122 protein-coding genes, 2 tRNA genes and 1 pseudogene (1 of these 125 cut by a window edge) are annotated in these 104,227 nt (G+C 68.9%); 56 read left to right on the top strand and 69 right to left on the bottom strand.

Going from position 1 to position 104,227, the window contains the following annotated elements; translation table 11 throughout:
* Positions 1 to 704, bottom strand: the 5' portion of a protein-coding gene (locus ACFPOE_RS15270; RefSeq protein WP_376850984.1) for a putative DNA modification/repair radical SAM protein. 571 nt of this gene lie to the left of the window's left edge; only the first 704 of its 1,275 coding nucleotides appear in the window; it begins with the start codon at positions 702 to 704; its stop codon lies beyond the left edge, outside the window.
* A gap of 198 nt (positions 705 to 902) precedes the next feature.
* Between ACFPOE_RS15270 and ACFPOE_RS15275 the strand changes: the two genes are divergently transcribed.
* From ACFPOE_RS15275 to ACFPOE_RS15290, 4 genes are all read left to right on the top strand, one after another.
* A complete protein-coding gene (locus ACFPOE_RS15275; RefSeq protein ID WP_376850985.1) occupies positions 903 to 1,394 on the top strand; it encodes a hypothetical protein in 492 nt (163 codons plus the stop codon).
* 47 nt (positions 1,395 to 1,441) lie between these two features.
* Entirely contained in the window at positions 1,442 to 2,635 is a 1,194-nt protein-coding gene (gene pncB / locus ACFPOE_RS15280; protein ID WP_376850986.1) for a nicotinate phosphoribosyltransferase, read from the top strand.
* Positions 2,632 to 3,351 carry an aspartate/glutamate racemase family protein gene (locus tag ACFPOE_RS15285; RefSeq protein WP_376850987.1) on the top strand — a complete coding sequence of 240 codons (720 nt, stop codon included), beginning with the start codon at positions 2,632 to 2,634 and terminating at the stop codon, positions 3,349 to 3,351. Before pncB ends, ACFPOE_RS15285 begins: the two co-directional genes overlap by 4 nt.
* 67 nt (positions 3,352 to 3,418) lie before the next feature.
* Positions 3,419 to 4,654 carry a DUF8173 domain-containing protein gene (locus ACFPOE_RS15290; RefSeq protein WP_376850988.1) on the top strand — a complete coding sequence of 412 codons (1,236 nt, stop codon included), beginning with the start codon at positions 3,419 to 3,421 and terminating at the stop codon, positions 4,652 to 4,654.
* On the opposite strand, the gene ACFPOE_RS15295 is transcribed toward ACFPOE_RS15290, so the two are convergent.
* Both ACFPOE_RS15295 and dbpA read right to left on the bottom strand, forming a co-directional pair.
* A complete protein-coding gene (locus ACFPOE_RS15295; RefSeq protein ID WP_376850989.1) occupies positions 4,567 to 4,890 on the bottom strand; it encodes a hypothetical protein in 324 nt (107 codons plus the stop codon). The two genes, ACFPOE_RS15290 and ACFPOE_RS15295, sit on opposite strands and share 88 nt — an antisense overlap.
* Before the next feature lie 80 nt (positions 4,891 to 4,970).
* Complete coding sequence (dbpA, locus tag ACFPOE_RS15300) at positions 4,971 to 6,350, bottom strand: ATP-dependent RNA helicase DbpA (protein ID WP_376850990.1); 1,380 nt, start codon at positions 6,348 to 6,350, stop codon at positions 4,971 to 4,973.
* A 120-nt stretch (positions 6,351 to 6,470) separates the two neighbouring features.
* Here dbpA and ACFPOE_RS15305 point away from each other — a divergent pair, with 120 nt between their 5' ends.
* The gene (locus ACFPOE_RS15305) at positions 6,471 to 7,340 is read left to right on the top strand and encodes a heparin lyase I family protein (RefSeq protein WP_376850991.1); all 870 of its coding nucleotides are present in this window, start codon (positions 6,471 to 6,473) and stop codon (positions 7,338 to 7,340) included.
* A 27-nt stretch (positions 7,341 to 7,367) separates the two neighbouring features.
* Here the strand turns inward: ACFPOE_RS15305 and ACFPOE_RS15310 are convergent, their stop codons facing one another.
* Positions 7,368 to 8,333 (bottom strand): tripartite tricarboxylate transporter substrate binding protein, encoded by a 966-nt coding sequence (locus ACFPOE_RS15310; RefSeq protein ID WP_376850992.1) that lies wholly within the window; start codon positions 8,331 to 8,333, stop codon positions 7,368 to 7,370.
* Between the two features lie 114 nt (positions 8,334 to 8,447).
* On the opposite strand from ACFPOE_RS15310, the gene ACFPOE_RS15315 reads away from it, so the two are divergent.
* Positions 8,448 to 9,428, top strand: coding sequence for a Bug family tripartite tricarboxylate transporter substrate binding protein (locus ACFPOE_RS15315; protein ID WP_376850993.1), 981 nt, complete (start codon positions 8,448 to 8,450; stop codon positions 9,426 to 9,428).
* 48 nt (positions 9,429 to 9,476) lie between these two features.
* Here the strand turns inward: ACFPOE_RS15315 and ACFPOE_RS15320 are convergent, their stop codons facing one another.
* The 4 genes from ACFPOE_RS15320 to ACFPOE_RS15335 form a co-directional block, all read right to left on the bottom strand.
* Positions 9,477 to 9,965: an RcnB family protein gene (locus ACFPOE_RS15320; RefSeq protein ID WP_376850994.1), complete on the bottom strand. Its 489-nt coding sequence runs from the start codon at positions 9,963 to 9,965 to the stop codon at positions 9,477 to 9,479.
* 110 nt (positions 9,966 to 10,075) lie between these two features.
* Complete coding sequence (locus ACFPOE_RS15325) at positions 10,076 to 10,696, bottom strand: RcnB family protein (protein WP_376850995.1); 621 nt, start codon at positions 10,694 to 10,696, stop codon at positions 10,076 to 10,078.
* A gap of 119 nt (positions 10,697 to 10,815) precedes the next feature.
* On the bottom strand, positions 10,816 to 11,109 hold the full coding sequence (locus ACFPOE_RS15330; RefSeq protein ID WP_376850996.1) for a hypothetical protein: 294 nt from the start codon (positions 11,107 to 11,109) through the stop codon (positions 10,816 to 10,818).
* 137 nt (positions 11,110 to 11,246) lie between these two features.
* Entirely contained in the window at positions 11,247 to 11,912 is a 666-nt protein-coding gene (locus ACFPOE_RS15335) for a hypothetical protein (RefSeq protein WP_376850997.1), read from the bottom strand.
* Positions 11,913 to 12,086: 174 nt separating this feature from the next.
* Here ACFPOE_RS15335 and ACFPOE_RS15340 point away from each other — a divergent pair, with 174 nt between their 5' ends.
* The 3 genes from ACFPOE_RS15340 to ACFPOE_RS15350 are packed head-to-tail and all read left to right on the top strand — an operon-like array spanning position 12,087 to position 13,452.
* Positions 12,087 to 12,263 carry a CsbD family protein gene (locus ACFPOE_RS15340; RefSeq protein WP_376850998.1) on the top strand — a complete coding sequence of 59 codons (177 nt, stop codon included), beginning with the start codon at positions 12,087 to 12,089 and terminating at the stop codon, positions 12,261 to 12,263.
* On the top strand, positions 12,260 to 12,451 hold the full coding sequence (locus ACFPOE_RS15345; RefSeq protein ID WP_376850999.1) for a hypothetical protein: 192 nt from the start codon (positions 12,260 to 12,262) through the stop codon (positions 12,449 to 12,451). The genes ACFPOE_RS15340 and ACFPOE_RS15345 overlap by 4 nt, the downstream gene beginning before the upstream one ends.
* On the top strand, positions 12,448 to 13,452 hold the full coding sequence (locus tag ACFPOE_RS15350; RefSeq protein WP_376851000.1) for an extracellular catalytic domain type 1 short-chain-length polyhydroxyalkanoate depolymerase: 1,005 nt from the start codon (positions 12,448 to 12,450) through the stop codon (positions 13,450 to 13,452). Before ACFPOE_RS15345 ends, ACFPOE_RS15350 begins: the two co-directional genes overlap by 4 nt.
* A gap of 59 nt (positions 13,453 to 13,511) precedes the next feature.
* On the opposite strand, the gene ACFPOE_RS15355 is transcribed toward ACFPOE_RS15350, so the two are convergent.
* On the bottom strand, positions 13,512 to 13,901 hold the full coding sequence (locus tag ACFPOE_RS15355) for a cell envelope biogenesis protein TolA (RefSeq protein WP_376851001.1): 390 nt from the start codon (positions 13,899 to 13,901) through the stop codon (positions 13,512 to 13,514).
* A 71-nt stretch (positions 13,902 to 13,972) separates the two neighbouring features.
* Positions 13,973 to 14,191: a hypothetical protein gene (locus tag ACFPOE_RS15360; protein WP_376851002.1), complete on the bottom strand. Its 219-nt coding sequence runs from the start codon at positions 14,189 to 14,191 to the stop codon at positions 13,973 to 13,975.
* Between the two features lie 125 nt (positions 14,192 to 14,316).
* Here ACFPOE_RS15360 and ACFPOE_RS15365 point away from each other — a divergent pair, with 125 nt between their 5' ends.
* The 11 genes from ACFPOE_RS15365 (at position 14,317) to ACFPOE_RS15415 (ending at position 21,457) form a co-directional block, all read left to right on the top strand.
* On the top strand, positions 14,317 to 15,210 hold the full coding sequence (locus tag ACFPOE_RS15365) for an isocitrate lyase/PEP mutase family protein (protein ID WP_376851003.1): 894 nt from the start codon (positions 14,317 to 14,319) through the stop codon (positions 15,208 to 15,210).
* Complete coding sequence (locus ACFPOE_RS15370; protein WP_376851004.1) at positions 15,207 to 16,193, top strand: Bug family tripartite tricarboxylate transporter substrate binding protein; 987 nt, start codon at positions 15,207 to 15,209, stop codon at positions 16,191 to 16,193. Before ACFPOE_RS15365 ends, ACFPOE_RS15370 begins: the two co-directional genes overlap by 4 nt.
* 119 nt (positions 16,194 to 16,312) lie before the next feature.
* Positions 16,313 to 16,726: a VOC family protein gene (locus ACFPOE_RS15375; RefSeq protein ID WP_376851005.1), complete on the top strand. Its 414-nt coding sequence runs from the start codon at positions 16,313 to 16,315 to the stop codon at positions 16,724 to 16,726.
* A 145-nt stretch (positions 16,727 to 16,871) separates the two neighbouring features.
* Entirely contained in the window at positions 16,872 to 17,048 is a 177-nt protein-coding gene (locus ACFPOE_RS15380) for a hypothetical protein (protein ID WP_376851006.1), read from the top strand.
* A 73-nt stretch (positions 17,049 to 17,121) separates the two neighbouring features.
* On the top strand, positions 17,122 to 17,589 hold the full coding sequence (locus tag ACFPOE_RS15385; protein WP_376851007.1) for an SRPBCC family protein: 468 nt from the start codon (positions 17,122 to 17,124) through the stop codon (positions 17,587 to 17,589).
* A complete protein-coding gene (locus ACFPOE_RS15390) occupies positions 17,573 to 17,926 on the top strand; it encodes an ArsR/SmtB family transcription factor (RefSeq protein ID WP_376851008.1) in 354 nt (117 codons plus the stop codon). Before ACFPOE_RS15385 ends, ACFPOE_RS15390 begins: the two co-directional genes overlap by 17 nt.
* A 134-nt stretch (positions 17,927 to 18,060) precedes the next feature.
* The gene (locus ACFPOE_RS15395; protein WP_376851009.1) at positions 18,061 to 18,906 is read left to right on the top strand and encodes a restriction endonuclease; all 846 of its coding nucleotides are present in this window, start codon (positions 18,061 to 18,063) and stop codon (positions 18,904 to 18,906) included.
* Between the two features lie 38 nt (positions 18,907 to 18,944).
* Positions 18,945 to 19,100, top strand: coding sequence for a hypothetical protein (locus ACFPOE_RS15400; RefSeq protein ID WP_376851010.1), 156 nt, complete (start codon positions 18,945 to 18,947; stop codon positions 19,098 to 19,100).
* 37 nt (positions 19,101 to 19,137) lie between these two features.
* Positions 19,138 to 20,070: an ABC transporter ATP-binding protein gene (locus ACFPOE_RS15405; protein ID WP_376851011.1), complete on the top strand. Its 933-nt coding sequence runs from the start codon at positions 19,138 to 19,140 to the stop codon at positions 20,068 to 20,070.
* Positions 20,067 to 20,828, top strand: coding sequence for an ABC transporter permease (locus ACFPOE_RS15410; RefSeq protein WP_376851012.1), 762 nt, complete (start codon positions 20,067 to 20,069; stop codon positions 20,826 to 20,828). Before ACFPOE_RS15405 ends, ACFPOE_RS15410 begins: the two co-directional genes overlap by 4 nt.
* Positions 20,829 to 20,944: 116 nt before the next feature.
* A complete protein-coding gene (locus tag ACFPOE_RS15415; protein WP_376851013.1) occupies positions 20,945 to 21,457 on the top strand; it encodes an SRPBCC family protein in 513 nt (170 codons plus the stop codon).
* Here ACFPOE_RS15415 and ACFPOE_RS15420 read toward each other — a convergent pair.
* A complete protein-coding gene (locus tag ACFPOE_RS15420; RefSeq protein ID WP_376851014.1) occupies positions 21,454 to 22,155 on the bottom strand; it encodes a B3/B4 domain-containing protein in 702 nt (233 codons plus the stop codon). The genes ACFPOE_RS15415 and ACFPOE_RS15420 overlap by 4 nt on opposite strands.
* Positions 22,156 to 22,208: 53 nt before the next feature.
* On the opposite strand from ACFPOE_RS15420, the gene ACFPOE_RS15425 reads away from it, so the two are divergent.
* Positions 22,209 to 22,607 carry a TspO/MBR family protein gene (locus ACFPOE_RS15425; protein WP_376851015.1) on the top strand — a complete coding sequence of 133 codons (399 nt, stop codon included), beginning with the start codon at positions 22,209 to 22,211 and terminating at the stop codon, positions 22,605 to 22,607.
* Between the two features lie 66 nt (positions 22,608 to 22,673).
* Positions 22,674 to 23,615 (top strand): ribosome biogenesis GTPase YlqF, encoded by a 942-nt coding sequence (gene ylqF, locus ACFPOE_RS15430; RefSeq protein WP_376851016.1) that lies wholly within the window; start codon positions 22,674 to 22,676, stop codon positions 23,613 to 23,615.
* A 23-nt stretch (positions 23,616 to 23,638) separates the two neighbouring features.
* Here ylqF and ACFPOE_RS15435 read toward each other — a convergent pair whose 3' ends face one another.
* The 3 genes and pseudogenes from ACFPOE_RS15435 to ACFPOE_RS15445 form a co-directional block, all read right to left on the bottom strand.
* The gene (locus tag ACFPOE_RS15435) at positions 23,639 to 24,316 is read right to left on the bottom strand and encodes an RraA family protein (RefSeq protein ID WP_376851017.1); all 678 of its coding nucleotides are present in this window, start codon (positions 24,314 to 24,316) and stop codon (positions 23,639 to 23,641) included.
* Positions 24,313 to 24,530 (bottom strand): annotated as a pseudogene (locus tag ACFPOE_RS15440) (alpha-hydroxy-acid oxidizing protein); the annotation flags it as partial. The pseudogene ACFPOE_RS15440 and the gene ACFPOE_RS15435, both read right to left, overlap by 4 nt.
* A 34-nt stretch (positions 24,531 to 24,564) precedes the next feature.
* On the bottom strand, positions 24,565 to 25,488 hold the full coding sequence (locus ACFPOE_RS15445) for an NAD(P)-dependent oxidoreductase (RefSeq protein WP_376851018.1): 924 nt from the start codon (positions 25,486 to 25,488) through the stop codon (positions 24,565 to 24,567).
* 137 nt (positions 25,489 to 25,625) lie between these two features.
* On the opposite strand from ACFPOE_RS15445, the gene ACFPOE_RS15450 reads away from it, so the two are divergent.
* Positions 25,626 to 25,898 (top strand): DUF3297 family protein, encoded by a 273-nt coding sequence (locus ACFPOE_RS15450; RefSeq protein WP_376851019.1) that lies wholly within the window; start codon positions 25,626 to 25,628, stop codon positions 25,896 to 25,898.
* A gap of 83 nt (positions 25,899 to 25,981) precedes the next feature.
* On the opposite strand, the gene ACFPOE_RS15455 is transcribed toward ACFPOE_RS15450, so the two are convergent.
* The 4 genes from ACFPOE_RS15455 to ACFPOE_RS15470 form a co-directional block, all read right to left on the bottom strand.
* On the bottom strand, positions 25,982 to 26,551 hold the full coding sequence (locus ACFPOE_RS15455) for a hypothetical protein (RefSeq protein ID WP_376851020.1): 570 nt from the start codon (positions 26,549 to 26,551) through the stop codon (positions 25,982 to 25,984).
* A 49-nt stretch (positions 26,552 to 26,600) separates the two neighbouring features.
* A complete protein-coding gene (locus ACFPOE_RS15460; RefSeq protein ID WP_376851021.1) occupies positions 26,601 to 26,960 on the bottom strand; it encodes a HepT-like ribonuclease domain-containing protein in 360 nt (119 codons plus the stop codon).
* Positions 26,957 to 27,247, bottom strand: a complete 291-nt coding sequence (locus tag ACFPOE_RS15465) for a nucleotidyltransferase family protein (RefSeq protein ID WP_376851022.1) — start codon at positions 27,245 to 27,247, stop codon at positions 26,957 to 26,959. Before ACFPOE_RS15465 ends, ACFPOE_RS15460 begins: the two co-directional genes overlap by 4 nt.
* 64 nt (positions 27,248 to 27,311) lie before the next feature.
* Positions 27,312 to 29,093 (bottom strand): glutamine--tRNA ligase/YqeY domain fusion protein, encoded by a 1,782-nt coding sequence (locus ACFPOE_RS15470; RefSeq protein WP_376851023.1) that lies wholly within the window; start codon positions 29,091 to 29,093, stop codon positions 27,312 to 27,314.
* Between the two features lie 178 nt (positions 29,094 to 29,271).
* Here ACFPOE_RS15470 and ACFPOE_RS15475 point away from each other — a divergent pair, with 178 nt between their 5' ends.
* Positions 29,272 to 29,601, top strand: coding sequence for a hypothetical protein (locus tag ACFPOE_RS15475; RefSeq protein WP_376851024.1), 330 nt, complete (start codon positions 29,272 to 29,274; stop codon positions 29,599 to 29,601).
* A 530-nt stretch (positions 29,602 to 30,131) separates the two neighbouring features.
* On the opposite strand, the gene ACFPOE_RS15480 is transcribed toward ACFPOE_RS15475, so the two are convergent.
* The 12 genes from ACFPOE_RS15480 to ACFPOE_RS15535 all read right to left on the bottom strand — a co-directional run bounded on the left by ACFPOE_RS15480 (position 30,132) and on the right by ACFPOE_RS15535 (position 37,201).
* A complete protein-coding gene (locus tag ACFPOE_RS15480) occupies positions 30,132 to 30,404 on the bottom strand; it encodes a hypothetical protein (RefSeq protein ID WP_376851025.1) in 273 nt (90 codons plus the stop codon).
* 172 nt (positions 30,405 to 30,576) lie between these two features.
* Entirely contained in the window at positions 30,577 to 31,377 is an 801-nt protein-coding gene (locus ACFPOE_RS15485; protein ID WP_376851026.1) for a LytR/AlgR family response regulator transcription factor, read from the bottom strand.
* Positions 31,374 to 32,405: a sensor histidine kinase gene (locus tag ACFPOE_RS15490; RefSeq protein WP_376851027.1), complete on the bottom strand. Its 1,032-nt coding sequence runs from the start codon at positions 32,403 to 32,405 to the stop codon at positions 31,374 to 31,376. Before ACFPOE_RS15490 ends, ACFPOE_RS15485 begins: the two co-directional genes overlap by 4 nt.
* 7 nt (positions 32,406 to 32,412) lie before the next feature.
* Positions 32,413 to 32,712 (bottom strand): 2TM domain-containing protein, encoded by a 300-nt coding sequence (locus tag ACFPOE_RS15495; protein ID WP_376851028.1) that lies wholly within the window; start codon positions 32,710 to 32,712, stop codon positions 32,413 to 32,415.
* A gap of 12 nt (positions 32,713 to 32,724) precedes the next feature.
* Positions 32,725 to 33,750 carry an alpha/beta hydrolase family protein gene (locus ACFPOE_RS15500; RefSeq protein ID WP_376851029.1) on the bottom strand — a complete coding sequence of 342 codons (1,026 nt, stop codon included), beginning with the start codon at positions 33,748 to 33,750 and terminating at the stop codon, positions 32,725 to 32,727.
* Between the two features lie 15 nt (positions 33,751 to 33,765).
* On the bottom strand, positions 33,766 to 34,089 hold the full coding sequence (locus ACFPOE_RS15505; protein WP_376851030.1) for a 2TM domain-containing protein: 324 nt from the start codon (positions 34,087 to 34,089) through the stop codon (positions 33,766 to 33,768).
* A 12-nt stretch (positions 34,090 to 34,101) separates the two neighbouring features.
* On the bottom strand, positions 34,102 to 34,665 hold the full coding sequence (locus tag ACFPOE_RS15510) for a DUF6622 family protein (protein ID WP_376851031.1): 564 nt from the start codon (positions 34,663 to 34,665) through the stop codon (positions 34,102 to 34,104).
* Positions 34,666 to 34,705: 40 nt separating this feature from the next.
* Positions 34,706 to 35,116 carry a DUF2306 domain-containing protein gene (locus ACFPOE_RS15515; protein WP_376851032.1) on the bottom strand — a complete coding sequence of 137 codons (411 nt, stop codon included), beginning with the start codon at positions 35,114 to 35,116 and terminating at the stop codon, positions 34,706 to 34,708.
* A 135-nt stretch (positions 35,117 to 35,251) separates the two neighbouring features.
* On the bottom strand, positions 35,252 to 35,674 hold the full coding sequence (gene arsC, locus ACFPOE_RS15520) for an arsenate reductase (glutaredoxin) (protein WP_376851033.1): 423 nt from the start codon (positions 35,672 to 35,674) through the stop codon (positions 35,252 to 35,254).
* 13 nt (positions 35,675 to 35,687) lie between these two features.
* Positions 35,688 to 36,356 carry an aquaporin gene (locus ACFPOE_RS15525; protein ID WP_376851034.1) on the bottom strand — a complete coding sequence of 223 codons (669 nt, stop codon included), beginning with the start codon at positions 36,354 to 36,356 and terminating at the stop codon, positions 35,688 to 35,690.
* 57 nt (positions 36,357 to 36,413) lie between these two features.
* Entirely contained in the window at positions 36,414 to 36,857 is a 444-nt protein-coding gene (locus tag ACFPOE_RS15530; RefSeq protein WP_376851035.1) for an ArsI/CadI family heavy metal resistance metalloenzyme, read from the bottom strand.
* A 17-nt stretch (positions 36,858 to 36,874) separates the two neighbouring features.
* Complete coding sequence (locus tag ACFPOE_RS15535; protein ID WP_376851036.1) at positions 36,875 to 37,201, bottom strand: ArsR/SmtB family transcription factor; 327 nt, start codon at positions 37,199 to 37,201, stop codon at positions 36,875 to 36,877.
* 105 nt (positions 37,202 to 37,306) lie between these two features.
* Here ACFPOE_RS15535 and ACFPOE_RS15540 point away from each other — a divergent pair, with 105 nt between their 5' ends.
* Together ACFPOE_RS15540 and ACFPOE_RS15545 are read left to right on the top strand one after the other, a co-directional pair.
* Positions 37,307 to 38,131 (top strand): undecaprenyl-diphosphate phosphatase, encoded by an 825-nt coding sequence (locus ACFPOE_RS15540; protein ID WP_376851037.1) that lies wholly within the window; start codon positions 37,307 to 37,309, stop codon positions 38,129 to 38,131.
* Positions 38,131 to 39,030: a dienelactone hydrolase family protein gene (locus tag ACFPOE_RS15545; RefSeq protein ID WP_376851038.1), complete on the top strand. Its 900-nt coding sequence runs from the start codon at positions 38,131 to 38,133 to the stop codon at positions 39,028 to 39,030. Before ACFPOE_RS15540 ends, ACFPOE_RS15545 begins: the two co-directional genes overlap by 1 nt.
* Here the strand turns inward: ACFPOE_RS15545 and ACFPOE_RS15550 are convergent.
* The 4 genes from ACFPOE_RS15550 to mutS form a co-directional block, all read right to left on the bottom strand.
* Complete coding sequence (locus ACFPOE_RS15550; protein ID WP_376851039.1) at positions 39,027 to 39,800, bottom strand: esterase/lipase family protein; 774 nt, start codon at positions 39,798 to 39,800, stop codon at positions 39,027 to 39,029. The genes ACFPOE_RS15545 and ACFPOE_RS15550 overlap by 4 nt on opposite strands.
* 124 nt (positions 39,801 to 39,924) lie before the next feature.
* Positions 39,925 to 40,740: an alpha/beta hydrolase gene (locus ACFPOE_RS15555; protein ID WP_376851040.1), complete on the bottom strand. Its 816-nt coding sequence runs from the start codon at positions 40,738 to 40,740 to the stop codon at positions 39,925 to 39,927.
* 111 nt (positions 40,741 to 40,851) lie between these two features.
* The gene (locus ACFPOE_RS15560; protein WP_376851041.1) at positions 40,852 to 41,679 is read right to left on the bottom strand and encodes a proteasome-type protease; all 828 of its coding nucleotides are present in this window, start codon (positions 41,677 to 41,679) and stop codon (positions 40,852 to 40,854) included.
* Positions 41,676 to 44,240: a DNA mismatch repair protein MutS gene (gene mutS, locus ACFPOE_RS15565; protein WP_376851907.1), complete on the bottom strand. Its 2,565-nt coding sequence runs from the start codon at positions 44,238 to 44,240 to the stop codon at positions 41,676 to 41,678. Before mutS ends, ACFPOE_RS15560 begins: the two co-directional genes overlap by 4 nt.
* A gap of 262 nt (positions 44,241 to 44,502) precedes the next feature.
* Between mutS and ACFPOE_RS15570 the strand changes: the two genes are divergently transcribed.
* A complete protein-coding gene (locus tag ACFPOE_RS15570) occupies positions 44,503 to 46,359 on the top strand; it encodes a chloride channel protein (protein ID WP_376851042.1) in 1,857 nt (618 codons plus the stop codon).
* A gap of 67 nt (positions 46,360 to 46,426) precedes the next feature.
* On the top strand, positions 46,427 to 47,605 hold the full coding sequence (locus tag ACFPOE_RS15575) for an HPP family protein (protein ID WP_376851043.1): 1,179 nt from the start codon (positions 46,427 to 46,429) through the stop codon (positions 47,603 to 47,605).
* A gap of 15 nt (positions 47,606 to 47,620) precedes the next feature.
* Here the strand turns inward: ACFPOE_RS15575 and ACFPOE_RS15580 are convergent, their stop codons facing one another.
* Both ACFPOE_RS15580 and ACFPOE_RS15585 read right to left on the bottom strand, forming a co-directional pair.
* The gene (locus tag ACFPOE_RS15580; protein ID WP_376851044.1) at positions 47,621 to 48,523 is read right to left on the bottom strand and encodes an inositol monophosphatase family protein; all 903 of its coding nucleotides are present in this window, start codon (positions 48,521 to 48,523) and stop codon (positions 47,621 to 47,623) included.
* 151 nt (positions 48,524 to 48,674) lie between these two features.
* Positions 48,675 to 50,840 carry a SulP family inorganic anion transporter gene (locus ACFPOE_RS15585; RefSeq protein WP_376851045.1) on the bottom strand — a complete coding sequence of 722 codons (2,166 nt, stop codon included), beginning with the start codon at positions 50,838 to 50,840 and terminating at the stop codon, positions 48,675 to 48,677.
* Positions 50,841 to 50,908: 68 nt separating this feature from the next.
* On the opposite strand from ACFPOE_RS15585, the gene ACFPOE_RS15590 reads away from it, so the two are divergent.
* Together ACFPOE_RS15590 and cysE are read left to right on the top strand one after the other, a co-directional pair.
* Complete coding sequence (locus tag ACFPOE_RS15590) at positions 50,909 to 51,637, top strand: RNA methyltransferase (protein WP_376851046.1); 729 nt, start codon at positions 50,909 to 50,911, stop codon at positions 51,635 to 51,637.
* Between the two features lie 30 nt (positions 51,638 to 51,667).
* Complete coding sequence (gene cysE, locus ACFPOE_RS15595) at positions 51,668 to 52,441, top strand: serine O-acetyltransferase (RefSeq protein ID WP_376851047.1); 774 nt, start codon at positions 51,668 to 51,670, stop codon at positions 52,439 to 52,441.
* Positions 52,442 to 52,478: 37 nt separating this feature from the next.
* On the opposite strand, the gene mog is transcribed toward cysE, so the two are convergent.
* Together mog and yjgA are read right to left on the bottom strand one after the other, a co-directional pair.
* Positions 52,479 to 53,060 (bottom strand): molybdopterin adenylyltransferase, encoded by a 582-nt coding sequence (mog, locus tag ACFPOE_RS15600; RefSeq protein WP_376851048.1) that lies wholly within the window; start codon positions 53,058 to 53,060, stop codon positions 52,479 to 52,481.
* Positions 53,057 to 53,719: a ribosome biogenesis factor YjgA gene (gene yjgA / locus ACFPOE_RS15605; protein WP_376851049.1), complete on the bottom strand. Its 663-nt coding sequence runs from the start codon at positions 53,717 to 53,719 to the stop codon at positions 53,057 to 53,059. Before yjgA ends, mog begins: the two co-directional genes overlap by 4 nt.
* A gap of 62 nt (positions 53,720 to 53,781) precedes the next feature.
* Between yjgA and pmbA the strand changes: the two genes are divergently transcribed.
* Positions 53,782 to 55,185: a metalloprotease PmbA gene (gene pmbA / locus ACFPOE_RS15610; protein WP_376851050.1), complete on the top strand. Its 1,404-nt coding sequence runs from the start codon at positions 53,782 to 53,784 to the stop codon at positions 55,183 to 55,185.
* 173 nt (positions 55,186 to 55,358) lie between these two features.
* Here pmbA and ACFPOE_RS15615 read toward each other — a convergent pair whose 3' ends face one another.
* The 3 genes from ACFPOE_RS15615 to ACFPOE_RS15625 form a co-directional block, all read right to left on the bottom strand.
* Complete coding sequence (locus ACFPOE_RS15615) at positions 55,359 to 55,898, bottom strand: GNAT family N-acetyltransferase (RefSeq protein WP_376851051.1); 540 nt, start codon at positions 55,896 to 55,898, stop codon at positions 55,359 to 55,361.
* A 128-nt stretch (positions 55,899 to 56,026) separates the two neighbouring features.
* On the bottom strand, positions 56,027 to 56,473 hold the full coding sequence (locus ACFPOE_RS15620; protein WP_376851052.1) for a TM2 domain-containing protein: 447 nt from the start codon (positions 56,471 to 56,473) through the stop codon (positions 56,027 to 56,029).
* Positions 56,470 to 57,003, bottom strand: coding sequence for a GNAT family N-acetyltransferase (locus ACFPOE_RS15625; protein ID WP_376851053.1), 534 nt, complete (start codon positions 57,001 to 57,003; stop codon positions 56,470 to 56,472). Before ACFPOE_RS15625 ends, ACFPOE_RS15620 begins: the two co-directional genes overlap by 4 nt.
* A gap of 111 nt (positions 57,004 to 57,114) precedes the next feature.
* Between ACFPOE_RS15625 and rpsP the strand changes: the two genes are divergently transcribed.
* The 6 genes from rpsP (at position 57,115) to ACFPOE_RS15655 (ending at position 61,117) form a co-directional block, all read left to right on the top strand.
* On the top strand, positions 57,115 to 57,387 hold the full coding sequence (gene rpsP / locus ACFPOE_RS15630; protein WP_376851054.1) for a 30S ribosomal protein S16: 273 nt from the start codon (positions 57,115 to 57,117) through the stop codon (positions 57,385 to 57,387).
* Positions 57,388 to 57,394: 7 nt separating this feature from the next.
* On the top strand, positions 57,395 to 57,988 hold the full coding sequence (gene rimM, locus ACFPOE_RS15635) for a ribosome maturation factor RimM (protein WP_376851055.1): 594 nt from the start codon (positions 57,395 to 57,397) through the stop codon (positions 57,986 to 57,988).
* Positions 57,989 to 58,049: 61 nt separating this feature from the next.
* The gene (trmD, locus tag ACFPOE_RS15640; RefSeq protein ID WP_376851056.1) at positions 58,050 to 58,808 is read left to right on the top strand and encodes a tRNA (guanosine(37)-N1)-methyltransferase TrmD; all 759 of its coding nucleotides are present in this window, start codon (positions 58,050 to 58,052) and stop codon (positions 58,806 to 58,808) included.
* A gap of 111 nt (positions 58,809 to 58,919) precedes the next feature.
* Complete coding sequence (rplS, locus tag ACFPOE_RS15645) at positions 58,920 to 59,303, top strand: 50S ribosomal protein L19 (RefSeq protein ID WP_376851057.1); 384 nt, start codon at positions 58,920 to 58,922, stop codon at positions 59,301 to 59,303.
* Between the two features lie 73 nt (positions 59,304 to 59,376).
* Positions 59,377 to 60,081: a CoA pyrophosphatase gene (locus ACFPOE_RS15650; RefSeq protein ID WP_376851058.1), complete on the top strand. Its 705-nt coding sequence runs from the start codon at positions 59,377 to 59,379 to the stop codon at positions 60,079 to 60,081.
* A 34-nt stretch (positions 60,082 to 60,115) separates the two neighbouring features.
* Positions 60,116 to 61,117 (top strand): CobD/CbiB family protein, encoded by a 1,002-nt coding sequence (locus tag ACFPOE_RS15655; protein WP_376851059.1) that lies wholly within the window; start codon positions 60,116 to 60,118, stop codon positions 61,115 to 61,117.
* Positions 61,118 to 61,124: 7 nt separating this feature from the next.
* Here ACFPOE_RS15655 and rsgA read toward each other — a convergent pair whose 3' ends face one another.
* From rsgA to ACFPOE_RS15670, 3 genes are read right to left on the bottom strand one after another with little or no spacing between them, the layout of a single operon-like run.
* Positions 61,125 to 62,048 carry a ribosome small subunit-dependent GTPase A gene (gene rsgA, locus ACFPOE_RS15660; RefSeq protein WP_376851060.1) on the bottom strand — a complete coding sequence of 308 codons (924 nt, stop codon included), beginning with the start codon at positions 62,046 to 62,048 and terminating at the stop codon, positions 61,125 to 61,127.
* Between the two features lie 12 nt (positions 62,049 to 62,060).
* Positions 62,061 to 62,387 carry a 4a-hydroxytetrahydrobiopterin dehydratase gene (locus tag ACFPOE_RS15665; RefSeq protein ID WP_376851908.1) on the bottom strand — a complete coding sequence of 109 codons (327 nt, stop codon included), beginning with the start codon at positions 62,385 to 62,387 and terminating at the stop codon, positions 62,061 to 62,063.
* 5 nt (positions 62,388 to 62,392) lie between these two features.
* Positions 62,393 to 63,661 (bottom strand): M48 family metallopeptidase, encoded by a 1,269-nt coding sequence (locus tag ACFPOE_RS15670; RefSeq protein ID WP_376851061.1) that lies wholly within the window; start codon positions 63,659 to 63,661, stop codon positions 62,393 to 62,395.
* Between the two features lie 36 nt (positions 63,662 to 63,697).
* Between ACFPOE_RS15670 and orn the strand changes: the two genes are divergently transcribed.
* On the top strand, positions 63,698 to 64,279 hold the full coding sequence (gene orn / locus ACFPOE_RS15675) for an oligoribonuclease (protein ID WP_376851062.1): 582 nt from the start codon (positions 63,698 to 63,700) through the stop codon (positions 64,277 to 64,279).
* A gap of 230 nt (positions 64,280 to 64,509) precedes the next feature.
* Positions 64,510 to 66,318, top strand: coding sequence for a DEAD/DEAH box helicase (locus ACFPOE_RS15680; protein WP_376851063.1), 1,809 nt, complete (start codon positions 64,510 to 64,512; stop codon positions 66,316 to 66,318).
* Between the two features lie 57 nt (positions 66,319 to 66,375).
* Here ACFPOE_RS15680 and ACFPOE_RS15685 read toward each other — a convergent pair whose 3' ends face one another.
* From ACFPOE_RS15685 to ACFPOE_RS15700, 4 genes are all read right to left on the bottom strand, one after another.
* Positions 66,376 to 67,611 carry a multidrug effflux MFS transporter gene (locus ACFPOE_RS15685; RefSeq protein ID WP_376851064.1) on the bottom strand — a complete coding sequence of 412 codons (1,236 nt, stop codon included), beginning with the start codon at positions 67,609 to 67,611 and terminating at the stop codon, positions 66,376 to 66,378.
* 41 nt (positions 67,612 to 67,652) lie between these two features.
* Positions 67,653 to 67,934 carry a hypothetical protein gene (locus ACFPOE_RS15690; RefSeq protein WP_376851065.1) on the bottom strand — a complete coding sequence of 94 codons (282 nt, stop codon included), beginning with the start codon at positions 67,932 to 67,934 and terminating at the stop codon, positions 67,653 to 67,655.
* A 140-nt stretch (positions 67,935 to 68,074) separates the two neighbouring features.
* Positions 68,075 to 68,284 carry a hypothetical protein gene (locus ACFPOE_RS15695; protein WP_376851066.1) on the bottom strand — a complete coding sequence of 70 codons (210 nt, stop codon included), beginning with the start codon at positions 68,282 to 68,284 and terminating at the stop codon, positions 68,075 to 68,077.
* Between the two features lie 490 nt (positions 68,285 to 68,774).
* On the bottom strand, positions 68,775 to 69,296 hold the full coding sequence (locus ACFPOE_RS15700) for a MarR family winged helix-turn-helix transcriptional regulator (protein WP_376851067.1): 522 nt from the start codon (positions 69,294 to 69,296) through the stop codon (positions 68,775 to 68,777).
* 68 nt (positions 69,297 to 69,364) lie between these two features.
* Between ACFPOE_RS15700 and ACFPOE_RS15705 the strand changes: the two genes are divergently transcribed.
* The 4 genes from ACFPOE_RS15705 (at position 69,365) to ACFPOE_RS15720 (ending at position 71,879) form a co-directional block, all read left to right on the top strand.
* Positions 69,365 to 70,729 (top strand): chloride channel protein, encoded by a 1,365-nt coding sequence (locus ACFPOE_RS15705; RefSeq protein WP_376851068.1) that lies wholly within the window; start codon positions 69,365 to 69,367, stop codon positions 70,727 to 70,729.
* A gap of 242 nt (positions 70,730 to 70,971) precedes the next feature.
* Positions 70,972 to 71,358, top strand: coding sequence for a hypothetical protein (locus tag ACFPOE_RS15710; RefSeq protein WP_376851069.1), 387 nt, complete (start codon positions 70,972 to 70,974; stop codon positions 71,356 to 71,358).
* Between the two features lies 1 nt (position 71,359).
* Positions 71,360 to 71,617, top strand: coding sequence for a DUF5985 family protein (locus tag ACFPOE_RS15715; protein WP_376851070.1), 258 nt, complete (start codon positions 71,360 to 71,362; stop codon positions 71,615 to 71,617).
* Positions 71,618 to 71,621: 4 nt separating this feature from the next.
* The gene (locus ACFPOE_RS15720) at positions 71,622 to 71,879 is read left to right on the top strand and encodes a DUF5985 family protein (protein ID WP_376851071.1); all 258 of its coding nucleotides are present in this window, start codon (positions 71,622 to 71,624) and stop codon (positions 71,877 to 71,879) included.
* A 277-nt stretch (positions 71,880 to 72,156) separates the two neighbouring features.
* Here the strand turns inward: ACFPOE_RS15720 and ACFPOE_RS15725 are convergent, their stop codons facing one another.
* Positions 72,157 to 72,420 (bottom strand): hypothetical protein, encoded by a 264-nt coding sequence (locus tag ACFPOE_RS15725; protein WP_376851072.1) that lies wholly within the window; start codon positions 72,418 to 72,420, stop codon positions 72,157 to 72,159.
* A 357-nt stretch (positions 72,421 to 72,777) separates the two neighbouring features.
* Between ACFPOE_RS15725 and ACFPOE_RS15730 the strand changes: the two genes are divergently transcribed.
* A complete protein-coding gene (locus ACFPOE_RS15730) occupies positions 72,778 to 73,503 on the top strand; it encodes an alpha/beta hydrolase (RefSeq protein ID WP_376851073.1) in 726 nt (241 codons plus the stop codon).
* Here ACFPOE_RS15730 and ACFPOE_RS15735 read toward each other — a convergent pair.
* Positions 73,500 to 74,390 carry an aldo/keto reductase family oxidoreductase gene (locus tag ACFPOE_RS15735; protein WP_376851074.1) on the bottom strand — a complete coding sequence of 297 codons (891 nt, stop codon included), beginning with the start codon at positions 74,388 to 74,390 and terminating at the stop codon, positions 73,500 to 73,502. The genes ACFPOE_RS15730 and ACFPOE_RS15735 overlap by 4 nt on opposite strands.
* A gap of 107 nt (positions 74,391 to 74,497) precedes the next feature.
* Between ACFPOE_RS15735 and ACFPOE_RS15740 the strand changes: the two genes are divergently transcribed.
* Positions 74,498 to 75,421, top strand: a complete 924-nt coding sequence (locus ACFPOE_RS15740) for a LysR family transcriptional regulator (protein ID WP_376851075.1) — start codon at positions 74,498 to 74,500, stop codon at positions 75,419 to 75,421.
* Between the two features lie 153 nt (positions 75,422 to 75,574).
* On the opposite strand, the gene ACFPOE_RS15745 is transcribed toward ACFPOE_RS15740, so the two are convergent.
* From ACFPOE_RS15745 to ACFPOE_RS15765, 5 genes are all read right to left on the bottom strand, one after another.
* Positions 75,575 to 75,650: transfer RNA gene (locus ACFPOE_RS15745), tRNA-Lys, on the bottom strand.
* Between the two features lie 164 nt (positions 75,651 to 75,814).
* Positions 75,815 to 75,890 (bottom strand) — tRNA-Ala (locus tag ACFPOE_RS15750).
* A 44-nt stretch (positions 75,891 to 75,934) separates the two neighbouring features.
* Positions 75,935 to 77,293 carry an NAD(P)H-dependent oxidoreductase gene (locus ACFPOE_RS15755; RefSeq protein WP_376851076.1) on the bottom strand — a complete coding sequence of 453 codons (1,359 nt, stop codon included), beginning with the start codon at positions 77,291 to 77,293 and terminating at the stop codon, positions 75,935 to 75,937.
* A gap of 99 nt (positions 77,294 to 77,392) precedes the next feature.
* Positions 77,393 to 78,274: a phytanoyl-CoA dioxygenase family protein gene (locus ACFPOE_RS15760; protein WP_376851077.1), complete on the bottom strand. Its 882-nt coding sequence runs from the start codon at positions 78,272 to 78,274 to the stop codon at positions 77,393 to 77,395.
* Positions 78,271 to 78,954, bottom strand: coding sequence for a GntR family transcriptional regulator (locus tag ACFPOE_RS15765; protein WP_376851078.1), 684 nt, complete (start codon positions 78,952 to 78,954; stop codon positions 78,271 to 78,273). The genes ACFPOE_RS15760 and ACFPOE_RS15765 overlap by 4 nt, the downstream gene beginning before the upstream one ends.
* Before the next feature lie 85 nt (positions 78,955 to 79,039).
* On the opposite strand from ACFPOE_RS15765, the gene ACFPOE_RS15770 reads away from it, so the two are divergent.
* Positions 79,040 to 79,897, top strand: a complete 858-nt coding sequence (locus ACFPOE_RS15770) for an alpha/beta hydrolase (protein ID WP_376851079.1) — start codon at positions 79,040 to 79,042, stop codon at positions 79,895 to 79,897.
* 51 nt (positions 79,898 to 79,948) lie between these two features.
* Here ACFPOE_RS15770 and ACFPOE_RS15775 read toward each other — a convergent pair whose 3' ends face one another.
* Both ACFPOE_RS15775 and ACFPOE_RS15780 read right to left on the bottom strand, forming a co-directional pair.
* Positions 79,949 to 80,926, bottom strand: a complete 978-nt coding sequence (locus tag ACFPOE_RS15775; protein WP_376851080.1) for a GMP reductase — start codon at positions 80,924 to 80,926, stop codon at positions 79,949 to 79,951.
* A gap of 121 nt (positions 80,927 to 81,047) precedes the next feature.
* Positions 81,048 to 81,749, bottom strand: coding sequence for a hypothetical protein (locus ACFPOE_RS15780; RefSeq protein WP_376851081.1), 702 nt, complete (start codon positions 81,747 to 81,749; stop codon positions 81,048 to 81,050).
* 23 nt (positions 81,750 to 81,772) lie between these two features.
* On the opposite strand from ACFPOE_RS15780, the gene ACFPOE_RS15785 reads away from it, so the two are divergent.
* A complete protein-coding gene (locus tag ACFPOE_RS15785) occupies positions 81,773 to 84,175 on the top strand; it encodes a UvrD-helicase domain-containing protein (protein ID WP_376851082.1) in 2,403 nt (800 codons plus the stop codon).
* Between the two features lie 11 nt (positions 84,176 to 84,186).
* Here ACFPOE_RS15785 and ACFPOE_RS15790 read toward each other — a convergent pair whose 3' ends face one another.
* From ACFPOE_RS15790 to ACFPOE_RS15800, 3 genes are all read right to left on the bottom strand, one after another.
* The gene (locus tag ACFPOE_RS15790; protein ID WP_376851083.1) at positions 84,187 to 86,730 is read right to left on the bottom strand and encodes a fimbria/pilus outer membrane usher protein; all 2,544 of its coding nucleotides are present in this window, start codon (positions 86,728 to 86,730) and stop codon (positions 84,187 to 84,189) included.
* A 17-nt stretch (positions 86,731 to 86,747) separates the two neighbouring features.
* Positions 86,748 to 87,530 (bottom strand): fimbria/pilus periplasmic chaperone, encoded by a 783-nt coding sequence (locus ACFPOE_RS15795; protein WP_376851084.1) that lies wholly within the window; start codon positions 87,528 to 87,530, stop codon positions 86,748 to 86,750.
* A gap of 111 nt (positions 87,531 to 87,641) precedes the next feature.
* Positions 87,642 to 88,226 carry a hypothetical protein gene (locus ACFPOE_RS15800; protein WP_376851085.1) on the bottom strand — a complete coding sequence of 195 codons (585 nt, stop codon included), beginning with the start codon at positions 88,224 to 88,226 and terminating at the stop codon, positions 87,642 to 87,644.
* 272 nt (positions 88,227 to 88,498) lie between these two features.
* On the opposite strand from ACFPOE_RS15800, the gene ACFPOE_RS15805 reads away from it, so the two are divergent.
* Positions 88,499 to 88,963, top strand: a complete 465-nt coding sequence (locus tag ACFPOE_RS15805) for a tetratricopeptide repeat protein (protein WP_376851086.1) — start codon at positions 88,499 to 88,501, stop codon at positions 88,961 to 88,963.
* A gap of 96 nt (positions 88,964 to 89,059) precedes the next feature.
* Here ACFPOE_RS15805 and ACFPOE_RS15810 read toward each other — a convergent pair whose 3' ends face one another.
* From ACFPOE_RS15810 to ACFPOE_RS15820, 3 genes are read right to left on the bottom strand one after another with little or no spacing between them, the layout of a single operon-like run.
* On the bottom strand, positions 89,060 to 90,067 hold the full coding sequence (locus tag ACFPOE_RS15810) for a TerC family protein (protein WP_376851087.1): 1,008 nt from the start codon (positions 90,065 to 90,067) through the stop codon (positions 89,060 to 89,062).
* Positions 90,064 to 90,462: a TerB family tellurite resistance protein gene (locus ACFPOE_RS15815; protein WP_376851088.1), complete on the bottom strand. Its 399-nt coding sequence runs from the start codon at positions 90,460 to 90,462 to the stop codon at positions 90,064 to 90,066. The genes ACFPOE_RS15810 and ACFPOE_RS15815 overlap by 4 nt, the downstream gene beginning before the upstream one ends.
* 25 nt (positions 90,463 to 90,487) lie before the next feature.
* Positions 90,488 to 90,742: a TFIIB-type zinc ribbon-containing protein gene (locus tag ACFPOE_RS15820; RefSeq protein ID WP_376851089.1), complete on the bottom strand. Its 255-nt coding sequence runs from the start codon at positions 90,740 to 90,742 to the stop codon at positions 90,488 to 90,490.
* Between the two features lie 128 nt (positions 90,743 to 90,870).
* On the opposite strand from ACFPOE_RS15820, the gene nhaR reads away from it, so the two are divergent.
* A complete protein-coding gene (gene nhaR, locus ACFPOE_RS15825; RefSeq protein ID WP_376851090.1) occupies positions 90,871 to 91,785 on the top strand; it encodes a transcriptional activator NhaR in 915 nt (304 codons plus the stop codon).
* A gap of 5 nt (positions 91,786 to 91,790) precedes the next feature.
* Here the strand turns inward: nhaR and ACFPOE_RS15830 are convergent, their stop codons facing one another.
* From ACFPOE_RS15830 to ACFPOE_RS15845, 4 genes are read right to left on the bottom strand one after another with little or no spacing between them, the layout of a single operon-like run.
* A complete protein-coding gene (locus ACFPOE_RS15830; RefSeq protein WP_376851091.1) occupies positions 91,791 to 92,546 on the bottom strand; it encodes a FecR family protein in 756 nt (251 codons plus the stop codon).
* The gene (locus tag ACFPOE_RS15835) at positions 92,543 to 93,313 is read right to left on the bottom strand and encodes a BPSS1780 family membrane protein (protein ID WP_376851092.1); all 771 of its coding nucleotides are present in this window, start codon (positions 93,311 to 93,313) and stop codon (positions 92,543 to 92,545) included. The genes ACFPOE_RS15830 and ACFPOE_RS15835 overlap by 4 nt, the downstream gene beginning before the upstream one ends.
* Complete coding sequence (locus ACFPOE_RS15840; RefSeq protein WP_376851093.1) at positions 93,310 to 94,284, bottom strand: homoserine kinase; 975 nt, start codon at positions 94,282 to 94,284, stop codon at positions 93,310 to 93,312. The genes ACFPOE_RS15835 and ACFPOE_RS15840 overlap by 4 nt, the downstream gene beginning before the upstream one ends.
* 1 nt (position 94,285) lies before the next feature.
* Positions 94,286 to 94,612: a hypothetical protein gene (locus tag ACFPOE_RS15845; RefSeq protein ID WP_376851094.1), complete on the bottom strand. Its 327-nt coding sequence runs from the start codon at positions 94,610 to 94,612 to the stop codon at positions 94,286 to 94,288.
* A gap of 53 nt (positions 94,613 to 94,665) precedes the next feature.
* On the opposite strand from ACFPOE_RS15845, the gene polA reads away from it, so the two are divergent.
* On the top strand, positions 94,666 to 97,488 hold the full coding sequence (gene polA / locus ACFPOE_RS15850; protein WP_376851095.1) for a DNA polymerase I: 2,823 nt from the start codon (positions 94,666 to 94,668) through the stop codon (positions 97,486 to 97,488).
* A gap of 18 nt (positions 97,489 to 97,506) precedes the next feature.
* Here the strand turns inward: polA and ACFPOE_RS15855 are convergent, their stop codons facing one another.
* Positions 97,507 to 97,833 carry an I78 family peptidase inhibitor gene (locus ACFPOE_RS15855; protein ID WP_376851096.1) on the bottom strand — a complete coding sequence of 109 codons (327 nt, stop codon included), beginning with the start codon at positions 97,831 to 97,833 and terminating at the stop codon, positions 97,507 to 97,509.
* A gap of 137 nt (positions 97,834 to 97,970) precedes the next feature.
* On the opposite strand from ACFPOE_RS15855, the gene ACFPOE_RS15860 reads away from it, so the two are divergent.
* The 4 genes from ACFPOE_RS15860 to ACFPOE_RS15875 all read left to right on the top strand — a co-directional run bounded on the left by ACFPOE_RS15860 (position 97,971) and on the right by ACFPOE_RS15875 (position 102,171).
* On the top strand, positions 97,971 to 98,636 hold the full coding sequence (locus tag ACFPOE_RS15860) for a 2Fe-2S iron-sulfur cluster-binding protein (RefSeq protein WP_376851097.1): 666 nt from the start codon (positions 97,971 to 97,973) through the stop codon (positions 98,634 to 98,636).
* The gene (locus ACFPOE_RS15865; RefSeq protein ID WP_376851098.1) at positions 98,633 to 99,628 is read left to right on the top strand and encodes an FAD binding domain-containing protein; all 996 of its coding nucleotides are present in this window, start codon (positions 98,633 to 98,635) and stop codon (positions 99,626 to 99,628) included. Before ACFPOE_RS15860 ends, ACFPOE_RS15865 begins: the two co-directional genes overlap by 4 nt.
* Positions 99,628 to 101,853, top strand: coding sequence for a molybdopterin cofactor-binding domain-containing protein (locus ACFPOE_RS15870; RefSeq protein ID WP_376851909.1), 2,226 nt, complete (start codon positions 99,628 to 99,630; stop codon positions 101,851 to 101,853). Before ACFPOE_RS15865 ends, ACFPOE_RS15870 begins: the two co-directional genes overlap by 1 nt.
* 66 nt (positions 101,854 to 101,919) lie before the next feature.
* The gene (locus ACFPOE_RS15875) at positions 101,920 to 102,171 is read left to right on the top strand and encodes a hypothetical protein (RefSeq protein ID WP_376851099.1); all 252 of its coding nucleotides are present in this window, start codon (positions 101,920 to 101,922) and stop codon (positions 102,169 to 102,171) included.
* A 4-nt stretch (positions 102,172 to 102,175) separates the two neighbouring features.
* Here ACFPOE_RS15875 and ACFPOE_RS15880 read toward each other — a convergent pair whose 3' ends face one another.
* Entirely contained in the window at positions 102,176 to 102,364 is a 189-nt protein-coding gene (locus ACFPOE_RS15880) for a 4-oxalocrotonate tautomerase (RefSeq protein ID WP_376851100.1), read from the bottom strand.
* Between the two features lie 74 nt (positions 102,365 to 102,438).
* Here ACFPOE_RS15880 and ACFPOE_RS15885 point away from each other — a divergent pair, with 74 nt between their 5' ends.
* On the top strand, positions 102,439 to 103,269 hold the full coding sequence (locus tag ACFPOE_RS15885) for a ZIP family metal transporter (RefSeq protein ID WP_376851101.1): 831 nt from the start codon (positions 102,439 to 102,441) through the stop codon (positions 103,267 to 103,269).
* 176 nt (positions 103,270 to 103,445) lie between these two features.
* Entirely contained in the window at positions 103,446 to 104,054 is a 609-nt protein-coding gene (locus tag ACFPOE_RS15890) for a DUF4142 domain-containing protein (RefSeq protein ID WP_376851102.1), read from the top strand.
* Positions 104,055 to 104,227 lie beyond the last annotated feature (173 nt).

Below are 104,227 nucleotides of genomic sequence, written 5' to 3' on the forward strand. Positions count from 1 at the left end.
TGGCCGGCGGCCGCGAAGCTCCTGGCCCGCGCGCGGGTCGGCCGCACGCCCGGCAGCGACGCCGGTGCGGCGCGCGCCGCATCGCGGGCCTCGCCCCTGGCGTCGTCGATGTGCAGCCGCAGCCGCGCCATCGAGCGGCGGATGGCGGCGCCGTCCTTCTCCGGCGCCAGCCGGGCCAGGCCCTGTTCGGTCGGCAGCTCGATGTTGATCGACAGCCGGTCCGCATAGCGGCCGGCCTTGTGCAGCAGTTCGGGCGAGGCCTCGGGAATGCTTTTGAGGTGGATGTAGCCGCGGAAGTCGTGCTCCTCGCGCAGCACCCGCGCCACCTCCACCACCTGCTCCATCGTGTAGTCCGGGCTGCGGATGATGCCGCTGGACAGGAACAGGCCTTCGATGCAGTTGCGGCGGTAGAAGTCCAGCGTGAGCTGCACCACTTCGTCGATGGCGAAGCGGGCGCGCGGCACGTTGCTGCTGACGCGGTTGACGCAGTACAGGCAGTCGTACTGGCAGAAGTTGGTCAGCAGGACCTTCAGCAGCGAGATGCAGCGGCCGTCCGGCGCATAGCTGTGGCAGATGCCCATGCCGTCGTTGGAGCCGATGCCGCGGCCGGCCAGCGAATCGCGCGCCGTGCCGCCGCTGGAGGCGCAGGAGGCGTCGTACTTGGCAGCGTCGGCGAGGATGGCGAGCTTGGCGTTCAGGTCCACTGGATGATCGTACAGTAGTCTGCCGCAAGCAGCCCGGGTTGTGGTTTTCCGGGGCTTGCAGGCTCGGCGGCAGGCGGCGGCCCGGAGCCGGACGATGCAGTTGCCGATGAAACCCGTCCTCGCCGGGCGCCGCGTCCTACAGCCGGGCTGCATCCGGCCTTCTAGGATGGTTCTTTCAATGCATTGCAGGAGCACGACATGGCCCTTTCCGATCTGTTCCGCGACGCCGGCGGCGACAACATCACCGACGTCAACGCACGCTTCGACGAAGTGGCGCGGCAGGCCTCGCCCGACGAACTCGGCGCCGGCGTCGCCGGCGCGCTGCGCTCGGACCAGACGCCGCCGATGGGCGAGATGGTCAGCGACCTGTTCGGCCGCTCCTCGTCCAGCCAGCAGGCCGGCCTGTTGAACCAGATCCTGGGCACGCTGGGTCCGGTGGTGGCCGGCGCGCTGGCCAACGGCGCGCTGGGGCGCATCCTGCGTCCCGGCCAGACCCAGGTGACCCCGGAGGATGCGTCCAAGGTCTCGCCCAGCGAGGTGACCGAGATCGTCAACCACGCGGAAAAGGCCAAGCCCCAGATCGCCGACGAACTGGGCCGCTTCTACGCCGACCACTCGGGCCTGATCAAGACGCTGGGCAGCGCCGCGCTGCTGGCCGTGCTGTCGCAGATGCGGCACAACGCCCGCTAACGCAGGTGCGGCCATCGCCGGCCGCCGGGCAGTAGGATCAAGGGTCCATGCCCGCCATCATCCAGAGCCTGCTCGACACCGACCTGTACAAGTTCTCGATGTGGCAGGCGATGCTGCATCGGCATCCGCAGACGCAGGCGCGCTACACCTTCCAGTGCCGCAATGCACCGCAGTTCCCGCTGGCGCAGTTGCTCGATGACGTGAACCGCGAGCTCGACGCGCTGTGCGGGCTGCGGTTCCAGGCCGACGAGCTTTCCTACCTCGGCTCGCTGCGCTACATCAAGAGCGACTTCGTCGACTTCCTGCGCATCTTCAGCTTCCAGCGCGACTTCATCCGCGCCGGCATCGACGGCGATGCGTTGACCATCGAGGCGAGCGGCCCGCAGGTCCACGTGATGGCCTTCGAGGTGTTCGTGCTGGCGATCGTCAACGAGCTGTACTTCCGCCGCTTCGACCGGCAGGCCGCGCTGGCCGAGGGCCGCCGGCGGCTGCAGCACAAGCTCGATGCGCTGCGCGCCTTCGCCCTGGAGCCGGGCGAGCGCCATCCGTTCGAGTTCTTCGACTTCGGCGTGCGCCGGCGTTTTGCGCGCGACTGGCAGCGCGAGGTGGTGACGGCGTTCAAGCTGCAGGCGCCGCAGTTCTTCAAGGGCACGTCGAACGTGCTGCTGGCCCGCGACCTGGGGCTGGTGCCGATCGGCACCATGGCGCACGAATACCTGCAGACCTGGCAGGCGCTGGGCGTGCGGCTGCGCGACTTCCAGTCGGCCGGGCTGGAGGCCTGGGTGCAGGAATACCGCGGCGACCTGGGCATCGCCCTGACCGACGTGGTGGGCATGGACGCCTTCCTGCGCGACTTCGACCTGTACTTCGCCAAGCTGTTCGACGGCCTGCGCCACGACTCGGGCGACCCGGTGGCCTGGGGCGAGAAGGCGCTGGCCCATTACGAGGCGCTGCGCATCGACGCCAACACCAAGCGGCTGGTGTTCTCCGACGGCCTGGACCTGCCGACCGCCATGCGGCTGTACCGCGTGTTCGCCGGCCGCACCCAGACCGGCTTCGGCATCGGCACGAATTTGACCAACGACGTCGGCCTGGTGCCGCTGAACATCGTGATGAAGCTCACCGCCGCCAACGGCCAGCCGGTGGCCAAGCTGTCCGACAGCCCGGGCAAGACGATGTGCAGCGACGAGACCTTCCTGGCCTACCTGCGCCAGGTGTTCGGCATGGAGCACGCAACATGAAGACCAGCCCGCTGCACGTCGGCATCGTCGCCTGTTCCGCTGCCGGCGCCTCACTGTGCTACCGCACCATCTGCGAGGAGGGGGCGCAGCTGTTCGGCCCGCACGCCCATCCCGAGGTCTCGATGCACACGCCCTCGCTGGCGCTGTACGTGGAGTGCCTGGAGCGCGGCGACTGGGACGGCGTCGGCGAGCTGATGCTGGCGTCGGCGGCCAAGCTGGCCGCCATCGGCGCGGACTTCCTGATCTGTCCCGACAACACCATCCACCAGGCGCTGCCGCGCGTGCTGGCGCGCTCGCCGCTGCCCTGGCTGCACATCGCCGAGGTCGTCGCGCAGGAGGCCGCCGACCGCGGCTTCCGTCAATTGGGTATCACCGGCACCCGCTGGCTTGTCGACAGCGCCGTCTACCCGCAGGCGGTCGAGGCGCTCGGCATGGGCTGGCTGCGTCCCGTCGACGCCGAACGCGACGAGATGAACCGCGTCATCATGGACGAGCTGGTCTGCGGCGTGTTGCGGCCGGAGTCGGTCGCCGTGTTCCAGCGCGCCATCGAGCGGATGAAGGGCGAGGGCTGCGACGCCGTGGTGCTGGGCTGCACCGAGATCCCGCTCATCGTCAGCGACGCCAACAGCGCGCTGCCGACGCTGGACTCGACCCGGCTGCTGGCCCGCGCAGCGCTGCGGCGCGCCGCCGGCGCGGCTGCCGCCGCGCCGCGTTGACGCAGATCAACCGGCCCCGGCGGCCTGGGACTAGATTGCTGGCAGGAAGCAAGGAGTGGCCATGCGCATGCGACAGTCTCCAACCAACTTGTCCCGCCTCGGCGCCTGCGCGCTGCTCGCAGCCGCCGCGTTCGGCCTGACAGCGGCACCCCCGGCGTCGGCGCAGGACAGCACCGCCCCGGCGGCGCCGGCCAGCCACAACGTGTATTCCGCAGGCGGCCAGGTGCGGCCGGCGGGCCCGGTGGAAGGCGACTTCATCGCTGCCGGCGGCCGTGTGGTGCTGGACCAGCCGGTGCGCGGCGACGCGGCGCTGGCGGGAGGCTCGGTGGACGTGCGCGCACCGGTGGGCGATGACCTGCGTGCCGTCGGCGGCGATGTCCGCATCGACAGCACCGTGGGCGGCGAGCTTTTCGTGACCGGCGGCAACGTGACGCTGGCCGGCGCGGCCCGCGTCACGCAGGGCGCCAAGGTGTACGGCGGCGCGATCACCATGGACGGCCGCGTCGACGGCCCGCTGGAAGCAGGCGCCCAGAAGATCAGCCTCAACGGCCAGATCGGCGGCGATGCCAGGCTGACGGCCGAACAGATCGAACTCGGGCCGGACGCGCGGATCGCCGGCGCCTTGCACTACGCCTCGGGCACCGAGCTGAAGAAGGCCGCCGGCGCAACCGTCGTCGGCGCCATCACGCGCGAGGAGCGCGCCGCGGGCGAACCGACGGTCGTGAGGCAGCGGCAATGGGGCGGTGCGACCGGCACGCTGGGCGCGGCGGTGCTGGGCTTCCTGGCGCTGCTGGCCTGCGCCACGGTGTTCATGCTGGTGGTGCCGGACTCGTCGGTGCGCGCCGCCGACACCGTCAAGACGTCGCCCGGCCTGTCGCTGGCACTGGGCTTCGGCGCGCTGGTGGCCTTGCCGGTGCTGGCCGTGCTCTTGTTCATCACGGTGCTGGGCATCCCGCTGGGGCTGACGCTGCTGGCGCTGTACCCGGTGCTACTGCTGGCCGGCTACCTGGTGGGCGTGCTGTGCATCGCGCGGCTGGCCCAGCCGGCGCTGCGCAAGGAGGCGCCCGCAACCTTCGGCTGGCAGATCGGCTTCTTCGCGCTGGCGCTGCTGCTGGTCTCGCTGATCGGCCGGGTGCCGGTGGCCGGGACGCTGGTGCTCGCCGTCATCACCGTGATGGGCACCGGCGCCAGCGTGCTGATGCTGTACCGGCGGCGTCAGAACGGACCGGGCAGCGCCTTGAGTCCCAGCCAGGCGGCACCGATGACGGCGTTGACGGGTAGCGCAAGGGCGCCCGGCACGTAGAAGAACGCGGACAGCGCCGGTGCGTTGAGCGCCACTTCCAGCAGGCTGCCGATCCCGTAGAACAGCACGCCGCACCACAGCCAGCGCCGCATGTAGGTGGGCAGCCAGCGCGCCTGCTGCTGGTTGTGCCGCCACGCGGCGGCGCGCTCGAGCATGCTGCCCTTGCTGGCGTCCTTGAACAGCCAGGCAAAGAAGAAGTAGCGATACAGCAGCGTGCGGAAGGCGGGGTCGGGCACGGGGGCGCCTGTTGCGGGAATGACGACAGCATCATCCTAGCCCGGCGCGGGCGCTTCGTCGTAGGACAGGAGCGAATTGCTCAGTCTTCGAGAATCCTTGCCTTCACGCTCTTGCCCTTGATCCGGCCGTCGTTCAGGCGCCGGGCGGCCTCGTGGGCCACCGAGCGTTCCACCGCGACATAGGTGGAGAACTCGTTGACGTCGATCTTGCCGACCTGCTCGCGGGTGTAGCCCAGGTCGGCCGTCAGCGCGCCCAGCACGTCGCCGGGGCGGATCTTTTCCTTGCGCCCGCCCTGGATGTAGATGGTCACCATCGGCGGCACCAGCTTGCCCTTGCCGGTAGGGGTCAGTTCGGACAGCTTGTGCCACTCCGATTCCCGGCCCTGCAGCTGCTCGATCTTCCCGACCGAGCCCATTTCGTCCATGCTGGCCAGGTTCAGCACCAGGCCGGTCTCGCCGGCCCGGCCGGTGCGGCCGATGCGGTGGATGTGGACCTCGGTGTCGGACGTCACGTCGACGTTGATCACGGCCGCCAGGTTGGCGATGTCCAGGCCGCGGGCGGCGACGTCGGTGGCCACCAGCACCGAGCAGCTGCGGTTGGAAAACTGCACCAGCACCTGGTCGCGCTCGCGCTGCTCCAGCTCGCCGTACAGGGCCAGCGCACTGAAGCCCTGCGCGCGCAGCGCTTCCACCAGCCGGCGGCACTGCGCCTTGGTATTGCAGAAGGCCAGGGCGCTGGCCGGGCGGAAGTGGTTCAGCAGCAGGCTCACGGCCTCGCCGCGCTCGCTGTCTTCCACCTGGTACCAGCGCTGCTCGATCTGCGCGCCGGCGTGCTGCGCCTCCACCTTGACGGTGAGCGGCTCGCGCATGAACTGCGCGGCCAGCTTGGCGATGCCTTCGGGATAGGTGGCCGAGAACAGCAGGGTCTGGCGCTCCTTCGGGCATTGCTTGGCCACGGTGACGATGTCCTCGAAGAAGCCCATGTCCAGCATCCGGTCCGCTTCATCGAGCACCAGGGTGTTCAGCGCGTCGAGCTTCAAGCTGCCGCGCTCCAGGTGGTCCATCACCCGGCCCGGCGTGCCGACCACGATGTGGGCGCCGTGCTCCAGCGTCGCCAGCTGGCCGCGCAGCGGCACGCCGCCGCACAGCGTCACCACCTTGATGTTGTCGTCGGCGCGGGCCAGCCGCCGGATCTCGGTGGTGACCTGGTCGGCCAGTTCGCGCGTCGGGCACAGCACCAGCGACTGCACCGCGAAGCGGCGCGCGTTCAGGTTGGCCAGCAGCGTCAGCGCGAAGGCGGCGGTCTTGCCGCTGCCGGTCTTGGCCTGGGCGATGATGTCCTTGCCCAGCAGCGCGGCGGGCAGGCTGGCCGCCTGGATGGCCGTCATCTCCAGATAACCCAGGCGCTCCAGGTTGGCGAGGGCGGCGGGATTCAGGGGGAGGGTGGCGAAGCTGGTCATCGCTCCGATGATTTCACAGTCGGGCTGGCGCCGCTGGGGCAAGGCCATTGCAGACGGCCTGTTCTCCGACAGGGCGCGGCGCCCGGATGACCCATATTCGGCCCAAGGGAGGCGCCCGCCTTGGACAAGACGACTTCATCCGCGCTCGCGCTCGCGCTGGCACTGGCCATGGTGCTGGCCGGCTGCGGCGGCGGTGGCAGCACCGACACCGCGGCCCCGGCCGGCACCGCGCCCGCCGTGGCGGCCGCCGTGGCGGCCGCCGGCGTGACCGGCACCACCTGCGCCACCAGCACCAACACCGACGTGTTCGGCGGCCTGGCCTTCCAGACCTCGCACCGGATCAACGCGCGCGACGACGGCTGCCTGATCGTGCGCGGGGACGCGGGCCATCCGGTGTTCGACGGCGAGCAGTCGGCGCGCTTCGAGGTCCGGCCCGGCGACTGCAGCGCCACTTCCAGCTACGACGACTGCACCCAGGACCGCAGCCGCCACGAGATCAACGAAACCACGCAGGCGCCGACCAACGGCCGCACGCTGGTCTACACGGCGCACGTGTTCATCCCGCCGCAGGAGCGCTTCAAGCCGCACGGCAAGAACACGCTGTTCCTGACCCAGATCAATTTCGTCGACAGCGGCGACGTCTACGGCACCCTGGCCTACCTGGAGGTGGCGGACAACGGCGATCTGCTGGTTCGCAGCGACAGCGGATTCACCTTCGGCATCGAGAAGCAGTACCCGGTGTACGCCAACCCGGTCGGCAAGTGGATCAAGCTGACCTGGGAGATCCGCTCGTCCGCCGGGCCGGACGGCTCCCTGCGGGTCTATGTGGACGACGTGCTGAAGGTGGACGAAAGCCGGCCGACGCTGCCCTCGGCGTCGGCCGCGAACCGGCTGCGGATCGGCATCTACAACGTGTTCGTCTCGAAGGCGACCGAGCCGTACGCCGACCAGGTGGTCTACTTCGACGGGATTTCCAAGAGCATCCGCTGAGGCGGCCGGCGCGCCCGGCCGCGGCGCTCAATCGGCCTTGATGTCGGCGGCCTTGGCCACCTTTTTCCAGCGCTCGATCTCGCTGGCGATGAAGGCCTCGAACTCGGCCGGCTTCATCGCCGCCGGCTCCGCGCCTTCGCGCAGGAAGAACTCCTTCATGTCCGGCGACAGGATGATCTTGTTGATCTCGGCGTTGAGCCGGTCCACCACCGGCTGCGGCGTTCCGGCCGGCGCCAGCACGCCCCACCACAGCTCGGACGAACTGCCGCCGTAGCCGGCCTGCTCCAGCGAGGGCAGCTCCGGCGCCACCGGCGAGCGCGCCGCCGTCGTCACCGCCAGCGCGCGCACCCGGCCGCTCTTGACCTGCGCCAGGATGGAGGGCGCGCTGGCCACCAGCACCTGGATCTGTCCGCCCAGCAGGTCGGTGGTCGCGGGGCCCATGCCCTTGTAGGGAACGTGCGTGATGCTGATGCCGGCAGCGTCCATGAACAGTTCGGTGGCGAAGTGGTTGATGCTGCCGGTGCCCGAGGTGCCGTAGTTCAACTGGCCCGGATGGGCCTTGGCATAGGCGACCAGTTCGCCGATGGTCCTGAACGGCGACGCGGCGGGCACGGTCACCAGCAGCGGGCCGCGCGCCAGCAGCGCGACCGGCTTGAAGCTCTTGACCGCGTCGTACTGCAGGTTGGTGCGGATCGCCGCGCCGGTGGTGAAGGTGGAGGAAAGGACCACCAGGTTGTAGCCGTCCGGCGGCGCCTTGGCGACGAAGGCATTGGCGATCACGCCGCCGCCGGCCGGCTTGTTGTCCACCACCACCGGCTGGCCCAGCGCCTCCTGCAGCCGCTTGCCGATGGCGCGGGCGAAGGTGTCGTTGGAGCCGCCCGGCGCGCTGCCCACCACCAGCGTGAGCGGCTTGTTCGGATAGGGACCGGTCTGGGCCAGCGCGGCGGCGCAAAGGCAGCAGGCCGCCAGCATGGCAGTCGTTCGCAACAGCATCTCGCCTCCTTCTTGTTTGGTGCGCGCCATCTTAGCCAGCCGGCGCCGGCCCGGGCCGGCGATCTGCGAGACTCGGCGCACGCAACGCATCCACGCCACCAGGAGACCACGACGATGAACCGGACCCGACGCCAGATCCTTTGTACCGGCGCGCTCGCGCTCGCGCTCGCCGCCGGCGGCGCGCTCGCGCAGGCCGCGTGGCCGCAGCGGCCGATCAGGCTGGTCGTGCCGTTCCCGCCCGGCGGCGGCACCGACATCATCTCGCGGCTGGTCGCCGAGAAGCTGACCACCGCGGCCGGCTGGACCATCGTGATCGACAACCGCGCCGGCGCGGCCGGCAACATCGGCCTGGACGCGGTCGCCAAGTCGGCACCCGACGGCTACACCATCGGCATGGGCCAGGCCTCGAACCTGGCGATCAATCCGGCGCTGTACGCGAAGATGCCCTTCGATCCGCTCAAGGACTTCACCCCCGTCGTGGGCGTGTCGGCGCAGCCGGTGGTGCTGGTGGTGCGGGCGGATTCGCCGTACCGGACGCTGGCCGACGTGGTCGCGGCCGCCAAGGCCAGGCCGGGCGCGCTGGCCATCGCGCAGGCCGGCAACGGCACGGTTGGCCACCTGGCCGGCGAGATGCTGCAGCGGCGGGCGGGCTTCCACGCGCTGCAGGTGCCGTACAAGGGCGCCGGCCCGGCGATGACGGACCTGCTGGGGGGCCAGGTGCCCCTGTACTTCGGCAGCAGCGGTTCGGTGCTGGCGCAGCTCAAGGGTGGCCGGGTCCGGGCACTGGCCGTCACCTCCGCGGCGCGGCTGCCCGTGCTGCCGGACGTGCCGACGGTGGCCGAGCAGGGCTATCCGAATTTCGAGGCGACCACCTGGCTGGGACTGGTCGGTCCGGCCGGCATGCCGGCCGAGGCGGTGGCGCGGATCAACGCCGAGGTGGTCAAGCTGCTGGCGCGCAAGGACGTGCAGGACCAGCTGGCGGCCGAGGGCAGCCTGCCGACGCCGGGGACGCCGGCGCAGTTCGGCGAGTTCCTGCGCGCCGAACACGCAAAGTGGGGCGCCCTGATCCGCGAGGCGCAGATCAGGCTGGAATGACAAACGGGCCCGCGAGGGACCGTTGCGGTGCGCGCAGCGCAGTGCGCTTTAGTGGTTCAGGATCAGGTTGGCGATCAGGCCGGTGGCGACCGCGATCAGCACGTAATCGCTGCCCACCTGCACCCACTGGTAGCCGCGCGGAGGCGGCGACAGGTGGTGTCCGCGCCAGTCGTTCACGTAATACTGGTGGCTGCGGTACTCGTAGGGAATGTAGCCGCCACGGCGGAACTCGGGGCCGCGGGCGTCGTAGTAGAAGCGCTGCTGGTCGCGGTCGGCACGGCGCTCCCAGTCGCGGCGGTCGGCGGCGCGCGGGTTGTCGTTGCGGTCGTAGCTGCGGTCGTAGCCGCGCCGGTTGTTGTTCCAGTTCGGCGTGCCCTGCAGGTCGCGCCGGCCCGCATCCTCCGGGTGCGTCTGGTTGTAGATTTCCGGGTTGTTGCTGGCGTTGCGGTCGTAGGTCCGTCCCTGCGCGAACGCGGAAAACGAACCCAGCGTCAGCGACGCGGCGGCGATGGCACAGACGATGGCAGATGATTTCATGGCAATGCTCTCCTTCTGGTGAGATTCAATGATGTGCGGCGAACGTGTCGCCGCTGCGAAGTCAGGCACTGCAGCGCGCAAAGCCGGGTATCAATTTGTGCGGTGCACCGTCAGCGCGCGGCCACCAGCGAAATGATCTGGCCGGTGGCATCGGCCACCAGCGCATAGCCGTCGGCGCCCACCATCAGCCAGTGGAAGCCGTACGGGGGCGGGGGCAGGCCGCGCCACTGCCAGTCCTGGATGACGAATTGCTGGTCGCGGTATTCCGGCGGCAGGTAGTCGCCCACCTGGAACGACGGCGCCACCGGATAGGAGTAATAGGGCTGCGGCACCGCGCCGTAATACACGGCGGGCGGGCCGTAATACACCGGCGCCGGGACGCTGTAGTAATAGGGACGCGGCACGACATAGCCGTAATCGCGCCGCTCGTTGCGGCGGTGATCGCCCTGGCGGCGGTCGGGGTCGCGCCGGTGCGCATCGCGCGGCTGGTCAGCCGGCGGCGCGGGACGCTGTCCTCGGTCGGGACGGTCCGCGCCGCGCGCCGGTGGCTGGGGCGCCGCGGCGGGCGGGCCCTGCAGCTGCGGATTGCTGCGGTCCTCCGGGTGGGTCTGCTGGTAGATCTCGGGGTTGTTGCTGGCGTTGCGGTCGTAGACGCGCCCCTGCGCGAGCGCAGGGAGGCTGGCGGCGCACAGCGCTGCAGCGGCGAGGGGCAGGACGAAACGGCTGTTCATGGTGGACTCCGGTGCGATGGATCGCATGCTGCACTTCGCACGTATGGGCCGCGTGAAGACACGTGGCGGCCGTGCAAAGAACAGTATCCGTCCGTCGCGAAATCCACGCTGCAGAAGCCTTACTTCTTGCCTTCGTTCTTTTCCTTGCCGGTGACGACGTCGACCTTCGGCAGTTCGATGGTCTTTTCCTCGGTCTTCACGGTCGGGACGGTGATCGTCTTGTCGGTGGTGGTGACGCTGACGGTGGGCGGGGTCACGTCGTACTTGGGCAGCGTGACGTTGCCTTCCTGGGTCTTGTTGACCTCGAACTTCGGCACGGTGACGTCGCCCTCCTGGGTTTTCTTGACGTCGCAAGCGGACAGGCCGAGGGCGCCGGCGGAGATGAAGACAATGGCAAGAGCGGTTTTAAGCATGGGTTCTCCCTGTGGGTTGGTGACCATGTCATTGTGGATTTCGGTTCCCAGCGCTGCTGTAGGAATCGGACCTGAATCGGAGTCGGCAGGGCTGCCGAGCCGCCACGGCCGAGCCGTCATTGCGCGGCTCGGCCAGTTCAGGCCGCCTTGCGGCCGGGCGGCGGGCCCAGGTAGAGGCCGTCGGACCAGGTCGCCAGCCACTGCGGGCGGCAGGCCACCAGCAGCGTTGCGACGGCGCAGGTCCAGGCCGCCTCGGCCATCGCCAGCAGCCCGGCGACCACCGTCCGCATCTCGGGTTCCGCGCCTAGGGACGGGCCGCCTCCGGCACCGGCGCCCAGCGCGCAGGCGAACAGCGCCAGCAGCGGCACGGCGTAGGCGCGGGCCAGCAGGTAGGCCGCCGGATGGGTGCCGAAGGCCTTGCGGGCGGCGTGTCCGAGCAGCAGCACCAGCGTCGCCGGCAGCAGGCCCGACCACAGCGTCGTGGACAGCGCCGCCGCCAGCGAGGCGTGGACGGTGAGCATGGTGCTCAAGCCGGCCGCCAGCAGCAGCGGCACGGCCAGCGGCCATCCGAGCATCAGCACCGCCAGCGGCGCAGCGGACCATTGCAGGGGAATCGGCAGCGCGGTAGCGGCAGGCCACGCCCACAGCCAGGGAACGATCGTCAGCGTGGCCAGGAACGGCGTCGCGAGCGGGGCGCCATCGGTGCCGGGTGCCAGCATCCGCCACGGCCGCAGCGCCAGCGAGGCAGTGAGCGCGCATGCCAGCAGCACCAGCTCTGTTCCGGTCCACCACGCGTGCGTCATGCAGGTCACTCTGGGCGTGTGGCCGGGCCGGGGCCGTGGGCCGCGCGCGCGGCGCCGGGCCAGAGCGGATGCGGCTCTTGCGTAGGACCAGGCCCACGCAAGCTCAGGCGTGCCGATTGCAGCTTCCTGCCGCGCTGGGGCGCACCGTCGGGACTCAACTCCAAGGTGAATGCAATGAACAAGGACCAGGTCAAGGGCGCCATCAAGGACGCCGCAGGCAAAGTGCAGGAAAAGGCCGGCGAGGCCGTCGGCAACACCGACCAGCAGGACAAGGGCGTGGTCAACCAGGTCGAAGGCAAGGTCCAGAAGGCCTACGGCGACGTCAAGGAAGTCCTGAAGGGCAACAAATGACCGATCCCCGCAACATCGCGCACGACAAGAAGGTGCAGCAGGAAAAGAAGCATCACCACGAGGAGATCTCGCCTGGCGCCGAGCACGCAGTGCAACCCGGCCGCAAGCCGCACATGGCGCCCAAGCCGGACGCGGTTGTCACCGACACCGATGGCGCCGCGGCGCCGGACACCCAAACCACGCCTTGAAGGCAGGGGCGCCCTGGGCTCGGGCATTCGAGCGCAGCTTCAAGGTCCTGGCGCGCAGCAGCCTGCGCGCCGGGGCCCGGGCTGCCGGACTCGGGCTCAAGGCGCAGATCGACAAGCGCCGGCCGCCGGCCGGCGAGGGCGACTGGATCGCCGGCATCGCGATCGGCGCCGGCGGCGCGCGCCGCTACCGCCTCTACCGTCCGCCCGCCATCCAGTCAGGCGAGCAGCTGCCGCTGCTGGTGATGCTGCATGGCTGCGGCCAGGACGCCAACAGTTTTGCCCAGAGCACCCGCATGAACCTGATCGCGGCGCGCGAACGCTTCATGGTGCTCTATCCCGAACAGGACCGGCTGGCCAACGCGCGGGGCTGCTGGAACTGGTTCGACACCCGCGCCGGCCGGGCCGCCGGAGAGGCCGAATTGATCATGGGCGCCGTGGAGCAGGTCTGCCTGCTGTACGCGGCGGACCGCGCGCGGATCGCGGTGGCCGGCCTGTCGGCCGGCGCCAGCATGGCCGCGCTCCTGGTCACGCGCCATCCGGACCGCTTCAAGGCGGTGGTGATGCACTCGGGCATCGCGCCCGGCAGCGCCCATTCGGGCCTGTCGGCGCTGGCCGCGATGCACGGGCATGGCACCGCCACCGCCTTGCCCTCGGGGCCGGGGTCGGCGTCGGTGCCGCGCTCCTGGCCGCCGCTGCTGGTGATCCACGGGGGCAGGGACCGCACCGTGGCCGCCAGCAACGGCCAGGCCGCGGTGCGGGTGTGGGCCGAGGCGGCCGGCGCCAGTCCGGTGGCGCTGCGCAGCGTGCAGCGCGGCAAGCGCCACCCGATGACGGTCACCGATTTCAAGGCCGGGGGCGCCACCGTTGCCTCGCTGGTGGTCGTCCCCCAGCTCGGTCACGCCTGGAGCGGCGGCGCCGCCAGCCAGCCTTATGGCGACGCCAGGGGCCCGGACGCCTCGCGCATGGCCTGGGCCTTCGTGGCCAGGCAGTTCCCGGCCTGAACGCCGGCCGGCAACGAAAAAGCCCGCCGAAGCGGGCTTTTTCTGGTGCAGCCGAAGAATTACTTCTTGGCGGCTTCCTTCTTGGCGTCAGCAGCTGCGACAGCCTTTTCCTTCTTGGCTTCGGCGCCGGCGACAGCCTTGTCCTTGGTGGCTTCGGCGTTGGCGGTGGTCTTGGTGGCTTCGGCGTTGGCAGCAGCCTTTTCCGACTTCTTCTGGGCGGCGGCGGCCTTCTTGGCTGCCTTGGCTTCGGCCTTGGCCTTCTTCTTTTCGGCGGCGGCGGTGGCCTTGGCCGACTTGGTTTCAGCCTTGGCTTCGACCTTCATTTCGGTCTTGGCGGCGGCGGTTGCTGCCGGGGCCGAGGCGCCGGCCATCGGGGCGCCGACGTGCGAAGCGGCAAACGAGGAAGCGGCGAAGAAGGTGGCGGTCAGGATGGCGAGGAGCTTGGTCATGAGGATATTCCCGATGTGAGGAGTTAGGTGCGGCCCGGACGGGTCTGCCTACCTACAACGCGGCACCCGGCTCAGGCGTTGACGAGCTTGATGTGGCCTTCCTTGACGTAACGCTCATATTCGTCGCGCGGGATGGCCGCCGACTCGTGGGTGCCGTCGGTTTCCACCCAGCTGAAAGTGACGCTGTCGGCGGCCAGTTCCATTTCGACCGGGCCGTCGGGGATCGGGATCAGCGGGCCGTCGCCGGCCCGGAAACTGACTTCACCGCGGATGATGGCGTGCTGGGACATGACGGGCTCCTGGTTGGTGGCGACACCCGATTGGAGCCGCGCTGGGTCCCATTGTCTGTCAGCCGGCATGCCAACGCACGCCGATGCTACAGTCGCCGGCACCCCCCGCACCCTGGAAAGCGACCATGCCCAACGCCCCGATGTCCCTGGCCGGCCGGCTCAAGCTGCCCGGGCTGGTGGTCGCCCCGGGCGTGTTCGACATGGTGTCCCTGCGGCTGGCGGACAGTTTCGGCTTCGGCGCGCTCTACATGACCGGATTCGGCACGGTCGCCTCCCACCTGGGGCTGCCGGACGCGGGCCTGGCGACGTACAGCGACATGGTGGGACGGGTGGCGGCGATGGCCGGCATGGCCCGCACGCCGCTGATCGCCGATGCCGACACCGGCTACGGCGGCCTGCTGAACATGCGCCACACCATGCGCGGCTACGAGGCGGCCGGCGCGGCGGCGATCCAGCTGGAAGACCAGGAGTTTCCCAAGAAGTGCGGGCACACACCCGGGCGCCGCGTGATCCCGACGGCCGACATGGTGCGCAAGATCCGGGTGGCGGTGGACTCGCGCCAGTCGCCGGACTTCCTGATCATCGCCCGCACCGACGCCCGCACCACGCTGGGACTGGACGAGGCGCTGCGCCGGGCCGAGGCCTACGCGAAGGCCGGTGCCGACATCCTGTTCGTCGAGTCGCCGGAATCGCAGGAGGAGATGCGCCGCATCGGCAGCGCCTTCGACCTGCCGCTGGTGGCCAACATGGTGGAAAAGGGCCGCACCCCGGTGCTGACCCGGCCCGAGCTGGAAGCCATGGGCTACAAGATCGCGATCTTCCCCGTCACCGCGCTGCTGGCCGCGGTGAAGGCGATGGCCGACGTCTACCGCCAGTTCCAGCAGCACGGCTCCTCGGCCGGCGGCACCGTGCCGCTCTACGATTTCGCGGACCTCACCACCCTGATGGGGTTCGAGGACGTCTGGGCATTCGAGCAACGTTACGCGCAAACCGATCCACCCACCGGAAACACCCCATGAGACCCACCACCGCCTATCAGCGTTCGCGCCGCCACCTGCTGGCTGCGCTGCTGCTCGCTCCCGCGCTCGCGCTGGCGCAGGCCGCCTATCCGGCCAAGCCGATCCGGCTGATCGTGCCGTTCACGCCCGGCGGCGTCACCGACACCAGCGGCCGGCTGGTGGCGGAGCAGCTATCCAGGCGCCTGGGCCAGCAGGTGATCGTCGACAACCGGCCCGGCGCCTCCGGCAACATCGGCACCCAGATGGTGGCGGCGGCCGAACCCGACGGCTACACGCTGCTGCTCGGGTTCGACGGCACGATGGTGATCAACCCGCACGTGTTCGAGAAGGTGCCGTTCAACACGGTGCGCGACTTCGCGCCGGTGGGCAAGATCGGCGACGCCGTCCTGATCCTGGTGGCCAACCCGGCCTTCCCGGCCAGGAACGTGAAGGACATGATCGCGCTGTCCAAGACGCAGGCCGGCGGCCTCTCGTTCGGCACCTCGGGCACCGGCGGCACGCCCCACATCGCCGGCGAGCTGCTCAAGCAGCGCACCGGCGCCAATCTGGTCCACGTGCCGTACAAGGGCGGCGGGCAGGCCCTCACCGACGTGCTGGGCAACAACATTCCCCTGGTCTACACGGCGATCGCCAGCGCGGTGCAATACGTCAAGTCCGGCAAGCTGGTGGGGCTGGCCGTCTCCAGCGCCCAGCGCTCGGCCTCGCTGCCGGACGTGCCCACCTTCATCGAGAGCGGCATCCCCGATTTCGAGATCAATTCGTGGGTGGGCATCCTGGCGCCGGCCAAGACCCCGCGCGCGGTCGTGCAGCGGCTCAACACCGAGCTGAACGCGGTGCTGGCCGACCCCGAGGTGCGCGAGCGCCTGAACCAGCTGGGCATCGGCGCCACCCCCGGCTCGCCCGAGAAATTCGGCGAGGAGATCAAGCGCGACCTGGCCCGCTACGGGCCGGTGGTCAAGGCCGCGGGCATCAAGGCGGAGTGAGGTTTGCCGGAAACCGGCGCCCGGGCGTCGATTCCGGCCGGTTCCCTTCGTCGTCTTGCCAGGGCGGTGGCTTGGCACCAAACTCACTGTCCCGCCTTGCAACCAACATGGAGAACCCCATGCCAGTCCTCGACAGTTACCTCTTTTTCAACGGCAATTGCGCCCAGGCCATGCGCTTCTACGAGAAGACGCTGGGCGGCAAGCTGGAGACGATGATGACCTATGCCGAGGCGCCGCCCGAGGCGCGCCAGCCCGGCGCGGACGACCGGATCATGCATGCCAGCCTGAACATCGACGGTCGCCGGCTGATGGCGTCCGATGCGCCTCCCAACCAGCCGGTGCAGGGCATGCACGGCTTCTCGCTGTCGCTCGGATACGCCAGCGTCGACGAGGCCAGGCGCGTGTTCGACGCCCTGAGCGCCGGCGGCAAGGTGACCATGCCGGTGAGCAAGACCTTCTGGGCCGAGGCCTTCGGCATGCTGACCGACCAGTTCGGAACGCACTGGATGGTCAGCGGCGGCGGGCAGGCCTAGAAGGCAGCGCGCGGCGGGGCCCACGCCCGGACGGCGCCGCGTCCGACACACCAGGCGGGGCCGGCTTGCGTATCCAAGGCAGGTGCAGACTTTTGCGCCGATCCAGAGCCGCCGGATGTCAGGCGGCAACCAGGGACCACAAGCCATGTTCAAACTCACAGCCATCGCCGCGCTCGTCGCACTTCTTTCCGCCTGCTCCAGCATGTCAGGCGGCGCCACCACCACCGGGTCCAGCGGCATGTCCCGTTCCACCATGGGCGCGCCCGGCGCCGGCATGGGCAACGGCGCCTACGGCAGCGGCGGCAACGGCGGCCCGAACTGAGCATCGGCGGAGGTAGCAACCGAAAGGTTGCATTTCAGGGGGCGCCGGGCATAATGCAACCAGGAGATTGCATATGACCGCACCACCGTCCACCGACCGCATCGAACGCAGCATCCACATCGAGGCTCCCCGCTCGCGCGTCTGGCGGGCGCTGGCCGACGCAAGCGAATTCGGCAACTGGTTCGGCGCCCGGCTGCAGGGCCAGGCCTTCGCGCCCGGCCGCCGCGTCCAGGGGCCGATCACCATCGCCGGCTACGAGCACCTGACCTTCGACGTGATCGTCGAGCGGGTGGAGCCCGAGCAGCTGCTGTCCTATCGCTGGCACCCGTGCACGCCCGGCATGGAAGCGGACGAGTCGACGCAAGAGCGCACGCTGGTCACCTTCACCCTGAAGGACGCCGGCGGCGGCACGCTGCTGACCGTGGTGGAAACCGGCTTCGACAAGATCCCGCCGGAGCGCCGGCTGGAAGCCTTCCGCGGCAACAGCGCCGGCTGGGACGGCCAGCTGCGCAACATCCAGCGCCATGCCACCCAGGGCTGAAGCCGCGGCGCCCTCGAACGCCGACCTGGCGAGCGTGTTTTTCGCGCTCGGCGACGAGACGCGGCTGCGGCTGGTCGCCGTGCTGTGCGCCGGCGGCGCCTTCTCCATCGCGCAGCTCACCGCCACCACAGCCATCACCCGGCAGGCGGTCACCAAGCACCTGCAGGTGCTGGCCGATGCGCGGGTGGTGAAGGACGTGAAGGTGGGGCGCGAGCGCCTGTGGCAGCTGGACCCGGCGCAGATCGACGACGCGCGCCGCTCGCTGGAGGTGATCGGCCGGCAATGGGACCAGGCGCTGGGCAAGCTCAAGGCCAGCGTGGAGGCGTCCTTGCGCTGACGACAACAGGCTCCACGCCGATGCGCCGCCAGTGCCGCATGGCCGCCAGTACTACTTGCGTCTGAGGGGTATCCACCGCGAGGCGGCGACGGATGCGGGGATTACCATCTCCGCTCAGTCAAGGGGAGGGCCGCATGGCGAGACGAAGAAGGCACAGCGGTGCCGAGCAATTGATGGACCTTGTGGCGATGCTGCCCTGGTGGGCTGGCGTTGCACTCGCAGTCGCGTCCTATTTCGTGCTCAACAAGCTGTCTGTTGCTCCCCCGCCCCGCGTGCTGCAGCCAGGGCAAACTGCGCCCTTTGTCCTAAACGGAATGGTGGCAGCACTGGCTTTCGCGGGGCAATTCGCCGTTCCGCCGATCTGCATCATTGCCGCCCTGACGTCGCTGTACAGGCGGAAAAGGCGAGAAGGTCTGGTCGAAGACGTGACGCAGTCGAATGCCGCGGCCGCGCTGAACGCCATGTCCTGGCAGGAATTCGAGTTGCTGGTCGGCGAAGCCTTCCGGCTGCAAGGCTACAAGGTCACCGAACAGGGCGGTGCGCAGGCCGACGGCGGCGTCGACCTGGTGTTGCGCAAGGGAGGCGAAATCTTCGTCGTCCAGTGCAAGCAATGGAAGGCCTTCAAGGTCGGCGTGGACGTCATTCGCCAGCTCTATGGCGTGATGGCGGCCAGCGGCGCGGCGGGCGGCTTCGTCGTGACCTCCGGAACGTTCACCGAGGGCGCAGAGGCGTTTGCCCACGGACGCAACATCAGCCTGGTGAACGGTCCCAGGCTGTTCGGGATGATCCAGCAGGCGAAAGAGTCGTTGGCGGTGGCTGCGCCCAGGCCGGCTCCGGTACCGCTGGCGCCGGCGGCGCCCCAATGTCCTGCCTGCAATGCATCGATGGTGCGCAGGACGGCGCAAAAGGGAAGCACGGCCGGAGCGCAGTTCTGGGGCTGCTCGCGCTTTCCGGCCTGCCGCGGGACGCGCCAGGTCTGACGGCCGACCAGGTGGAATGGGCGAGCCTGGTCTTCGTGATGGAGCAATCCCATCGCGCCAAGCTGGCCCGGCGCTTCGCGCGCGAGCTGGCCCGCAAGGAGGTCGTCTGCCTGGACATTCCCGACGATGACGGCTTCATGCAGCCGGAACTCATCGCACGGCTGCAACAGCGGGTCTGGCCGCACCTGCGCTGACGACGCCGGCAGGCGAATTCCTGTATCGTCGCGCCCAATGCCCGATCCCATCCTCTCCGTCACCGGCCTGTCCAAGCGCTACGCCACCGGCTTCCAGGCGCTGAAGAACGTCGACCTGCAGATCGAGCGGGGCGAGATCTTCGCGCTGCTGGGGCCCAACGGCGCCGGCAAGACCACGCTGATCAGCATCGTCTGCGGCATCGTCAACGCCAGCGAGGGCAAGGTCACGGTGGACGGCCACGACATCGGCGCCGACTACCGCGCCGCGCGCTCGCTCATCGGCCTGGTGCCGCAGGAGCTGACCACCGAGGCCTTCGAGACGGTGTTCAACACGGTCTCCTTCAGCCGCGGGCTGTTCGGCAAGCCGGCCAACCCGGCGCACATCGAGAAGGTGCTGCGCGACCTGTCGCTGTGGGACAAGAAGGACAACGCGATCCGCACGCTCTCGGGCGGCATGAAGCGCCGGCTGCTGATCGCCAAGGCGCTGTCGCACGAGCCCAGGCTGCTGTTCCTGGACGAGCCGACGGCCGGCGTCGACGTCACGCTGCGCCAGGAGATGTGGGCGCTGGTGCGGCGGCTGCGCGAGTCGGGCGTCACCATCATCCTGACCACCCACTACATCGACGAGGCCGAGGAGATGGCCGACCGCATCGGCGTGATCAGCAAGGGCGAGATCATCCTGGTGGAGGGCAAGGCCGAACTGATGCGCAAGCTGGGCAAGAAGCAGCTGACGCTGCAGCTGGGGCAGCCGCTGCAGGCGCTGCCGGCGGCGCTGGCCTCGCATGCGCTGGAGCTGGCGGCCGGCGGCAGCGAGCTGACCTACACCTACGACGCCAAGAACGAGCATTCGGGCATCGCGGCGGTGCTGCAGGACCTGGACGCCGCCGGCATCCACTTCAAGGACCTGCGGACCAGCCAGAGTTCGCTGGAAGACATCTTCGTCAGCCTGGTGCGGGAAAAGGAAGCATGAACCTCTACGCCATCCGCGCGATCTACCGGTTCGAGATGGCGCGCACCATGCGCACGCTGCTGCAAAGCATCGTCTCGCCGGTGGTCTCCACCTCGCTGTACTTCGTGGTGTTCGGCTCGGCGATCGGCTCGCGCATCCCCGAGGTCGGCGGCGTGAGCTACGGCGCCTTCATCGTGCCGGGGCTGGTGATGCTGTCGCTGCTGACGCAGAGCATCTCCAACGCCTCGTTCGGCATCTACTTTCCCAAGTTCACCGGCACGATCTACGAGCTGCTGTCGGCGCCGGTCTCCACGCTGGAGATCGTCATCAGCTACGTCGGCGCCGCGGCTACCAAGTCGATCGTGCTGGGCCTGATCATCCTGGCCACGGCTGCCCTGTTCGTGCCGATGCAGATCCTGCATCCGGGTTTCATGCTGCTGTTCCTGCTGCTGACGGCCGTCACCTTCAGCCTGCTGGGCTTCATCATCGGCATCTGGGCCGACGGCTTCGAGAAGCTGCAGTTCATCCCGACGCTGATCATCACGCCGCTGACCTTCCTGGGCGGCAGCTTCTATTCGATCGACATGCTGCCGGCCTTCTGGCAGAAGGTCAGCCTGTTCAACCCGGTGGTTTATCTCGTGAGCGGCTTCCGCTGGAGCTTCTACGGCGTCTCCGACGTCGGCGTCGGCGTCAGCCTGGCGATGACGCTGGTGTTCATGGCGATCTGCCTGGGCGTGGTCGGCTGGATCTTCCGCACCGGCTACCGGCTCAAGAGCTGAGCGGGGCGCGCCGGGCCGGCGCCGCAACAGGCAACTATCTGGTTGCATGTTCCGGAGTTGCGGGGCACAATGGAAATGCAGCCATGTGGTTGCATATCATCCATCGAGGAGTCCCCATGGACCATTTCCGCCGCCAACTCGTCCTGTCCGCGCCTGCCGCGGACGTCTACCAGGCCCTGGCCACGCAGCAGGGGCTGCAAGGCTGGTGGACCCAGTCGTGCGAAGCCGACGGCCACGCCGGCGGGCGCGCCACGTTCCGCTTCGGCCAGACCCGCAAGGTGATGCGCATCGACCGGCTCGAGCCCGGGCGCGAGGTGCGCTGGCACTGCATCGAGTCGCACATCGCCATCGCCGGCGTCCCGCCGGACGAGTGGCGGGACACGCAGATCGTGTTCCGCCTGACGCCGCGCGGGGCCGCGCAGACCGTGCTGGATTTCGAGCACATCGGCCTGACGCCGGCGCTGGCCTGCTGGGGCGCCTGCAACAAGGGCTGGGACCATTTCCTGGGCAGCCTGCGCAGCCTGGTCGAATCGGGCGAGGGCGCGCCGTATCTGCCCTCGGTGTCCGCCAGCTGCGGCGGCGCGGCCACCGCCGCCGCGGCCAGCGGCGCCAGCGCGGCTCTGGCCTAGGGCTGCAACGCGAAGCGCGGCGCCTGCGCGGTCAGCAGGGCGACGCGCGGCGCCACGCCCCACGCCTGGCCGATCGCCTGGGCCAGCGCGTCCAGCAGCTTGCGCACGTCGGCGGCCGCGCCGGCGTGCATCGCCTCCGCCACGATCAGCACGCAGGCCGTGTCCTCGCGCACCGCCGACAGTCCGCTTTGCCGGTGCGTCCAGCGCCGGGCGTGGGCGTTGCCTTGCGCGTCGACGAAGCCCACTTCGCCCGGCTCCGGGTGCTCGGTCTCGCCGGAGAAGGCCAGGTAGGTCTCGGTGCCGCCGGCGTGGCGCACCTGCAGCGGCCACGCCACCTTCGACGCGTCGAGCACGGCCACCGGAACGGCGAATGCGATCGAGGCGGCGTTGCACAGGTCGATCAGCGGATGGATGGAGGGCAGCGCACCTTCCTTGCGGAAGCGCCGCAGCAGCGATTCGGAGGCGCAGCGGTATTGCGTCGGCTTCAGGCCCATGCGCTGGAAGGCCCGGCGCCAGGCCTGGATCTCCGGCAGCTCGCCTTCGGACAGCACGCCCTCCAGCCGCGCCTGGGCGATCGCGTTGAACTGCGCTACCGCGCCATCGACGGATGCCTGGGCGTGGATGCCCTCGACAAACAGCACGCCGGCCGTCAGCTCCGGGTACTGGCTCCAGATGGCGGGGGCATGGTCGAAGTGCATGGCGGGATTTTCACCCAGCCGCCGCCGGACCGTTCCATTGTCTAATTCCCCCGATGAACGCTTCTGCCGCCTGGTACAACCAGCTGATCCAGCCCGCCTTCGCGCCGCCCTCCTGGGTGTTCGCGCCGGTGTGGACCGTCCTGTATGTGGTGATCGCGATCACCTTCGGCTCCGTGTTCTGGCTGGCGGTCAGGCGCCGCGTCCCCGCGGGCACGGCCTTGCCCTTCGCGTTGAACATCGTCTTCAACCTGGCCTTCACGCCGCTGCAGTTCGGGCTGAAGAACAACGCGCTGGCGGCCATCGACATCCTGCTGGTGCTCGTCACGCTGGTGTGGGCGCTGCGCGCGATCTGGCCGCGCCGGCGCTGGGTGGCGCTGGCGAACCTGCCGTACCTGGCCTGGGTGATGTTCGCGACCGTGCTGCAGCTGACGATCACCTGGCTGAACCGCTGAGGGCGCGCACCGTCGTCCTCTTGCGTCCTTTGCCGGGTCCGGCCGATTACATTGTCTAATCCGGGCATGGCAATCCAGTGGTTTCCCGGGCACATGAACCTGACGCGCAAGGCGATCGCCGAGCGCATCCAGGAGATCGACGTCGTCATCGAGGTGCTGGACGCGCGCCTGCCCGGCTCCAGCGCCAATCCGCTGCTGGCGGAGATGACCGGCCACAAGCCGACGCTGAAGATCCTGAACAAGCAGGACATGGCGGACCCGGCGCGCACGCAGCAATGGCTGGCGCACTACAACGCCCAGCCCGGCACGCGCGCCATCGCGCTGCAGGCCAGCAACGCGGCGGCGGTGGCGCCGCTGGCGGCCGCCTGCCAGGCGCTGGCGCCCGGGCGCGGCGGGCTGGCCAAGCCGATGCGGGTGCTGATCTGCGGCGTGCCCAACGTCGGCAAGAGCACGCTGATCAACCAGCTCACGGGCAAGCACCACGCCAGGACCGGCGACGAGGCCGGCGTCACCAAGATGGAGCAGCGCATCACGCTGGCCGACGACTTCTACCTGTACGACACGCCCGGCCTGCTGTGGCCGCGCATCATCGTGGCGCAGAGCGGCTACAACCTGGCCGCCAGCGGCGCCATCGGCCGCAACGCGTACGACGAGGAGCTGGTGGCGCTGGAACTGCTGGAGCGGCTGCGCCAGGACTATCCCGGCCTGATCGAGGACCGCTACAAGCTGGCCGGCGTCGCCGCGATGAAGGACGAGGAAGTGCTGGAGGCCGTGGGGCGCAAGCGCGGCGGGCTGCTGGGCAAGGGCAAGGTCAACACCCAGAAGGCGGCCGAGATCGTCATCACCGAATTCCGCAACGCCACGCTGGGCCGCATCACGCTGGAGACGCCCGGGGAGTTCGCGCAGTGGCTGGCCACCGGCCAGCAGCTCGATGCCGAGCGGCTGGCCAAGAAGGAGGCCAAGGCGGCCGCCAAGAAGAAGGGCAGCCGCTCCGCGCCGCCCGCCTAGCCTGTGATGCCGGATGGCAGCGACTAGCGCGGCGAAGTCTCGCAGCCGATGCGCTTGAGGGTGGCGTCGATCCAGCTGGTGTCGTGCTTGCCGGCCTTGATGTTGGCCAGCGTCGTCTCCTCCAGCGCCACCTTGGCCTGGGCGGCCTTCAGCACCTCCGCCGCGTCGGCGAAGGGCACGCACAGCACGCCGTCGCCGTCGCCCAGGATCAGGTCGCCGGGCTGCACCACCATGCCGTCGATCGCGATCGGCACGTTGATCTCGCCGGGGCCGTCCTTGTACGGGCCGCGGTGGGTGACGCCGGCGGCATAGACCGGGAAGTTGCCGGCGGCGATCACGTCGATGTCGCGCACCGCGGCGTTCAGCACCACGCCGGCCAGGCCGCGGCTGACCGCGTAATTGAGCATCAGCTCGCCGAACAGCGCGTTGGTCAGGTCGCCGCCGCCGTCCACCACGATCACGTCGCCCGGGCCGGCCAGGTCCAGCGCCTTGTGGATCATCAGGTTGTCGCCCGGCCGCGACTTCACCGTGATGGCGGCGCCGGCCATCCGGCCGCCCTTGTGCATCGGCCGCAGCCGCGGGCCGCCGGCGCTCATGCGGGTCATCACGTCGCTGACGTTGGCCACCGGGATGGAGGCGAAGGCCTTGACGAAGTCGTCGGCGATGCGCCGCTGGCGCTGGAGAATCTGCAGTCCGATCATGGGGTGTCCCGTTGGGTGAATGGTTGTTGTTGGTCCGGCAGCAGCATGCCCGCATCGAGCTGCTCCAGCGAGGTGACGCCGAGCAGCCCATGTTGCGAGAGACCTCCTGCCGCAGCAGGTCGATCGCCCGCCGCACGCCGGCCTCGCCGCCGATCGCCGCCGCAAAGCTGAAGGGCCGGCCGACGACCACGAATTTTGCCCCAAGCGCCAGCGCCGATGACGCCGCCGGCGTCAGGCGGCCGGCCTGCTCATGGCTCCTTGTCCGCCGGCACGGCCATGCCGGAGAGCTTCTGCACCTCGAGCGCCATCGCGCTCCAGTCCCAGTCGGCGCGGCCGCCCTCGCACAGCGCGTCCAGCAGCTGCTCGGCCAGCGTCGCCGCCGGCAGCACGGCACCGGCGGCCCGCGCGGTGTCCAGCGCGATGCGCAGGTCCTTGCGCATCAGCGCGGCCCGGAAGCCCGGCTTGAACTTGCCCTCGATGATGCGCGGGCCGTGGTTCTCCAGCGAGAAGCTGCGGCCGGTGCCGCCCAGCAGCACCTCGCGCATCAGCGCCGGGTCCACGCCCTGCGCCCTGGCGAGCGCCATCGCGTCGGCCACGCCGAGCAATGCGCCCGCCACCGCCACCTGGTTGCAGGCCTTGACGGTCTGGCCGGCGCCCAGATCGCCGACCCGGGTGACGCTCTTGCAGAAGGCGCCCAGCACCTCGCGGCAGGCGTCGATCGCTTCGGCCGGGCCGCCGACCATGCAGCCCAGCGTGCCGGTCTGCGCGCCGGCCTGGCCGCCGCTGACCGGCGCGTCGATGAAGATCACGCCCTGGCCCTGCAGCCGCTCGCCGAAGCGGCGGGCCGCGGCGGCGGCGATGGTGCTGGTGTCTATAACGACGCAGCTCTCGCGCAGGCCGTGCGCCAGCCCCTCGTCGCCGAACAGCACGGCCTCGACCGCGGCCGCATCCGACAGGCTGAGGATCACCAGGTCGCACTCGCGCGCCATCGCGGCGGCGGACGGGAACGCCTGCGCGCCCGCGGCGATGAAGGGCGCCGCCGCATCGGACCGGCGGGCGAACACCCGCAGCGGATAGCCTTTCTTGAGCAGGTTGTGGGCGATGCCTGCGCCCATGGAGCCGAGGCCGGCGATGCCGATGCGGGCTTGCGGCCCGAAGGACGGAGTGCTCATGGGGCGATCGGCTTGCGGGCCAATTCGCGGGCAGTCACCGCGGAGCGGGTGGAAGTCAGGTGGGTCATGTTCTTGTCTCCTGCGCGGTATTGTCGGCGCGCCGCGGCCGCGGGCCGCCGATGCAGGAAAATAGCGCGATGACTGAAGCCACCCCCAACGACCAAGCCGCCCAGCCCGCCCGCCCCGAACTGCCGGACCACCTCTCGGTGGACCCGCGCAGCCCGCATCACGTGGCCGCGATCTTCGAGCACGACATCGGCATCCGCCTCAACGGCAAGGAGCGCCACGACGTGGAGGAGTACTGCATCAGCGAAGGCTGGGTGAAGGTGCCCGCAGGCAAGACGGTCGACCGCAAGGGCAAGCCGCTGCTGATCAAGATCAAGGGGGCGGTGGAGGCGTTTTATCGGTGACCCTGCGTCCGAGGGGGAATCGATTGATTTGCGGCGACTTCCCGACAGGCGCTGATCACTGGCTCATTAACAGCCGGACCACCTCACCAAACCAGCGATCGCTTCAGCGATTTGTTGCCTGTAAGGTTGTTTGCCACCTCGGTGAAGTCCGCTCTGCCAAAGATCGGTGGCACGTGGTCTGTTATTGCCCTCACCAGCATCGCTGTAGCCATGCAGAGCTCGTTCGCGTGTGCAATGTTCAGTTCCTCAAGAAGGCGGACCAGTTTGGCCGTGTCCCACTTCGTCTTCGGTATTCCGCGTAGCTCGCCGATCCTGCTGACAGCTACGTACGGCGACTTGTCTGACCTTGACGTGGCGCTCAGCGATCCAACACGAACTTGTTCAGGACTGCGCGCTCCCTTGCGCCCAATCTCGTTGAGGCCTGCTTGAATTACTGCGCGTGTCGACTTTACGTCGGCAACCGAGGGACCCACACCACAGGAGCTCCCGGCAGCGAACATAAGCTGTGTCGAAAAGTCGTTTAACGGTCCTAGTTCGGCTGTTAGCACTGACCTTGCTTCCAGAGCCAACTGCTGATATTCAGCCTGGTCATCGGCGCTTAAACGCATGCCGAACATCGGCGTTGGCTCGAAGCGCGCCTCGAGCGCCTTCATAGCTGCAATGAACGTAGGCAGTTCGGTGCTCACAATTGCCCGCTGTTGTTCAAACTGAACCGGCGATGGCGAAAACCGCCGCCTTCATTTGTGGAAGGTCAGTCTGGATGGTCGTCCACACAATCCCTTGATCGACCTTGAAGTAACCATGCGCCAGGGCGTTGCGCATCTCGTACGCGAAATTCCAGGGGACTTCGGGATGACTGGCAGCGAACTGCGCGTAATGCTGGGTGATCTTGTTGCATGCCTCGCCAATCACCTCGAAGTTGCGGATGACGGCGTCGCGGGTCTTCTTGTCTGCCAGGTACCCAGCGCTGTCCATGCCCGATGTGTACTCGATGATGTTGTCGATCGCTTCGAGGATGTGGCCCAGGTAGTCTTGTACCCGCAGCGGATCGCGCCGATTCATACCGGCCGGGCGTCTCTCAACACCTGGGCGCGGAATTTTTCCGGAAGCGCGTTGGGGGTGAGCACGTCGATGTCCATGCCCAGCAACTGCTTCAGTTCGAAGCGGATCGCGCCAATGTCGAACAAGGTTGTTTGCGCCGTGGGCTCGACGAGAAGATCCAGGTCGCTGCCCGGCTCGTCATCGCCACGCATGGCCGATCCGAACACGCGAATGTCGCTCACGCGGTGGCTCAACGCGATCTCGCGGATTCGCGCGCGGTGCAGCTGGAGTGCTTCGGAGGGGCGCATGCGACCGATTGTGTTTCAGTGACGGTCCGCTTGGCAAGCGTTGGAACGCAGCGCGGGCGTGCCACTACTTTGCGAACGAATCCTTCATGCCGGTGATCTTGTTGAACACGACATGACCGACGCCATGGTTCTTGCGGTCCGCCACGAAGTACCCGTGCCGCTCGAACTGGAAGCGGTCATCCGCCTTCGCCTGCGCCAGCGCCGGCTCCACGTACGCGGTCACCACCTTCAGGCTGTCCGGGTTGATCTCTTCCAGGAAGTCCTTGTCGGTCGTGTCCGGTTGCGCCACCGCGAACAGGCGGTCGTACAGGCGCACTTCGGCCTGCACCGCATCGGCCGCGCCGACCCAGGTGATCACGCCCTTGACCTTCACGGCGTCGCTGCCCGGCGTGCCGCTCTTGGTGTCGGGGATCAGTTCGGCCTGCACCTCGGTCACGTTGCCCGCCGCATCCTTCGTCGCGCCGGTGCAGGTGATCACGTGGCCGTACTTCAGCCGCACCTTGTTGCCGGGGAACAGGCGGTTGTAGCCCTTGGGCGGCGCCTCTTCGTAGTCGGTCTTCTCGATCCACAGTTCCTTGCCGAACTTGAACTCGCGCTTGCCGGATGCCGGGTCGCGCGGGTTGATCGGCGCCGAGCAGACGTCCTGGAAGCCCGCGCCCATCAGCGCATCCCAATTGGTGATCACCAGCTTCACCGGCTCCAGCACCGCCATCGCGCGCGCCACCTTGGGGTCCAGGTCGTCGCGCAGCGCGCCTTCCAGCGTGCTGTAGTCGATCCAGCTGTCGCTCTTGGTCACGCCGATCCGCTCGGCGAACAGGCGCAGGCTCTCGGGCGTGTAGCCGCGCCGGCGCAGGCCGACGATGGTGTTCATGCGCGGGTCGTCCCAGCCGCTGACATGGCCTTCGTCCACCAGCTGCTTCAGCTTGCGCTTGCTGGTGATCACGTACGTCAGGTTGAGCCGCGCGAATTCATACTGGCGCGGATGCGGCTTGTTGATCAGGCCGCCCTCGCTCAGCCGGTCCAGCAGCCAGTCGTAGAAGGGGCGCTGGTCCTCGAACTCCAGCGTGCACAGGCTGTGGGTGATGTTCTCCAGCGCGTCTTCGATCGGGTGCGCGTAGGTGTACATCGGGTAGATGCACCACTTGTCGCCGGTGCGGTGGTGGGTCGCCCGCCGGATCCGGTAGATGGCCGGGTCCCGCATGTTGATGTTGGGGCTGGCCATGTCGATTCTGGCGCGCAGCACGGCGGCGCCGTCGGCCAGCTTGCCGTCGCGCATCTCGCGAAAGCGCGTCAGGTTCTCGTCGATGCTGCGGCTGCGAAAGGGGCTGTCCGTTCCCGGCTTGCTGAAGTCGCCGCGGTTGTGCCGCATGTCCTCGGGCGACTGCTCGTCCACGTAGGCCAGGCCGGCTTCGATCAGGTATTCCGCGGCCCGGTACATGAAGTCGAAATAGTCACTGGCGTGGTACAGGTGCTCGGTGCCGTTGGCGTCCCAGCCGAAGCCCAGCCACTTCACCGCGTCCAGGATGCCGTCGACGAATTCCTGGTCTTCCTTTTCCGGGTTGGTGTCGTCGAAGCGCATGTGGCAGACGCCGCCGTAGTCGCCGGCCAGGCCGAAGTTCAGGCAGATGCTCTTGGCGTGGCCGACGTGCAGGTAGCCGTTGGGTTCGGGCGGAAAGCGGGTGCGGATCCGGGCCGGGTCGCTCCGGCCGGCCTGGTGGTGGGCCGCGTCGCCGGGGCTGCCGCCCCACATCCGCTGGGCGTAGGTGCCTTGCTCCAGGTCCTTCTCGATCACCTGGCGCAGGAAATTGCTGGGTTTTGGCGGCTCTTTGTCGGCGGGAGAAGTCATATCCGTCCGATTCTAGGGTTTGCCCAAGCGAGAAGCATTTCACGGTCCTTTGCGGCGGCTTTACCGTTGGGTAACCTCTGGCAACGGATTTGACCGTCCATGCGGTATTCGCCGGGGGCCTGCGGTGCGTTAATAGTGGGAAGGGATGCCTCTGTGCGCCCTCACCAAGGAGTCAAACATGAAAATCAACCGCTCTGGATTCGTGAAGGCCGCCGCAGCCGCCGCCATCGCGCTGGCGGCACTAGGCACGGCATCGGTTGCCGAGGCCCGCGGCAATGTGTTCTTTTCCATCGGCGCGAACGTGGCCCCCGGCGTGACGCTGGGCGTGTCCAACGCGCCGTACTATGCCGCCCCGGCGTATTACGCGCCGGCCCCCGTGTACTACCAGCCGGCCCCGGTCTATTACGAGCCGGCGCCTGTGTACTATCAGCCAGCCGTGTATTACGCTGCCCCGGTCATCACCGTCGGCCGCCCGTATTACCGGCACCATGGCCGCCACTGGCGTTAAGGCCGGTCCGAGTTTCCAAGGTTAGCCCCGCTGTGTTGCAGCGGGGCTTTTTTCATTCCGCGCAGTGGAATTGGCGCCGGAGCTGGCCGGGGCAGCGGCGGCGTCGGGCTCGGGCGGCGGCTCGGTGGGCGTGCGGGTCATCGCTTCCATCTGCCTGTCGCGACTGCGCCGGGCGGAATCCGAGAGGGTGCGGGCCAGCCGTGAACGCACGCTCGCCAGGCCTTCGCCGGTGTGGCGATCGCCCGGGTCGTTGTCCTTGGACGGGCCATCGCGTCTGGCCGTGGCTGGAGCGCTCGTCACGTGCTTTCCCCGATTGAAGCTTCACTGTTCGCCCGCGCGCTGCGGGCGCTTGCAGGATCGGCGCGCCTGAGCGGGTAGGTGGGCGCCGACAAAAAAAGGCCCCCAGGCTGTTGGGCCTGGGGGCAATATGCCAGTCGCGGGACGGAGGGCCGGACCAGCTCACCCCGGAGGAGGAGGGGACTCAGAGGAGTCGGGGTGATTTGGGGTGAAAAGCGCCGCTAGCTGGGTCGTCAATAGCCGCGCTTGTCGTTCGAGAGGGTTCTGGAGGCAACCAGCAGCGCTTCGGGCTGCTGCACGGCGCCATCGGCGGCCCGCTGCATGGCGACCTCGGCGGCCGTCACGCGCTCGCCGTTCGTTCCGCGCACGCGGCCGTCGTCATGGGATGCGAATGCGGCCATCATGACCGCGGTGCCGGTGATCAGCACGAAGGCGTAACCGGCTGCCAGTCCGCACATCCGCACGGTGTGCGATGCACTCTTGGAGGCGGACCTGTGCGTGACCATGAGACAAGTAGACAAGCCGCCTCGGCCGGCGTTTGTAGGACGGCGCCCACAAATCCTGCAAGACGACAGCCCTTCCGGATGAGTTGGATGGCGTGGCTGGGCTTGGATTGCGTGGCGACGTTGGCGCGGAGAAATATGGATGACGGGTCGAGCCCGGCATGACAGGCTTGCCCTACATCGCCTTGAACAGATGCGCGTAGAGCCGGCTGACGGGCAGCTTCTCCTTGGCGCCGCGCAACTGCAGGTGCAGCTTGCCGGCATCGTCGCGGGTGACTGAATCGATGGCGTCGGCGCGCACGACGGTGCCGCGGTGCACCTGCCAGAAGCGCTGCGGGTCCAATTGCGGCAGCAGTTCGCGCAGCGGCGTGCGCAACAGGTACTCGCGATTGGCGGTCAGCACGCGCAGGTACTTGTCGGCGGCCTCGAAATAGAGCACCTCCTCGACCGGCACCATGCGGATGGCGTTGCCGACGCTGACCTGGATGGTGCTGAGCGTCCTGGCCTGCGACGGCACGCCCGCCAGCAGGTTGCGCAGCTGGCCGAGCGTCGCCTCGATGTCGCTGCCGCCCGCGGCGCGCCCGGCCAGCGCCTGCTGCACCTTGGCCACCGTCTTCTGCAGCCGCGCCGGCTGCACCGGCTTGACGATGTAATCCACCGCCTGCGTCTCGAAGGCCTGCAGCGCGTACTGGTCGTAGGCGGTGACGAACACCAGCGCCGGGAAAGGCGGCTCGGCCGGCCAGTCGTCCGCCAGTTCCGCCGCCGCCTCCAGCCCGCTCTGGCCCGGCATGCGGATGTCGAAGAACAGCACGTCGGGCAGCAGCTCCAGCGCCTTCGCCACCGCCGACTTGCCGTCGCCCACCGTGGCGGCGATGCGCAGCTCCGGCCAGGCCTGCGCCAGCTCCTGCTGCAGCGACAGCGCCAGCAGCGGCTCGTCCTCGGCGATCAGGGCCAGCGGCGGCTTGCTGGCGTTCATGCGGCGACCGGCAGGTGGGTGGTGGTGATGGCGCCGCGGCCTTCCTCGGCGCTGAACTCCAGCGCCGCCGCCGCGCCGTACAGCGTGGCCAGCCGCTCGCGCACCTGCGTCATGCCGAAGCCGCTGCCCTTGACTGCCGCCCGCGCGGTGCCGATGCCGGTGTCGCTCACCGTCAGCGTCAGCACGCCGGCCTCCAGCCTGGCGCTCACCGTGATGCGGCCGCCTTCCACCTTCGGCTCCAGCCCGTGCTGGATGCTGTTCTCCACCAGCGGCTGCAGCAGCAGCGTGGGCACCTGCAGCTGCGCCAGCTCGGGCGGCAGCTCCAGCGTGTACGCCAGCCGCGGGCCCATGCGCACCGCCATCAGCTCCAGGTAGTCGCGCAGCCGGTCGAACTCCGCCTCCAGCGTGTGGGTGGCGGCGCGCGACGCGTTCAGCGTGGCGCGCAGGTACGCGATCATGTGGTCCAACATGCGCTGCGCGCGCGGCGGGTCGGCGCCGATCAGCACCCGCAGGTTGGCCAGCGTGTTGAACAGCATGTGCGGCTCCAGCTGGCTTTCCAGCAGCTTGAGCTGCGCTTCGCTGGCATGCCGGCGCGCCTCGCGCATCTTGCGTTCCAGGTACGCGCTCTTGTTCAGGCTGTAGAAGTAGTAGCTGCCCGACACGCCGGCCAGCAGCGTGATCATGATGGAGGTGCGCAGCTCGGCGCGGGCCGGCCCGCTCTCCCACGAGGACCAGCCGAACCACCGGTCGCCCACCAGGGTGCCGAAGAAGTAGCCGCCGATGATGCCGGCCACCGTCAGCGCGATGCCTGACGCGCCAAGCGGCCAGCCCGTCTCCCGCGCCGAGGGGATGAAGTGGCGGCCGCAGTCGATCAGCGCCCAGGTGCCGGTGCCGATGGCCACCGAATACACCAGCGGGATCTCGTAAGGCCTATCGACATGGAACGCGTACTGGATGGCGGCGATCGCCAGGCAGAACGCGACCACCTGCAGGTAGTTGCGCAGCTTGTCGAGCCAGTCGATCCGCATGGCCGCCTCAGCGCTCGCCGCGCTCGCGCTGCAGCTTGTCGCGCTCCTTCTGCACCAGGCGCTCGCGCAGTCCGCTGCCGCTGCCGATCACGAACACCGAGATCCCGTGCAGCGCCAGCCCCAGCCCCCAGCCGAGCACCGGCGCCAGCGACCAGCGCCGGGTGCCGAAGGCGTATTGCGACATCGCGAACAGGAACAGGTTGACCAGCACGTAGACCGTGGCGTGCGTGTACCAGCCCAGCTTGGCGCCGGCGCGCTTGCGGGCGAGGCGGTCGATGTCGTCGGGCGTGAGGGGGCTGTTGGCCATGCGGGATCGATTCTAGGGGAGCAGCTTCTGCTGGAAGAAGGAGACGATCCGCGCCTGCGCGACGGGCACCTGCGCGCGGTCGAAGCCCGGCGGGTCGGACAGCAGGTCGGCCGCGATCCGTCCCAGGTCCTGCAGCGGCGGCCGCGGCGACAGCAAGGAACCGTGGCCGGCGGTCGGCAGGTCGGCCACCAGCACGCATGTCTTGCAGGCCTGCAGCACGGCGTCGGCGTGGAAGCGCGGCACCAGCCAGCGGTCCTGGCCGGCCCGCACGATGCCCAGCGGCACCCGCGGGTGGGCCAGCGACTGCAGGTCGAAGTCCACCGCATAGGGCACCTCGGCCACCACCGCGGCGACGCGGTTGTCGGTGTGGCTGTACCAGTTGCTGTCCACCAGGCGGTAGCGGATCACGCGGATCGCCACCGCCTTGCGCAGGTCGTCCAGGAAGTTGCCGCGCAGCTGGGTGGCCAGCCCGACGCAGCTGGAGAAATCCTCCTCCAGGTGCTGTTCGCAATGCTGGCGCATCAGGGACGGCGACCAGCGCCCGCCCGCCATGCTCAGGGCCGTGTGGCCGCCGGCGGACATGCCGTACATGCCCACCTTGTCCAGCGCCAGATGGGCGGCGAAGCGCCGGTCCTGCGCCACGCTGTCGATGGCGCGCGAGACTTCCAGCGGACGCCGGCGCCAGCTCACCGGCCCGGCGTCGCCCATGCCCTTGTAGTTGTCGCCGAGGTGTTCCGGGAAGGCGACGGTGAAGCCGGCCTCCACCAGCTTGCGCGCCAGGTCGCTGTGGACCCAGGGCGCGCCGCCGGAGCCGTGCGACATGACCACCAGGTGGCCGTTGCCGGGCAGGGGCGCGGCGTCAACGGCCACCTGCAGCGCGAAGGCCCCGCGCTGCAGCGGCTGGTCGGCCGCGGCGGTCGGGTAGAAGACCGTGACCGGCCCGTCGCCCTGCTGGCCGGGCAGGGTGGTGAGGCCGACGCCGGCCTGGGCCCAGGCCGCGCCCAGTGCCAGCAGGCAGGTGAGGAGGTAGCGTTTCATGGCGTGCAGCTCCGCTTACCAGGCGTCGCGCTGGGAGGCCAGCCGGTTGCGCTCCTGCTGCACCAGCCGCTCGTGCAGGCCGCCACCGCCGGTGGCCAGGAACACCGTCAGGCCGTGGATCGCCAGCCCCAGGCCCCAGCCCAGCGCCGGGTAGATCGCCCAGTGGCGCCCGCCGGATGCGGCCAGCAGGACCAACAGCAGGTTGACGGCGACGTAGACGGTGGCGTGGATGTACCAGCCCAGCTTGGCGCCGGCGCGCTTGCGGGCCAGCCGCTCGATCCGGGCGTCGGCGTCGTCCATGTCGGTCATGGAGGCGGTGGAGGTGGTGGTGGAGGACATGGCGGTTTCCTTTCAGGCGCGGGCGGTGGAGACGGAGGCCGGCGCGGTGCGCCGCGCCAGGCGGGCCAGGCGGATCGAGCGGCCGCTGAAGATGCCGCTGAAGGCGCCGTAGATCACGCCGTAGGTGAGCGAGTAGCTCGCGTCCTGGGCCAGCGCGGGGTTCATCGCCACTTCGACGCCGACCACGTACTTGACCAGGAAGATGCCCAGGATCAGCGCCAGCGGCACCCAGCTGCCGGGCACGGTGAACGTGCGCTCCTGCGGGTTGTAGCTGCTGCCCCGGGGCGGCTGCATGCTGCCCACCGCCGTGGCCAGCACGACGGCGGCGACCACCCAGGCCAGCATCACATAGCCGTAGATGACGGAATGGCTGAAGGCCGAGACGGCGCCCCACAGCGACAGCCCGGTCATCGCCACCGGCATGACGCCGACGCGCACGGCGCTCACAGTGTTGCTCCTGAGCATGCTGGCGCCCAGCCACAGCAGGCCGGCCAGCAGCGCCCAGACCCAGGTCGGGGTGTTGGAGAGGATGGGCCCGATCGTCTGGGGCCTGGCGATCAGCATCTGGATCAGCATGGTGGTTTCTCCTGTGGATTTGTCGGTTGGATGGAAGGTGTCAGAGCAGGCCGAGCTGGCCCCAGACCAGATGGCCGAGGTAGCGGTTCGGCAGCAGGGTGAAGGCGCCGGCCACCAGGCAGGCGCCGACGTAGAGGCGCTGCATCGTCTTGCGGTGGGCGGAGACGTTGCCCCTGGCCAGGAACCAGAAGGCGCCGAACAGGGCGACCAGCGTCACCGGGATCAGCAGGTGGATCGGCGTGTAGCCGTGCAGGTTGGGCAGGCGGAAGTCGCGGATGAAGATCGCCGACACGGCGGCGGCGACCATCAGCGTGACCCAGGCGTAGCCGAAGGCGCGGTGCAGCCGCGGCCGCTGGGCCCGGCCCTTGCGTGCCCACAGCGCGACCGGGCCGGTGACCACCGCGCCGAGGGCGGCGGCCATGTGGACGGCAATGATGGGCGTGAGCTGCATGGTGGTCTCCTGGGCGTCGTTCGATGCCGCAACAATAGGCAGCGGCCTGGCCGGCAGCCAGCGCGATGGGACGAAACAGGAGAAAACCGGGGCGAAATGCAGCCGGCGGGTGCGAAATTCAGCCCGGGGGCGGGCTCAGGCCCGGCGCGCCCCGGTGTCGGCGATCACGCCGCCGTCTTCCTTGGTGAAGGGCGGCACCTTGCCCACCGGCAGCAGCTCCAGCACTTCCTCGGACGGCCGGCACACCTTGGTGCCCAGCGCGGTGCGCACGATGGGGCGCTCCATCAGGATCGGGTGCTGCTGCATGAAATCCAGCAGCTGCTCGTCGCTCCACTTGGGGTCGTCCAGCCCCAGCTCCTCGTAGGGCGTGCCCTTGCGCCGCAGCAGCGAGCGCACGTTCATGTTCATCGCCTGGAGCAACGCCTTGAGCTCGCCGCGCGAGGGCGGCGTCTTCAGGTACTCGACCACCTGCGGCTCGATGCCGGCATGGCGCAGCAGCGCCAGGGTGTTGCGGCTGGTGCCGCAGGCGGGGTTGTGGAAGATGGTGGCGTCGGTCATGGTCGATTGTTGTCTAGGGATTGGATGGCTGCAGGCCGGCGGCGGCCAGCACGCCGACCACGGCGCCGGCGGCCTGCGCCGCCACGAAGCCGATGGCGCTGGCCGGCGCGATGCCGGCGAAGCTGTCGCTCATCATCCGTCCCAGCACGGCTGCCGGGTTGGCGAAAGAGGTGCTGGCGGTGAACCAGTAGGCCGCGCCGATGTAGCAGGCCACCAGCGCAGCGCCCTTGCCGGCCGGTGCCCGCAGGATGACCAGCACCAGGCCGGCGGTCGCCACCGCCTCGGCCAGCCATTGGCCCGGACCCGCGCGCAGCTTGCTGCTCCATTGCAGCAGCGGCAGCTCGAACATCAGGTGCGCCAGCCAGGCGCCGGCGACCGCGCCCAGCAGTTGGGCGCCGATGAAGGCCGCCACCGCGAGCTTGCGGTCGGCCGGCGCGAAGCTGCCGCGGGCAGCCAGCACCAATGTCACCAGCGGATTGAAGTGCGCGCCGCTGACCGGGCCCAGCGTCTCGATCAGCACGTAGAGCGCGAACATCGTGACCAGGGTGTTGGCCAGCAGCGCGATGGCGACGTTGCCGCCGCTCAGGCGCTCGGCCATGATGCCCGAGCCGATCACGGCGCACAGCAGCATGGCCGTGCCCAGGAACTCGGCCAGCACCGCCGGCGACAGGCGATGCTTCATCGGCCGGCGCGCCCGCGGGCCGCGGCTGTCACGTGGGTCCGGGCGGCCATCGCGGCGTCAGCAGCAGGAGCGGGCGCCGGCCTGGGGCGCCGCGGCGCAGCAGGCGGCTGCGGCGGCGGCCGGCTTCTCGCTGAACACCGGGATGCCGTCCAGGGTGTGGAACTGCTCCCAGGCGATGCCCTGCGGATCGGTCACCCAGTACTTGTCGCTGCGCGCGTAGCAGCAGCTGGTCTCGCCTTCGTCGAGCACCGCCATGTCGGCCTTGGCGGCATGGCCGCGCAGTTGCGCCAGGTCTTCCTTGCTCTCCACCTGGATGCCCAGGTGGTCGACGCCGGCGGCGCTGCCGCGGGTGGAGATGGCGAAGTTCACCGGCGGGTCGGTGAGCATCCACTTGGCGTAATCGGCTTCGGTGCGGGCCGGCTGCTGGTCGAACATCGCCGAATAGAAGGCGATGTTCTTCTGCAGGTCGTTCACATGGACGTGGACGTGAAAGCGTTTCATGGGGGCTCTCCTTGGGGTTAACAGGGTTTGCAGGATTCGGAACCGGCCACGGCGCAGGACTCGCCCTGGCAGCAGTGCTCGGTGAGGTAGGCCAGCAGCGCATTCATCTGCCCGAAGTCGGCGCGGTAGATCAGGTTGCGGCCATCGCGCTGCTGCGTCACCAGGCCGGCGTTGGCCAGTTCCTTGAGGTGGAACGACAGGGTGGCGCCCGCCACCTCCAGTTCCTCGCCCAGCTGGCCGGGGGTGCGGCCCTGCGGACCGGCCACGACCAGCGAACGGAACACGCGCAGGCGCATGGCCTGGGCCAGGGCGGCCAGCGACTGGATGGCGGTGCTTTCTTCCATACTTCCATGATACTAGAAATATGGAATGGTGTGAAACGGCTTCGGGTGGGTAAGGGGCTACTCAGGGGCCGGCAGTCATAATGCGCGACCTTTCAAGGAGCAAGAGTGGACGTCGTACTGCTGGTCAAGGCCGCAATCATGGGAGTGGTCGAGGGCCTGACCGAATTTCTCCCCGTTTCCAGCACCGGGCACCTGATCCTGGCCGGCGCCTTGCTCGACTTCGCCGACGAGAAGGCCAAGGTGTTCGACATCGCGATCCAGACCGGCGCGATCCTGGCGGTGATCATCGTGTACTGGCAGAAGATCCGCGAGACGCTGGTGGCGCTGCCCACGCAGAAGCGCGCCCAGCGCTTCACGCTCAACGTGCTGATCGCCTTCCTGCCGGCCGTGGTGCTGGGGCTGCTGTTCGGCAAGGCGATCAAGGCCCACCTGTTCACGCCCTGGGTGGTGGCCACCACCTTCATCCTCGGCGGCTTCGTCATCCTGTGGGCCGAGAAGCGGCCACCCACGGCGGTGCGCATCAACGAGGTCGACGAGATGAGCCCGCTGGACGCGCTGAAGGTGGGCCTGGCGCAGTGCCTGGCGATGATCCCGGGCACCAGCCGCAGCGGCGCCACCATCATCGGCGGCATGCTGCTGGGCCTGTCGCGCAAGGCGGCGACCGAGTTCTCCTTCTACCTGGCGATCCCGACGCTGATCGGCGCCGGCGCGTACAGCCTGTTCAAGGAGCGCGCGCTGCTGAGCGCGGCCGACCTGCCGCTGTTCCTGGTGGGGCTGGTGTTCTCGTTCGTGAGCGCGTGGATCTGCGTGCGCTGGCTGCTGCGCTACATCTCCAGCCACAGCTTCGTGCCCTTCGCGTGGTACCGGATCGCCTTCGGCATCGTGGTGCTGGCCACCGCCTGGAGCGGCGTGGTGAACTGGGCGGACTGATGCTCGCGCGGCTGCTCGCCCTGTGCCTGCTGGTGGCCGTGTGGCCGGCAGCGGCGGTCGAGCAGGTTGCGTTCGCTGCCGCCGACGGCAAGCTGCAGCTGGCCGGCTGGTGGTTTCCGGTGGCCTCGCAGGTGCCCCGGCCGGCGGTGATCGCGCTGCACGGCTGCGGCGGCTTGCTCAACGCGAAGAAGCAGCTCAATCCCGTCTGGCCGCGGCAGGCCGGCTACTTCAACGCCGAACAGATGAACGTGCTGGTGCTGGACAGCTTCACGCCGCGCGGGCAGGGCTCGATCTGCGCGATCCCGAACCGGCAGCGCACCGTCTCCGAGGAGGACCGGCGCGACGACGTGTTCGCGGCGATGGCCTGGCTGGCCGCGCAGCCGCAGGTCGACGCCAGCCGGATCGCGGTGGTGGGCTGGTCGCACGGCGCCCAGACCGTGCTGAGCGTGCTGGACGCGGCCGACCGCGCGGTGCAGGCGCAGCCGCTGCGCCCGCGCGCCGGCGTGGCGTTCTATCCCGGTTGCCGCAAGTTCCTGTCGATGCGCCGCTACGCGCTGAGCGCGCCGCTGCTGCTGATGGTCGGCGAGCTGGACGACTGGACACCGGCAGCGGACTGCGTCGCCTTGGGCAACAAGCTGCGCGGGCCCGGCCGGCCGGCGCTGGATCTCACCGTCTATCCCGGCAGCTACCACGGCTTCGACGGCTTTGCGGCGGTCGGCGTGCGCGAGGATGCCGGCAACACCCGCTCGGGCAAGGCGACGGCCGGGGGCAATGCGGCAGCGCGCGTGCTGTCGCATGCGCGGATGTTCGATTTCCTGGCGGCGCAACTCGAGCAGCCGCTGCGGCTGTCGCACGAGCAGCGCATGAAGCAGGCGCAGCCCGGCGCGCCGCCGCGCTAGAGCCAGGCCGAGGGCCGCAGCCGCTCGGCGCGCTTGAGCGGCTTCCAGCGGCCCTCCGGCTGCGCCAGCCGGTTGGCGACGATGCGCAGCACGTCCGGGTGGTTGACCATGCCCAGGTGGCTGGCGTCCACTTCCACGCTCTCGGTGCGGCGCGAACGCTTCTCGATGCAGCCGCGCCAGTTCACGATGCCGTCGCTCTTGCTGAAGATCGAGGTGGTGGGCACCGGCGGGCTCTCGCGCAGCCGCGCCTCGACCGCGGGCGCGAGCTGGCCGGCGTCGCCATTGAGCATCTTGTAGAGCGCGCCCGCATGGGTGGAGTCGCCCAGCGCCGAGAACGGCGTGGCCAGCGTGATCACGGTGCGCACCGCGTCGGGTTCGCGCTTGGCGATCTCGCGGGCGAAGATGCCGCCCAGGCTCCAGCCGATCAGGCTGACCTTGCGGCCGTCATGGCGGTCCTGCACCTCACGCACGTTCGCCGCCAGGCCGTCCAGCCATTCGTCGAACTCGCCCTCGTGGCCGATGTTGACGCCGCCGCCCCAGTCGTTGGCCTGGAAGCCGGCATGGCGCAGGAAGTTGCGCAACTGCGAGGTGTTCATCGAGCCCGCGCCCAGGCCCGGATAGACGATCACCGGATGGCCGTCGCCGACCGATTCCGGGTGGGCCGTGACGTGCGACCCGAACGCGTCCAGCATGGCCCGCAACGGCTCGGCAAGCAGCAGGGCCAGCGAAGGAGCTCGCAGGGGCGAAGGGAGGGTTTGGCTGGTGGGCATGAATACAATGTGGGTTCTGCCTCATGCTTTGCGTGTGGGCGTTCGCGGCGCGCGCCTGTAGGACTGGAGCGCTGGAAATGCTGCAGTGCAGCATTCCTGCCTTTCGAGCGGCAATCCACGCCGTTCAGGGCGGCAGAAAGTCGTACCCGCGCAGGGCCGCTTCGATCGCCGCGGCGGTGGCCAGCGGCTTCTCCATCGGGAACAGGTGGCTGCCATCGAGCATCATCATCCGGCCCCGGGTCACCTGCTCGGTCATCGCGGTCCCCACCCGCTTCATCTCCAGCGACTGCCGCCCGCCGATGAAGGCGGCCGGGCACTTGAGCGGATGGCGCTTGAGCAGCCGGTCCAGGTTGTCCGGCAGGGTGTTGTAGATGGCGGTCTCGACGTCGCGGTCGAAGTCCAGCGCCCGCCCGCCATCCTCGACCTCGTGGGTGCAATGGGTGACGTAGTCCAGCAGCACCTGCGGCTCCCATTTCGCGAAGGCCTTCTTGTGGCGCAGGTGGTCCAGCGCCGCCTCCTTGGACGGCCAGCTGTTGCGGCGCTTGCGGCTGACCGCGCCGGGCGAGAGCGAGCCCACCAGCGGCGTGAGCTTCATCGCATTGAGCGCGGTCGCCTTCCAGCCGCCCAGCAAGGGCGAATCCAGCAGCAGCACGCCGCGCGCCAGTTCCGGATGGCGGGCCGCGCACATCAGGCTGAGGAACCCGCCCAGCGAATGGCCGACCAGGAACGCCGCCTCGCCGGCCTTGTCGACCTCGCGCCGGGCGAAATCCGTCAGCTGCGCCACCAGGTAGGGCCAGTTGTCGGTGACGGGGTAGGCCGGGTCGTGGCCGAACTTGTCCACCGCCTTGACCACGAAGCCGCGCGAGCGCAGGTTCTTGAACAGGACGCTGTAGGTGGCGGCCGGAAAGCTGTTGCCGTGGGAAAAGACGATGAGCGACATCAGGGACCCGTCATCCCGAGCTCGACCCGGGATCGGACGTTGGCAAGAAATGGGTGGGCTGGGAGGCGGATGGATCCCGGCTCGGGGCCGGGATGAGAGTCGTTCGCACCGTCAGATCAACCGCTCTTCCGGCCGCGAGATCTTCTTGAGCGGCTTGCTGCGGCCGGTGTCCACCTTCAGCGGCGTCTCGGTGTGCGCGTCGTCCCAGACCGGATCGTCCAGGCTGTCGAACACGTCGCGCAGCTTCTGCCCCCAGCTGCTGTGCAGCATGCGGTAGTAGGGGTTGTTCATGTCCAGGCAGGCGATCTTGTCGGTCTCGAAGCGGTCGACGTCGTACACCACCAGGTCCAGCGGCGGGCCGACCGACAGGTTGGACTTCATGGTGGAATCCATCGACACCAGCGCGCACTTGGCCGCTTCGTCCAGCGGCGTGTCGGGGGTGAGCACCCGGTCCAGCACCGGCTTGCCGTACTTGGATTCGCCGATCTGGAAATACGGCGTCTCGGCGGTGGCCTCGATGAAGTTGCCGGCCGAATAGACGTGGAACAGCCGCATCGGCTCGCCGCGGATCTGGCCGCCGAAGATCAGCGAGACGTTGAACTCGACGCCGGCGAATTTCAGCGCCTCGGCGTCGCGGTCGTACACGTGGCGGACGGTCTGCCCCAGCACGCGGGCGGCATCGAACATGCTGCGCACGTTCCAGATCGTGACCGGCTCGGCCTCCTCGTGCTCCTTGAGCTGCTCCACCTGCAGGATCTCGCGCACCGACTGCGAGATGCTCAGGTTGCCGGCCGACAGCAGCACCATGAAGCGGTCGCCCGGCTTCTCGTACACGATCATCTTGCGGAAGGTGCTGATGTTGTCCACGCCCGCGTTGGTGCGCGAGTCCGACAGGAACACCAGGCCCGCATTGAGCTTGATGCCGACGCCATAGGTCATTTCGATCCCCCTAGTTTCTTCAGTTGGTAGAGCGCGTCGAGCGCTTCGCGCGGACTGAGCGCATCGGGGTCCAGCGCCGCGATTGCCGCTTCCACCGCGCTGGGCGCCGGCGCTTCCGATTGCGGCGGCGGTGCGAACAAGTCTACCTGTTCGCGGCTGCGCTCCTGCTGCGTCTCCAGCGCCGCCAGCGCGTGGCGGGCGTGGTTCACCACCGCTGCCGGCATGCCGGCGAGCCGCGCCACTTGGATGCCATAGCTGCGGCTGGCCGGCCCGGGCTGGATCTCGTGCAGGAACACGATGTCGGCGCCCGATTCGGCGGCGCTGACGTGCATGTTCACCGCGCAGTGGTGCTTGGCCGGGAAACCGGTCAGCTCGAAGTAATGGGTGGCGAACAAGGTGTATGCCTGGCAGCGGTCATGCAGGTGCGCGGCTATCCCGGAGGCAAGAGCCAGGCCATCGAAGGTGGAGGTGCCGCGGCCGATCTCGTCCATCAGCACCAGGCTCTGCGCGCTGGCCGCGTGCAGGATCTGCGCCGCCTCGGTCATCTCCAGCATGAAGGTGGACTGCGCATTGGCCAGGTCGTCGGCGGCGCCGATGCGGGTGTGGATCGCGTCCAGCGGCCCGAGCCGGCAGGCCTGCGCCGGCACGTAGGAGCCGACCGAGGCCAGCAGGCAGATCAGCGCCACCTGCCGCATGTAGGTGGACTTGCCGCCCATGTTGGGGCCGGTGATGATCTGCATCCGCTGCTTGGGCCCCAGCCGGGTGTCGTTGGCGATGAAGGCGCCGCCGGTGGTCTCGGCCAGCCGGCTCTCCACCACCGGATGGCGGCCCTGGGTGATCTCGATGCCCGGCTCGCGCATGAATTGCGGCCGGCACCAGGCCAGCGTCAGCGAGCGCTCGGCCAGCGCGCACAGCACGTCCAGCGCGGCGAAGGCGCGCGCCAGCCGCGCCAGCGGGTTGACGAACACCTGCAGCTCGTCGAGCAGCTGCTCGTAGAGGAATTTCTCGCGCGCCAGGCCGCGCTCCTGCGCCGACAGCGCCTTGTCCTCGAAGGCCTTCAGTTCGGGCGTGATGAAGCGCTCGGCGTTCTTCAGGGTCTGGCGCCGGCGGTAGTCGTCCGGCACCTTGGACGCCTGGCCCTGCGTGACCTCGATGTAGAAGCCGTGCACCCGGTTGAACTGCACCCGCAGGTTGGCGATGCCGGTGCGGGCCCGCTCGCGCGCCTCCAGTTCGAGCAGGAAGCCGTCGCAGTTGTCCTGGATGGCGCGCAGCTCGTCCAGCTCGGCGTCGTAGCCGGGCGCGATCACGCCGCCGTCGCGCACCAGCGCCGCCGGGTCGTCCGGCAGCGCGCGCTGCAGCAGCGCGGCGCAGCCGTCCGGCGGCATCAGGTCCTGCGCGATGGAGGCGAGCAGGCCGGCCAGTCCGTGCACCGAGGGCGCGAGCCGGGCCGACTTGTCCAGCGCGTCGCGCAGGCCCACCAGCTCGCGCGGCTTGACCTGGCGCAGCGCGATGCGCGCGGTGATGCGCTCGACGTCGCTGCTGCCCCGCAGCTGCTCGCGCAGCGGCTGCCAGAGCTTCTCGCGCAGGATGGCGATGGCGTCCAGCCGCTGCTGCGCCTGGGTGCGCTCGCGCCGCGGCTCCAGCAGCCAGCACTTGAGCATGCGGCTGCCCATGCCGGTCATGCAGGTGTCCAGCAGCGAGAACAGCGTGGGAGAGTCTTCGCCGCGCAGGGTCTGCAGCAATTCGAGGTTGCGGCGGCTGGCGATCGGCAGCTCGATCAGTTCGTCGTCGCGCTGCACCTGCAGGCTCTGCACGTGGGTGAGGGCACGGCCCTGCGTGTGTTCCGCGTAGGCGAGCAGGGCGGCGGCGGCGGCATGCGCGTGCTCCATCGCGTCCGCGCCCCACGCGGTGAGCGTCGCCGAATTGAGTTGCTCCAGCAGCTTGCGCAGGCCCAGGCCGGCGTCGAACTGCCATTCGGGCCGCTGCGCCAGCGACAGCGTGGCCGAGAACTTCAGCGCCTGCAGGCGCTTCTCGAAGGCCGGCGTGGCATCGGCGCCGTACAGCACTTCGTTCGGCGCGATCCGCGCGATCCAGGTCTCCAGTTCGTCGGCCGCGCATTCGGCCAATTGCAGCGCGCCCTGCGTCACGCTCAGCCACGCCAGCCCGAGGCGATGCCGCGCGCCCTGGTGGACGGCCAGCAGCACGGCCTCGCTCTTGTCGCTCAGGAGCTCGGTGTCGGTCAGCGTGCCGGGCGTGACCACGCGCACCACCTTGCGCTCCACCGGGCCCTTGCCGGCGCCGACCTCGCCGACCTGCTCGCAGATCGCCACCGATTCGCCCATGCGGATCAGGCGCGCCAGGTAGCCGTCCACCGAGTGGAAGGGAACGCCCGCCATCACCACCGGCTCGCCGGCGGAGTTGCCGCGCCGGGTCAGCGTGATGTCCAGCAGCCGAGCCGCCTTTTCCGCATCGGCGTAGAACAGCTCGTAGAAGTCGCCCATCCGGTAGAACAGCAGCGTGTCGGGATGGTCGGCCTTCAGGCCGAGGTACTGCGCCATCATCGGCGTGTGGCCGGCTGGCGCCGCCACGCGGGGATCCGCACCGGCGTCCACCGGGCCGGCCTGTTCGTGTCTGGCTTGTTTGATTCCGTCCATCCCTAGGTGTGCTGTCAGGTTCAGGTCACGATTATCCGCTGGCGGCCGCGCCGACCGCCGCACCGATGCGGCGCGCCACGCGCGGCTGCGCCGCGGGCCGGGCCGCGTCCCTCCCACATATATCACTTCATGACATAATCGCCGGCTTTGCTCACCAGTACGGACGGCCATGGCCCGACTCGCCCACCCGAATATCGCCGGACCCGACAAGCGCGCCCACGACGAACGGCGCGACTTCGCGGCTGCCGGCCGGCTTCCCGCCATCACGCTGCTTGCCGCGGCCGTGGGCGCCGCCTGCGCACTGGCGGCCTGGCTGCTGCTGCACCTGATCCGCTTCTTCACCAACCTGTTCTTCTTCCAGACGCTGTCGGACCGCGACATCTCGCCGGCACTGAACAAGCTCGGGCTCCTGGTGATCGTCGTGCCGGCGCTGGGCGGACTGGTCATCGGCTTGATGGCCCGGTTCGGCTCCGACAAGATCCGCGGCCACGGCATCCCGGAGGCGATCGAGGCGATCCTGTTCAACAAGAGCCGGATGTCGGCCAAGGTGGCCGTGCTCAAGCCGATCTCCTCGGGCATCGCGATCGGCAGCGGCGGCCCGTTCGGCGCCGAAGGTCCGATCATCATGACCGGCGGCGCGCTGGGATCGCTGGCCGGCCAGTTCTTCCACATCACGGGCGGCGAGCGCAAGACCTTGCTGGTCGCCGGCGCCGTGGCGGGCATGACGGCGGTGTTCGGCACGCCGATCGCCGCGGTCCTGCTGGCCGTCGAACTGCTGCTGTTCGAACTGCGTCCGCGCAGCCTCCTGCCGGTGGCGATCGCCTGCTGCGTGGCGGCCGTCGTCCGTCCGCTGCTGCTCGATGGCGGCCCGCTGTTTCCGATGCAGACGCAGGCGCCCGGCATGTGGACGCTGGCAAGCTGCTTCGTCGCCGGCGCGGCTGCGGGGGCACTGTCGTGGGCGGTGTCGACCTCGCTGTACAAGGTGGAGGACCTGTTCGGGCGGCTGCCGGTGCACTGGATGTGGTGGCCCGCGCTGGGCGGGCTGGTGGTCGGGATCGGCGGCTGGCTGCAGCCGCGCGCGCTCGGCGTGGGCTACGACGTGATCGGGGACCTGCTGCTGGGCCGCATGGCCGTCGGGGCGGTGCTGGCGCTGCTGGTGTGCAAGGCCGTGATGTGGGTGTTCGCACTGGGGTCGGGGACGTCCGGCGGCGTGCTGGCGCCGCTGCTGATGATGGGGGCCGGCCTGGGCGCGCTGCTCGGTCCGTGGCTGCCCGGTGACCAGCCGGCGCTGTGGCCGCTGGTGTTCATGGCCGCCACGCTCGGCGGCATGATGCGCGCGCCCATCATGTCGGTGATGTTCGCGCTGGAGCTGACGCAGGACGTCAACGCGTTGCTGCCGCTGCTGATCGCCTCGTCGGTCGCCTACGGCTTCACCGTGCTGGCGATGCCGCGCTCGATCCTCACCGAAAAGATCTCGCGCCGCGGCCACCACATCTACCGCGAATACGGCATCGATCCGCTGGAACGCCACATGGTCTCCGAGGTGATGACGCGCAACGTGGCGACCATCGACGGGGAGCTGACGATCGACGGCGCGCTGCAGCAGCATTTCGGCGCGGCCCAGCTCCATCGTGCCTATCCCGTCCTCAGTGCGGGAAGGTTCGTTGGCATGGCCGACCGGGACACGCTGGACGCCGGCATGAAGCGCCTGGGCGATGTCCGGGTGGCGGATCTGTTCGGCACGGCCGCCCCGGAAATGGCGCTGCCGGCCGAGAACTGCCGCACGGTCGCGACCCGGCTGGCGGTGCACCACCTCGAACGGCTGCCGGTGGTCAGCGACGCCGATTCGCGCCTGCTGGTGGGCGTCATCTCCCGCAGCGACCTGGTCAAGCCGTCGCTGGTGCACTTCGACGAGGAGCAACGCCAGGAGCGCTTCTTCGGGCTGTCGCGCGCGGCCGCGAGGGCCCGGCGCCGGGCGTTGACCGCGTCGACCGAGGCCGCCGCCGACGACTTTTCCTCGCGATAAGTTCGCAGCAAGGCAGTCGCTGAGCGCACCGGCGTCGCGCCGGAACGGTCTGGGATAATCTCGCCGCATGGAAGTCCAGGCAGTCCCCAGCCGCAGTCAGCAACTGCTTGTCCCTTTCCGCGCCTTCTTCGCCGCCCTCTGGCCGGCGCCGGTGCATGTCGACGCCAGGCAGCGGCTGCGCGCGCTGGTCGGCGGCCTGGTCGGCGTTGCGCTGGCCGGCCTGCTGACCCGCTGGCTGGCGGGGGCCGGTGGCTTCAGCACCTGGCTGGTCGCCCCGATCGGCGCCAGTGCGGTGCTGGTGTTCGCCGTTCCGGCCAGCCCGCTGGCCCAGCCCTGGGCCGTGGTGGGAGGCAACACGGTGTCGGCGCTGGTCGGCATTGCCTGCGTGCTGGCCATTCCCGACCCCGCGATCGCGGGCGCGGTGGCGGTGGGGCTGGCGATCGCGCTGATGTTCCAGCTGCGCTGCCTGCATCCGCCGGGCGGCGCGGCGGCGCTGCTGGTGGTGCTCACGCACACCGATCGCTTCCAGTTCGCGGCCTTCCCGGTGATGCTCAACTCCTTGCTGCTGGTGCTGGGCGGAATGGCCTACAACAGCCTCACCGGCCGGCCCTATCCGCACCCCCAGAGCGCGCCGGCTCCGGCCCCCGGTGGGGCGCAGCCCGCCTCGCGCTTCAGCGCTGCCGACCTGGACACGGCGCTGGCGCACTACAACCAGGTGGTCGACATCAGCCGCGACGACCTGGAAGCGCTGTTGCACGACGCCGAATCAGCGGCCTACGCACGCAACCTGGGCCAGCTGCGCTGTGCGGACGTGATGTCGCCCGACCCGGTGTCGGTCCAGTTCGGCACGCCGCTGGCGCAGGCGTGGGAGCTGATGCGCACAAGGAAGATCAAGGCCCTGCCGGTCACCGACCGCGCCAAGCGCATCGCCGGCATCGTCACCGTTGCAGACTTCATGACCGGCGTCGGCCTCGACCAGCATGAAGGCATCGGCGAGCGGCTGCGGGCGCTGCTGCGCGTGAGCGGCACCACCCACAGCGACCGGCCCGAGGTGGTGGGCCAGATCATGACGCGCAAGGTGCAGGTGGCCAGCGCCGACCGCTTCCTGCTGGAGCTGGTGCCGTTGTTCTCGGAGAAGGGCCACCACCACATTCCCATCATCGACGGCGAGCAGCGGCTGGTGGGCATCATCACGCAGTCGGACCTGGTGCGGTCGCTGTACCGGGCGGTGCAGCCGGTGGCATAGCCGGCCGGCCTCGGGTCAAGGCTGGACGTCGTCCAGGCCGGCGCCGGGCCGCATGTTGGGAGCGACCAGCGTTTCGGTGCTCTGGCGCAGTGCGGCCTTCTCGCCGGCGCTGGCGAACTTGCTGTACTTGTGCAGGATGGCGACCAGCTGGCCGTAGACCTTGGGATTGCCGGCCACGCACTCGCGCTGCTCCAGGAAGTCCGATTCGCCGGTGAAGTTGCCGATCAGGCCGCCGGCCTCGGTGATCAGCAGCGAGCCGGCCGCCACGTCCCAGGGCGACAGGCCGGTCTCGAAGAAGCCTTCGGTGAAGCCGGCGGCGACGTACGCCAGGTCGAGCGCGGCGGCGCCCGGGCGGCGCAGGCCGGCCGTGCGCTGCATCACCTCGGACATCATGCGCAGGTAGTTGTTGAAGTTGTCGCCCGGACGGAACGGAAAGCCGGTGGAGATCAGGCTTTCCTTGAGCTGGGTGCGCTTGGACACCCGCAGCCGGCGCTCGTTCATGTAGGCGCCGCGGCCGTTGGTGGCGGTGAACAGGTCGTTGCGGCTGGGATCGTAGATCACGGCCTGTTCCACCTTGCCGCGCACCGCCAGCGCGATGCTGACACAGTAGACCGGGAAGCCGTGGATGAAGTTGGTGGTGCCGTCCAGCGGATCGATGATCCAGACGTTCTCGGCGTTCTTCGCGCCGTGTGCCTTGCCCGATTCCTCCGCCCAGATGCCGTGGTCCGGATAGGCGGTCAGCAGCGTCTCGATGATGATCGCCTCGCTGGCGTGGTCCACCTCGGTGACGAAGTCGTTGACCTGCTTCTGCGAGATCCGCACCGATTCCACGTCGAGCGCCGCGCGGTTGATGATGGCGCCGGCGGCGCGTGCGGCCTTGACGGCCACGTTGAGCATGGGATGGAGGTTGGGGGACATTGAGTTGTTTTGGGGACAGACCTTCAGCTCTGTCCCCATCTGATTAAAGATCGAATGAAGCGAAAAACCGCCCGGCGATGCGGACGGCCACGATTGGGCTGATTTTAGCGGAGCGGCGGCTTGCGTGCGCAGCAGGGACAAGCCGGCCCGCTCAGTCTTCCTGCAGGCTCAGGACCGCGTTGCCGCGCCCCACCGTGTTGGCCAGGCTCAGGATCACGTGGTGGTCGAAGCGCGAGGCCAGGTCCGGCCGCTCCTGCTTCATCCGGTTCCAGGCCTGGCGGGTGAGCATGCGCAGCAGCGCCGGCTCCACCGCGATCACGCTGGCGCCGCGCGGGCGGCCCGAGTAGAGCGCGATCTCGCCGATCATCGAGCCGGCCACCACCTTGGCCAGCCGCACCGGCACGTTGTGCACGCCCTTCTTGACGACGTCCAGCCGCCCGGACTCGACGAAGTAGGTCTCGTCGCAGGCCTGGCCCTCGTCGAACAGGGTGTCGCCGGGCGCCAGCCGCACCTGCGCCAGGTAGCCGGCGAAATCGCGCCGGTCCTGCTCCGACTCCAGGAATTTCAGCCCGCCGCTGCCGCCTGCGCCGCCGGCCGCGGCGGCCGCCTCCCGCTGCTGCAGCAGCAGTTCCTCCGCCAGTTCCAGCGCCGTGTCGAAGCTGCGCACGATGGCGGGGCCGCCGCTTGCCTGGCTGGCGGCCGGATGGAACTGCGCGTGGATGGCGTCGCTGAGCGCGAGGATCAGGTGGTGGCGCTGCGCCGCCTCGTTGCGCACGATCTTCTGCAGCACCGCCACCGCCGACTGGTCGATGCCCTTGGCGTGCGAGAAATCCAGCACCAGCACCGGAAAGCGCGCGGGCGGGCCGGCCGCGTACCACTCGTAGATCGAGTTGGCCACGCCGAAGAAGATGAAGCCCTCGAAGCGGCCGATGCGGCAGGCGGCGCCGGCCTGCCCGAGGTACTGCTGGTCGGCCAGGTCGCGGATCACCGAGCTGCGCGCCGTGGCCAGCGTGGTGTCCAGCCGGATGTAGGGCATGTGGCTGTAGTTGACGACGAAGAAGATGCAGGCCGCCAGCAGGCCGGCCAGGAAGCCGACCACATAGCCGAACACGATGACGCAGGCCAGGATGCACACCACCTGCGCCAGGTCGATGCGGCTCAATTCGCGCCGCAGGTTCCACAGCCACTGGCGCAGCAGCTCCAGTCCCAGCCACAGCACCAGCGCGCCCAGCGCCACCTTCGGGATCCACGCCATCACGCCGCCGAACCCGAACAGCACCGCCATGCAGGCCAGCGCGATGACGACGCAGCTGAAGCGGCCGCCGCCGGTCTGGTGCGCCATCGTGCTGCGGCCGATGCTGATCACGCAGACGTAGCCGCCCAGCAGCGCGGTCAGCAGCGTCATGCGGCCATGCAGGCGCAGCGCCGGCTCCAGCTGGAAGTCCTTGCCGTAGGTCAGCTCCAGGCTGCTCAGGGACAGCAGCACCGTCAGCGTGCCGACGAAGGCCACCGCGAAGAACGAAGGCAGCAGCCGCAGCAGCTCCATGCCCATGCCCGCGTCCAGCTGCAGTTGCCACGGCGGCAACCATTCGAGCCGCACGAACGGCGGAAAGAACCAGCGCCCGGGGCTGCAGACCGGCAGCCCCCGGCACAGCTCGCGCACCGCGAAGTTGACCAGTACCGTGGTCGCCACGACGAACAGCGGGATGGCGGTGGCTGCGCCCAGGCGCCGCACCAGCCGGCCCAGCACCACGACCAGCAGCAGGCCGACGACCAGTTCGGGCCGGCCGGGATGTTCCAGCAGCGCGGCGATGCCGGCCACGGTCAGCGGCGTGCCGGCCATGATGTTGAGCGCGCCGCTGCACATCAGCCAGCCGGTGGCGGCCAGGAAGCCCGCCATCACCTGGAACGGGATGAAGCGCACCAGCCGGGTCGCCCCGAAGCGCACGATCAGCAGGTAGGTGAGGGCGGTGGACAGGGAGGCCACCAGCAGCACCGCCAGCGCCGCGTGCAGCGGCTGCGTCGCAGTGGCCGGGATCGCCGCCAGCGCCACCATCATCCCGGCCAGCACCGAGGAGGTGCCGGATTCGGGGCCGCTGACGAAGGTGGGTTCCTGCGAGAACAGGCCGTACAGGCCGCCGGCGGCCGCGGTGACCAGGGTCACCGTCATGGCGTAGGCCATGTACGAGGCCAGGCGGCCGGAGAACATCAGCGCCGCATAGGAGACCGCGAAGATCACCTGGATCAGGCCGAGGATCAGGCCGGAGGACAGCTGCTGCGCCAGCCCCCGGACCTGCGCTTGCGACGGCTGGATCACCTCGTCTCCCTTCGCTCGAAGGCCGGGGCTGCGGCCGGTCGGGCCAGTTTACAAGGACAATCCGGCCAGTGAAAACCCGATTCGTCCTCATCAACACCAGCCACGCCGGCAATGTCGGCGCGGCGGCGCGCGCCATGCGGGTGATGGGGTTCGACGACCTGGTGCTGGTGGCGCCGCGCTGGCCGGACGTGCTCACGCGCGAGGAGACGGTGCAGCGCGCCAGCGGCGCGCTGGACGTGCTGGAGCGGGCCCGGATCGTCGCCACGCTGGACGAGGCGCTGGACGGCATGAGCTACCTGTGCGCCACCGCGATGACGCCGCGCGACTTCGGGCCGCCCACCTTCACGCCGCGCGAGCACCTGCCGGCGCTGGCGCAGTCGCCGCACAGCGTCGCCTTCCTGTTCGGGTCGGAGCGCTTCGGCATGAGCAACGACGACGTCTATCGCTGCCACGCGGCGCTGACCATTCCGACCGATCCGCAGTTCGGCTCGCTGAACCTCGCCGCGGCGATCCAGGTGATCGCGTACGAATGGCGCACCGCGCTGGGCGGGTTTCGATCCGTTCGGGCTGAGCCGGTCGAAGCCCCGCTTGCCGACGCCAGGGCCGTCGCCGGGATGCTGGCGCACTGGGAGCGCTCGCTGGTGGAGATCGGCTTCCTGGACCCGGCGGCGCCCAAGAAGCTGATGCCGCGCCTGAACCAGCTGTTCAACCGTTCGCGGCTGACGCCCGAGGAGATCCACATCCTGCGCGGCGTGGCCAAATCCATGGCCGAAGCAGCCGCCAAAGCAAAGCCTTAGACTGGCCGCTTCCAACCAGAACATTCAGCCATGTTCAAGCGCCTTCGCTCCGACATCCAGTGCATCCTCGACCGCGATCCTGCCGCGCGCAGCAAGTGGGAGGTGGTGACCTGCTACCCGGGCTTCCATGCCCTGGTGATGCATCGCCTGGCGCACTGGTTCTGGGGCCGCGGCCTGCGCTGGCTGGGCCGCTTCACCTCGCAGTTCTCGCGCTGGTTCACCGGCATCGAGATCCATCCCGGCGCCACCATCGCGGACCGCGTCTTCATCGACCACGGCATGGGCGTGGTGATCGGCGAGACCGCAGTCGTCGGCGAGGGCTGCACCATCTACCAGGGCGTGACGCTGGGCGGCACGTCGCTGACCAAGGGCGCCAAGCGCCATCCGACGCTGGGCCGCAACGTGGTGGTCGGCGCCGGCGCCAAGGTGCTGGGCGGCTTCGAGGTGGGCGACAACGCCGCGGTCGGCTCCAATGCGGTGGTGACCAAGCCGGTGCCGGCCGGCGCCACGGCGGTGGGCATCCCGGCGCGCATCATCCAGGCCGAGGACAGCCAGCGGCGCGAGGAAGTCGCCAACCAGATGGGCTTTTCGGCCTACGGCATCACGCAGAACGACGACCCGCTGTCGCAGGCGATGAAGGGCCTGATCGACAATGCCTCCTCGCAGGAGCACCAGATCGCGCTGCTGTGGCGCGCGATCGAGAAGGTGTCCACCTCGCGCCAGGGCGAGGACTGCGTCCCGGTCGACGCCGCCCGCACCGAGTGTTTCGAGGCCGAGAAGCTGACGCAGCTGGTCGGAAAGTGACACCAGCGCGGCTTGCCCGCTCGGGCCGGGACGACAGTCACTTCCTGATCGCCGACTTCGGCCGGAAGGCCTTGCAGACGGCGTCGTCGGTTTCCAGGTACGGGCCGCCGATCAGGTCGATGCAATAGGGCACGGCGGCGAAGATGCCGGGCACCAGCTGCGCACCGGCCGCATCCTTCAATCCTTCCAGCGTCTCCTGGATCGCCTTGGGCTGGCCCGGCAGGTTGATGATCAGGCTCTGGTCCCGGATCACCGCCACCTGGCGCGACAGGATCGCGGTCGGCACGAACTTCAGGCTGACCTGGCGCATCTGCTCGCCGAAGCCGGGCATCTCCTTGTGGGCGACGGCCAGCGTCGCCTCCGGGGTCACGTCGCGCGGCGCCGGGCCGGTGCCGCCGGTGGTCAGCACCAGCGAGCAGCCGGCCTCCACCAGCTCGATCAGCGTCGCGCTGATGCGCTCCTGCTCGTCCGGGATCAGGCGCGCTTCGAAGCTCAGCGGATTCTTCAGCGCCCGGCCCAGCCAGTCCTTCAGCGCCGGCAGGCCCTTGTCCTCGTAGACGCCGGTGGAAGCCCGGTCGCTGATCGACACGATGCCGATGGTGACGCTGTCGTGGCTCATGCCTCGTCCTCCTCGCTGTCCTCACCGTCGCTGTCCCCGGCGGCGCCGGCGACGCCAAGCTGCTCGCGCACCAGCTGGAACAGCTCGCGCCAGGCGCGGCTGTGGCGCGGCGCCAGGCCCTTCGATTCGGCCGCCTTGTCGGGCGGATTGTCCTTGCGCGCCTGGCGCACCAGGGCGCGCAGCTGCTGGGTGTCGGTGTCCGGAAACTGCTGCATCCAGCGGTCCAGGGCGTCCTCGTCGGCGACCAGCTCGGCCCGCCACTTTTCGGCCAGGTGCAGCGCCTGGGTTTCGCGCGCCGAGCCCTTGTTCTGCTCCTCCAGCGCCTGGCGGGCCGCCTCCCGCACGTCGGGATCGAGCAGGCGCATCAGCTTGCCGACGTATTGCATCTGCCGGCGCCGGCCTTCGAAGTTGGTGATGCGGCGCACCTCGGCCAGCGCATCGACCAGCTTGTCGGGCAGCGCCAGGCGCTCCAGCAGGTCGGCGCGCAGGGTCAGCAGTTCTTCGCCGAGCTTTTGCAGCTCGGTGCTTTCACGCTTGAGGTCGGTCTTGCTGGCTTCGGTCGTTCCCTTGAGCTCGGCCTTGAGCTCCAGGTCCAGTTCGCTGCCTTCGGCGACGAACTGGCCGCGCACGAAGTAGCCTTTTTTGGGTTTGCGTGACATGGTGGGGGTTAACTGTGACGGCAGCGAATGCGCGGTCGGGTCGCAAGTATCATAGCCCCGCTATGACCCAACCTCCTTCGACACGCTCACGACAGGCTCCTGCCTCCCGATCAGAAAAGGGCTTCAGCTACAGCCGCGCCTATTTCGAGGAACTGGTCGATTCGGCCCTCGCCCATGCCAAGAAGCTGGGGGCGACCGACGCGGGCGCCGAAGCGTCCGAGGGCTGCGGCCTGTCGGTGTCGGTGCGCAAGGGCGACCTGGAGAACGTGGAGCGCAACCGCGACAAGTCGCTGGGCGTGACGGTCTACGTCGGGGCGCGGCGCGGCAACGCCAGCACCTCCGACTTCTCGCCGGCGGCGATCGAGCAGACCGTGCAGGCCGCCTATGACATCGCCCGCTTCACCGCCGAAGACCCGGTGGCCGGCCTGCCCGAGGCGCAGGACATCGCCACCGCCGCCGAGCAGCGCGACCTGGACCTGTTCCATCCCTGGGCCATCGACAGCGAGCGGGCGGCGCAGATCGCGCTGGTGTGCGAGGCGGCCGCCTTCAAGACCGACAAGCGCATCACCAACAGCGAGGGCGCCGGCGTGTCGGCCCAGCAAAGCCATTTCTTCAGCGCCCACTCGCGCGGCTTTCGCGGCGGCTATGCCAGCTCGCGCCATTCGGTGTCGGTCGCGCCCATCGCCGGCAAGGGCGACAACATGCAGCGCGACGCCTGGTACAGCTCGATGCGCAGCGCCGAGGAACTGGCCAAGCCCGAAGCGATCGGCCGCTACGCCGCGGAACGGGCGCTGTCGCGGCTGAAATCGCGCAAGATCGCCACCACGCAGTGCCCGGTGCTGTTCGAGTCGCCGCTGGCGGCCGGCCTGCTGGGCGGCTTCGTGCAGGCGGTCAGCGGCGGCTCGCTGTACCGCAAGAGCAGTTTCCTGCTGGATTCGCTGGGCACCACGGTGTTTCCGAACCACATCGACGTCACCGAAGACCCGTGGATCCGGCGCGGCAAGGGCAGCGCCGCCTTCGACGAGGAGGGCGTGCGCACCAAGGCGCGCAAGGTAGTGGACGCCGGCCAGGTGGAAGGCTATTTCCTCAGCAGCTATTCGGCCCGCAAGCTGGGCATGAAGACCACCGGCAACGCCGGCGGCTCGCACAACCTGGCGATGACCTCGCGCCTGACCCGGCCCGGCGACGACCTCGACGAGATGCTGCGCAAGCTGGGCACCGGCCTGTTCGTGATCGAGCTGATGGGGCAGGGCGTCAACTACGTCACCGGCGACTATTCGCGCGGCGCCAGCGGCTTCTGGGTCGAGAAGGGCAGGATCGCCTTCCCGGTGCAGGAGATCACCATCGCCGGCAACATGAAGGACATGTTCAAGGGCATCCAGGCGATCGGCGCCGACACCTACAACTACGGCGCCAAGACGGTCGGCTCGGTGCTGATCGACCGGATGAAGATCGCCGGCTCCTAGCCGGACTGTCTGCCGGACTCGATCCGGCATCCAGACCGTCGACCGCCCACCGGCAAGCGGGAAGAGCCGGCGCTTCTCCTGGATCGACGGTATTCAGTGGCCAGCCAGCGTCTGGACCCCGGCTCGAGGCCGACATGACGGATTGCCCAGGCGCAAGGCCGGGATGACAGCCGTCACGGCAGCTGCGGCGGCTTCGGATGCAGGCGCGCCATGCACAGCGCGTCCACGTAGCGGCCATCCTTGATCGCGTAGGCCCGGTGCCGGCCTTCCTCCTCGAAGCCCATCGACCGGTACAGCGCCGTCGCGCGCTCGTTGTCGGCGTGCACCGTCAATTCCACCCGCAGCACGCCCGCCCAGTTGTCGGCCCAGTCGAGCAGCCGCGCGATCAGCTGGCGACCGATGCCGCGGCCCTGCCAGCCGGGGGCGATGCCGATCCCCAGCATCCGCACATGCGAGCGGCGCAGGCTGTTGCCTGCCGCGTGCAGACCGGCCGAGCCGACGACCCGCTCTCCGGCCACGGCTACCAGGCGGCAGCTGTGCGGCTCGAGCTTCTGCAGCCATTCCAGCCGCGAGGCGACCGGCATGTCGGGCAGCTGCAGCGTGCCTTCGAAGGTGCCGTGGGCGCCGGTGAGGGCGGAAACCTCCTGCGCGTCGGCGGGTTCCAGCGCGCGGATGGTGATGGCGTCGTCGTCAGCCTTGTGGGCCGTGTCCATGGTGCTCTCCTGGTGGAAATGCTGGACACCCCAATCTAGCGCAGGGCGTTCGCCGCGGCCACGGGCGCTGTGGCGGGCGTGCCGCAATCGCCGATGCCGAGTGCGCATGGCTCCATGCGCACTCGGGCCTACTGCGAGATCTTGCGCGCCTCGTCGACCTGGTAGTCGAAGTACTTCTGGAAGCCGTACACGATGCTGGACATCAGGGCGATGGTGCCGAACGCCAGCGCCAGCACGATGGCGGCGATGGTGAACCAGTTGGTGTTGCCGCTGGCCGATTCCGGCGCCGCCTGCGGATTGAAGCGCGCGTTCCATTTTTCCGGCGTCATCAGGCCGTAGATGATCGCCATCAGCGCGCAGCCGGCGAAAGTGAAGCCCAGGATCGGCACCAGCGCCCAGCTCCACGGATCGTCCAGGCCGTACTGCTGCACCCGCTCGATCCCGTACAGGCCGATCGCGGTCGGAATGGGCAGCAGCCAGCCCAGCAGGTCGCCGAAGCCCCGCAGGTAGAACCGGTGCAAGCCGAGCGGGCCGCCCACCAGCGTGAGCCACGCCGCAAAGGTCTTGTTCTTCATCGCGCGGGCAGCTCGGGCGAGGTGCTGTCGGCCAGCCCCAGCGGCTTTTCCATCAGCACCACGTCCAGCCACTTGCCGAATTTCCAGCCGCAGGACTTGAGCACGCCGACCGGCGTGAAGCCCACCGCTTCGTGCACGCGCACCGAGCCCTGGTTGGCCGAGTCGCCGATCACGGCGATCAGCTTGCGCACGCCGGCCGCTTCCGCTTCCTGGGCCAGGGCGGCCAGCAGCTGCTTGCCGGCGCCGCGGCCGCGCTCGCCGTCGGCCATGTAGATCGAGTCTTCGGCCGAATAGCGGTAGGCCGGCCGGGGCTTGAACCAGTTGCAGTAGGCGAAGCCCAGGATGCGGCCGTCTTCCTCCGCCACCAGGTAGGGCAGGTCCTTGGACAGCACGTCGGCGCGCCGGGCCGCCATGTCCTGCGCGGTGGGGGGCGTGGTCTCGAACGTCCCCGTTCCGTTGAGCACGTGGTGCGCATAAATCGCCGTGATGGCGGGGATGTCCTGGTCGCTGCTGGGTCGGATCGTGGGCATAAAACCTGAAAACGTTATAATGGAAGGCTTTTCAGCGTGTCGCTGGCCGGGTGGCCATGTCGCGTGTCTCAGACGCTGGAAGAATCACTCTCCCACCCGAAGGATTAAATCATGGTCGTCATTCGACTTTCCCGTGGCGGCGCCAAGGCCCGTCCGTTTTTCAACATTGTCGTGGCCGACAAGCGCACCCGTCGCGACGGCCGTTTCATCGAGCGCATCGGGTTCTACAACCCGATCGCCAAGGACAACGAGGAAAGCATCCGCCTCGCCCAGGACCGCCTGACGTACTGGCGCGGGGTCGGCGCCCAGCCGTCGCCCACCGTCGAACGCCTGATCAAGCAGCACGCGTCGGCCAAGCCGGCCGCCGCCGCCGCCGCAGCGTAATCGCGCCATGGCTGCGCCCGGCCGCCCGGCCGCCGCGCTGCCGGCGGGAATCGAACCCGTCGAACTGCCGGCGGATGCGATCGAGGTAGGTCGCATCGCCGACGCCTGGGGCATCAAGGGCTGGTTCAAGGTCCTGTCCCACAGCGCCGATCCGGAGGCGCTTTTTTCCTCGAAACGCTGGTACCTGCAACCTGCCGACAGGGGTCTCAAGACCTTTTCCGGCACGCTGCTGCTCAAGATCCGCGAAGCCAAGGACCACTCCGGCACCGTCGTCGCGACGGCGCAGGAAGTGGACGACCGCAACGCCGCCGAGGCGCTGCGGGGCGCCCGCGTGTTCGTCCCGAGATCGAGCTTTCCCACTGCCAGCGCCGACGAGTACTACTGGGTGGACCTGATCGGCCTGGCCGTGGTCAATCGCGAAGGCGTGGAGCTGGGCACGGTCAGGGAGTTGCTCTCCACCGGTCCGCAGACCGTGCTGGTGCTGGAATACGACGTCGACGGCAAGCCGCTGGAGCGGATGATTCCGTTCGTCTCCGCCTATGTCGATGCCGTGGACCTGCCCGGCAAGCGCATCACCGTGGACTGGCAGCCGGATTATTGACATCCGGGTGACTTTGCGGGACAGATCTTCAGCGCTGTCCCCAACTGGTTAAGCTGATCCCATGCGCTTCGACGTCATCACCCTGTTTCCCGAACTGTTCGCGCCCTTCCTGGCCGCGGGCGTGACGCGGCGCGCCTACGAATCGAAGCTGGTCGACGTGCGCTTGTGGAACCTGCGCGACTACGCCGAGGGCAATTACCGCCGGGTGGACGACCGTCCCTTCGGCGGCGGGCCCGGCATGGTCATGATGGCGGCGCCGCTGGAGAAGTGCCTGCAGGCGATCCGGGCCGACCAGGCGGACGCGCGCCCGGTGGTGCTGTTTTCCCCGGTCGGCCGGCGGCTGGACCACGCCGCCGTCGAGCGCTGGTCGGCCAGCGACGGGGCGGTCCTGATCTGCGGCCGCTACGAAGGCATCGACCAGCGTTTCATCGACCGCCATGTGGACCTGCAGATCAGCCTGGGCGATTTCGTGCTCTCGGGCGGCGAAATCGCCGCGATGGCGCTGCTGGACGCCGTCGCCCGGCTGCAGCCGGGCGTGCTCAACGACGAGGGCAGCCACGCCGCCGACAGCTTCAACCCGGCGCTGGACGGCCTGCTGGATTGCCCGCATTACACCCGTCCGGAACACTGGGCCGGCGCCGAGGTGCCGGCCGAACTGATGTCGGGCCACCATGCGCAGATCGAGCGCTGGCGGCGCGAGCAGCGGCTGGCCCTGACGGCGCGCGAGCGGCCGGATCTGATCGAAGCGGCCCGGGCCGCCGGCCGGCTGAGCGCCGCGGATCTGGCCTTCCTGCTGACGCCGGACAAAAAACGTTTATAATCAAAGGCTTTTCCGATCCTCTGCCCGGCCGCGGTCACCCCATGAATGAACAGGCGTCAAGCCCATTCAGACCGCCTTTAGCGTAGCGCGGGCACGATCAACGAGGACCTTATGAATCTGATCGAAACCCTTGAGCAGGAAGAAATTGCTCGCCTCGGGAAGAAAATTCCCGAATTCGCCCCTGGCGACACCGTGATCGTCAGCGTCAACGTGGTCGAAGGCACGCGCAAGCGGGCCCAGGCTTTCGAAGGCGTCGTCATCGCCAAGCGCAATCGCGGCCTCAACAGCGGCTTCACGGTGCGCAAGATCTCCAGCGGCGAAGGCGTGGAGCGCACGTTCCAGACCTACAGCCCGCTGATCGCCGGCATCGAAGTCAAGCGCCGCGGCGATGTGCGCCGCGCCAAGCTGTACTACCTGCGCGAGCGCAGCGGCAAGTCGGCCCGGATCCGCGAGAAGCTGCCTTCCCGCGCCAAGACGGCGGCCGCCGCCGAATAAGCGTTGCGCTTCGCAACAGCCGCCGCCGGCCTCGTGCCAGTGGCGGTTTTTTCTTTTCCGGCCCCGTAGTCCGATGTCATCGCCCGTTCCGCTCGTCACAGCCTTGTCGAAGCTGCCCAACTTCGATCCGCGCACGGCCGCGGTCGCCGGCATCGACACGCATCTGCCGCCGGTGCCGGCGGATGCGCTGACGCCGGACGCGCTGCGCTCACGCTTCCGGTCGCCGCGGCCCTGGCAGCCGGAGATCAGCAAGGAGCGGCCGTGGACCGAGCAGGCCACGGCGCACGCGTCGGTGCTGGTGCCCATCGTCACCCGCCAGCGGCCGATGGTGATCCTCACCGAGCGCACCACGCACCTGTCCACGCATTCGGGCCAGGTGGCCTTTCCCGGCGGCAAGCGCGACGACACCGACACGGACGCCGTCCACACCGCGCTGCGCGAGGCGCACGAGGAGATCGGCCTGGAGCACGGGTTCGTCGAGGTGATCGGCGAGTTGCCCACCTACACCACCGGCTCGAAGTTCATCATCACGCCGGTGATCGCGCTGGTGCGCCCCGAGCACGTGCTCACGCTCAATGCCTACGAGGTTGCGGACGCCTTCGAGGTGCCGCTGGAGTTCCTGATGAATCCGGCGCACCACCACCGCCATGTGCTGGACATGGACGGCTACCGCCGCGAGTGGTTGTCCATCCCCTACATGGACGGCAGCACCGAGCGCTTCATCTGGGGCGCCACGGCGGCGATGCTGCGCAACCTTTACCGCTGCCTGGCGGCCTGAGCGGCCTGCAAAGGGCGGCGGCTATCATTGCCGCATGAGCTTCTTCGCGATCCTGTTTGCGTTGCTGATCGAGCAGGTGCGGCCGCTGGCGCGTGCCAACCCGATCCACTCCGGGCTGCGCAGCTGGGCGCGCTGGGTGGCCGGCAATTTCGACGCCGGCAAGCCGCAGCACGGGTGGGTCGCCTGGGGGCTGGCGGTGCTCGGCCCGGCGCTGGCCGCCCTGGTCGTCCACGTGCTGTTGATCGCCTATGCCGGCTGGGTGTTCGCCATGCTGTGGAGCGTGGGCGTGCTCTACGTGACGCTCGGGTTTCGCCAGTTCAGCCACCACTTCACCAACATCCGCGACGCGCTCGATGCCGGCGACGAGGCCTCGGCCCGCCAGTTGCTGGCGCAGTGGCAGCAGGTGGACGCCAGCCAACTGCCGCGCAGCGAGATCGTGCGCCACGTGATCGAATATTCGGTGCTGGCGGCGCACCGCCACGTGTTCGGCGTGCTGGCCTGGTTCTCGGTGCTGGCTGCCTTCGGCCTCGGGCCGGCGGGGGCGGTGCTTTACCGCATGAGCGAATTCGTCAGCCGCCACTGGCACACCAGCGCGAAGTCCGAGCATCCGGTGAGCCCGGCGCTGCTGTCGGCCGCCGCGCGCGCGTGGGCCGCGATCGACTGGCTGCCGGCGCGCGTGACGGCGCTGGGCTTTGCGGTGGTGGGCAGCTTCGAGGAAGCGATCGATTGCTGGCGCAATTACGCCCAGCGCTTTCCCAACGACAACGACGGCGTGATCCTGGCCGCCACCTCCGGCGCGGTCAACGTGCGGCTCGGCGGCGAGGCGCTCAAGGCCGCGGCCTTCTCGCCCAACCAGAGCGGCAGCTTCGGCGCCGCCGGCCTGCAGCCACAGGCCACCATGGACAGCAGCGAAAGCACGCCGGGCCGCGAGGCCGAGGTGGCGCACCTGCGCAGCATCGTCGGCCTGGTCTGGCGCTCCGTCGTGCTCTGGATGGTGCTGCTGGCGCTGCTGACGCTGGCCCGCCTGCTCGGCTGAGCGCCGCTCAGTAGCGTTCGGGCTGCGACAGCTCGGCGAACAGCTCGCGGTAGATCTGGTGCCGCCGCGCCGTCACCGGGTGCGGACTGTCCGGCGAATCGATCGCTCCCAGCACGGCGCAGCCCGGCTCGTGCAGGTGGGTGCAGTTGTAGAACTTGCAGTTGCCGATGTGGGGCCTGAGGTCCGGCATGCAGGCGGCCAGCTGCGTCGGCTCGATGTGGTTCAGGCCGAATTCCTGGAAGCCCGGCGAATCGATCAGCGCCGTTGTGCGCTCCGTATCCACCCAGTACAGCGTGGTGCTGGTGGTGGTGTGCTTGCCGGAGTTCAGCGCCTGGGAAACCTCGCCCGTCACCACCAGCGCACCGGGCACCAGCAGGTTGATCAGCGTGCTCTTGCCGGCGCCCGAGGGGCCCAACACCAGCGTCGTCTTGCCCTGCAGGTGCTTGAGCAGCTCGGCCCGGTCCACCTCCTTGGACAGCCGCAGCGACAGCGGCAGCACCCCGTAGCCCATGCGCTGGTAGGGCAGCAGCCGGCCCCAGGCTTTCGCGAAGGGTTCGACCAGGTCGCTCTTGTTCAGCGCCACCAGCGGCTTGATCTTCTCGGCTTCGGTGGCGATCAGGGCGCGCGCCAGCTGCTTCTCGGAGAATTCGGGATCGGCCGCGACCAGGATCAGCACCTGGTCCAGGTTGGCGGCAAAGGACTTGGTGCGGATCTCGTCCTGGCGGTAGAACAGGTTGCGGCGCTCCAGCACCTTCTCCACCGTGCCTTCGTCGTGCGTGCCCTGCCACAGCACGTGGTCGCCGACCACGGCCTGGCTCTTCTTGCCGCGCGGATGGCAGGTCAGGCGCTTGCCCTCGGGCGTCTCCACCAGGAAGTGGCGGCCGTAGCTGGCGACCACCAGCCCGGGATGCAGGTCCGGGCGCTCAATCAAAACGGCAAGTCCTCATGCCAGCAACGCGTCGATCCGGGACGCGCACTCGAAGTCCGTCTCCGACAGGCCCTTGACGTCGTGGGTGTTGAAGCGCACCACGCACCGGTTGTAGTGCACCGACAGGTCCGGATGGTGGTCCTGCGCATTGGCGATGAAGGCGACCGCGTTGACGAAGGAAATGGTCTCGTAGTAATTGGCGAAGCTGTAGGTCTTCTCGATGGCGACGTTCTCGCCGTCGCCGGCCAGCGTCCAGCCCGGCACGCCGGCCAGCCGCGACACCACCTCGGTGGGATTGAGCGCGCGCCGCGGCAGCAGCGACCAATCCTTCTTCTTCAACATCGTCGTCACGGCAGGACTCCCATGGTCATGCGCGCCAGCCGCTCGGAAGCCGGCGGGTGCGAGTAATAGAAACGCACGTACACCGGGTCCGGCGTCAGCGTGGATGCATTGTCCTCGTACAGCTTGAGCAGCGCGCTGCGCAGGTCCACTCCGCTGGTCTGCTGCATCGCATAGGCATCCGCCTGGAACTCATGGCGCCGGGACAGCTGGGTGAACAGCGGCGAGATGAAGAAGGAGAACACCGGCACGGCCAGCAGGAACAGCAGCAGCGCCAGCGCATCGTTCGGCCCGGTCATGTTGGGCCGCACGCCCAGGCCGGTGTAGAACCAGACCTGCGTCGACAGCCATCCGAGCAACGCGAAGCCCGCCAGGCTGAGCGCGAACAGGCCGGCGATCCGCTTGAGGATGTGCTTGTGCTTGAAGTGGCCCAGCTCGTGGGCCAGCACGGCGTCCACCTCGCCCGGCGACAGCTTGGCCAGCAGCGTGTCGTAGAACACGACGCGCTTGGTGGCGCCGAAGCCGGTGAAGTACGCGTTGGCGTGGGCGCTGCGCTTGCTGCCATCCATCACGAACAGGCCCTTGGCCGCGAAGCCGCAACGCTGCATCAGCGCCGTGACGCGCCTCTTCAGCGCTTCGTCTTCCAGCGGCTTGAACTTGTTGAACAGCGGCGCGATGAAGGTCGGATAGACGACCAGCAGCAGCAGGTTGAATCCCATCCAGAACGACCAGGCCCACAGCCACCAGTAGCTGCCGGCCGCGCCCATCAGCCACAGGATCACGCCGGCGATCGGCAGGCCGATCAGCACGCCGATCGCCGTCGACTTCAGCAGGTCCGCCAGCCACAGCTTGAGCGTCATCTTGTTGAAGCCGAAGCGCTGTTCGATGACGAAGGTCTGGTACAGCGTGAAGGGCAGGTCGATGATGCCGCCGATCAGCGCGAACGCCGCCAGCAGCGCCAGCTGCTGCCCCATGCCCGACCCGATCCAGCCGTGCAGCAGGCGGTTCAGCGCGTCCAGTCCGCCCAGCAGGGTCCAGGCCAGCAGCACGGCTGCCCCCACCGCCAGTTCGATCAGGCCGAGGCGGGCCTTGGCCACCGTGTAGTCGGCGGCCTTCTGGTGGGCCGCCAGGGCGACGGTGGTGGCAAACGGCGCCGGCACCGCGTCGCGGTGGGAGGCGACAAAGCGGATCTGGCGCGAGGCCAGCCAGAACTTGAGCACCAGCCCGGCCACCAGGGCGGCGGCAAACGCCAGGGTCAACAGGTCGGAGCGATTCATCCAGCCAATCTTAGGCCATGCGCGACAATCGCAAGGATGTCAGAAGCAATCACCCCCACCCCGCCCGCACTGGGCAAGAGCGACCAGAACCTGATCTGGCTGGACTGCGAAATGACGGGCCTGGACCCCGAGGTCGACCGCCTGATCGAGATCGCGGTGATCGTCACCGGCCCCAACCTGGAGCCGCGGATCGAGGGCCCGGTGCTGGTGATCCACCAGAGCGACGAGCAACTGGACAAGATGGACGCCTGGAACAAGGGCACCCACGGCCGCAGCGGGCTGATCGACAAGGTCAAGGCCTCCACCGTCAGCGAGGCGGAGGCCGAACGGCAGATCCTGGAGTTCGTCGCCAGGTACGCACCGAAGAACTCGACGCCGATGTGCGGCAACAGCATCAGCCAGGACCGGCGCTTCCTGGTCAAGTACATGCCCAAGCTGGAAGCCTTCTTCCATTACCGCAACATCGACGTCAGCACCCTCAAGGAGCTGGCCAAGCGCTGGCGGCCCGACGTCTATTCGTCCTTCCGCAAGCAGCAGAAGCACACCGCGCTGGCCGACGTGCACGAGTCGATCGACGAACTGGCGCACTACCGTGAGCGCTTCCTCAAGCTGGCCTGAGGCAAGGCCCCTTGCGGGAAAACCCTGAATGTGCGATAATTATTGGCTTGGCTGAGAAGACGCAAATCTTCTTGAAGCCTTCGTGCATCCTCCTTCACTCACAGGCTCATCTATAGAGCCAGCAGCGCCGGCCAGCCGGTGTCTGACAGTCGTTTGATGGTTGATGTCTTTTAACCATTGACGACGACGCGTCCCGCCAGGGACGGCGTTTGCGTTTGAGTGACTGATACATGACCGACACTTTTGCAGTGCAGGGCGACTTCGCGCCTGTGCAATCCAACGAATCCGACTCCTTCGCCCCCATCGTCGTCCTCGACGAGCAGGTGAACGACGCCCCGGCGGTTCCCGCCATTCCCAACGGCTTCCTCAAGCTCGGTCTCGCGGCCGAACTGATCAAGGCAGTGGAAGACCTGGGCTACACCCAGCCGACCACGGTGCAGGAACAGACCATTCCCCTGGCCATGGGCGCCGGTGAAAAGGGCGAAGCCGCCCGCTTCATCGACCTGATGGTCTCCAGCCAGACCGGCAGCGGCAAGACCGCCGCCTTCCTGCTGCCCGTGCTGCACACCCTGCTCAAGCAGCAGGCCGAAGCCGAAGCGCAGGAGCGCGCCGACTTCGAGAAGGCCGTGGCCGAAGCCACCGCCCGCGGCGAAGTGCTGCCCAAGCGCAAGCGCAAGGACCCGACCAGCTCGCGCAACTTCAAGGCCGCCACCCCCGGCGCCCTGATCCTGTGCCCGACGCGCGAACTCGCGCAGCAGGTGGCGCACGACGCCATCGGCCTGGTGCAGCATTGCCGCGGCCTGCGCATCGCCAACGTCGTCGGCGGCATGCCTTACCAGCTGCAGCTGGCCCGCCTGCAGAACGCCGACCTGGTGGTCGCCACCCCCGGCCGCCTGCTGGACCTGCAGCGCTCGATGCAGATCAAGCTCGACAAGGTGCAGTTCCTGGTGGTCGACGAGGCCGACCGCATGCTGGACCTGGGCTTCGCCGACGACCTGGCCGAAGTCAACCAGCTCACCATCGAGCGCAAGCAGACCATGATGTTCAGCGCCACCATCGCGCCGCGCATCCAGCAACTGGCTGCCCGCGTGATGCGCCAGCCGCAGAAGCTGCAGATCGACAGCCCGCAGGAAAAGCACGCCAACATCAAGCAGGTGCTGTTCTGGGCCGACAACGCCCAGCACAAGCGCAAGCTGCTGGACCACTGGCTGCGTGACACCACCATCAACCAGGCCATCGTGTTCGCCAGCACCCAGATCGAGTGCGACGGCCTGGCCAACGACCTGCAGCAGGCCGGCTTCGACGCCGTCGCCCTGCACGGCGCGCTGAACCAGGGCCTGCGCAACCGCCGCCTGATGGCACTGCGCCAGGGCCAGGTGCAGGTGCTGGTGGCAACCGACGTCGCCGCCCGCGGCATCGACGTGCCGACCATCACGCACGTGTTCAACTACGGCCTGCCGATGAAGGCCGAGGACTATACCCACCGCATCGGCCGCACCGGCCGGGCCGGCCGCGACGGCCTGGCCGTCACGTTCGCCGAGCTGCGCGACCGCCGCAAGATCTTCGACATCGAGGCGTACACCCGCCAGCCGTTCAAGGCCGAGACGATCCCGGGCCTGGAGCCGCAGCAGCGCGCCCCGCAAGGCGGCCGTGGCGATTTCGGCGGTGCTCCGCGCGGCCGTGACTTCCAGTCGCGTGACCGCCGCCCCAGCAGCGGCGGCCCGCGCACCGGCGGCTTCGGCGGCGGTGGCGGCAACTTCGGCGCCCCGCGCGACGACCGTGGCGGCGACCAGCGCCGCGGCAACGAGGGCTTCGCGCCCCGCAAGCCGGGCTTCGGCGACTTCGGCAACCGCACCACCACCGAGGCCTTCGGCGGCCGCCAGGGTGACGGCTTCGGCCAGCGCAACGACTTCGCCCCGCGTGGCGATTTCGCCCCGCGCAAGCCGGCGTTCGACAAGCCGGCCCGCCCGGGCAACGGCGGCAAGGTGTTCGTGCCGCGTGACGCCGCCAAGAAGCGCGCGTACAAGCCGGGCAACTAAGCCGCGCCCAGCTCCTCGCAACGCCCCTGTGCCGCAAGGCCCGGGGGCGTTGCCACGTCAGGCGGCCGCCGAGATGGCCCGTCCCATCTCGGGCCAGCGGCGGTGCAGGAACAGCCAGGCGAACAATCCGACCGACAGGAACAGGATCGAGGCCACCGCCAGTGCGCGGGTGGAGTGCATCACCAGCGGCGTGACGGCGCCGGCCACCAGCCCGTTCGCGGTGGAGCCGATCACGGCCTGCAGGGACGATGCAAGCCCGCGCCGCTCCGGGTACAGGTCCAGCACCAGCAGCGTGACCACCGGCACCATCAGGGCCCAGCCGAAGGCGAAGCCCGCGATCGGGAACATGGCCCAGGCCGCGTGCGGCACGAACAGCATGTTGGCGGCCACGTTGACCAGCGAGACCAGCAGCATGATGGAAAAGCCGTAGCGGATCTGCTGCTTGGGCGGGATCCTGCCGGCCAGCCGCCCGCTGGTCCAGGAGCCGGCCATGATGCCGCCGATGGTCAGCAGGAAGAACCAGAAGAACTGCTGCGGCCCCAGCCCGAGGTGCTCGCCCAGGAAGGCCGGCGCCGCCAGCACGTACAGGAACATGCCGTTGAAGGGCACGCCGCTGGCCAGCGCCAGCAGCAGGAAGCGGGGATCCGAACCGAGCTGCCAGTAGCCCTGCATCAGGTTGCGCACGTTGAACGGCTGGCGCTGCGTCACGTGCAGCGTCTCGGGCAGCAGCTTGAAGTTGGCGGTCCAGAGCAGCACGCCGACGCCGGTCAGGAACCAGAAGATGCTGTGCCAGCCGAGATGGACGAACAGCCAGCCGCCGATGATCGGCGCGATGGCCGGAGCGACGCCGAAATAGATCGTCACCTGGCTCATCACCTTTTGCGCCTGCGCCGGCGGGAACATGTCGCGGATCACGGCGCGCGACACCACGATCCCGGCGCCGGTCGACAGCCCCTGCAGCGCGCGGAACATCACCAGCTGGCCCACGGTCTGCGACAGCGCGCAGCCCGCCGAGGCCAGCGTGAACACCGCGATCCCCCACAGCACCACCGGCCGCCGCCCGAAGCTGTCGGCCAGCGCGCCGTGGAACAGGTTCATGAAGGCGAAGCCGAACAGGTAGGCGGAGAGCGTCTGCTGCATCTCCACCGGGGTCGCGTCCAGCGCATGCGCGATGCCGGCAAACGCCGGGATGTAGGTGTCGATCGAGAAGGGACCGAGCATCCCCAGCAGCGCCAGCAGCGCCGCCAGGGCCCAGCGCGGTGCGCGCCAGAGTTGATCTGCGTCTGGGTTCATGCCCCCATTGTCAGGGGACGGCAGCTCGCTTGTGGCGGAACTCAGATCCGGCGCAGCCGGTACAGGTTGCGCAGCACGGCGGCCTGCTGCGCGGTGGGCTCGCCCAGCTGCTCGTTCACCGGCGGCAGGGCGCGGTCGAACTTGTCGAGCCCGAGCAGGGCCTCGACCTTGGTCAGGGACGCCAGGTGCTCGGCACGGTCGGTGCCGGCCGGCGCTTCCAGGGCTGCCCGCACGTCCTGCAGGACACGGAACAGGAGATGTTTGGTCGGCGCGGCGACCCACAGGTCTCCGTTGCGCTCGAGGGCTTTGGGCAGCTGCTTCATTGAATGGACTCCCGGTTGCGACGCATCCAGTGTGCTGCGGCAGCCGGGGCGGCCTTGTCAGCGGCTGCCGATGCCGCTTGTGCGCAGGCCGACCCAGCGCACGTGGGAACGGGGCGCGCTTGCTGCGGCCCGTGCGGGGCTCAGCCCCAGATGCCGGTGGGAACCAGGCGCCGCCAGATCGCCGACGCGCGCTGCAGGTCCATCGCCAGCGCAGCCAGTTCCACGGCGTTGTCCGGCGCCGCCTGGCGCCTGGCCTGCAGGGCCGCCGTGAGGCGCCGGATGTCGGCGGCGGCGTCCTCGATGCTGGGAGGCCGGGCCGCCAGCGGGCGGGTTTGCTGGTCGATCATCATGGTCAATCTCCGATGCGGCGCGCCGGCCGGTTGTCGGCCGGCGCGCCTTGTGCGTGTCAATCGCGAGCCCGTCAGATCATGCGCAGGCAGCGTTGGTCCACCAACAACGCAGCGGGAGCGGCGCCCGTCCATGAAGGGGCGGTAAAGATGCAGCGGATGAGCCAGCTGCTGCCGGCGCCGCACCCGGACGCGTCCACTGCGAGCTGCCGGTGGCCGGCACGGCTGTCCGGCGCGGCGGCGGCCAGCGCCGTTAGATTTGCACAAATGTTGCTATAAGATCGGCTGACCCGCCAAGCCCGGCCTCCGATCCGGAACCGGGTTCCCTATCCTGCAGTCCCTGCCATGAAATTCGCGCAATTCGCCCTCGTCTGTTGCACCGCCGCGCTGCTGCCGGCGACGCAGGTCCGTGGCGCTGGCGAGGCGGTCCGGGCCGGCAGCCCGCGCGCGGACATCGTTTGTCCGGCGCGCTGAACGCAGTGTCGCGCGACCCCTACAGCTGTCCCAGCGGAATGCCTTCGGCGCCCTCGTCGGCCTGCAATGCGGCAATCAGCGTCGCCAGGTCCTTGTCCAGCCGCGCCAGCGTGCGCGGATCGAGGCTCGCGAGCGCATCGGGCAACACGCCGGCAAACGGGCCCGGCGCCGAGCGCAGCACCCTGCGCCCGGCCGGCAGGATGCGCAGTGCCACCGTCCTGCGATCGGCGCCGTCCTTGACCACTGCGATCAACCCGCGCTCCACCAGCGATTTCACTAGATTGCTGGCTGTCGACTGGTGCACGTCCATGGCGCCGGCCAGGCCGTTCATGCCGATCCCCGGGTTCGCGCTGACCACTCCCAGCGCCCACAACTGGGCACCGCCGACACCCGCCCCGGTCTCGATCTGCCGAAAATGGGTCTTGACCGCGTTGAACACCACCCGGAAGCGGCGCAGAACCCGGACCGGCAACTCCGGCGGTGCGGCATCGGCGTCGACCTTGCGCTTGCTGGCGACGGCTGTTTTCGAGACTGCGGACATCCATTCATGATAGCGACGCCGCCCATGTTCCATCCGTCCGCCGTGACGGCCGCTGCGGGCTGCAGCCCATGACGAAGCACGACCACCACATCGGCGCCGCCCTGAGGAGGGAACTGGGCGACTGGCGGCTCTGGTGGTCCCGGGCCATCGTGATGTCGTTCGCGGCCGCAGCAGGACTGACCGTCGTCGGATTCACCTGGCTGACCGAGCAGGCGTTGGCGTTGTTCTCTGGCTGGCGCGACATCCGGCCTTGGCTGCCGCTGCTCTGGACGCCGGCCTGTACCGCGGCGATCGTGTGGGTGACGCGCCGCTACGCGCCGGGGACGGCCGGCTCGGGCATCCCCCAGGTGATGGCATCGCTCGATTCCGCAGTCGATGCCGGCCACCGCGGCCTGTTCGTGTCGCTGCGCCTGGCCGTCGCCAAGATCTGCCTGACCGCATGGGGCCTGCTGGCCGGGCTGTCGCTGGGACGGGAAGGGCCCTGCGTGCAGATTGCCGCCGGCGTGATGCTCGCGGCCCGCCGCTGGCTCCCGCACCGGTCGTCGGTCACGGACCATGGGCTGCTGGTGGCCGGTGGTGCGGCGGGGATCGCCGCCGCATTCAACACGCCGCTGGCCGGCGTGATGTTTGCCATCGAGGAACTGTCGCGCACCCCGGAGCAGCGCAACAGCGGCCTGATCGTCGCGGCGATCGTGCTGGCCGGCCTGATCGCGGTGTCGATCTCCGGCAACGGAACCTACTTCGGCATCATTCATGTCAGCGACGTGGGCTGGCCGCTGCTGCTTCCAGGCCTGCTGGTCGCGGTCTCCAGCGGCCTGGCGGGCGGGCTGTTCTCCCGGCTGCTCGTGATCTCGCTCGGCGGCCGGTCCAGGGACTGGTTCAGCCGCATGCGCCAGCGCCGGCCGGTGCTGTTTGCGGGCCTGTGCGGGCTGGCGGTGGCCGCCATCGGGCTGGCGACCGCCGGAGCAACCTTCGGCAGCGGCTACAGCCACACGCGCGACATGCTGGCCGGGACCGACAGCACCCCGGCCGTGTATGTGCTGTTCAAGTTCATCGCGACCTGGCTGACGACCTGGTCGGGCGTGCCGGCCGGAATCTTCGCGCCCTCGCTGGCGATCGGGGCCGCGCTGGGCAACGACGTCGCACTTCTGTTGCACTACCCCAATGCACCGACGCTGATCGCGCTGGGCATGGCGGGCTTCCTGGCGGCGGCCACCCAGGCGCCGCTGACGTCCTTCATCATCGTGATGGAAATGGTCGATGGCCACGAGATGGTGCTGAGCCTGATGGCGTGCGCCCTCGCTGCCAGCGTCATTTCGCGCGTGTTGAGCCACCCTCTGTACCCCTCGCTGGCCAAGCTGCAACTCATGCGCCTCGGACCGCCGGCCGATCCCGACCGGACGGACCACGCCGCAGCGCCGCCGCGCGGGTAGCACCGATCACATTTATACAAATATAATTGGCTTCCCGCCGGACTCGAGCTCCGGTCGGCCACGGGTTTTATCCCCGGGATTCACGCGAGCCCCTGGTGGGCTCGCATTTTTTGCAGCTCTCCGGTGGCCCGCCCCCTACCATTGCGTATGCACCACTCCTGTCTTCGCCTGACCGCCCGCCGGGCCAGCCATTGGCGCGTGGGTGAATGGATCGCGCAGCAGGTCCAGAGGCGGCGCAGCGCATGAACAAAGCCTCGCTTCCCGACGACATCCGGCGCTTTGTCCTCACCAGCGTGCCCTCGGTTCCCTACATCGAGTCGCTGCTGCTGCTGCGCCGCGAGGCCGGTTCGACCTGGAGCGCGTCGCAGCTGGCCAGGCGGATCTATGTGTCCGAGCCCCAGGCCGCGCAGCTGCTGGCGGCGCTGGCGGCATCAGGCATCGCGGCGGCCGGCGCTGGCGAAGCCATAGGCTATCGATATGCGCCATCGCCGCAACTGGCCGGACTGCTGGACCGGCTCGCGCTGCATTACACGAGCGATCTCCTCGCGATCACCGGCTTGATCCATTCAGGCGTGAACAGGCGGGCCCAGCAATTTGCCGACGCATTCCGTTGGCGCAAGGACACATGACATGGCTGTCGTCATCTATCTGCTTTGCACCGTCACCAGCATCGCCTGCTCCGGCCTGCTGCTGCGCGCCTGGCTGGCGAGCAGGGCGCGCCTGCTGTTCTGGAGCGCGCTGTGCTTTGCCGGGTTGAGCGTGAACAATCTGCTGCTGGTCCTGGACAAGCTGCTGCTTCCGACGGTCGATCTCAGCACCTTGCGGCTGGCCACCGGATTGGTGGCGCTGCTCCTGCTGCTGTTCGGACTTATCTGGGAAGAGGAGTAAGCGCATGAATCAGATGCTGACGGGTGCCATCGCGGTTGCATCGCTGGTCGCAGGCTTGTTCTTCCTGCGCTTCTGGCGCCAGACGCGCGACCCGTTCTTCCTGTTGTTCGCGCTGTCGTTCCTGATCGAGGGCGCCAACCGGGTGGCGTTGGGCCTCTTCGTCGGGGGGAACGAGGAGGGTGTGCTGTTTTACGGCGTGCGCCTGCTCTCTTATGGCCTGATCCTGCTGGCCATCTGGCAGAAGAACCGGCCGCGGCAGTGAGCATTCCTGCGGCCCGCGACGGGGGCTTCCCCGACGAATTCAAACGCTGGCTTGATTCGGCAACGCTACTGCCAGTTCGGCATGCAGAGCGTTCCTTGCTCGTGGTACCCCGACGTACACCGGTTCGGTTTGGTGCTGCAACCGGCACAGGCTGCAAGGCAGAGAACTAGGCAAATCGTGCGCAGGCTCATGGTGGGCTCCTGTGGTGGTTTGATTGGCGGGTCCGGCTGCGGTACGACGAACAGGCCGGAACCTGGGAGCCGATTGACGGCCTTGTTCAGGGGACCGGCTTCGCCTCGCTGGCTTTCGGGCACTGCGCCGCATTGCGCGACCTGGCGGCGTCGAGCTCGCCATCGCGATAGTGGCATTCGTAGTCCGTGCCGCCCGGAACCCGGCCGACGAGACGCTGGACGTGGCCGCCCACGAAATAGTATGTCGCCAGCACCTGCATCGATGCAGGACGGGCCCTATCGCCGTACCACACACGCTGGCAGCCGGAGCTGCCGGCCGGCGTGCCGGCAGTGTAAGTGGCGATGCTCATCCCCTGGCGCACGCCGAAGACAGCGCCGGCAGGGACGGTTGCAACTTCACAGCTGGCGGCTGCAGATGCAGATGCGGGCGCAGGCGCTGGCGGGAACACGCTTGCACACCCGGCGAGCAGTGCGAGGAGAAGGGCTGGGAGCGCGAGTGATACTTTGGGCATGGATGGCTTCGAGGGTACGGGTCGGGGGGAGGGAGCGACAGAGGGGACGGTGATGCAGACTAGCACTTCCGGCGTGCCCTTGGGGTGGCTCGGGGGGCGAGGTCGCCGGCGGAGTGCCACTGGCTCCTGCTGTTCCGGCCTCGATTGCTTTGGAAGCGGGCGCGCAACAGAATCGCCGGCACGGAGGAACTTGAGATGACGACATTTGTCTTGGTGCACGGCGCATGGACTGGAGCGTACGGGTTCCGTCAGGTTCGCAAGCTGCTCCAGGCGCAGGGACACGATGTCTTTACGCCTTCCCTGACTGGAATCGGCGATCGGGCCCATCTCGCAAGTCCGCAGGTCACCTTGCGAACCCACGTCCACGACGTCGCCAACCTCGTTCTGTACGAGGATCTCTCCCACATCGTGTTGCTCGGCTTCTCCTATGGGGGCTTCGTGGTCAGCGGCGCGCTGGAACACATCGCCGATCGCGTGGAACACCTGGTGTATCTGGACGCTCTCGTGCCCGAATTCAGCGGTCAAAGTGTGCTTGCGCTGGTGCGCGGCGCTGACACGTGCGCCCCGGTCCAACTGAACGAAGCCTGGGTGCTCCCTGCGCCGGAGCGCGAATTCGATTCGCCCGATGAGGGGCGCTGGATCAGAGCGCGCCGCACCGGTCAGCCTGCTGGCACGTTTACGGATCCAGTGCACCTTTCCCGGCCACTGGAGGACCATCCGTTTAGCCGCACGTACATCGCCGCAACGGCGCATCCGCCGGGCGATCCGGGTCTCGGCGCGATCGGGCGTTGCGCGGCGCGCATTCGTTCGTCGAAGGCGTGGCAGTACGCGGAGATTTCCACCGGGCACATGGTCGCCAGCAACCGTCCCGCGGAACTCACGCGCATCCTCCTCGAACGGGTTGCAGGCGGCCAGCGCTAAGGATGGCTCCCCGCGCCGGGTCGGATTTCTTCGAGCGCGCCGAGCGCATGGGGCGGCAGCGTGAGCGACGCTGCGGCGATGTTCTCGCGCAGATGCGCCACCGAGGACGTGCCCGGGATCAACAGGATGTTGGGCGAGCGTTGCAGCAGCCAGGCCAGCGCCACTTGCATCGGCATGGCGCCGAGCTCACGCGCCACGTCCGACAGCGCGGTCGACTGCAACGGCGTGAAGCCGCCCATCGGAAAGAAGGGCACGTAGGCGATGCCTGCTTCGGCCAGGTCGTCGATCAGCGCATCGTCCCTGCGGTGCGCGAGGTTGTACTGGTTCTGAACGCAGACGATGCTGGCGATGCTGCGGGCCTGGGCGACCTGGCTGCGCGTTGCGTTGCTCAGTCCGATGTGCCGTACCAGGCCCTGGTGCTGCAACTGGGCAAGTGCCGTCAATGGCTCCGCGACCGAGCCCTCGGCAGGTCCGTGCACGCCGAACATCAGCCGGAGGTTGACCACTTCCAGCACATCGAGGCCGAGGTTGCGCAGGTTGTCGTGCACCGCTCGGGTCAGGTCCTCGGCGGAGAGCGCCGGCTGCCATGAGGCATCCGGGCCGCGCAAGGCACCGACCTTGGTGACCAGTGTCAGGTCGTTCGCGTAGGGGTGCAGCGCCTGGCGGATCAGCTGGTTGGTGATGTGCGGTCCATAGTAGTCGCTGGTGTCGATGTGGTTGACGCCCGCGTCGATCGCTTCCCGCAGCACCGCCAGCGCGGCGTCCGGGTTGGCCGGCGGGCCGAAGACCCCCTTGCCGGCCAGTTGCATGGCGCCGTAGCCCAGGCGATTCACAATGCGGCTGCCCAATGGAAATGTGCCTGCCGCGGCAATGGTCGATGAGCGCATCGGATGGTCCTTCGGTGAGTGAAGCAGCGAATGTAGGGATTCGGGCAGCGTGCGACAATCCGTTCCAATCGGCACAGGTTGTGCGGAACTGCAAACAATCGATCCCGATGCCGTCCAACCTCGCAGACATCAACGCGTTCCTGGCGGTGGCCCGGGCTGCCGGTTTTCGTGAGGCGGCGCGCGTCACCGGCAACAGCGCTTCCAGCCTGAGCGAAGCGGTCCGCCGCCTGGAAGACCAACTGGGCGTGCGTTTGCTTCATCGCACCACCCGCAGCGTGGCGACCACCGAAGCGGGCTTGCGCCTGCTGGACCGGCTGGAACCCGCGTTGAAGGAGGTGGAGGCCGCGCTCGACCTGGTCAACGGGTTTCGCGACAAGCCCGCGGGCACCCTGCGCCTGAACGTGCCCGTCAGCGCCGCCCGGCTGGTGCTGCCTCGCATCGTGCCGGGCTTTCTCGCCGCGTATCCGGAGATCCGGCTGGAAGTGATCGCGGAGGACAGCTTCGTCGACGTGCTTGCCGCCGGCTGCGACGCGGGCATCCGCTACGACGAGCGACTCGAGCAGGACATGATCGCCATTCCGATCGGCCCGCGCGAGCAACGCTTTGCCGCGGCCGCTTCGCCGCGCTATCTGGACCAGCGGGGCCGGCCGAAGCACCCGCGTGGCCTGCTGGAGCACGCCTGCCTGCGCGGCCAGTTTGCAAGCGGGTCCATGCCCGCCTGGGAATTCGAACGCAGGGGAGAACTGGTGAAGATCGAGCCGACCGGGCCGCTGCTGGTGCGCATCGGCGCGGCCACCGACCTGGCCGTGGATGCGGCCGTGGCCGGCACTGGTGTCATCTATCTTTTCGAGGACTGGCTGCGTCCGTACTTCGAGCGCGGCGAGCTCGAGCCCGTGCTCGAGCCGTGGTGGCCGCGCTTTTCCGGGCCATTCCTCTACTACCCCGGCCGCCGCCATCTGCCAGCCACGCTTCGGGCTTTCGTGGATTTCGTCAAGGCCTTGCCGCCTTGGCAGCAGCGTGCGCAAGAGTGATCGGTGCGGTGCGCGAATCCTGAAGCCGCAGTCACCAGGACGGCGCGCAGTGCGAGACGAGGGCGGCTGTCCCCTTTGGCCTCAGCATTCCGGGATAAAAAAAGCCTGCTACCGATTGGATAGCAGGCTTTTCAGGTCCCTTGCGGGTGTGAGTGGTGGGCCCTGAGTGACTCGAACACTCGACCTACGGATTAAGAGTCCGCTGCTCTACCAACTGAGCTAAGAGCCCACTCGAAAACTGTTGACGGGTTTGCCGCGGCGGTCGCAAGCGCCGGGGGGCGTCGATTCCTGTGCGCGTCGGGCGCAATCATACCAAACTCCGCGGCCAGCCTTCGAGCGCCATGCGCCAAGAGAAAAGCCCCGAGTGCGGACACCCGGGGCTTGCTGCTCGTGTGGTGGAGAGGATGAGGATCGAACTCACGACCTCCGCATTGCGAACGCGGCGCTCTCCCAGCTGAGCTACCCCCCCACGACCAGACAATTCTAGCGCAGCGAATTGCGGGCCGCGAGCCCTCAGGCCACCTTGCGCACCGGCGGCGCGAACAGCTCTTCCATCTGCCTGCGGGCGCGGTAGGCGTTGGTGCCGGTGTCGATGGCGACGTCGGACCAGCACAGGCTCTGGCCCTTCTTCACCGGCCGCACCAGCTTGACGTCGTGGGCCAGGCCCAGCGGCAGCCCGCCCATCGCCGCCGAACGCTCGGCCGGCAGCAACTTGCCCCAGACCGTGTAGCCGCCTTCGCCGTCCAGCATGTCGCCGGGCGCCAGGTCCTTCTTCGCTGTCGCCACCACGTCGGCGTTCCAGCCGGTGGCGACGCCGGTCGGCTCGCCGCGCAGCGCGACGCTGGCCACCGACACGCCGACCTCCAGCCCGATCAGGTGCCAGCGCTTGTAGAGCGTGAAGTAGCGCCCGCTGGGGTCGGTGTGGGCGTTGTATTCCTCGAAGCAGTTCCTGATGTACTCGGTCTCGCCTTCCACCGTCACCCAGACGCCCATGCGGATGTCGTAGGGGATCTGCCGGCCGTCCTTCTCCAGCGAGGAGATCACTTCCACCATGCCCTTGCGCTCCAGCACGCCGCCCTCGCTGATCGGCCGCGTCACGTACGGGATGTCCTCCACGCTGGCCGGCGGATAGAGCAGGCCGTTGCTCGGCACGCCCAGGCCGGTCGCGTTCGACACCGCGGTGCTCTCGATCGAGGGCTTGGAGCCGTCCAGGAAGCTGTTGAACATCTTCGGGTTCAGGCCGCCGCGCTGCGCCTGTTCCGGCGTCAGGCCGTAGTAGCCCCAAACCGTCTCGGGCGTCGACTCCGAAAAGTGCGGCAGCCACTTGTGGCCGCGGCCGGCCGCCACCACCGGGAAGCCGCAGGTGCGGGCCCAGTCCACCAGGTCGCAGATCAGCGCCGGCTGGTCGCCGAAGGCCAGCGAATAGAGCACGCCGGCCTCGGCCGCGCGCCGTGCCAGCAAAGGGCCGCAGAAGGCGTCCGCCTCCACCGTGACGTTGACCACGTGCTTGCCGTTGGCGAAGGCCTGCAGGCAGTGGTCGACCGCGGCGATCGGGTTGCCGGTGCACTCGACGATCACGTCGATGCCCGGATGGCGCACCAGCGCCTGCCAGTCCTCGCCGATGTGGGTGGCGCCGGTCTTGATCGCGTCCTGCAGCGAGCTGGCTGCCGTCGCTTCCGGCTTCCAGCCGACGCGCGCGAGGTTGGTCCGGGCGGCGTCCGGCGACAGGTCGGCGATGCCCACCAGGTGCACGCCCGGCGTGCGCGGAATCTGCGCCAGGTACATCGAGCCGAACTTGCCGGCGCCGATCAGGCCGATGCGCACCGGCTTGCCGTCGGAAGCGCGCTGGAGCAGTTTGGAATGGAGGTTCATTGGAATAATCTCATTGGAATAATCCGTTCGGGCTGAGCTTGTCGAAGCCCCAGCGCGGCCTTGGAATGAGCCCTTCGACAGGCTCAGGGCGAACGGTCGCTACGCCGCCTGCTTCATCTCATCGAAGGGCACGCTGGTGGTCTGCAGCGCGCTGGCCGGCAGGCCGTCCTTCCACGGCAGGTCCACCGGGGAGTCCTTCAGCAGGCAGTCGTCCGGCAGCGTCTGGATCGGCGTGAAGTCGCGGTGGGCGATGTACTCGGGCCGCTTGAAGCGCCGGATGTGGTTGCTGACGGCGCACAGGCTCAGGTAGACGCTGACGCGGTCCCAGGGCGACAGGTTGCTGCCCGAGGCGTGGACCAGGCAGCTGTGGAACAGGATCATCGAGCCGGCCGGCCCCTTGGGGGAGACGATGCCACCGTTCTTGCCGCCGGCGCGCTCCACCAGCTGGGCGATCAGCGCGTTGTCGACGGTCCACAGCGGATAGCTGGTGGTCGTGAGGTCGTGCTTGGCCTCCACCACGCCCTTCTTGTGGCTGCCCGGGATGAACATCAGCGGGCCGTTGTACTCGTTGACGTCGTCCAGGAAGATCGCCACGTTCATCGCGCGCTCGGTGGGCATCATGTCGTCGTTCAGCCAGGTGCCGTAATCCTGGTGCCACTGCCAGACGTCGCCTTCGAAGGCGGCCTTGCCGTTGATCTTGAACTGGTGCATGTAGACCTGCTCGTTGAACAGGTCCATCACCGGCCCCACCATGCGCGGATGGCGCGCCAGCTTGGCGAAGGGCTCGCTGTACATGTGGGCGGCGAAATTGGTGCGCACGGCGTCCTTGCCCTTTTCGCGCACGTTGTAGGCCTCGCGCCGGCCGTACAGCTCGGGCACGGCGGCGGTCAGCGTCCGCGTCTCGGCCGGGATGAACTGGCCGGGGAAGAACAGGTAGCCCTCGCGGTCGAACTGTTCCAGCTGCTTCTTCGTCAATTTCACGGTTTGTCTCCTTCACGGGTCTTGAGAACCTGGGACAGCCGGCCGGCCAGGGTGTCGCTGGCCTGCCGGCTGTGGCTGTCGATCAGGCGGGCGGCGCGGTCGCCGTCGCCGGCGGCGATCGCCTTGGCGATCGCCTCATGCTCGTCCCACAGCGCTTCGCGCTGGCGCGAGGACTGCAGCACCGCGCCCATCACGCGGCGCAGGTGGCGCCAGTGCTGGTGCGCGCTCTGCTCGATCAGCGGGTTGCCGGAGGCGGCGTAGATGGCGCTGTGGAAGGCGATGTCGGCGTCGATCATCGCCTTGACGTTGCGCCCGCGGGCGGCCTTGCGGCCCTGCTCGAGCAGCCTGGGGTCGATGCGGAAGCGCTGCGCAGCCGCCAGCCGCGCGGCCAGCGCATCCAGCGCCCCGCGCACCTGGTACACCTTGGCGATCCACTGCGCATCCAGCGGCGCCACCAGCACGCCGCGGCCGGGCGCGTCCAGCACGAAGCCGTCCTTCTTGAGCAGCCGCAGCGCCTGCAGCACCGGCTGGCGCGACACCGCGAGGCGTTCGGCGATGTCTTCCTGCATCAGGCGCTCGCCCGGCGCCAGCGAGCCCTCGCTGATCGCGTCGAGCAGGCTCTCGTAGACCTGTTCCACCAGGTCGGGCGCGCTGTCGAGTTTGACGAGGTGGGCGGTCATGTGGCGAACTCTGTATACAGAATACGGTGGCCTTGGAAGAAAGGCAAGCGGTGTGACAAGATCGGGCCATCAAGAGGGGAATTCGATGAAGACGACGACCTGGGACGGCGCCTGGCTGGACAGCATGTACAACAACCGGGCCCTGGTGCCCAGCTATGCAGACTACTTCCGGCGCTGGTCTGCGGCTTCGGGCGAGGCCTTGCGCACGCAGCGGTGCCGGCTCGACATCCGCTATGGCGGCGGGCCCAACGAGCACCTGGACATCTTCGAGGCGGAGCAGGCCGACGCGCCGGTGCTGTTCTTCATCCATGGCGGCTACTGGCGCGCGCTGGACAAGAAGGACCACGCCTTCGTCGCTCCCGCGTTCACCCGCCAAGGGGCCTGCGTCGTGATCCCGAACTACGCGCTGGCGCCGGCGGTGACGGTGCCGCAGATCACGATGCAGATGGTGGCGGCGCTGGCCTGGACCTGGCGCAACATCGCCAGGCACGGCGGCGATCCGTCGCGCATCACCGTGGTCGGCCACTCGGCCGGCGGCCACCTGGCCGCCATGATGCTGGCCTGCCTGTGGCCGGTATACGGCAAGGAGCTGCCGCCGGACCTGGTGAAGAACGCGCTGTCGATCTCGGGCCTGCACGACCTGGAGCCGATCATGCACACGCCGTTCCTGCAGGTGGACCTGAAGCTCACGCCGCAGCAGGTGCGGCAGGCCAGCCCCGCGCTGCTGCCGGCGCCGGCGACCGGCGTGCTGGCAGCCGTCGCCGGTGGCGACGAGAGCGCGGAGTTCCATCGCCAGGTGGAATCGATCCGCAAGGCATGGGGACCGGCGTCGGTGCCGGTGGCCGACGTGCTGCCGGGGCTGAACCACTTCAGCGTGCTGGATGCGCTGCTGCAGCCGGACCAGCGGCTGCATCGCATGGCCAAGGAATTCCTGGGCGTTTGAAGTGTCGCAATCTGTCATGCCGGACTTGATCCGGCAGCCGGACTGCCCACGTCACATCAGCAGGTGCTCGCCCTCGTTGGAGCCGCCCAGGATCACGTAATTGACCTTGCGGATGTCCAGCAGCTTCCTGCCGCCGGAATAGCTGATGGAGCTCTGCACGTCTTCTTCCATCTCGCGCATCGTGTCGGCCAGCCGGCCCTTGACCGGCTCCAGGATGCGCTTGCCCTCCACGTGCTTGTATTCGCCCTTGTTGAAGTCCGAGGCGCTGCCGTAATACTCCTTGAACAGCTTGCCGTCGACCTCCACGGTCTGGCCCGGCGACTCCTCGTGGCCGGCCAGCATCGAGCCGATCATCACCATGGTGGCGCCGAAGCGCACGCTCTTGGCGATGTCGCCGTGCTCGCGGATGCCGCCGTCGGCGATGATCGGCTTGGTGGCCACGCGGGCGCACCACTTGAGCGCCGACAGCTGCCAGCCGCCGGTACCGAAGCCGGTCTTCATCCGCGTGATGCAGACCTTGCCGGGGCCGATGCCGACCTTGGTCGCGTCCGCGCCCCAGTTTTCCAGGTCGATGATCGCCTCCGGCGTGCCGACGTTGCCGGCGATGATGAAGGTGGAGGGCAGCTTCTCGCGCAGGTGGGCGATCATGTTCTTGACCGTATCGGCGTGGCCGTGCGCGATGTCGATGGTCACGTACTCGGGCACCAGGCCGGCGGCGGCCAGCTGGTCCACCGTGTCGTAGTCGGGCTTCTTCACGCCCAGCGAGATCGAGGCGAACACGCCCTTGGCCTTCATGTGCCGCACGAACTTGACGTTGTCCAGGTCGAAGCGGTGCATCACGTAGAAGAAGCCGTGCTGCGCCAGCCAGAGGCAGATCTTCTCGTCCACCACGGTCTTCATGTTGGCCGGCACCACCGGGATGCGGAACCGGCGCCCGCCCAGCTCCACGCTGGCGTCGCATTCGGAACGGCTATCCACGCGGCACTTGCGCGGCAACAGCAGGACGTTGTCGTAGTCGAAGATTTCCATGATGTTTCCAAGCTCCTGAAGGCTGTCGGTTGAACAGGTGAGCGCTTGGACTTGGCCCGGCATTTCTTCCCGCGCGGGCCGAAAAAAACCGGGCGCAATTGCTTGGGCCCGGTGCCTGATTCTACCCGCCGGCCCCGGCGGGCGCGCATCTGGATTGCGCTATAGCCCTCATACGGCCGCGCCCATCCTGCACCCAGCCCACCACCCGCAGCCGGTCGGGGTGGGCGCCTTCGGGAATGTTCATCGGCCGCGCTTCGAACAGCCTGGCCTGGCCGGCCGCTGCCGGCCAGGCCAGTTGCAGGGCGTTGCGCACGAGGTTGCGCTCGATCGGGGTGCCGTCGCTGCCGGCCGGGATGGTTTCCACCAGCAGCAGCCAGGCCGACCACGGCTGCCGGTCCGGCGACTTCAGTTCCAGCGAGGTCCCCAGGTAGCCGTTGAAGGGCAGGCCGTGGCTCACGCGCAGGCCGCGCCTGGGCGCCTGCACCACGAGGCGGGCCGCATCGATCTCCACCGGGGGCTGGCGCCCGAGCGCCGCCAGCCGCGCCAGTGCGTCGCGGCTGGCGGCCGCCGACAGCGGCGCCTCTTCGCCCCTGCCGCCGGGAACGATCCAGTCCAGCGCCAGTTCGTCCGGCTGCGCCGGCTCCGTGCCGCCCGCCCAGCAGGACTCGCAGTCGGCGCTGATGAAGCGTTCCAGCAGCCGGGCCGGCTGGGTCTGGCCGTCGCTGGAGCAATAGGACTGCGCGGCCGCCCAGGGGCTGGCCAGCGATGCCAGCGCCAGCAGGACCTGGCCGGCCCGGGAACGAATGCACACGTCGCGATCCATGTCGTCTTCCTACAATGGCCCCTATGTTCCCAGAAGTCGCCCACGAGCTCCCGCTGCTCCAGAATCTCAACCCCGAGCAGAAGGCCGCGGTGACGCTGCCCAACGAGCATGCGCTCATCCTGGCTGGCGCGGGGTCCGGAAAGACCCGCGTCCTGACCACCCGGATCGCCTGGCTGCTCTCCACCGGCCAGATCTCGCCGGGCGGCGTGCTGGCCGTCACCTTCACCAACAAGGCCGCCAAGGAGATGATGACGCGGCTGGGCGCGATGCTGCCGGTGAACGTGCGCGGCATGTGGATCGGCACCTTCCACGGCCTGTGCAACCGGTTCCTGCGCGCGCACTACAAGCTGGCCAACCTGCCGCAGAGTTTCCAGATCCTGGACACGCAGGACCAGCTGTCGGCGATCAAGCGGCTGATGAAGCAGTTCAACGTCGACGAGGAGCGCTTCCCGGCCAAGCAGACCCAGTGGTTCATCAGCGGCAACAAGGAAGAGGGCCTGCGCCCCAACATGGTGGAAGTGCGCAGCGACGAGGACCGCAAGAAGGTGGAGATCTACCAGCTGTATGAAGACCAGTGCAACCGCGAGGGCGTGGTCGACTTCGGCGAGCTGATGCTGCGCAGCTACGAGCTGCTGCGCGACAACGACCCGATCCGCGAGCATTACCAGCGGCGCTTCCGCCACATCCTGGTCGACGAGTTCCAGGACACCAACAAGCTGCAATACGCCTGGCTCAAGATGCTCGCCGGCCCCGAGAGTTCGGTGCTGGCGGTCGGCGACGACGACCAGAGCATCTACGCCTTCCGCGGCGCGCGGGTGGGCAACATGGCGGACTTCGTGCGCGAATTCGAGGTGAAGCACCAGATCAAGCTGGAGCAGAACTACCGCAGCTTCAGCAACATCCTGGATTCGGCCAACGAGCTGATCGCGCACAACAAGACCCGCCTGGGAAAGAACCTGCGCACCGACCAGGGTCCGGGCGAGCCGGTGCGCGTGTACGAGGCGCCGACCGACCTGGCCGAGGCCCAGTGGATGGTGGAGGAAATGCGTCACCTGGTGCGCGGCGACGGCCCCGAAGGCAGCATGGAGCGCAAGGAGATCGCGGTGCTGTACCGCAGCAACGCGCAGAGCCGGGTGATCGAGACGGCGCTGTTCAACGCCGCGGTGCCGTACCGCGTGTACGGCGGGCTGCGCTTCTTCGAGCGCGCCGAGATCAAGAACGCGCTGGCCTACCTGCGGGTGCTGGAGAACCCGAACGACGACACCAGCTTCTTGCGGGTCGTCAACTTCCCGCCGCGCGGCATCGGCGCGCGCAGCATCGAGCAGCTGCAGGATGCCGCGCGCGTGGCCGGCTGTTCGCTGCACGACGCGGTGAGCGCCACCACCGGCAAGGCCGGCGCCAACATCGGCGCCTTCGTCGCCAAGATCGACGTGCTGCGCGAGCGCACCGCCGGCCTGACGCTGCGCGAGATCATCGAGCAGGTGCTGCAGGAGTCGGGCCTGGTGGACCACTACAAGGCCGAGCGCGAAGGCGCCGACCGGGTGGAGAACCTGGAGGAACTGGTCAACGCCGCCGAGAGCTTCGTCACGCAGGAAGGCTTCGGCCGCGATGCAGTGGCGCTGCCGATCGACGAGCACGGCACCATGCTGCGCCAGAGCCCGGCCAGCCAGGGCCTGGACCCCAGCCTGCCGGAGGTCATCCTTCGACACGCTCAGGACGATCGGACTGCTCCGGACTACGTGCCGCCGGACGCTGAGACCGGCGAGACGCTGTCGCCGCTGGCTGCCTTCCTCACCCACGCCGCGCTGGAATCGGGCGACAACCAGGCGCAGGCCGGCCAGGACGCGGTGCAGCTGATGACGGTGCATTCGGCCAAGGGGCTGGAGTTCGACTGCGTCTTCATTACCGGGCTGGAGGAGGGCCTGTTTCCCAGCGAGCGCTCGATGACCGAATACGAGGGGCTAGAGGAAGAGCGCCGGCTGATGTACGTGGCGATCACGCGCGCGCGCAAGCGGCTTTACCTGAGTTATTCGCAGACGCGCCTGCTGCACGGCCAGACCCGCTACAACGTCAAGAGCCGCTTCTTCGACGAGCTGCCCGAGGGCGCGCTCAAGTGGCTGACGCCGAAAAACCAGAACTTCGGCGGCTCCGCCTTCGGCTACGGCTCGGGCTATCCCAGCACCCGCACCAGCAACTACAGCCGCGACACCACCCCCAGCTTCGCCAACCCCGCGGTGCCGGTGCAGAAGGCCGCGCCGGCGCACGGCCTGCGCGCCGGCATGAAGGTGTTCCACACCAAGTTCGGCGAGGGCACGGTGCTGTCGATCGAGGGCCTGGGCGACGATGCGCGCGCGCAGGTCAACTTCCCGCGCCACGGCATCAAGTGGCTGGCGCTGTCGGTCGCCAAGCTGACACCGGTGACCTGAGGCGGCCGTCCTCAGCGGGCCGGCAGCCGCACGTCGCCGAGCCGCAGCAGGCCGTCGGGCGCCTGTGGCAAGTCGACCGCCACGCTGCCCCATGGCGCCGTCGCGGCGGGGCGGATTTCGTAGCGCCCGGGCTTGGCGTCCGGCAGCTGGAAGCTGCCGCTGCGGCCGGTGAACGTGAGCAGCGGCCTGGCCGCTGCGTCGCCGATCCGGCGGATCTCGATCGGCAGGTGCGGCAGCGGCTGTCCGCTGCCGTCCACCAGCCGGCCGACTGCGACCATCGCCACCTCCTTGCCCAGCTCCAGCAGGAAGCCGCTCTTGTAGGCGGGAGCGAGCATGTAGCGCAGTTTCTCGGGGCTGGCGCCGATCGGCGGATCGACCGGCTCCACCCGCAGTTCGCGCAGCTGGTAGCTGGCCAGGTCGCTCACCACGGCGGGACCGAGCCAGCCGGAGCTGGCCGCGCTGCCGCCCTGGCTGTCGGGGTCGACTTTGATCGGCACGCCGGCCAGGCCTTCCTTGCCCTTGACGATGGCGAAGTTGTCGGCGACCGAGCGACCCAGCCCGAAAGCCCCGTCGGCAAAGACCAGCGAGCCCTGCATGCGCAGCGCGGTTTCGTCGGTGCGGTAGCGGCCGGCGGCGCTGTCGAATTCGCGGTGGGTCTGCGCCGCTTCTGCCAGCCCCTGGCGGCCCCAGTAACCGGCGCCGGCAATGGCTTCGTGCGGTCCCGGACCGGCCCGCACGGAGGCGAATCCGTAGGGCAGCGCCGCGTTGCCGGGCCGCACGGAGTTCCAGGCGACTGTCGTGGCACCGCTCTCGCTCTCGCGCGCCGCGTACACATTGCCGCTGCCATCGCCGAAGCTGAAGCTGATGCCCAAGGCGACGCCGGTGTCCCGTTCGCCGGTGGCGAAGCGGCGGGTCCGCAGCGAGACGGTGGTGGTGGTCCACTTGCCCCAGCGGCGCACCAGCGTCGCCGCCAGGTTGTAGGCGTCGGCGCGGCCGGCGTCGCGTGCCGGCGTGTAGCTGCCGTTCAGGCGCAGCGTCGTTGCGCCGGCCAGCGGCAGCGACAGCGATGAATAGAGGTTGATCCGGTCGCGCTGCGCCGGGAGCGTCTCGTTGATCGAGCCGAAGTTGCGGCCCAGGTACTCCAGCGACACTTCTGACTGGACCGCCGGCCCGCGGGTGTCCGGCAGGTGCAGCCAGTCGAGCCTGGCGGCGACGTCCCAGGTCGCTCCGGCGGAGCGGCTGGCCGCCGCGTCCAGTTGCACCGTGCTGCTGGCGAGAGCGTGGATCGCCTGCAGGCCCGCCACCGCGCGCGAGCGGTCCGCCTGCGCGTAGCCGCCGAGTGTGGTGACATTGCTCACGCCGCGCAGGTAGGACGCCGAGAGCACCGGCTGGCCGGTGTCATAGCGATAGGCGCCGTCGCTCAGGCGGCGCCTGAAGCCGGCGTTGTACGAGAACATGCTCTGGTCCCGCTCCAGCAGCATCGGGCTGGAGATGAACGAGAAGTCCAGCGTCTGGCGCCGGCCGGAGCTGTCCTCGATCACCAGCCGGGTGTTGTTCAACCCGATCGCCGGGGCCAGGCCGCGCAGGTCGTGGCTGCCGGCCGGCAGCTGCAGCGTGCTGACAAGGGAATCGTTGACCCAGACCTTCACTTCGGCAGGCCGCTCGAGGTAGAACTCGAACTGGCCGGACTGGTAGTTGCGCCATTGCGGCTGCAGCGAGTAGTCGCGCGAGACCCCGACCCCGCCCATGTCGACCACGGTCTGGTAGCCCACCACCGGATAGCGCAGGTCGCCGGCGCTGTAGCGAATGGCGCGCTGCGGCTGGTCCACCACCAGGCGCATGTCGCCGCGCTGGAATGCGCTGGCGCCGCCGCCGGCCTGGCCAAAGGCCGCTCCTTCGAACACCACGTCCTGTGCCTTCAGCGCACCGTCGACGGCCAGGCCCAGCGTGTGCTCCCGGCTGGTGGTGCCGGCAACGCTCTGGGTCAGCTGGCTGCTCTTGATGTTGTAGTTCAGGAAGGCCGAGAGCGGCGCCGGCCGGATGGCGTCCGCAGTGGCCAGGTCGACCGGCGCGGCGTTCAGGTAGCTGGTCGTCTTGCCGCGCGACTGCGCCGCAGTGGTGACGGTCAACTCGAATTTCCTCGGGTCGTACGCCGTGGCGATGCCGGCCTCCTCCAGCGCGCGCCGGGACAGCCAGCCCTGCCCATCGATGCGGCGGCGCAGTTGCTCGACCAGTTCGGGCCGCAGGCGCGCCGACAGCAGTTGGGCCAAGGGCTTGCCCTCGAGCTGGAGCGCGGACTCGTCCCGCGACAGCACGGCCCTGAGCTTTTGCGGTGCCGCGCCGTCGATGGCGACGACGACATAAGCGCTGATCGGAATGTCCGGCGGCGGCCGCTTGAAGACGTCCAGGAACAACTCATCGCGGGTCTTGCCGCTTCCGGGCTCCGCGGCCCATCCGATGCACGGCGCCACGCAGAGGCAGACCAGCAGCCAGGGCCCGCAGACGCGGCAGGCGCGCCCGATGCTGTTCCTTGCGAGAGCCTGGCTGCAGGGCATGCGCGGGCCTGCCGCCGCTAGGGGGACAACAGGACCTGCACAGGCCCGGCGGGCAATCCGGCAGGACGCGGGACGAGCAGGCGGCGGCGCTGGCCTGCCAGCAGGTGCGGCCGCATGGCCGGAACTTCACGCGCCGGGATCGACACGGCCTGCTGGCGCAGCGGGACGCCCGCCGGGTCGAGCGGCACCACGCGCAGCGTGAGGTCGGTCAGCGCCTGGTGCGCCGTTCCTTCGTTGGCGAGGATGATTTCGAGCTGCGGACCCGCCGCCGGGCTGGTGCTGTCGGCGCTGCGCTCGGCCACCGACTCGACGACCACGCGCGGCTTGGCGCCGGCCGGCGTGACGTAGATCCGGGCCTCGTAGTTCACCTGCACCCGGATGTCCAGGCGGACGCCGCCCGCCGGGTCGGGCTCCTGCGCCGGCCGCGGGATCGGGACCTCGCGCGCCACCAGCGTGTACGCCCGTTCGGCGGCCAGCGGCGCCGCGCCGATCCAGCGCACCTGCACGGCCACTTCGTCGCCAGGGAGCATCACGATCTGCGCGGGATAGACGATGAAGTCCTCGTCGGCCGGTGCACCCTGCAGCGTCTTGCCGTCCAGGTCCTTGCGGTGTTCCTGGACAGTGATCTCCACGGCGGCGGGACGCGCCTCCTTGTTTTCCAGCCGCAGGAAGGTGCTCGCCCCGCCGCCCGAAGGCAGCAGGGTGACCTGGCTGGGTGTCATGGTGTATGCGATCGCCTGCAGGGGCGAAGCGGCCGCGATCGCGGCGGCGAAATGGATCGACAGCAGCCAGGGCCTCATCGGGACCTTCCCGGTTCATTGGACAAGACAATGCACCGCTCCCGGCGAAGGGAACGGGCTGCCGGTGGGCGGAAGATCCGCGGCCGGCCCGTGCGGGCCGGCCCGGGCCGGTCAGCTGTCGTCGGCCAGCGTCAGGGTCAGGGAATCGCTGTAGGTGCCGGACAGCAGGCTGGTGTCGGCGGACCAGCTGATCTTCAATGCATAGGCGTAGCCGACGGTGGCAGTGGTCGCGGTTCCCGGGGTTCCTACCGCGCTGCCCGTGTTGAAGATCGTGGTGCCGGCGACGCCGCCGCCCAGCGTGCCGGTGACGATGTTCTTGCTGGAGCCGTTCGGATCGGTCAGGCCGGCACCCAGGGTGCCGCCGGTCTTGACGAACTTGACGTTGGTGTAGAGGATTTCGCGGCCGGCGCCCGGTCCGCCGCTGCCGCTCGTGCGCACCAGCTTGCCGGTGTTGGCCGAGGTGACGGTCAGCTTCCAGCCGCTCTCGGAGTTGTTGTCGATCGTTCCCGTCACGATCGTCGTGTCGGTCTGGCCGGTCGCGCCGACGATCGTGATGCCGGTAGTGTCGTTCTCCACCAGTGTGTTGATCGGCGCAACGCTGCCGCCCACCGTCCCTGCCATGGCGCCGCTGCCGGCGAGCGCCAGCGCGGCGGCGAGCGCAAGCCTGGTGCGGGTTGGCCCAAAGTACGCATTCATGTCGAGTCCCTCTTTCAAAAAGGTGCACATCATCCGGAACTGCCTTCCCCGTGCACGCAAGGAGGCGGAGCGTGAAACGCTTGCGATGCGTCCGGCGGGGCCGGCGCCCGGGGATGTTAGAAGCAGGAATGCGGACGCCCTTAAGCATCATCTGTAGGGAGCTTGGGAAAAATTCACTTGAAAATTCGCGCATGCCTGCATAGGCGCGTGGTTGACGGCCGCTGCGGCTTGGACCAAACTGGCGGCCGCCACCGGTCCCAGGAGAGATGACCATGCAAGCCAGAACCCTGCTGCTGGCGCTCGTCGCCGTCGCCCTCAACGTCCATGCTGCGGACGAGCCCGGCTCCTCGCCGGCCACCCCGTCGGCGCGCGAGCGCATGACCATCGCCCGCAAGGCGCTGGCAGTGCACGACTACAACAAGGCGGTTGCGGAACTGAGCACCGTGGTGCGCGCCGACCCGGGCAATGCGGAGGCGCACAGCCTGCTTGGCTACAGCTACCGCAAGTCGCCGTCGCCGGACCTGGCCAAGGCCTTCGAGCACTACAACACGGCGCTGCGGATCGACCCGCGCCACAAGGGTGCGCACGAGTACATCGGCGAGGCCTACCTCACCGAACGCAAGCCCGAGGAAGCGCAGAAGCACCTGGCCGAACTGGAAAGGATCTGCGGCAATCGCAGCTGCGAGGAATACGCAGACTTGTCCAAGGCCATCGCCGAGTACCAGGCGAAGAACTGAGTCCGACAGGCTGGTGCTGGAGCAGGCGCGGCGCGGGTCGTGTTCCGGGCGGCTTGCGCACTGGCTGGCATGACGTCGATCGAGGGCATGCCGCCCTCACCCGCCGGCGTCGTCCGGCAGCGGCCGCCGCAGCCCGGGCGCGCGCGGCGACCGCGTCTTCCACAGCGAGACCGCGACGCCGCCGGCGATCAGGGCTGCCGTGACGCCCAGGCTGGCCAGCGGGGGAATCTTGCCGATGATGTTGACCAGGAAGATCTTGCCACCGATGAACACCAGCACCAGGGCCAGCGCGTACTTCAAGTAGGCGAACCGGTGGATCATCGCCGCCAGCGCGAAGTACAGGGCGCGCAGGCCGAGGATGGCGAAGATGTTGCTGGTGTACACGATGAACGGGTCGGTCGTGATGGCGAAGATCGCCGGCACCGAATCGACGGCGAAGATCAGGTCGGCGAATTCCACCAGGCACAGAGCCAGGAACAGCGGGGTGACCCACAGCACCGGTTTGCCGCCGTCCGGATGCGGCTCGCGCGCGAAGAAGGCGTTGCCGCGCAACTGCGGGGTCACGCGCAGATGCCGGCGCAGGAATTTCAGCAGCGGGTTGGTCTCGAGATCGCCCTGGTGGTCGGCCATCCAGAGCATCTTCACCCCGGTCAGCATCAGGAAGGCGCCGAAGACATACAGCACCCACGAGAACTGGGTGACCAGCGCCGCACCCAGGCCGATCATCGCCGCGCGCAGCACGATGACGCCCAGGATGCCCCAGAACAGCACGCGGTGCTGGTATTGCCGGGGGATGGCGAAGAAGGAGAAGATCATCGCGATCACGAACACGTTGTCCATCGACAGCGACTTCTCGATCACGAAGCCGGTGAAGTATTCGATCGCGCGCTCGGCGCCGAGCTGCGACCACAGCCAGCCGCCGAACAGCAGCGCGACGGCGATGTAGCCGGCCGACAGCCACAGGCTCTCGGCGATGCCGATCGCGCGATCCGACCGGTGCAGCACGCCCAGATCGAGCGCCAGCAGCGTCACCACGACGCCGGCAAAGACCAGCCACAGCCACAGCGCGTGGCCGAGGAAGAGGGACTGCGCCAGCTCGTTCATCGGGGCAGCGCCGGCAGTTGCCAGCGCTCCGAAGCGGCGGCGATGATCCACAGCTCACCATCGGACCAGTGGTCGTCGACCTGGGCGACGGCCAGGCACAGGTGCAGCACGGTTTCGCGCAGTTGCGGGTCGTCGACCTCCGCCATCAGGGCCGACAGGGTCTCGGCGTCGATCCGGCAGGCGGCGTCCCAGTGGCTGCTCGCCGTGCTCAGCAGGTCTTCCGTCAGGTCCCTGATGACGTCGTGCATCTGCAGCCGGTCCAGGCCCAGGCGGCGATGGGCGTCCAGCCGGTCCAGGATGCGCAGCTCCGAGTGGCTCAGGTGGCCGTCGACGATGGCGGCCAGGGCGACGATCCGGGCGGCTGCCTGGGCGCTGTTGCGGGGATAGCTTCTCATGGGTGTGCCTGTCTGTGGTTGGGGGTCAATCGAAAATTTCGCCGAGCCAGGTCTTGCGGTGCTTGCGCTGGCGGACATACGCAGCGTTGTCGTGGCTGTCGGGGTCGCGCCGGCCGGGCAGATCCCGCAGGTCCGGACCGCGCTGGCCGGACAGCTGGACCAGCTTGTCGAGTTCGCCGCGGTCGAGCCAGACTCCGCGGCATTGGGGGCAGTAATCGATCTCGACGTTGCTGCGCTCGGTGATGATCAGCGTCGAGGTCGGGCAGGTTGGGCATTTCATGGTGGATCGGTCTCCTTGGTGGCTGCTGCGGATGCAGCGACCAGCCAAATCTAGCGGCGGCCCACCCGCAGGAAAATCCGATTTTTGCCCCACATCATTCGAATTTTTCGCAACGACAGGAGCGCCTGATGAACTACAAGCACCTGCATTACTTCTGGACGGTGGTGCATGCCGGCGGCGTGGCCAAGGCCAGCGAGCGGCTGCACCTGACGCCGCAGACGCTCAGCGGCCAGATCAAGGCGCTGGAAGGGCGGCTGGGCCGCCCGTTGCTGCGCAAGGCCGGTCGGGGCGTGGAGCCCACCGAGGCCGGCCGGCTGGTGCTGCGCTACGCCGACGAGATCTTCGCGCTGGGCACGGCGCTGCAGGAGGCGCTGCATTCCGGTCGCGAGGGTCCCTGGCAATCCACGTTCCGGGTCGGCATCGTGGATTCCGTCCCCAAGGCCGTGGCGTACAAGGTGCTGGAGCCGAGCCTGGCCGCGACGCCGCAGGCGCGCCTGGTGTGTCACGAAGGCAAGCTCACGGCGCTGCTGGCCGAACTGGCCGTGCACCGGCTCGACCTGATCGTCTCGGACGTTCCGCTGCCGGCCGGCGTGAGCATCAAGGCTTTCACCCACCTGCTCGGAAGCAGCGCGATCAGCTTTTTCGCGGCACCGGCGCTGCTCAGGCGCTGCGGGCTGAGCCTGCGGCAGGCGCGCGCCAGGTTCCCCGCTTGCCTGGCACAGCTGCCGCTGCTGCTGCCGGGGCAGGATTGCGCCGTCCGGCCGCGCCTCGATGCGTGGTTACGCGAGCAGGGGCTGATGCCACGGGTGGCTGCGGAGTTCGACGACAGCGCGCTGGCCAAGGCGTTCGGCCGCGAAGGGCTTGGGGTCATTGCCGGCCCGGCCGTGCTGGAGGGCGAAATCGCCCGCCAATACCAGGTCGACCGGCTCGGCGCGGCGAGCGACCTGCTGGAGGAGTTCTATGTGCTGTCGGTGGAGCGGCGCCTGACTCACCCCGGGGTGCTGGCCATCACGCAGGCCGCGCGGCGCGACCTGTTCCGCTGAGGCGGTCAGCGCTGCTGCATCGCCGGATGGGCGTCGGCCGGCATCGGGTCCATGTAGCCCCGGCCGTCCTTGACGCCCTTGCGGCCCAGGATCTCCCACGCGGTCTGCTGGTTCACCAGGCGCGCCAGGTATTCCATTTCCTCGTCGGTGTGGTTGATGGCGGCGGCCGGCGCCAGCAGCCGGCCCTGCTGCGGCTGGGCCTCGGCCCAGAACGACTGGTGGTAGCTCGAGCGCGACACCAGCCGGTCGTCGCCGGCGCTCATGTCCACCGTGCCGTAGCAATTGCAGAAGTAGCTGCGATAGCCCTCGTCGGGCCGCACCTCGGTGTACACCCCGGTGCCGCGGATGCCGGCGGTCAGGGTGGGCGTGACGATCTGGCGGCTGGTGCCGCGGCCCCAGACGCTGGCCACGGCGCCGGTCAGCATCCGCAGCACGCTGACCGTGTTGAGCGTGATGCCGCGCTCCACCGAGAAGCGCGAGTTCTGCCGCACCAGGAACGACGAGTTGCCGATCGCGAACACCAGGTGCGAGCCCGGGCCGGTGGCGAGCTGGTCGCCGGTCTGCACCTGGCGCTGGGGCAGCAGGCGCTCGCCGTTGATGGTGGCGTCGCCCACCAGTTCCACGATGTTGCTGCGCTGCTGCGCATGGGCGGCCGCGAAGCCGCCCATCGCCGTCCAGGCGGCCGCGGCCTGGATGAAGCTGCGGCGCTGGTACCACAGGACCTCTTGTTCGGTGCGGCCGGCCAGGGTGTGTTGCGTCATGTGGACTCTCCGGGTGGTGGGGCTTCGTCGGTGACGAAGCTGTCGCGAAAACTGAAATAGATCGAGGTCAGGAACATCGCCGTCATCAGCGTCAGCAGCGGATAGAAGACGTTCTCCACCATCGGCGGCCCGCCCAGCGCCACCGCCACCAGCGTCGTCGCCGCGACCATCGCCAGCAGCACTGCCGACCACGCCAGCCCGAACACCAGCATGGCGCCGAAATTGCGCAGGCAGGCGACGATGCTGAAGAACAGGCTCTTGACCGGCGCGACGCCGTGCCAGTGCACCAGTGCAGGAGCATGCCAGAACAGCATCGACAGCGGCAACGTCAGCAGGCTCATGACCAGGTAGAACATGCCAAGTTGTGCCTGTCCCGCGGCAGTTGTCGCCTCGGCGGCGGCCGGCGGCGGCGTCACCATGCCGGCGATCGTGATGGCCGCGAACCAGCCGGCCCCGTACAGGACGCCGAGCACCAGCATCGCGCTGGCGCGTGCCCGGCCGACCCGGAATGCGCTCAGGAGCACGGTCGGCATCGGGAATTTCCCGCTCGCGGCCTGCTGGGAGGCCGCCATCATGCCCAGGGTCGCGGCCGGCACCAGCACCGACGACACGGCGGCGCCGACCAGGGGGATATGCGCCAGCAGCCACATCGCCCCGGCGTAAAGGGAAAACAGCCCGGCGAGGGCCAGCGGTTGCCGGAAGAAGGTGGTGATGCCGAGCCTGACCCATGTCAAGCCAGTACGCGCCGGAACGATGTTTAGTTTCATGACGTTGCCGCGTAAAGGGCCGGCGGGTGCGCCACCCGCTGGCGCAGCACCCGCTCGAAGTGAGATGGGTCGTGCGGCTTGAGCAGGGCCGCTTCGCGCGGCAGGTGGAAGTCCCACAGCCGCGAGATCCAGAAGCGCAGGGCGCCGGCCCGCAGCATCGCCGGCAGCAGCTGCCGCTCGGCCGAGGCCAGCGGCCGTACCGACGCATAGGCCCGCAGGAAGGCGGCGGCGCGCGCGGCGTCGTGGGCCCCGGTGGGCAGGTCGACGCACCAGTCGTTCAGGCAGACCGCGATGTCGAACAGCCAGCTGTCGACGCCGGCGAAGTAGAAATCGAAAAAGCCGGTCAGCTCGCCGTCCTCGAACATCACGTTGTCGCGGAACAGGTCGGCGTGGATCGGCCCGCGTGGCAGTGCTGCATACGCCGACGACGCGGCGACGTGGTTCTGGAACGCCAGTTCGCTGCGCAGCAGGGCGGCCTGGTCGGGATCCACGTGCGGCAGCACCACCGGCACCGTCTCGTTCCACCAGGCGAGGCCGCGCAGGTTCGGCTGGCTCAGCGGAAAGTCGCGCGCCGCCAGGTGCATGCGCGCCAGCATCGCACCGACTTCGGCGCAGTGCCGCGCGCCGGGCGCCAGTTCGCTGTGGCCGCGCAGGCGGTTGACCACCGCCGCCGGCTTGCCGGCCACCTCCAGCAGCAGGTTCTCCTGCTTCTGCCCGGGCACGGCATGCGGCTCGGGCACCGGAATGCCGTGCAGCGCCAGGTGCTTCATCAGCCGCAGGTAAAAGGGCAGCTGCGCGGGCGACAGCCGTTCGAACAGGGTCAGGACGAACTGGCCCTGGTCGGTGGTGGCGAAGTAGTTGGTGTTCTCGATGCCGCCGTGGATGCCGCGCAATTCGCGCAGCTCGCCCAGCTGCAACCGGCGCAGCAGTTCGCGCGCCTCTTCCTCGGCGACTTGCGTGAAGACCGCCATCTCAGAACCGGAACAGGTTCCAGACCCGCTGGCTGGTGGGCGTGGACAGGCCGTCGCGGTTGTCGGCCGGCCGGCTGCGCGCCAGGTCGGTCGGCTGGAATTCGTATTCCGGCACGTTGGCCTTGGGCTGCACGGTGATGCTTTGCGTCTGGCCGCCGACCCGCAGCTCGTCGATCCGGGCGCCGCCATCCTCGACCCGGATGCGTTCGATCTTCTGGTTCTTGCGCGGATCGGGCCGCTCTTCGGGCTGCGTCAGCGCAGGGGCGGGCTGGGCCGACACCGCGGTCCAGGCCAGCAGGGGGAGCAGGAGGAGGCAACGGGAACGCATGGCGGGATTGTAGGGCGGCGGGCGGGGCCGGTCCGGCGGGGCAAAATGCCCGGATGAGCGACACGACAAACGAAGAAGCCCCCGCCAAGACCCTGCTGCTGGTCGACGGCTCCAGTTACCTGTACCGCGCCTTCCATGCGATGCCCGACCTGCGGGCCGTTCCCGGCGATCCCGCCAGCCCGGCCACCGGTGCGATCCGCGGAATGATCAACATGATGCAGAAGCTGCGCAAGGACGTGCGGGCCGACTACGCGGCCTGCGTGTTCGACGCGCCGGGCAAGACCTTCCGCGACGACCTCTATCCGCAATACAAGGCCAACCGCTCGCCGATGCCCGACGACCTGCGCTCGCAGATCCCGGCCATCCACGAGGTGGTGCGCCTGCTCGGATGGAAGGTGCTGCACGTGGAAGGCGTCGAGGCCGACGACGTGATCGGCACGCTGTCGTGCATGGCGACCGAGCGCGGCATCGACACCGTGATCTCCAGCGGCGACAAGGACCTGAGCCAGCTGGTCAACGAGCGGGTGGTGGTGATCGACACCATGAACGACCGCCGGCGCGACCTGGCCGGCGTCGAAGCGGAGTTCGGCGTGCCGCCCAGCCTGATGGTGGACTACCAGACGCTGGTGGGCGATTCGGTGGACAACGTGCCGGGCGTCGACAAGGTCGGCCCCAAGACCGCGGTCAAGCTGCTCAAGGAATACGGCTCGCTGGATGCGCTGGTGGCGCGCGCCCACGAGATCAAGGGCGCGGTCGGCGAGAACCTGCGCAAGGCGCTGGACTGGCTGCCGCAGGGCCGGGCGCTGCTGACCATCCGCAAGGATTGCGACCTCAAGGACCACATCCCCGGCCTGCCGGCGCTGGAAGACATCGTGATCGGCGGCCAGCAGGTGGAGGAGCTCAAGGCCTTCTACGAGCGCTACGGCTTCAAGGGCCTGGTCAAGCAGCTGGAGATCCACGACGTGCCGCCCGAGCTGATCGAGGAGCACCGCAGCAAGAAGAAGGTCGGCGCCGGCCCCGGACCGGGCGGCCTGTTCGAGGAGCCGGACCTGTCGGGGCTGTCGCAGGCCACCAACCTGCACTACGACACCATCTTCACCTGGGAGCAGTTCGACGACTGGCTGGCGCGGCTGCAAGCATGCGAGCTGGCCGCGATCGACACCGAGACCAGTTCGCTGGACGAAATGCTGGCCGAGATCATCGGCCTGTCGTTCAGCGTCAAGCCGGGCGAGGCGGCCTACGTGCCGCTGGCCCACAGCTACGGCGACGCGCCCGACCAGCTGCCGCGGGAAGAGGTGCTGGCCAAACTCAAGCCCTGGCTGGAGAACCCCGACAAGAAGAAGCTGGGCCAGCACATCAAGTACGACCGCCACGTGTTCGCCAACCACGGCATCGAGGTGCGGGGTTACGAGCACGACACCATGCTGCAAAGCTACGTGCTGGAGGTCCACAAGCCGCACGGGCTGGCCAGCCTGGCCGAGCGCCACCTGGGACGCAGCGGCATCGACTACGAAACCATCGCCGGCAAGGGCGCGCACCAGATCCCGTTCGCGCAGGTGTCGGTGGACAAGGCGGCCGAATATTCCTGCGAGGACTCGGACCAGACGCTCGACGTGCACCAGGTGCTGTGGCCGCGGCTGCAGGCCGACCGCAAGCTGCGCTTCATCTACGAGCTGGAGATGAAGAGCAGCGAGGCGCTGTACCGCGTCGAGCGCAACGGCGTGCTGATCGACGCGCCGATGCTGGCCAAACAAAGCGGCGAGCTCGGGGCCCGCATCCTGCAGCTGGAACAGGAGGCGCACGAGCTGGCCGGCCAGCCGTTCAACCTGGGCAGCCCCAAGCAGATCGGCGAGGTGCTGTTCACCAAGCTGGGGCTGCCGGTGGTGAAGAAGACCCCCAGCGGCGTGCCGAGCACCGACGAAGAGGTGCTGGAGAAGCTGGCGGAGGACTATCCCCTGCCGGCCAAGCTGCTCGAACACCGCAGCCTGTCCAAGCTCAAGGGCACGTACACCGACAAGCTGGCGCAGATGGCGCATCCGCGCACCGGCCGCGTGCACACGCACTATGCGCAGGCCGTTGCAGTCACCGGGCGCTTGTCCAGCAACGACCCCAACCTGCAGAACATCCCGGTCAAGACCGCCGAGGGCCGGCGCGTGCGCGAGGCCTTCGTCGCCCCGCCGGGACACAAGATCGCCAGCGCCGACTACAGCCAGATCGAGCTGCGCATCATGGCGCACTTGAGCGAGGACGAAGCCCTGCTGCGCGCCTTCACCGAAGGCATGGACGTGCACCGCGCGACCGCCGCCGAGGTGTTCGGCGTCGCGCCGGCGGACGTCAGCAGCGAGCAGCGCCGCTACGCCAAGGTGATCAACTTCGGCCTGATCTACGGCATGAGCAGCTTCGGGCTGGCGCGCAACCTGGGCATCGAGACCAAGGCGGCGGCCAACTACATCGAGCGCTATTTCCAGCGCTATCCGGGCGTGAAGAACTACATGGACGAAACCCGGCTCTCGGCCAAGAGCAAGGGCTATGTGGAGACGGTGTTCGGCCGGCGGCTGTACCTGCCGGAGATCAATTCACCCAACGGCCCGCGCCGCGGCGGCGCCGAGCGGGCCGCCATCAACGCGCCGATGCAGGGGACGGCCGCCGACCTGATCAAGCTCGCCATGGTGAAGGTGCAGGACGTGCTGGACGAGCAGAAGCGCGGCACCAGGATGATCATGCAGGTGCACGACGAACTGGTGTTCGAGGTGCCCGACGACGAGGTCGACTGGCTGATGACCGAGATCCCGCGCCTGATGGCCGGCGTCGCCGAACTGAAGGCGCCGCTGCTGGCCGAGATCGGGGTCGGCGAGAACTGGGAAAAGGCGCACTGAGCGCGCGCCGGCCGGCCTTCAGCCGCAGCGCACCCGCGTCACCTTGCCGCTGGCGTCCAGTTCCAGCGTGAGGCGGTCGGCGCGGAACTCCATCGTGATGATCTGGCCCGGGCGCACTGTGCGCACCACGCCGGCCCCGGAGCGCTCGCGGGCCTGGTCCTGGATCGCCAGCCCGGCGTCGTGGCCGATCGCGAACTGCGCCTTGGACGCATCGCAGCTTCCCGGCGCGGGGTTGGCGGTGGCGGGCGGTTCCGCGGGCGTCGCGGCGCAGGCGCCGATCGCCAGCATCGTGGTCACCAGGAGGGGGCTTGCGAGTGCGAACAGATGCTTGCGTCGACGTTCCATGGCAGTTTCCTTTTGCCAGAGCGTACGCCTGATGCGACGGCTGCGCTTGTAGGAGCGGTCGCACAGGCTTGTGCGCCGGAGCCGGCCCCCGCCGCCACGGCAGGCTCACTAGACTGGCCGCTTCCCAGGAGTTGCCAATGATTTTCCCCAACGACACTCCCGCCGCAGGCCTCACGCGGCGCGAAGTGCTCTGCGCCGCCACCGCGGTGGCGGCCGGTCCCGCCGCACTGAAGGGCGCCGGCGCGCAAGGCACGCCGTCGACGCCCGCAGCCGCCGCCGATCCGGCGCCCCAGCTGCTCACCACCCAGCTCAATGTCAACGGCAGGCTGTACGACCTGACGGCCGACGCCCGCACCACGCTGCTCGACGCGCTGCGCGAACGGCTCGGGCTGGGCGGCACCAAGAAGGGCTGCGACCACGGCCAGTGCGGGGCCTGCACCGTGCTGGTCGACGGCCGCCGCATCAACTCCTGCCTGACGCTGGCGGCGATGCACGACGGCCAGGCAATCACCACGATCGAGGGCTTCGCCAGCGCAGAGCAGCTGCATCCGCTGCAACAGGCCTTCCTCAAGCACGACGGCTTCCAATGCGGTTACTGCACCCCCGGGCAGATCTGTTCGGCCGCCGGCATGCTGGCCGAGGCCAAGGCCGGCATGCCCAGCAACGTGACCGCGGACCTGCGCCAGCAACCGCTGCTGTCGGCCGAGGAGATCCGCGAGCGCATGAGCGGCAACATCTGCCGCTGCAGCGCCTATCCCAACATCGTCGCCGCCATCGAGGAAGTTGCAGGGGGCCGCTCGTGAAAGCCTTCAGCTACGAACGGGCGGCGACGCCCGAAGCCGCGGCGCAGGCCGTTGCCGGCCGGGCCGGCGCCAAGTTCATTGCCGGCGGCACCAACCTGCTGGACCTGATGAAGCTGCAGGTGGAGACGCCGGTGCACCTGGTGGACGTCAACCGGCTCGGGCTGGACCGGATCGAGGATCTGGCCGGCGGCGGGCTGCGCATCGGCGCGATGGTGCGCAACAGCGACCTCGCGGCCGACATGCGGGTGCGCCAGCGTTACCCGGTGCTCAGTCGCGCCCTGCTGGCCGGCGCCTCGGGCCAGCTGCGCAACAAGGCCACCACCGGCGGCAACCTGCTGCAACGCACCCGCTGCTATTACTTCTACGACACCAGCAAGCCGTGCAACAAGCGCCAGCCCGGCACCGGCTGTTCGGCCATCGGCGGCTTCAACCGCATCCATGCGGTGGTCGGCGCCAGCGACCAGTGCATCGCGGTCCATCCGTCGGACATGGCGGTGGCGATGCGCGTGCTCGATGCGCAGGTGGAGACGGTCTCGCCGCAAGGCGCGCGCCGCGTGATCCCGATCGCCGATTTCCACCGGCTGCCCGGCAACACGCCGAACGTCGAGACGAACCTGCAGCCAGGCGAGTTCATCACCGGCGTGACGCTGCCGCCGGCGCCGCCCGGCCGGCAGGTGTACCGCAAGGTGCGCGACCGCGCCTCCTACGCCTTCGCGCTGGTGTCCGTGGCCGCGATCGTCGACGCTTCCGGCGGCACGGTGCGCCAGGCCCGCATGGCCTTCGGCGGCCTGGCCCACAAGCCCTGGCGCGTGCCCGAGGCGGAAGCCCGGCTGGCGAACGCGGGCGCCGCCGCCGCCAGCTTCGGCGCTGCCGCCGATGCGGTGCTGGCCGGCGCCCGCGGCCAGGGCCACAACGATTTCAAGATTGCGCTGGCAAGGCGCGTGCTGGCCGGCGTGCTGGCCGAGGCCAGCCGGCCCGAAGGACGAGCATGATCGAGATGAACCAACCGGCACCGCCCAACGCGCTGGACCGCAACGAGCACCGCAACATCGGCGCGCCGCTGGACCGGGTGGACGGCCGGCTCAAGGTGATGGGCGCCGCGCCTTACGCCTACGAGGTGAAGGAAGGGGCAAAGCCGGCCTACGGCTTCATCGTCGAGAGCACCATCGCCAAGGGCCGCGTCGCTGCCATCGACACGGCAGCCGCGGAGCGCGCGCCCGGCGTGCTGATGGTGATGACGCACCGCAATGCGCCCAGGCAGGCACCGTTCTCGCTGGAAGGCGAGGACCGCTTCGCGCGGCCCAAGCCTTACCTGAACGATCCGCAGGTGCAGTATTACGGCGAGCCGGTCGCCTTCGTGGTGGCGGAGACCTTCGAGCAGGCGCGCGCCGCCGCGCAGATGGTGCGCATCAGCTATGCGCAGCAGAAGGGCGAGTACGAACTGCAACCCAACCTGGGGAAGGCCGAGAAGCCCAAGGGCGGGGCCGGCAGGGAGCCGGACAGCGACGTCGGCGACTTCGAGCCTGCGTTCACCGCGGCGCCGGTGCGCATCGACGCGACCTACACGACGCCGTTCCACATCCACGCCCAGATGGAACCGCATGCCAGCCTGGCCTGGTGGGAGGGCGACCGCGTCATCATCCACTGCTCGTCGCAGCTGCTGGAGAGCGCGCAGAAATGCGTCTCCAACACATTGCAGATCCCCAACGAGAACGTGCGCATCGTCAGCCGCTACATCGGCGGCGGCTTCGGCGGCAAGCTGCCGATCTACGCCGACGTGCTGCTCAGCGCGATGGCTGCGCGCGAGCTCAAGCGCCCGGTAAAAACGGCGCTGACGCGCCAGCAGATGTTCCACGTCACCACCCACCGCTCGGACACCATCCAGCGGCTGCGGCTGGGCGCCACCCGCGACGGCGTGCTGACGGCGATCGGCCACGAGTCGTGGTCGCACAGCGCACGCTTCGACGACTTCTACGAAAGCGCCGCCAAGCAGACCCGCTCGCTCTACGCCGGCGCCAACCGGATGACGCGGCACCGCAGTGTCAGGCTCGACCTGCCGGTGTCCGATTCCGCCCGCGCGCCCGGCGAGGCGGTGGGCCTGCTGGCGCTGGAGTGCGCGATGGACGAACTGGCGCACCAATTGCGGATGGACCCGATCGAACTGCGGCTGCGCAACGAGCCGACGGAGGATCCGGAAAAGCACATTCCCTATTCCAGCCGGCAGCTGGTGGCCTGCATGCAGGAGGGCGCGCGCCGCTTCGGCTGGAACAAGCGCAGCGCCCAGCCCGGCCAGCTGCGCGAGGGCCGCTGGCTGGTCGGAACCGGCATGTGCGCCGCCACCCGCGGCAACCTGCTGCGGGCGGCCAAGTGCAAGGTCACGCTGCAGGGCGACGGCATGCTGGTGGCGCGGATGTCGATGACCGACATCGGCACCGGCAGCTACACCGTCTTCACGCAGATCGCCGCCGAGATGCTGGGCCTGCCGGTCGAGAAGGTGAGCATGCAGCTGGGCGACAGCGACTTTCCCGAGACCGCCGGGTCCGGCGGCTCCTTCGGCGCGGCCAGCGCCGGCTCGGCCCTGTACGACGCCTGCGAGAACCTGCGGACCAAGCTTGCGCAATCGGCCGGCATCGACCCGGCGCAGGCGCGGTTCGGCGGCGGCATGGTGTCCGGCGGCGGAAAGACCGCGCACCTGGACAAGCTGGCCGGCAGTTCGGGCGTCGAGGCGCAGGGCGAGATCAAGCCCGGCGAGATGGAAAAGAAGTTCTCGCAGCAGGCCTACGGCGCCTTCTTCGCCGAGGTCGGGGTCGACCTCGACTCCGGCGAGATCCGGCTGCGCCGCATGCTGGGCGTGTTCGCGGCCGGCCGCATCCTGAATGCGAAGACGGCGCGCTCGCAGGCGATCGGCGGAATGATCTGGGGCGTGGGATCGGCGCTGCACGAGGAGGCGGTGGTCGATCCGCGCCACGGTTTCTTCGTCAACCACGACATCGCGGAATACCACGTGCCGGTGCATGCCGACATCCCGGCGATCGACGCGGTCTTCCTGCCCGAGGTGGACGACAAGACCAATCCGCTGAAGATCAAGGGCGTGGGCGAGCTGGGGATCAGCGGCGCCGGCGCCGCGGTCGCCAATGCGGTGTTCAACGCCACCGGCGTGCGCATCCGCGACTACCCGCTGACGCTGGACAAGGTGCTGGCGGGCCTGCCCGCCTGACGCCCGCCCGCTGGCGAATCCGCCGTGCAGCGCCTATAAATCGGCGTCCACTGCGCGGAGGTTTCCATGGCCATGTCCATCGAAGGGCGGCGCCGGCTGTCCTTGCTGTTTGCCCTGACCGCTGCGGCCGCCTTGCCCGCCTGCGGGGGCGGCGGCGGCGAGCCCGGGGCCGGCGAGACGGCCATTCCGGCGCCGGTTGCCCAGCCGGTCCCGGCGCCGCTGGTGCAGCCGGCTGCGATCCCGGCCTCGGCAGCACCGCGCGATCCCGGCGCGCCGCCACCGCCGGCACCGACCCAGCCGCCGGCGCCGATCCACTGAGGCGCTACTTCTTCTCCGACCACAGCTCCCCGCCGGTGGCCCAGTCGCTGCGCTTGATGTCGTAGAGCAGCACGTCGACCGAGGCCGGCTGGCTGCCCAGCGTCTCGACCACGGCCTGGGTCAGGGCCTTGACCAGGTTCTTCTTCTGTTCGGGCGTGCGGCCCTCCATCAACTCGACTCGGATCGTGGGCATGGTTGCTCCTTGCAAGACAGTGAAGCGGCCGATTCTGCCAGCCGCGCCCGGGGCGGTTGCTAAGATCGACGCAGATGACATTGATCGCAATCCTGATCGCGACCCTGGCTGCCGGCATCGGCAGCGTCTGGCTCGCCGCCGGTTTGATGCGCGCCGGCATGCTGGCCTCCGGCGCCGACGGCAAGAGCCGGGTCGACGCGCAGAACCTCCTGAGCCTGGCGGCCGGTGCGTTGATGGCCACGTCGTTCATGCACCTGCTGCCCGAGGCGTTCGAAGGCCAGGCCGGCGCCAAGGCGCTGTTCGCCACGCTGCTGGTCGGGCTGGTGTTCTTCTTCCTGCTGGACAAGGCCGAACTCTGGCACCACGGCCACGAGCACCACCACCAGCGGGCGCAGCCGCATGGCCACGAGCTGGGCCACGGCCACGGCCATCACCACCGCGAGCCGCGTGCCGGCGGCTGGGCGGTGCTCACCGGCGACAGCGTGCATTGCTTCGGCGACGGCATCCTGATCGCCTCCGCATTCGTGGCCGACCTGCGGCTTGGCGCGGTGGCGGCGCTCGCGGTGCTGGCGCACGAGGTGCCGCACCACATCGGCGACCTGATGGTGCTGCGCCAGACCAGCCGCAACCGCAGCGCCGCGCTGGTGAAGGTGTCGCTGGCCGGCGCGGTTACTGCGCTTGGCGGCGTGGTCGGCTGGTGGCTGGTGGACGGACTGCACGCCTACCTTCCGTACTTCCTGGTGGTGGCCAGCAGCAGCTTCATCTACGTCGCGCTCGCTGACCTGATCCCGCAATTGCAGAAGCGCCTGTCGGCGCGCGAGACGCTGGCGCAGATCTTCTGGCTGCTGGCCGGCATCGCACTGGTGACGCTGGTGAGCAGCTTCACGCACATGCATTCGCAATAGCGCGCGCGAGTTCCCTCGGAAGTGAAACGGTGCGCATCATGCTCACCTTTTTGTAGCGTCGAGCTGTCCTACAAGGTTGCGCGCTTGTCCGACAATCCGCGCGGATGCAGCTCCTTATGGTGGAACCGAGGCCGCGTCGCAAGTCGACGCCGCTTCGCTTTCAACAGGGAGATTCCATGAAGACGTTTTATTCGAATGCACTGGCCGCCGCACTGGCGGCCGCCTTTGCCGCCGGCGGCGCACTGGCGCAGAGCAACACGCCCGGCGGCAACGGTCCGAGCGTCAGCACCACCGTGCCGGCGACGCCGGGAGCGAAGACCGCCGGCGTCAAGCCTGCCAAGGTGGCGCACGGCGACCGCAAGTTCATGACCAAGGTGGCCGCAGAGGGCATGTACGAGGTCGAGGTCGCGAAGCTGGCGGCCGGCAAGGCCAGCTCGCCGGAGCTGAAGACCTTCGCCAACATGATGGTCGACGACCACACCAAGGCCAATGCCGAACTGGCGCAGCTGGCCGGCAGCAGGGGCGTCGAGCTGCCGGCGGCACTCTCGCACGGCCAGCGCCGCGATCTCGAGAAGATGGGCAAGCGCAGCGGCGACCAGTTCGACCGCGAGTTCGCCAAGGAAGTCGGCCTCAAGGACCACAAGAAGGACATCAAGGCCTTCGAGAAGGAGAGCGGCAAGGCCAAGGACCCGGAGCTGAAGGCGTGGGTCGACAAGACCCTGCCGACCCTGCGCGCCCACCTGGACGCTGCCACCAAGCTGCCGCAAAACCAGGGCAAGGGTTGAGGCTGGAAGTGCAGTCCTACATGCGCGTCAGCCAGGCGCTGACAGCGCGTGCCGGGTGCGCGCCCTAAATTCGCATCAAGCCGCGCTGCCTGCGGCGCTCTCAAGGGGTTTCCGATGCGATGCAGTCCGAGTGCTCTCGTTGCCGTCCTGGCAACGCTGGGCCTTCCCGCCTG

Source organism: Caenimonas terrae (assembly GCF_042655405.1).
GTDB lineage: Bacteria > Pseudomonadota > Gammaproteobacteria > Burkholderiales > Burkholderiaceae_C > Ramlibacter > Ramlibacter terrae_A.

Excerpts from the sequence above, each read along its gene's own strand:
- ACFPOE_RS15275 (WP_376850985.1), top strand. The coding sequence starts at position 903 with ATGGCCCTTTCCGATCTGTTCCGCGACGCCGGCGGCGACAACATCACC.
- pncB (WP_376850986.1), top strand. The coding sequence starts at position 1,442 with ATGCCCGCCATCATCCAGAGCCTGCTCGACACCGACCTGTACAAGTTC.
- ACFPOE_RS15285 (WP_376850987.1), top strand. The coding sequence starts at position 2,632 with ATGAAGACCAGCCCGCTGCACGTCGGCATCGTCGCCTGTTCCGCTGCC.
- ACFPOE_RS15290 (WP_376850988.1), top strand. The coding sequence starts at position 3,419 with ATGCGACAGTCTCCAACCAACTTGTCCCGCCTCGGCGCCTGCGCGCTG.
- dbpA (WP_376850990.1), bottom strand. The coding sequence starts at position 6,350 with ATGACCAGCTTCGCCACCCTCCCCCTGAATCCCGCCGCCCTCGCCAAC.
- ACFPOE_RS15310 (WP_376850992.1), bottom strand. The coding sequence starts at position 8,333 with ATGCTGTTGCGAACGACTGCCATGCTGGCGGCCTGCTGCCTTTGCGCC.
- ACFPOE_RS15315 (WP_376850993.1), top strand. The coding sequence starts at position 8,448 with ATGAACCGGACCCGACGCCAGATCCTTTGTACCGGCGCGCTCGCGCTC.
- ACFPOE_RS15320 (WP_376850994.1), bottom strand. The coding sequence starts at position 9,965 with ATGAAATCATCTGCCATCGTCTGTGCCATCGCCGCCGCGTCGCTGACG.
- ACFPOE_RS15325 (WP_376850995.1), bottom strand. The coding sequence starts at position 10,696 with ATGAACAGCCGTTTCGTCCTGCCCCTCGCCGCTGCAGCGCTGTGCGCC.
- ACFPOE_RS15330 (WP_376850996.1), bottom strand. The coding sequence starts at position 11,109 with ATGCTTAAAACCGCTCTTGCCATTGTCTTCATCTCCGCCGGCGCCCTC.
- ACFPOE_RS15335 (WP_376850997.1), bottom strand. The coding sequence starts at position 11,912 with ATGACGCACGCGTGGTGGACCGGAACAGAGCTGGTGCTGCTGGCATGC.
- ACFPOE_RS15340 (WP_376850998.1), top strand. The coding sequence starts at position 12,087 with ATGAACAAGGACCAGGTCAAGGGCGCCATCAAGGACGCCGCAGGCAAA.
- ACFPOE_RS15345 (WP_376850999.1), top strand. The coding sequence starts at position 12,260 with ATGACCGATCCCCGCAACATCGCGCACGACAAGAAGGTGCAGCAGGAA.
- ACFPOE_RS15355 (WP_376851001.1), bottom strand. The coding sequence starts at position 13,901 with ATGACCAAGCTCCTCGCCATCCTGACCGCCACCTTCTTCGCCGCTTCC.
- ACFPOE_RS15360 (WP_376851002.1), bottom strand. The coding sequence starts at position 14,191 with ATGTCCCAGCACGCCATCATCCGCGGTGAAGTCAGTTTCCGGGCCGGC.
- ACFPOE_RS15365 (WP_376851003.1), top strand. The coding sequence starts at position 14,317 with ATGCCCAACGCCCCGATGTCCCTGGCCGGCCGGCTCAAGCTGCCCGGG.
- ACFPOE_RS15370 (WP_376851004.1), top strand. The coding sequence starts at position 15,207 with ATGAGACCCACCACCGCCTATCAGCGTTCGCGCCGCCACCTGCTGGCT.
- ACFPOE_RS15375 (WP_376851005.1), top strand. The coding sequence starts at position 16,313 with ATGCCAGTCCTCGACAGTTACCTCTTTTTCAACGGCAATTGCGCCCAG.
- ACFPOE_RS15380 (WP_376851006.1), top strand. The coding sequence starts at position 16,872 with ATGTTCAAACTCACAGCCATCGCCGCGCTCGTCGCACTTCTTTCCGCC.
- ACFPOE_RS15385 (WP_376851007.1), top strand. The coding sequence starts at position 17,122 with ATGACCGCACCACCGTCCACCGACCGCATCGAACGCAGCATCCACATC.
- ACFPOE_RS15390 (WP_376851008.1), top strand. The coding sequence starts at position 17,573 with ATGCCACCCAGGGCTGAAGCCGCGGCGCCCTCGAACGCCGACCTGGCG.
- ACFPOE_RS15395 (WP_376851009.1), top strand. The coding sequence starts at position 18,061 with ATGGCGAGACGAAGAAGGCACAGCGGTGCCGAGCAATTGATGGACCTT.
- ACFPOE_RS15400 (WP_376851010.1), top strand. The coding sequence starts at position 18,945 with ATGGAGCAATCCCATCGCGCCAAGCTGGCCCGGCGCTTCGCGCGCGAG.
- ACFPOE_RS15405 (WP_376851011.1), top strand. The coding sequence starts at position 19,138 with ATGCCCGATCCCATCCTCTCCGTCACCGGCCTGTCCAAGCGCTACGCC.
- ACFPOE_RS15410 (WP_376851012.1), top strand. The coding sequence starts at position 20,067 with ATGAACCTCTACGCCATCCGCGCGATCTACCGGTTCGAGATGGCGCGC.
- ACFPOE_RS15415 (WP_376851013.1), top strand. The coding sequence starts at position 20,945 with ATGGACCATTTCCGCCGCCAACTCGTCCTGTCCGCGCCTGCCGCGGAC.
- ACFPOE_RS15420 (WP_376851014.1), bottom strand. The coding sequence starts at position 22,155 with ATGCACTTCGACCATGCCCCCGCCATCTGGAGCCAGTACCCGGAGCTG.
- ACFPOE_RS15425 (WP_376851015.1), top strand. The coding sequence starts at position 22,209 with ATGAACGCTTCTGCCGCCTGGTACAACCAGCTGATCCAGCCCGCCTTC.
- ylqF (WP_376851016.1), top strand. The coding sequence starts at position 22,674 with ATGGCAATCCAGTGGTTTCCCGGGCACATGAACCTGACGCGCAAGGCG.
- ACFPOE_RS15435 (WP_376851017.1), bottom strand. The coding sequence starts at position 24,316 with ATGATCGGACTGCAGATTCTCCAGCGCCAGCGGCGCATCGCCGACGAC.
- ACFPOE_RS15445 (WP_376851018.1), bottom strand. The coding sequence starts at position 25,488 with ATGAGCACTCCGTCCTTCGGGCCGCAAGCCCGCATCGGCATCGCCGGC.
- ACFPOE_RS15450 (WP_376851019.1), top strand. The coding sequence starts at position 25,626 with ATGACTGAAGCCACCCCCAACGACCAAGCCGCCCAGCCCGCCCGCCCC.
- ACFPOE_RS15455 (WP_376851020.1), bottom strand. The coding sequence starts at position 26,551 with ATGAAGGCGCTCGAGGCGCGCTTCGAGCCAACGCCGATGTTCGGCATG.
- ACFPOE_RS15460 (WP_376851021.1), bottom strand. The coding sequence starts at position 26,960 with ATGAATCGGCGCGATCCGCTGCGGGTACAAGACTACCTGGGCCACATC.
- ACFPOE_RS15465 (WP_376851022.1), bottom strand. The coding sequence starts at position 27,247 with ATGCGCCCCTCCGAAGCACTCCAGCTGCACCGCGCGCGAATCCGCGAG.
- ACFPOE_RS15470 (WP_376851023.1), bottom strand. The coding sequence starts at position 29,093 with ATGACTTCTCCCGCCGACAAAGAGCCGCCAAAACCCAGCAATTTCCTG.
- ACFPOE_RS15475 (WP_376851024.1), top strand. The coding sequence starts at position 29,272 with ATGAAAATCAACCGCTCTGGATTCGTGAAGGCCGCCGCAGCCGCCGCC.
- ACFPOE_RS15480 (WP_376851025.1), bottom strand. The coding sequence starts at position 30,404 with ATGGTCACGCACAGGTCCGCCTCCAAGAGTGCATCGCACACCGTGCGG.
- ACFPOE_RS15485 (WP_376851026.1), bottom strand. The coding sequence starts at position 31,377 with ATGAACGCCAGCAAGCCGCCGCTGGCCCTGATCGCCGAGGACGAGCCG.
- ACFPOE_RS15490 (WP_376851027.1), bottom strand. The coding sequence starts at position 32,405 with ATGCGGATCGACTGGCTCGACAAGCTGCGCAACTACCTGCAGGTGGTC.
- ACFPOE_RS15495 (WP_376851028.1), bottom strand. The coding sequence starts at position 32,712 with ATGGCCAACAGCCCCCTCACGCCCGACGACATCGACCGCCTCGCCCGC.
- ACFPOE_RS15500 (WP_376851029.1), bottom strand. The coding sequence starts at position 33,750 with ATGAAACGCTACCTCCTCACCTGCCTGCTGGCACTGGGCGCGGCCTGG.
- ACFPOE_RS15505 (WP_376851030.1), bottom strand. The coding sequence starts at position 34,089 with ATGTCCTCCACCACCACCTCCACCGCCTCCATGACCGACATGGACGAC.
- ACFPOE_RS15510 (WP_376851031.1), bottom strand. The coding sequence starts at position 34,665 with ATGCTGATCCAGATGCTGATCGCCAGGCCCCAGACGATCGGGCCCATC.
- ACFPOE_RS15515 (WP_376851032.1), bottom strand. The coding sequence starts at position 35,116 with ATGCAGCTCACGCCCATCATTGCCGTCCACATGGCCGCCGCCCTCGGC.
- arsC (WP_376851033.1), bottom strand. The coding sequence starts at position 35,674 with ATGACCGACGCCACCATCTTCCACAACCCCGCCTGCGGCACCAGCCGC.
- ACFPOE_RS15525 (WP_376851034.1), bottom strand. The coding sequence starts at position 36,356 with ATGAAGCATCGCCTGTCGCCGGCGGTGCTGGCCGAGTTCCTGGGCACG.
- ACFPOE_RS15530 (WP_376851035.1), bottom strand. The coding sequence starts at position 36,857 with ATGAAACGCTTTCACGTCCACGTCCATGTGAACGACCTGCAGAAGAAC.
- ACFPOE_RS15535 (WP_376851036.1), bottom strand. The coding sequence starts at position 37,201 with ATGGAAGAAAGCACCGCCATCCAGTCGCTGGCCGCCCTGGCCCAGGCC.
- ACFPOE_RS15545 (WP_376851038.1), top strand. The coding sequence starts at position 38,131 with ATGCTCGCGCGGCTGCTCGCCCTGTGCCTGCTGGTGGCCGTGTGGCCG.
- ACFPOE_RS15550 (WP_376851039.1), bottom strand. The coding sequence starts at position 39,800 with ATGCCCACCAGCCAAACCCTCCCTTCGCCCCTGCGAGCTCCTTCGCTG.
- ACFPOE_RS15555 (WP_376851040.1), bottom strand. The coding sequence starts at position 40,740 with ATGTCGCTCATCGTCTTTTCCCACGGCAACAGCTTTCCGGCCGCCACC.
- ACFPOE_RS15560 (WP_376851041.1), bottom strand. The coding sequence starts at position 41,679 with ATGACCTATGGCGTCGGCATCAAGCTCAATGCGGGCCTGGTGTTCCTG.
- mutS (WP_376851907.1), bottom strand. The coding sequence starts at position 44,240 with ATGATGGCGCAGTACCTCGGCCTGAAGGCCGACCATCCCGACACGCTG.
- ACFPOE_RS15570 (WP_376851042.1), top strand. The coding sequence starts at position 44,503 with ATGGCCCGACTCGCCCACCCGAATATCGCCGGACCCGACAAGCGCGCC.
- ACFPOE_RS15575 (WP_376851043.1), top strand. The coding sequence starts at position 46,427 with ATGGAAGTCCAGGCAGTCCCCAGCCGCAGTCAGCAACTGCTTGTCCCT.
- ACFPOE_RS15580 (WP_376851044.1), bottom strand. The coding sequence starts at position 48,523 with ATGTCCCCCAACCTCCATCCCATGCTCAACGTGGCCGTCAAGGCCGCA.
- cysE (WP_376851047.1), top strand. The coding sequence starts at position 51,668 with ATGTTCAAGCGCCTTCGCTCCGACATCCAGTGCATCCTCGACCGCGAT.
- mog (WP_376851048.1), bottom strand. The coding sequence starts at position 53,060 with ATGAGCCACGACAGCGTCACCATCGGCATCGTGTCGATCAGCGACCGG.
- yjgA (WP_376851049.1), bottom strand. The coding sequence starts at position 53,719 with ATGTCACGCAAACCCAAAAAAGGCTACTTCGTGCGCGGCCAGTTCGTC.
- pmbA (WP_376851050.1), top strand. The coding sequence starts at position 53,782 with ATGACCCAACCTCCTTCGACACGCTCACGACAGGCTCCTGCCTCCCGA.
- ACFPOE_RS15615 (WP_376851051.1), bottom strand. The coding sequence starts at position 55,898 with ATGGACACGGCCCACAAGGCTGACGACGACGCCATCACCATCCGCGCG.
- ACFPOE_RS15620 (WP_376851052.1), bottom strand. The coding sequence starts at position 56,473 with ATGAAGAACAAGACCTTTGCGGCGTGGCTCACGCTGGTGGGCGGCCCG.
- ACFPOE_RS15625 (WP_376851053.1), bottom strand. The coding sequence starts at position 57,003 with ATGCCCACGATCCGACCCAGCAGCGACCAGGACATCCCCGCCATCACG.
- rpsP (WP_376851054.1), top strand. The coding sequence starts at position 57,115 with ATGGTCGTCATTCGACTTTCCCGTGGCGGCGCCAAGGCCCGTCCGTTT.
- rimM (WP_376851055.1), top strand. The coding sequence starts at position 57,395 with ATGGCTGCGCCCGGCCGCCCGGCCGCCGCGCTGCCGGCGGGAATCGAA.
- trmD (WP_376851056.1), top strand. The coding sequence starts at position 58,050 with ATGCGCTTCGACGTCATCACCCTGTTTCCCGAACTGTTCGCGCCCTTC.
- rplS (WP_376851057.1), top strand. The coding sequence starts at position 58,920 with ATGAATCTGATCGAAACCCTTGAGCAGGAAGAAATTGCTCGCCTCGGG.
- ACFPOE_RS15650 (WP_376851058.1), top strand. The coding sequence starts at position 59,377 with ATGTCATCGCCCGTTCCGCTCGTCACAGCCTTGTCGAAGCTGCCCAAC.
- ACFPOE_RS15655 (WP_376851059.1), top strand. The coding sequence starts at position 60,116 with ATGAGCTTCTTCGCGATCCTGTTTGCGTTGCTGATCGAGCAGGTGCGG.
- ACFPOE_RS15665 (WP_376851908.1), bottom strand. The coding sequence starts at position 62,387 with ATGTTGAAGAAGAAGGATTGGTCGCTGCTGCCGCGGCGCGCGCTCAAT.
- ACFPOE_RS15670 (WP_376851061.1), bottom strand. The coding sequence starts at position 63,661 with ATGAATCGCTCCGACCTGTTGACCCTGGCGTTTGCCGCCGCCCTGGTG.
- orn (WP_376851062.1), top strand. The coding sequence starts at position 63,698 with ATGTCAGAAGCAATCACCCCCACCCCGCCCGCACTGGGCAAGAGCGAC.
- ACFPOE_RS15680 (WP_376851063.1), top strand. The coding sequence starts at position 64,510 with ATGACCGACACTTTTGCAGTGCAGGGCGACTTCGCGCCTGTGCAATCC.
- ACFPOE_RS15685 (WP_376851064.1), bottom strand. The coding sequence starts at position 67,611 with ATGAACCCAGACGCAGATCAACTCTGGCGCGCACCGCGCTGGGCCCTG.
- ACFPOE_RS15690 (WP_376851065.1), bottom strand. The coding sequence starts at position 67,934 with ATGAAGCAGCTGCCCAAAGCCCTCGAGCGCAACGGAGACCTGTGGGTC.
- ACFPOE_RS15695 (WP_376851066.1), bottom strand. The coding sequence starts at position 68,284 with ATGATGATCGACCAGCAAACCCGCCCGCTGGCGGCCCGGCCTCCCAGC.
- ACFPOE_RS15700 (WP_376851067.1), bottom strand. The coding sequence starts at position 69,296 with ATGTCCGCAGTCTCGAAAACAGCCGTCGCCAGCAAGCGCAAGGTCGAC.
- ACFPOE_RS15705 (WP_376851068.1), top strand. The coding sequence starts at position 69,365 with ATGACGAAGCACGACCACCACATCGGCGCCGCCCTGAGGAGGGAACTG.
- ACFPOE_RS15710 (WP_376851069.1), top strand. The coding sequence starts at position 70,972 with ATGAACAAAGCCTCGCTTCCCGACGACATCCGGCGCTTTGTCCTCACC.
- ACFPOE_RS15715 (WP_376851070.1), top strand. The coding sequence starts at position 71,360 with ATGGCTGTCGTCATCTATCTGCTTTGCACCGTCACCAGCATCGCCTGC.
- ACFPOE_RS15720 (WP_376851071.1), top strand. The coding sequence starts at position 71,622 with ATGAATCAGATGCTGACGGGTGCCATCGCGGTTGCATCGCTGGTCGCA.
- ACFPOE_RS15725 (WP_376851072.1), bottom strand. The coding sequence starts at position 72,420 with ATGAGCATCGCCACTTACACTGCCGGCACGCCGGCCGGCAGCTCCGGC.
- ACFPOE_RS15730 (WP_376851073.1), top strand. The coding sequence starts at position 72,778 with ATGACGACATTTGTCTTGGTGCACGGCGCATGGACTGGAGCGTACGGG.
- ACFPOE_RS15735 (WP_376851074.1), bottom strand. The coding sequence starts at position 74,390 with ATGCGCTCATCGACCATTGCCGCGGCAGGCACATTTCCATTGGGCAGC.
- ACFPOE_RS15740 (WP_376851075.1), top strand. The coding sequence starts at position 74,498 with ATGCCGTCCAACCTCGCAGACATCAACGCGTTCCTGGCGGTGGCCCGG.
- ACFPOE_RS15755 (WP_376851076.1), bottom strand. The coding sequence starts at position 77,293 with ATGAACCTCCATTCCAAACTGCTCCAGCGCGCTTCCGACGGCAAGCCG.
- ACFPOE_RS15765 (WP_376851078.1), bottom strand. The coding sequence starts at position 78,954 with ATGACCGCCCACCTCGTCAAACTCGACAGCGCGCCCGACCTGGTGGAA.
- ACFPOE_RS15770 (WP_376851079.1), top strand. The coding sequence starts at position 79,040 with ATGAAGACGACGACCTGGGACGGCGCCTGGCTGGACAGCATGTACAAC.
- ACFPOE_RS15775 (WP_376851080.1), bottom strand. The coding sequence starts at position 80,926 with ATGGAAATCTTCGACTACGACAACGTCCTGCTGTTGCCGCGCAAGTGC.
- ACFPOE_RS15780 (WP_376851081.1), bottom strand. The coding sequence starts at position 81,749 with ATGGATCGCGACGTGTGCATTCGTTCCCGGGCCGGCCAGGTCCTGCTG.
- ACFPOE_RS15785 (WP_376851082.1), top strand. The coding sequence starts at position 81,773 with ATGTTCCCAGAAGTCGCCCACGAGCTCCCGCTGCTCCAGAATCTCAAC.
- ACFPOE_RS15790 (WP_376851083.1), bottom strand. The coding sequence starts at position 86,730 with ATGCCCTGCAGCCAGGCTCTCGCAAGGAACAGCATCGGGCGCGCCTGC.
- ACFPOE_RS15795 (WP_376851084.1), bottom strand. The coding sequence starts at position 87,530 with ATGAGGCCCTGGCTGCTGTCGATCCATTTCGCCGCCGCGATCGCGGCC.
- ACFPOE_RS15800 (WP_376851085.1), bottom strand. The coding sequence starts at position 88,226 with ATGAATGCGTACTTTGGGCCAACCCGCACCAGGCTTGCGCTCGCCGCC.
- ACFPOE_RS15805 (WP_376851086.1), top strand. The coding sequence starts at position 88,499 with ATGCAAGCCAGAACCCTGCTGCTGGCGCTCGTCGCCGTCGCCCTCAAC.
- ACFPOE_RS15810 (WP_376851087.1), bottom strand. The coding sequence starts at position 90,067 with ATGAACGAGCTGGCGCAGTCCCTCTTCCTCGGCCACGCGCTGTGGCTG.
- ACFPOE_RS15815 (WP_376851088.1), bottom strand. The coding sequence starts at position 90,462 with ATGAGAAGCTATCCCCGCAACAGCGCCCAGGCAGCCGCCCGGATCGTC.
- ACFPOE_RS15820 (WP_376851089.1), bottom strand. The coding sequence starts at position 90,742 with ATGAAATGCCCAACCTGCCCGACCTCGACGCTGATCATCACCGAGCGC.
- nhaR (WP_376851090.1), top strand. The coding sequence starts at position 90,871 with ATGAACTACAAGCACCTGCATTACTTCTGGACGGTGGTGCATGCCGGC.
- ACFPOE_RS15830 (WP_376851091.1), bottom strand. The coding sequence starts at position 92,546 with ATGACGCAACACACCCTGGCCGGCCGCACCGAACAAGAGGTCCTGTGG.
- ACFPOE_RS15835 (WP_376851092.1), bottom strand. The coding sequence starts at position 93,313 with ATGAAACTAAACATCGTTCCGGCGCGTACTGGCTTGACATGGGTCAGG.
- ACFPOE_RS15840 (WP_376851093.1), bottom strand. The coding sequence starts at position 94,284 with ATGGCGGTCTTCACGCAAGTCGCCGAGGAAGAGGCGCGCGAACTGCTG.
- ACFPOE_RS15845 (WP_376851094.1), bottom strand. The coding sequence starts at position 94,612 with ATGCGTTCCCGTTGCCTCCTCCTGCTCCCCCTGCTGGCCTGGACCGCG.
- polA (WP_376851095.1), top strand. The coding sequence starts at position 94,666 with ATGAGCGACACGACAAACGAAGAAGCCCCCGCCAAGACCCTGCTGCTG.
- ACFPOE_RS15855 (WP_376851096.1), bottom strand. The coding sequence starts at position 97,833 with ATGGAACGTCGACGCAAGCATCTGTTCGCACTCGCAAGCCCCCTCCTG.
- ACFPOE_RS15860 (WP_376851097.1), top strand. The coding sequence starts at position 97,971 with ATGATTTTCCCCAACGACACTCCCGCCGCAGGCCTCACGCGGCGCGAA.
- ACFPOE_RS15875 (WP_376851099.1), top strand. The coding sequence starts at position 101,920 with ATGGCCATGTCCATCGAAGGGCGGCGCCGGCTGTCCTTGCTGTTTGCC.
- ACFPOE_RS15880 (WP_376851100.1), bottom strand. The coding sequence starts at position 102,364 with ATGCCCACGATCCGAGTCGAGTTGATGGAGGGCCGCACGCCCGAACAG.
- ACFPOE_RS15885 (WP_376851101.1), top strand. The coding sequence starts at position 102,439 with ATGACATTGATCGCAATCCTGATCGCGACCCTGGCTGCCGGCATCGGC.
- ACFPOE_RS15890 (WP_376851102.1), top strand. The coding sequence starts at position 103,446 with ATGAAGACGTTTTATTCGAATGCACTGGCCGCCGCACTGGCGGCCGCC.